Annotated in this window: 104 protein-coding genes, 1 tRNA gene and 3 pseudogenes (2 of these 108 running past the window's edge); 48 read left to right on the forward strand and 60 right to left on the reverse strand. The window is 61.4% G+C overall.

The window, feature by feature from the left end:
* The 4 genes in view from betC to betB are tightly spaced (at most 59 nt apart) and all read left to right on the forward strand, a layout consistent with a single transcriptional unit that may run on beyond the window.
* Nucleotides 1-366 carry the 3' portion of a choline-sulfatase gene (betC, locus tag NKI16_RS14380; protein ID WP_352624575.1) on the forward strand. Its footprint begins 1,164 nt before the window's first position, so 366 of the gene's 1,530 nt are visible here — the last part of the coding sequence; the start codon falls outside the window, past its left edge; the stop codon is at nt 364-366.
* The gene (locus tag NKI16_RS14385) at nt 366-1,373 is read left to right on the forward strand and encodes a threonine/serine dehydratase family protein (RefSeq protein ID WP_502896654.1); all 1,008 of its coding nucleotides are present in this window, start codon (nt 366-368) and stop codon (nt 1,371-1,373) included. Before betC ends, NKI16_RS14385 begins: the two co-directional genes overlap by 1 nt.
* 3 nt (nt 1,374-1,376) lie before the next feature.
* Entirely contained in the window at nt 1,377-3,029 is a 1,653-nt protein-coding gene (gene betA, locus NKI16_RS14390) for a choline dehydrogenase (protein WP_023679320.1), read from the forward strand.
* A gap of 59 nt (nt 3,030-3,088) precedes the next feature.
* Complete coding sequence (gene betB, locus NKI16_RS14395) at nt 3,089-4,552, forward strand: betaine-aldehyde dehydrogenase (RefSeq protein ID WP_352624578.1); 1,464 nt, start codon at nt 3,089-3,091, stop codon at nt 4,550-4,552.
* Here betB and NKI16_RS14400 read toward each other — a convergent pair.
* The gene (locus tag NKI16_RS14400) at nt 4,516-6,786 is read right to left on the reverse strand and encodes an AGE family epimerase/isomerase (RefSeq protein ID WP_352618578.1); all 2,271 of its coding nucleotides are present in this window, start codon (nt 6,784-6,786) and stop codon (nt 4,516-4,518) included. The two genes, betB and NKI16_RS14400, sit on opposite strands and share 37 nt — an antisense overlap.
* A 17-nt stretch (nt 6,787-6,803) precedes the next feature.
* Nucleotides 6,804-8,318 carry a phosphomannomutase/phosphoglucomutase gene (locus NKI16_RS14405; protein ID WP_502897597.1) on the reverse strand — a complete coding sequence of 505 codons (1,515 nt, stop codon included), beginning with the start codon at nt 8,316-8,318 and terminating at the stop codon, nt 6,804-6,806.
* Nucleotides 8,319-8,523: 205 nt separating this feature from the next.
* Between NKI16_RS14405 and NKI16_RS14410 the strand changes: the two genes are divergently transcribed.
* Nucleotides 8,524-8,600, forward strand: a tRNA-Pro gene (locus NKI16_RS14410).
* A 70-nt stretch (nt 8,601-8,670) separates the two neighbouring features.
* Here NKI16_RS14410 and NKI16_RS14415 read toward each other — a convergent pair.
* From NKI16_RS14415 to NKI16_RS14430, 4 genes are all read right to left on the reverse strand, one after another.
* Nucleotides 8,671-10,290, reverse strand: a complete 1,620-nt coding sequence (locus tag NKI16_RS14415; RefSeq protein WP_352449088.1) for an ABC transporter ATP-binding protein — start codon at nt 10,288-10,290, stop codon at nt 8,671-8,673.
* A 1-nt stretch (nt 10,291) separates the two neighbouring features.
* Nucleotides 10,292-11,410 carry an ABC transporter permease gene (locus NKI16_RS14420; protein WP_352923031.1) on the reverse strand — a complete coding sequence of 373 codons (1,119 nt, stop codon included), beginning with the start codon at nt 11,408-11,410 and terminating at the stop codon, nt 10,292-10,294.
* Nucleotides 11,403-12,326, reverse strand: a complete 924-nt coding sequence (locus tag NKI16_RS14425; RefSeq protein WP_352923034.1) for an ABC transporter permease subunit — start codon at nt 12,324-12,326, stop codon at nt 11,403-11,405. Before NKI16_RS14425 ends, NKI16_RS14420 begins: the two co-directional genes overlap by 8 nt.
* Before the next feature lie 159 nt (nt 12,327-12,485).
* The gene (locus NKI16_RS14430; RefSeq protein ID WP_352569899.1) at nt 12,486-14,078 is read right to left on the reverse strand and encodes a peptide ABC transporter substrate-binding protein; all 1,593 of its coding nucleotides are present in this window, start codon (nt 14,076-14,078) and stop codon (nt 12,486-12,488) included.
* A 382-nt stretch (nt 14,079-14,460) separates the two neighbouring features.
* Between NKI16_RS14430 and NKI16_RS14435 the strand changes: the two genes are divergently transcribed.
* On the forward strand, nt 14,461-14,940 hold the full coding sequence (locus NKI16_RS14435; RefSeq protein WP_352618589.1) for a TadE family protein: 480 nt from the start codon (nt 14,461-14,463) through the stop codon (nt 14,938-14,940).
* Between the two features lies 1 nt (nt 14,941).
* Nucleotides 14,942-16,726 (forward strand): pilus assembly protein TadG-related protein, encoded by a 1,785-nt coding sequence (locus tag NKI16_RS14440; RefSeq protein ID WP_352756505.1) that lies wholly within the window; start codon nt 14,942-14,944, stop codon nt 16,724-16,726.
* A 16-nt stretch (nt 16,727-16,742) separates the two neighbouring features.
* Here the strand turns inward: NKI16_RS14440 and bglA are convergent, their stop codons facing one another.
* The 10 genes from bglA to NKI16_RS14490 form a co-directional block, all read right to left on the reverse strand.
* Nucleotides 16,743-18,371, reverse strand: a complete 1,629-nt coding sequence (gene bglA, locus NKI16_RS14445; protein WP_352923038.1) for a beta-galactosidase BglA — start codon at nt 18,369-18,371, stop codon at nt 16,743-16,745.
* On the reverse strand, nt 18,361-20,367 hold the full coding sequence (glgX, locus tag NKI16_RS14450) for a glycogen debranching protein GlgX (RefSeq protein WP_352923041.1): 2,007 nt from the start codon (nt 20,365-20,367) through the stop codon (nt 18,361-18,363). The genes bglA and glgX overlap by 11 nt, the downstream gene beginning before the upstream one ends.
* Nucleotides 20,368-20,611: 244 nt before the next feature.
* On the reverse strand, nt 20,612-22,240 hold the full coding sequence (locus NKI16_RS14455) for an alpha-D-glucose phosphate-specific phosphoglucomutase (RefSeq protein WP_352569904.1): 1,629 nt from the start codon (nt 22,238-22,240) through the stop codon (nt 20,612-20,614).
* A gap of 3 nt (nt 22,241-22,243) precedes the next feature.
* Nucleotides 22,244-23,689 carry a glycogen synthase GlgA gene (glgA, locus tag NKI16_RS14460; protein WP_352645774.1) on the reverse strand — a complete coding sequence of 482 codons (1,446 nt, stop codon included), beginning with the start codon at nt 23,687-23,689 and terminating at the stop codon, nt 22,244-22,246.
* A gap of 3 nt (nt 23,690-23,692) precedes the next feature.
* Complete coding sequence (glgC, locus tag NKI16_RS14465) at nt 23,693-24,958, reverse strand: glucose-1-phosphate adenylyltransferase (protein ID WP_254819896.1); 1,266 nt, start codon at nt 24,956-24,958, stop codon at nt 23,693-23,695.
* A 35-nt stretch (nt 24,959-24,993) separates the two neighbouring features.
* Entirely contained in the window at nt 24,994-27,207 is a 2,214-nt protein-coding gene (glgB, locus tag NKI16_RS14470) for a 1,4-alpha-glucan branching protein GlgB (RefSeq protein WP_352923046.1), read from the reverse strand.
* 146 nt (nt 27,208-27,353) lie between these two features.
* The gene (locus tag NKI16_RS14475) at nt 27,354-29,822 is read right to left on the reverse strand and encodes a glycogen/starch/alpha-glucan phosphorylase (protein WP_352569908.1); all 2,469 of its coding nucleotides are present in this window, start codon (nt 29,820-29,822) and stop codon (nt 27,354-27,356) included.
* 173 nt (nt 29,823-29,995) lie between these two features.
* Entirely contained in the window at nt 29,996-30,784 is a 789-nt protein-coding gene (locus tag NKI16_RS14480) for an ATP-binding cassette domain-containing protein (RefSeq protein WP_352618611.1), read from the reverse strand.
* Complete coding sequence (locus tag NKI16_RS14485; RefSeq protein ID WP_023679302.1) at nt 30,781-31,863, reverse strand: ABC transporter permease; 1,083 nt, start codon at nt 31,861-31,863, stop codon at nt 30,781-30,783. The genes NKI16_RS14480 and NKI16_RS14485 overlap by 4 nt, the downstream gene beginning before the upstream one ends.
* Before the next feature lie 88 nt (nt 31,864-31,951).
* Nucleotides 31,952-32,968, reverse strand: coding sequence for a sugar ABC transporter substrate-binding protein (locus NKI16_RS14490; protein WP_352449223.1), 1,017 nt, complete (start codon nt 32,966-32,968; stop codon nt 31,952-31,954).
* A gap of 229 nt (nt 32,969-33,197) precedes the next feature.
* Between NKI16_RS14490 and NKI16_RS14495 the strand changes: the two genes are divergently transcribed.
* The 5 genes from NKI16_RS14495 (at nt 33,198) to NKI16_RS14515 (ending at nt 37,417) form a co-directional block, all read left to right on the forward strand.
* A complete protein-coding gene (locus NKI16_RS14495) occupies nt 33,198-34,427 on the forward strand; it encodes an ROK family transcriptional regulator (RefSeq protein WP_352569909.1) in 1,230 nt (409 codons plus the stop codon).
* Between the two features lie 2 nt (nt 34,428-34,429).
* A complete protein-coding gene (locus NKI16_RS14500) occupies nt 34,430-34,876 on the forward strand; it encodes an RbsD/FucU family protein (RefSeq protein WP_352645766.1) in 447 nt (148 codons plus the stop codon).
* Nucleotides 34,873-35,796, forward strand: coding sequence for a carbohydrate kinase family protein (locus tag NKI16_RS14505; protein WP_352756497.1), 924 nt, complete (start codon nt 34,873-34,875; stop codon nt 35,794-35,796). Before NKI16_RS14500 ends, NKI16_RS14505 begins: the two co-directional genes overlap by 4 nt.
* Before the next feature lie 253 nt (nt 35,797-36,049).
* Entirely contained in the window at nt 36,050-37,192 is a 1,143-nt protein-coding gene (locus NKI16_RS14510; protein WP_352454268.1) for a DegT/DnrJ/EryC1/StrS family aminotransferase, read from the forward strand.
* An 18-nt stretch (nt 37,193-37,210) separates the two neighbouring features.
* Nucleotides 37,211-37,417 (forward strand): hypothetical protein, encoded by a 207-nt coding sequence (locus NKI16_RS14515; RefSeq protein WP_352679628.1) that lies wholly within the window; start codon nt 37,211-37,213, stop codon nt 37,415-37,417.
* A 22-nt stretch (nt 37,418-37,439) separates the two neighbouring features.
* On the opposite strand, the gene NKI16_RS14520 is transcribed toward NKI16_RS14515, so the two are convergent.
* Complete coding sequence (locus NKI16_RS14520; protein WP_352756494.1) at nt 37,440-37,844, reverse strand: type II toxin-antitoxin system VapC family toxin; 405 nt, start codon at nt 37,842-37,844, stop codon at nt 37,440-37,442.
* A complete protein-coding gene (locus tag NKI16_RS14525) occupies nt 37,841-38,074 on the reverse strand; it encodes an AbrB/MazE/SpoVT family DNA-binding domain-containing protein (protein WP_352756491.1) in 234 nt (77 codons plus the stop codon). Before NKI16_RS14525 ends, NKI16_RS14520 begins: the two co-directional genes overlap by 4 nt.
* Nucleotides 38,075-38,325: 251 nt before the next feature.
* On the opposite strand from NKI16_RS14525, the gene NKI16_RS14530 reads away from it, so the two are divergent.
* Entirely contained in the window at nt 38,326-39,345 is a 1,020-nt protein-coding gene (locus NKI16_RS14530) for an LLM class flavin-dependent oxidoreductase (protein WP_352756488.1), read from the forward strand.
* A gap of 55 nt (nt 39,346-39,400) precedes the next feature.
* Here the strand turns inward: NKI16_RS14530 and NKI16_RS14535 are convergent, their stop codons facing one another.
* Nucleotides 39,401-40,027 (reverse strand): CDP-alcohol phosphatidyltransferase family protein, encoded by a 627-nt coding sequence (locus tag NKI16_RS14535; protein WP_023679292.1) that lies wholly within the window; start codon nt 40,025-40,027, stop codon nt 39,401-39,403.
* Between the two features lie 349 nt (nt 40,028-40,376).
* On the opposite strand from NKI16_RS14535, the gene NKI16_RS14540 reads away from it, so the two are divergent.
* Together NKI16_RS14540 and NKI16_RS14545 are read left to right on the forward strand one after the other, a co-directional pair.
* On the forward strand, nt 40,377-40,850 hold the full coding sequence (locus tag NKI16_RS14540; protein ID WP_023679291.1) for a phosphatidylglycerophosphatase A family protein: 474 nt from the start codon (nt 40,377-40,379) through the stop codon (nt 40,848-40,850).
* A gap of 80 nt (nt 40,851-40,930) precedes the next feature.
* Nucleotides 40,931-42,007, forward strand: coding sequence for a tartrate dehydrogenase (locus NKI16_RS14545; protein ID WP_352756484.1), 1,077 nt, complete (start codon nt 40,931-40,933; stop codon nt 42,005-42,007).
* 98 nt (nt 42,008-42,105) lie between these two features.
* Here NKI16_RS14545 and NKI16_RS14550 read toward each other — a convergent pair whose 3' ends face one another.
* From NKI16_RS14550 to NKI16_RS14605, 12 genes are all read right to left on the reverse strand, one after another.
* The gene (locus NKI16_RS14550) at nt 42,106-42,462 is read right to left on the reverse strand and encodes an aromatic-ring hydroxylase C-terminal domain-containing protein (protein WP_352756481.1); all 357 of its coding nucleotides are present in this window, start codon (nt 42,460-42,462) and stop codon (nt 42,106-42,108) included.
* A 258-nt stretch (nt 42,463-42,720) separates the two neighbouring features.
* A complete protein-coding gene (locus tag NKI16_RS14555) occupies nt 42,721-44,010 on the reverse strand; it encodes an ABC transporter substrate-binding protein (RefSeq protein WP_352756478.1) in 1,290 nt (429 codons plus the stop codon).
* Between the two features lie 28 nt (nt 44,011-44,038).
* Nucleotides 44,039-44,875, reverse strand: coding sequence for a carbohydrate ABC transporter permease (locus tag NKI16_RS14560; RefSeq protein ID WP_023679287.1), 837 nt, complete (start codon nt 44,873-44,875; stop codon nt 44,039-44,041).
* Complete coding sequence (locus NKI16_RS14565; protein WP_084641568.1) at nt 44,865-45,812, reverse strand: carbohydrate ABC transporter permease; 948 nt, start codon at nt 45,810-45,812, stop codon at nt 44,865-44,867. The genes NKI16_RS14560 and NKI16_RS14565 overlap by 11 nt, the downstream gene beginning before the upstream one ends.
* Before the next feature lie 24 nt (nt 45,813-45,836).
* Nucleotides 45,837-46,700 (reverse strand): TauD/TfdA dioxygenase family protein, encoded by an 864-nt coding sequence (locus NKI16_RS14570; protein ID WP_023679285.1) that lies wholly within the window; start codon nt 46,698-46,700, stop codon nt 45,837-45,839.
* Nucleotides 46,701-46,816: 116 nt separating this feature from the next.
* On the reverse strand, nt 46,817-47,479 hold the full coding sequence (locus NKI16_RS14575) for a TetR/AcrR family transcriptional regulator (RefSeq protein WP_352566463.1): 663 nt from the start codon (nt 47,477-47,479) through the stop codon (nt 46,817-46,819).
* A 96-nt stretch (nt 47,480-47,575) separates the two neighbouring features.
* Nucleotides 47,576-47,911: a DUF982 domain-containing protein gene (locus NKI16_RS14580; protein WP_352923059.1), complete on the reverse strand. Its 336-nt coding sequence runs from the start codon at nt 47,909-47,911 to the stop codon at nt 47,576-47,578.
* 8 nt (nt 47,912-47,919) lie between these two features.
* Entirely contained in the window at nt 47,920-48,165 is a 246-nt protein-coding gene (locus tag NKI16_RS14585; RefSeq protein WP_023679282.1) for a DUF982 domain-containing protein, read from the reverse strand.
* A gap of 8 nt (nt 48,166-48,173) precedes the next feature.
* Entirely contained in the window at nt 48,174-48,419 is a 246-nt protein-coding gene (locus NKI16_RS14590) for a DUF982 domain-containing protein (RefSeq protein WP_352923063.1), read from the reverse strand.
* Between the two features lie 203 nt (nt 48,420-48,622).
* On the reverse strand, nt 48,623-48,874 hold the full coding sequence (locus NKI16_RS14595) for a DUF982 domain-containing protein (protein WP_352756471.1): 252 nt from the start codon (nt 48,872-48,874) through the stop codon (nt 48,623-48,625).
* Between the two features lie 877 nt (nt 48,875-49,751).
* Nucleotides 49,752-50,480 (reverse strand): hypothetical protein, encoded by a 729-nt coding sequence (locus NKI16_RS14600; protein ID WP_352756468.1) that lies wholly within the window; start codon nt 50,478-50,480, stop codon nt 49,752-49,754.
* A 39-nt stretch (nt 50,481-50,519) separates the two neighbouring features.
* Nucleotides 50,520-51,689, reverse strand: a complete 1,170-nt coding sequence (locus NKI16_RS14605; RefSeq protein ID WP_352756466.1) for a coiled-coil domain-containing protein — start codon at nt 51,687-51,689, stop codon at nt 50,520-50,522.
* A 257-nt stretch (nt 51,690-51,946) separates the two neighbouring features.
* Here NKI16_RS14605 and NKI16_RS14610 point away from each other — a divergent pair, with 257 nt between their 5' ends.
* Nucleotides 51,947-52,486, forward strand: a complete 540-nt coding sequence (locus tag NKI16_RS14610; protein ID WP_352905874.1) for a glutathione S-transferase family protein — start codon at nt 51,947-51,949, stop codon at nt 52,484-52,486.
* A gap of 9 nt (nt 52,487-52,495) precedes the next feature.
* Here NKI16_RS14610 and NKI16_RS14615 read toward each other — a convergent pair whose 3' ends face one another.
* From NKI16_RS14615 to NKI16_RS14635, 5 genes are all read right to left on the reverse strand, one after another.
* The gene (locus NKI16_RS14615) at nt 52,496-53,353 is read right to left on the reverse strand and encodes a protein-L-isoaspartate O-methyltransferase family protein (protein ID WP_352756463.1); all 858 of its coding nucleotides are present in this window, start codon (nt 53,351-53,353) and stop codon (nt 52,496-52,498) included.
* 317 nt (nt 53,354-53,670) lie between these two features.
* Nucleotides 53,671-54,792: a LacI family DNA-binding transcriptional regulator gene (locus NKI16_RS14620; protein WP_352905808.1), complete on the reverse strand. Its 1,122-nt coding sequence runs from the start codon at nt 54,790-54,792 to the stop codon at nt 53,671-53,673.
* A gap of 88 nt (nt 54,793-54,880) precedes the next feature.
* Nucleotides 54,881-56,410: an amino acid ABC transporter permease/ATP-binding protein gene (locus NKI16_RS14625; protein ID WP_352756458.1), complete on the reverse strand. Its 1,530-nt coding sequence runs from the start codon at nt 56,408-56,410 to the stop codon at nt 54,881-54,883.
* Nucleotides 56,411-56,486: 76 nt separating this feature from the next.
* A complete protein-coding gene (locus tag NKI16_RS14630) occupies nt 56,487-57,323 on the reverse strand; it encodes an ABC transporter substrate-binding protein (protein ID WP_352637498.1) in 837 nt (278 codons plus the stop codon).
* A gap of 163 nt (nt 57,324-57,486) precedes the next feature.
* Nucleotides 57,487-58,353, reverse strand: coding sequence for a PfkB family carbohydrate kinase (locus NKI16_RS14635; protein WP_352679454.1), 867 nt, complete (start codon nt 58,351-58,353; stop codon nt 57,487-57,489).
* A gap of 102 nt (nt 58,354-58,455) precedes the next feature.
* Here NKI16_RS14635 and NKI16_RS14640 point away from each other — a divergent pair, with 102 nt between their 5' ends.
* The gene (locus NKI16_RS14640) at nt 58,456-59,457 is read left to right on the forward strand and encodes an SIS domain-containing protein (protein ID WP_352905810.1); all 1,002 of its coding nucleotides are present in this window, start codon (nt 58,456-58,458) and stop codon (nt 59,455-59,457) included.
* Between the two features lie 64 nt (nt 59,458-59,521).
* Nucleotides 59,522-60,649, forward strand: a complete 1,128-nt coding sequence (locus tag NKI16_RS14645; protein WP_352905812.1) for an NAD(P)/FAD-dependent oxidoreductase — start codon at nt 59,522-59,524, stop codon at nt 60,647-60,649.
* A gap of 683 nt (nt 60,650-61,332) precedes the next feature.
* Here the strand turns inward: NKI16_RS14645 and NKI16_RS14650 are convergent.
* The 4 genes from NKI16_RS14650 to NKI16_RS14665 all read right to left on the reverse strand — a co-directional run bounded on the left by NKI16_RS14650 (nt 61,333) and on the right by NKI16_RS14665 (nt 63,784).
* Complete coding sequence (locus NKI16_RS14650) at nt 61,333-61,770, reverse strand: TA system VapC family ribonuclease toxin (RefSeq protein ID WP_352905814.1); 438 nt, start codon at nt 61,768-61,770, stop codon at nt 61,333-61,335.
* A complete protein-coding gene (locus NKI16_RS14655) occupies nt 61,767-61,994 on the reverse strand; it encodes a hypothetical protein (protein ID WP_023679266.1) in 228 nt (75 codons plus the stop codon). Before NKI16_RS14655 ends, NKI16_RS14650 begins: the two co-directional genes overlap by 4 nt.
* A gap of 343 nt (nt 61,995-62,337) precedes the next feature.
* Entirely contained in the window at nt 62,338-62,931 is a 594-nt protein-coding gene (locus tag NKI16_RS14660) for a DJ-1/PfpI family protein (RefSeq protein ID WP_352493019.1), read from the reverse strand.
* Between the two features lie 151 nt (nt 62,932-63,082).
* Nucleotides 63,083-63,784, reverse strand: coding sequence for a GntR family transcriptional regulator (locus NKI16_RS14665; RefSeq protein ID WP_023679264.1), 702 nt, complete (start codon nt 63,782-63,784; stop codon nt 63,083-63,085).
* A gap of 323 nt (nt 63,785-64,107) precedes the next feature.
* Here NKI16_RS14665 and NKI16_RS14670 point away from each other — a divergent pair, with 323 nt between their 5' ends.
* Genes NKI16_RS14670 through NKI16_RS14680 form a run of 3 tightly spaced genes read left to right on the forward strand, consistent with a single transcriptional unit; the run spans nt 64,108 to nt 67,670 of the window.
* Nucleotides 64,108-65,334, forward strand: coding sequence for an iron-containing alcohol dehydrogenase (locus tag NKI16_RS14670; protein WP_023679262.1), 1,227 nt, complete (start codon nt 64,108-64,110; stop codon nt 65,332-65,334).
* An 18-nt stretch (nt 65,335-65,352) separates the two neighbouring features.
* Entirely contained in the window at nt 65,353-66,840 is a 1,488-nt protein-coding gene (locus tag NKI16_RS14675; protein ID WP_352923070.1) for an NAD-dependent succinate-semialdehyde dehydrogenase, read from the forward strand.
* A gap of 8 nt (nt 66,841-66,848) precedes the next feature.
* Nucleotides 66,849-67,670, forward strand: a complete 822-nt coding sequence (locus tag NKI16_RS14680) for an alpha/beta hydrolase (RefSeq protein ID WP_352645715.1) — start codon at nt 66,849-66,851, stop codon at nt 67,668-67,670.
* Here NKI16_RS14680 and NKI16_RS14685 read toward each other — a convergent pair whose 3' ends face one another.
* The 6 genes from NKI16_RS14685 to NKI16_RS14710 form a co-directional block, all read right to left on the reverse strand.
* Nucleotides 67,671-68,420, reverse strand: a complete 750-nt coding sequence (locus NKI16_RS14685; RefSeq protein ID WP_352449167.1) for a ribonuclease activity regulator RraA — start codon at nt 68,418-68,420, stop codon at nt 67,671-67,673.
* A gap of 22 nt (nt 68,421-68,442) precedes the next feature.
* Nucleotides 68,443-69,606: a mandelate racemase/muconate lactonizing enzyme family protein gene (locus tag NKI16_RS14690; protein WP_352756449.1), complete on the reverse strand. Its 1,164-nt coding sequence runs from the start codon at nt 69,604-69,606 to the stop codon at nt 68,443-68,445.
* Nucleotides 69,607-69,639: 33 nt separating this feature from the next.
* Nucleotides 69,640-70,737: an ABC transporter ATP-binding protein gene (locus tag NKI16_RS14695; RefSeq protein ID WP_352569977.1), complete on the reverse strand. Its 1,098-nt coding sequence runs from the start codon at nt 70,735-70,737 to the stop codon at nt 69,640-69,642.
* Nucleotides 70,738-70,747: 10 nt separating this feature from the next.
* Nucleotides 70,748-71,638 (reverse strand): carbohydrate ABC transporter permease, encoded by an 891-nt coding sequence (locus NKI16_RS14700; RefSeq protein ID WP_352756446.1) that lies wholly within the window; start codon nt 71,636-71,638, stop codon nt 70,748-70,750.
* On the reverse strand, nt 71,635-72,594 hold the full coding sequence (locus tag NKI16_RS14705) for a carbohydrate ABC transporter permease (RefSeq protein WP_352637511.1): 960 nt from the start codon (nt 72,592-72,594) through the stop codon (nt 71,635-71,637). Before NKI16_RS14705 ends, NKI16_RS14700 begins: the two co-directional genes overlap by 4 nt.
* Before the next feature lie 78 nt (nt 72,595-72,672).
* Nucleotides 72,673-74,151, reverse strand: a complete 1,479-nt coding sequence (locus NKI16_RS14710; protein ID WP_352718868.1) for an ABC transporter substrate-binding protein — start codon at nt 74,149-74,151, stop codon at nt 72,673-72,675.
* A 208-nt stretch (nt 74,152-74,359) separates the two neighbouring features.
* On the opposite strand from NKI16_RS14710, the gene NKI16_RS14715 reads away from it, so the two are divergent.
* Genes NKI16_RS14715 through NKI16_RS14730 form a run of 4 tightly spaced genes read left to right on the forward strand, consistent with a single transcriptional unit; the run spans nt 74,360 to nt 78,926 of the window.
* Nucleotides 74,360-75,070, forward strand: coding sequence for a GntR family transcriptional regulator (locus tag NKI16_RS14715; RefSeq protein ID WP_023679253.1), 711 nt, complete (start codon nt 74,360-74,362; stop codon nt 75,068-75,070).
* A gap of 54 nt (nt 75,071-75,124) precedes the next feature.
* Complete coding sequence (locus NKI16_RS14720; RefSeq protein WP_352698781.1) at nt 75,125-76,291, forward strand: mandelate racemase/muconate lactonizing enzyme family protein; 1,167 nt, start codon at nt 75,125-75,127, stop codon at nt 76,289-76,291.
* Nucleotides 76,292-76,347: 56 nt separating this feature from the next.
* A complete protein-coding gene (locus tag NKI16_RS14725) occupies nt 76,348-77,709 on the forward strand; it encodes a mandelate racemase/muconate lactonizing enzyme family protein (protein WP_352756443.1) in 1,362 nt (453 codons plus the stop codon).
* A 17-nt stretch (nt 77,710-77,726) separates the two neighbouring features.
* A complete protein-coding gene (locus NKI16_RS14730) occupies nt 77,727-78,926 on the forward strand; it encodes a mandelate racemase/muconate lactonizing enzyme family protein (protein ID WP_352756440.1) in 1,200 nt (399 codons plus the stop codon).
* Nucleotides 78,927-79,204: 278 nt separating this feature from the next.
* On the opposite strand, the gene NKI16_RS14735 is transcribed toward NKI16_RS14730, so the two are convergent.
* The 3 genes and pseudogenes from NKI16_RS14735 to NKI16_RS14740 form a co-directional block, all read right to left on the reverse strand.
* Complete coding sequence (locus NKI16_RS14735; protein WP_352756437.1) at nt 79,205-80,791, reverse strand: serine hydrolase; 1,587 nt, start codon at nt 80,789-80,791, stop codon at nt 79,205-79,207.
* A gap of 747 nt (nt 80,792-81,538) precedes the next feature.
* Nucleotides 81,539-81,699, reverse strand: a pseudogene (locus tag NKI16_RS34055) (IS91 family transposase); the annotation flags it as partial.
* Between the two features lie 21 nt (nt 81,700-81,720).
* Nucleotides 81,721-82,014, reverse strand: coding sequence for a hypothetical protein (locus NKI16_RS14740; RefSeq protein ID WP_352756434.1), 294 nt, complete (start codon nt 82,012-82,014; stop codon nt 81,721-81,723).
* Nucleotides 82,015-82,102: 88 nt separating this feature from the next.
* Here NKI16_RS14740 and NKI16_RS14745 point away from each other — a divergent pair, with 88 nt between their 5' ends.
* Nucleotides 82,103-83,779 (forward strand): winged helix-turn-helix domain-containing tetratricopeptide repeat protein, encoded by a 1,677-nt coding sequence (locus NKI16_RS14745; protein WP_352756431.1) that lies wholly within the window; start codon nt 82,103-82,105, stop codon nt 83,777-83,779.
* Nucleotides 83,780-84,284: 505 nt separating this feature from the next.
* Here NKI16_RS14745 and NKI16_RS14750 read toward each other — a convergent pair.
* Nucleotides 84,285-84,797, reverse strand: a complete 513-nt coding sequence (locus NKI16_RS14750; protein WP_023679243.1) for an OmpA family protein — start codon at nt 84,795-84,797, stop codon at nt 84,285-84,287.
* 10 nt (nt 84,798-84,807) lie between these two features.
* Nucleotides 84,808-85,467 carry a L,D-transpeptidase gene (locus NKI16_RS14755; RefSeq protein ID WP_352595026.1) on the reverse strand — a complete coding sequence of 220 codons (660 nt, stop codon included), beginning with the start codon at nt 85,465-85,467 and terminating at the stop codon, nt 84,808-84,810.
* A gap of 194 nt (nt 85,468-85,661) precedes the next feature.
* Here NKI16_RS14755 and NKI16_RS14760 point away from each other — a divergent pair, with 194 nt between their 5' ends.
* On the forward strand, nt 85,662-86,795 hold the full coding sequence (locus tag NKI16_RS14760) for an aminopeptidase (protein WP_352756429.1): 1,134 nt from the start codon (nt 85,662-85,664) through the stop codon (nt 86,793-86,795).
* A gap of 231 nt (nt 86,796-87,026) precedes the next feature.
* Here the strand turns inward: NKI16_RS14760 and NKI16_RS14765 are convergent, their stop codons facing one another.
* Nucleotides 87,027-87,260 carry a hypothetical protein gene (locus tag NKI16_RS14765; protein ID WP_352756427.1) on the reverse strand — a complete coding sequence of 78 codons (234 nt, stop codon included), beginning with the start codon at nt 87,258-87,260 and terminating at the stop codon, nt 87,027-87,029.
* Nucleotides 87,261-87,411: 151 nt separating this feature from the next.
* Here NKI16_RS14765 and NKI16_RS14770 point away from each other — a divergent pair.
* Nucleotides 87,412-87,603 (forward strand): annotated as a pseudogene (locus NKI16_RS14770) (glutathione S-transferase family protein); the annotation flags it as partial.
* A 55-nt stretch (nt 87,604-87,658) separates the two neighbouring features.
* On the opposite strand, the gene NKI16_RS14775 reads toward NKI16_RS14770, so the two are convergent.
* Complete coding sequence (locus tag NKI16_RS14775; protein ID WP_352756426.1) at nt 87,659-89,329, reverse strand: FAD-dependent oxidoreductase; 1,671 nt, start codon at nt 89,327-89,329, stop codon at nt 87,659-87,661.
* A 161-nt stretch (nt 89,330-89,490) separates the two neighbouring features.
* On the opposite strand from NKI16_RS14775, the pseudogene NKI16_RS14780 reads away from it, so the two are divergent.
* The 5 genes and pseudogenes from NKI16_RS14780 to NKI16_RS14800 all read left to right on the forward strand — a co-directional run.
* Nucleotides 89,491-89,748: pseudogene (locus tag NKI16_RS14780) on the forward strand (SAM-dependent methyltransferase); the annotation flags it as partial.
* Nucleotides 89,749-89,786: 38 nt separating this feature from the next.
* A complete protein-coding gene (locus NKI16_RS14785) occupies nt 89,787-90,110 on the forward strand; it encodes a DUF718 domain-containing protein (protein ID WP_352756425.1) in 324 nt (107 codons plus the stop codon).
* A gap of 815 nt (nt 90,111-90,925) precedes the next feature.
* Nucleotides 90,926-91,711: a selenium-binding protein SBP56-related protein gene (locus tag NKI16_RS14790; RefSeq protein WP_352923085.1), complete on the forward strand. Its 786-nt coding sequence runs from the start codon at nt 90,926-90,928 to the stop codon at nt 91,709-91,711.
* Nucleotides 91,708-92,079 (forward strand): 2Fe-2S iron-sulfur cluster-binding protein, encoded by a 372-nt coding sequence (locus NKI16_RS14795; RefSeq protein WP_352923088.1) that lies wholly within the window; start codon nt 91,708-91,710, stop codon nt 92,077-92,079. The genes NKI16_RS14790 and NKI16_RS14795 overlap by 4 nt, the downstream gene beginning before the upstream one ends.
* A gap of 5 nt (nt 92,080-92,084) precedes the next feature.
* Nucleotides 92,085-92,534, forward strand: coding sequence for a CoA-binding protein (locus tag NKI16_RS14800; protein WP_352645845.1), 450 nt, complete (start codon nt 92,085-92,087; stop codon nt 92,532-92,534).
* A 73-nt stretch (nt 92,535-92,607) separates the two neighbouring features.
* On the opposite strand, the gene NKI16_RS14805 is transcribed toward NKI16_RS14800, so the two are convergent.
* The gene (locus NKI16_RS14805; RefSeq protein WP_352679395.1) at nt 92,608-93,837 is read right to left on the reverse strand and encodes an NAD(P)-binding domain-containing protein; all 1,230 of its coding nucleotides are present in this window, start codon (nt 93,835-93,837) and stop codon (nt 92,608-92,610) included.
* Between the two features lie 59 nt (nt 93,838-93,896).
* Complete coding sequence (locus NKI16_RS14810; RefSeq protein WP_023679231.1) at nt 93,897-94,454, reverse strand: OsmC family protein; 558 nt, start codon at nt 94,452-94,454, stop codon at nt 93,897-93,899.
* Between the two features lie 1,337 nt (nt 94,455-95,791).
* Between NKI16_RS14810 and NKI16_RS14815 the strand changes: the two genes are divergently transcribed.
* The 8 genes from NKI16_RS14815 to NKI16_RS14850 all read left to right on the forward strand — a co-directional run bounded on the left by NKI16_RS14815 (nt 95,792) and on the right by NKI16_RS14850 (nt 102,961).
* Complete coding sequence (locus NKI16_RS14815) at nt 95,792-96,403, forward strand: cupin domain-containing protein (RefSeq protein ID WP_023679230.1); 612 nt, start codon at nt 95,792-95,794, stop codon at nt 96,401-96,403.
* 116 nt (nt 96,404-96,519) lie between these two features.
* On the forward strand, nt 96,520-97,458 hold the full coding sequence (locus NKI16_RS14820; protein ID WP_352756420.1) for an ABC transporter substrate-binding protein: 939 nt from the start codon (nt 96,520-96,522) through the stop codon (nt 97,456-97,458).
* Between the two features lie 74 nt (nt 97,459-97,532).
* Nucleotides 97,533-98,330, forward strand: coding sequence for an ATP-binding cassette domain-containing protein (locus NKI16_RS14825; RefSeq protein ID WP_352458694.1), 798 nt, complete (start codon nt 97,533-97,535; stop codon nt 98,328-98,330).
* On the forward strand, nt 98,327-99,331 hold the full coding sequence (locus tag NKI16_RS14830) for an ABC transporter permease (RefSeq protein ID WP_352474303.1): 1,005 nt from the start codon (nt 98,327-98,329) through the stop codon (nt 99,329-99,331). The genes NKI16_RS14825 and NKI16_RS14830 overlap by 4 nt, the downstream gene beginning before the upstream one ends.
* A gap of 4 nt (nt 99,332-99,335) precedes the next feature.
* Nucleotides 99,336-100,424: a phosphotriesterase family protein gene (locus tag NKI16_RS14835; protein ID WP_352756418.1), complete on the forward strand. Its 1,089-nt coding sequence runs from the start codon at nt 99,336-99,338 to the stop codon at nt 100,422-100,424.
* A 27-nt stretch (nt 100,425-100,451) separates the two neighbouring features.
* A complete protein-coding gene (locus tag NKI16_RS14840) occupies nt 100,452-101,222 on the forward strand; it encodes a glutamine amidotransferase (RefSeq protein WP_023679225.1) in 771 nt (256 codons plus the stop codon).
* Between the two features lie 3 nt (nt 101,223-101,225).
* Complete coding sequence (locus tag NKI16_RS14845; RefSeq protein ID WP_023679224.1) at nt 101,226-102,134, forward strand: ribokinase; 909 nt, start codon at nt 101,226-101,228, stop codon at nt 102,132-102,134.
* A complete protein-coding gene (locus NKI16_RS14850) occupies nt 102,131-102,961 on the forward strand; it encodes a BtpA/SgcQ family protein (protein ID WP_023679223.1) in 831 nt (276 codons plus the stop codon). Before NKI16_RS14845 ends, NKI16_RS14850 begins: the two co-directional genes overlap by 4 nt.
* 406 nt (nt 102,962-103,367) lie before the next feature.
* On the opposite strand, the gene NKI16_RS14860 is transcribed toward NKI16_RS14850, so the two are convergent.
* The 3 genes from NKI16_RS14860 to NKI16_RS14870 all read right to left on the reverse strand — a co-directional run bounded on the left by NKI16_RS14860 (nt 103,368) and on the right by NKI16_RS14870 (nt 105,114).
* Entirely contained in the window at nt 103,368-103,613 is a 246-nt protein-coding gene (locus NKI16_RS14860; protein ID WP_023679222.1) for a type II toxin-antitoxin system Phd/YefM family antitoxin, read from the reverse strand.
* A gap of 382 nt (nt 103,614-103,995) precedes the next feature.
* Entirely contained in the window at nt 103,996-104,283 is a 288-nt protein-coding gene (locus NKI16_RS14865) for a hypothetical protein (RefSeq protein ID WP_023679221.1), read from the reverse strand.
* A gap of 366 nt (nt 104,284-104,649) precedes the next feature.
* Entirely contained in the window at nt 104,650-105,114 is a 465-nt protein-coding gene (locus NKI16_RS14870; protein ID WP_245274788.1) for a hypothetical protein, read from the reverse strand.
* Nucleotides 105,115-105,350: 236 nt separating this feature from the next.
* On the opposite strand from NKI16_RS14870, the gene NKI16_RS14875 reads away from it, so the two are divergent.
* Entirely contained in the window at nt 105,351-105,743 is a 393-nt protein-coding gene (locus NKI16_RS14875; protein ID WP_031212493.1) for a hypothetical protein, read from the forward strand.
* 57 nt (nt 105,744-105,800) lie between these two features.
* Here the strand turns inward: NKI16_RS14875 and NKI16_RS14880 are convergent, their stop codons facing one another.
* Nucleotides 105,801-107,342 carry a caspase family protein gene (locus tag NKI16_RS14880; protein ID WP_051406215.1) on the reverse strand — a complete coding sequence of 514 codons (1,542 nt, stop codon included), beginning with the start codon at nt 107,340-107,342 and terminating at the stop codon, nt 105,801-105,803.
* Nucleotides 107,343-107,551: 209 nt separating this feature from the next.
* On the opposite strand from NKI16_RS14880, the gene NKI16_RS14885 reads away from it, so the two are divergent.
* From NKI16_RS14885 to NKI16_RS14895, 3 genes are all read left to right on the forward strand, one after another.
* Nucleotides 107,552-109,501 carry an adenylate/guanylate cyclase domain-containing protein gene (locus tag NKI16_RS14885; protein WP_156937424.1) on the forward strand — a complete coding sequence of 650 codons (1,950 nt, stop codon included), beginning with the start codon at nt 107,552-107,554 and terminating at the stop codon, nt 109,499-109,501.
* 26 nt (nt 109,502-109,527) lie between these two features.
* Nucleotides 109,528-110,286, forward strand: coding sequence for a hypothetical protein (locus tag NKI16_RS14890; protein ID WP_352646158.1), 759 nt, complete (start codon nt 109,528-109,530; stop codon nt 110,284-110,286).
* A 457-nt stretch (nt 110,287-110,743) separates the two neighbouring features.
* On the forward strand, nt 110,744-111,205 hold the full coding sequence (locus NKI16_RS14895) for a phasin (RefSeq protein WP_352616184.1): 462 nt from the start codon (nt 110,744-110,746) through the stop codon (nt 111,203-111,205).
* Here NKI16_RS14895 and NKI16_RS14900 read toward each other — a convergent pair.
* Nucleotides 111,202-111,519, reverse strand: coding sequence for a hypothetical protein (locus tag NKI16_RS14900; RefSeq protein WP_023679214.1), 318 nt, complete (start codon nt 111,517-111,519; stop codon nt 111,202-111,204). The two genes, NKI16_RS14895 and NKI16_RS14900, sit on opposite strands and share 4 nt — an antisense overlap.
* Before the next feature lie 367 nt (nt 111,520-111,886).
* Here NKI16_RS14900 and NKI16_RS14905 point away from each other — a divergent pair, with 367 nt between their 5' ends.
* From NKI16_RS14905 to NKI16_RS14915, 3 genes are all read left to right on the forward strand, one after another.
* Complete coding sequence (locus tag NKI16_RS14905; protein ID WP_352646160.1) at nt 111,887-113,026, forward strand: FIST N-terminal domain-containing protein; 1,140 nt, start codon at nt 111,887-111,889, stop codon at nt 113,024-113,026.
* A 10-nt stretch (nt 113,027-113,036) separates the two neighbouring features.
* Entirely contained in the window at nt 113,037-114,377 is a 1,341-nt protein-coding gene (locus tag NKI16_RS14910) for an ATP-binding response regulator (protein ID WP_352646163.1), read from the forward strand.
* Between the two features lie 70 nt (nt 114,378-114,447).
* Nucleotides 114,448-114,927, forward strand: partial view of a hypothetical protein gene (locus NKI16_RS14915; RefSeq protein ID WP_352756414.1) — the 5' portion only. 66 nt of this gene lie beyond the right edge of the window; the window shows 480 of its 546 coding nt (coding positions 1-480); the start codon lies at nt 114,448-114,450; the stop codon falls past the right edge of the window.

Consider the following 114,927-nt stretch of genomic DNA (forward strand, 5'->3'; position numbering starts at 1 on the left):
AACGCGCCGATGGTGGCGATGCGCGAGGGCCGCTACAAATTCATCCATTGCGAGATCGATCCGCCGCAACTGTTTGATCTTGAATCGGATTCGCAGGAATTGACCAATCTCGCCGCCGATCCGGCCAATGCGGCATTGGTGGCCGCTTTCACCGACAAGGTGCGGGCGCGCTGGGACATGGCGGCCTTCGACGCGGCGGTGCGTGCCAGCCAGGCACGCCGCTGGGTGGTCTACCCGGCGCTGCGCAACGGCACCCATTATCCCTGGGAATTCCAGCCGCTGCAGAAGGCATCGGAGCGCTACATGCGCAACCACATGAACCTCGACCTGCTCGAAGAGCAAAAGCGCTTTCCGCGAGGCGAATGATGGCAGATAGTCTCGTCCCCTCGCTCGACCATCTCAGGCAGGCCCATGCCGTCACCTCCAAGGCGATGCAGGTCACGCCGCTGCTGGAATCGGCGGCACTCGCGCGCGAGACCGGCGCCGCCCGCGTCTTCGTCAAGGCCGAATCGCTGCAATGGGCAGGATCGTTCAAGGTGCGCGGCGCCTACTGGCGGCTGAAGAAGCTCTCGCCTGACGAAGCCAAAAAGGGCGTCGTCGCCTACTCCTCCGGCAATTTTGCGCAGGGGCTAGCGGCGGCTGGCCAAGCGCTTGGCATTCCCGTCACCATCGTCATGCCGATCGACGCGCCGGCCGCCAAGCGCGACGCCACATTGGGTTACGGCGCGCGCGTGGTGCTGACTGACCATGGCGAGCGCGCGCGTGAGGAAGTCGCCGCCGCCAAGGCGCGCGAGATCGCTGCGAGCGAAGGCCTGGCGCTGCTGCACCCGTTCGACGATCCGGAGATCGTTGCCGGCCAGGCCGGTGCCGGGCTGGAGGTATTCGACCAGATCGCCGCCAGGCAAGCGGAGGCCGATCTCTTGTTCTGCTCGGTCGGCGGCGGCGGCCTGATCGGCGGTGTTTCACTGGCCTTTCACTATCTATCGCCAGCCACGAAGATCATCGGCGTCGAGCCGGAAGGTTTTGACGGCATGGGCTCGTCGCTGGCGCATGGCGCCATCGAAACCATGCCGATCGGGCCGAAATCGATCTGCGACGGGCTGATGTCGCGGCGGCCCGGCGACGCGCCGTTCGCAGCGGTGAAGGCCGCCGGCGTTCGCGGCGTCACCGTCGACGATGCTTCGGTGCGGCGCGCCATGCGCCTCGCCTTCGAGCGGCTGAAGCTGGTGCTCGAGCCATCCGGCGCTGCTTCGCTGGCGGCGTTGCTCGGCGGCAAGGTCGACGTCACCGGCAAGACCGTTCTCGTAATGGCAACCGGCGGCAACGTCTCGCTGGCCGATTTCATTGCGCATATGAACCACGGGCGCGCATGAACCATGCTTGAAGCGGATTTCGTCATCATCGGCTCCGGCTCGGCCGGTTCGGCCATGGCCTACCGGCTGTCGGAGGACGGCAAGCATTCGGTGATCGTCATCGAATATGGCGGCAGCGATATCGGCCCGCTGATCCAGATGCCGTCGGCGCTGTCGATCCCGCTCAATATGAGCCTCTATGACTGGGGCTTTGCCAGCGAGCCGGAGCCGCATCTCGGCGGCCGCGTACTGGCGACGCCGCGCGGCAAAGTCATCGGCGGCTCGTCGTCGATCAACGGCATGGTCTATGTGCGCGGCCATGCCCGCGACTTCGACCATTGGGCCGAACAGGGCGCGACCGGCTGGGGCTTTGCCGATGTGCTCCCGTACTTCAAGCGCATGGAGGACAGCAATGGCGGCGAGAATGGCTGGCGCGGCCATGGCGGGCCGCTGACTGTGCAGCGCGGCTCGAGGACGAACCCACTCTACGGCGCCTTCGTCGAGGCAGGCCGTCAGGCCGGTTTCGAGCTGACCGACGACTATAATGGCGCGAAGCAGGAAGGCTTTGGGCCGATGGAGCAGACCATTCGCGGCGGCCGTCGCTGGTCCGCGGCGAGCGCCTATCTGAGGCCGGCGCTGAGGCGGAAAAATGTCAGCCTGGTCAAAGGTTTCGCCCGGCGGGTGATCATCGAGAATCAACGCGCCACCGGCGTCGAGATCGAAGCGCGCAAACGGATTCAGGTGATCAGAGCGCGGCGCGAGGTGATCGTTGCCGCGTCCTCGATCAACTCACCCAAGATCCTGATGCTGTCCGGCATCGGCCCCGGCCAGCACCTTAGCGAGAACGGCATTCCGGTGATTGTCGACCGGCCCGGCGTCGGTCGCAATCTGCAGGACCATATGGAACTCTACATCCAGCAGGAATCGACGAAGCCGATCACGCTGAACTCGGTGCTGAACCCGTTCTCGAAGGCGCTGATCGGGGCACAATGGCTGTTCTTCAAGTCCGGCCTCGGCGCCACCAATCATTTCGAGGCGGCCGCCTTCGTACGCTCGCGCGCCGGCGTCGACTATCCCGATATCCAGTATCACTTCATCCCGGCCGCGGTCCGCTATGACGGCAAGGCGGCGGCCAAGGCGCATGGTTTCCAGGCTCATGTCGGGCCGATGCGGTCGAAGTCGCGCGGTTCGGTCACGCTGCGCTCGCCCGATCCCAAATCGAAGCCGGTGATCCGCTTCAACTACATGTCGCATCCGGACGATTGGACGGAGTTCCGCCACTGCATCCGGCTGACCCGCGAGATCTTCGGGCAAGCGGCCTTCGATCCGTACCGAGGCAAGGAACTGTCGCCGGGCTCGCATGTACAATCGGATGAAGAGCTCGACGCCTTCATTCGCGACCACGCCGAAAGCGCCTACCACCCTTGCGGCACCTGCAAGTTGGGCCGTGCCGATGATGCGATGAGCGTCGTCGATCCGGAATGCCGCGTCATTGGCGTCGAAGGGCTTCGGGTCGCCGATTCCTCGATCTTTCCACGCGTCACCAACGGCAATCTCAACGCGCCGTCGATCATGACCGGCGAGAAGGCCGCCGACCACATTCTCGGGCGTACGCCGCTGCCACCGTCCAACCAGGAACCATGGATCAATCCGCGCTGGCAGGTGTCGGACAGATAGGCCATGATCCGGCGGACGCATATTCCGCATGCCGCGACAAGACGATTTGGAGAACAGTCATGCGCGCCCAGCCAACGGCATCGCATTATGTCAACGGCCGCTATATCGACGACGAGCGCGGCGCAGCGCTGCCGGTTATCTATCCGGCAACCGGCGAGACCGTCGCCATGCTGCGCTCGGCGACGCCGAACGTGCTGGAACTCGCGATCGAGGCCGCGCGTGCGGCACAGCCGGCCTGGGCTCGGCTGAAGCCGGTCGAGCGCGGCCGCATCCTGCGCCGTGCCGCCGACATTTTGCGCGCGCGCAATGCCGATCTGGCGCGCATCGAGACGCTGGATACCGGTAAGCCGATCCAGGAGACGCTGGTTGCGGACGCCCCGTCGGCGGCCGACTGCCTCGAATATTTCGGCGGTGCCGTCACCGCCTTTAATGGCGAGGCCGTCGATCTCGGCGGACCCTTTGCCTATACCAGGCGCGAGGCGCTCGGCGTGTGCGTCGGCATCGGCGCCTGGAACTACCCGATCCAGATCGCCGGCTGGAAATCCGCTCCGGCGCTCGCCATGGGCAATGCGATGGTGTTCAAGCCGTCGGAGAACACGCCGCTTTCAGCGCTGGCGCTCGCCGAAATCTACACCGAGGCCGGGCTGCCCGACGGCCTGTTCAACGTCGTGCAGGGTTTTGGCGATGTCGGCGCCGGCCTTGTCGGCCACGATGTCGTCGCCAAGGTCTCGGTGACCGGCTCGGTGCCAACCGGCCGCAAAGTGCTGTCGCTCGCCGGCTCGAAGATGAAGCACGCGACGATGGAGCTCGGCGGCAAGTCGCCGCTGATCGTCTTCGAAGACGCCAACCTCGAAAACGCCATCGGCGGCGCGATGCTCGGCAATTTCTATTCGACCGGCCAGATCTGCTCCAACGGCACGCGGGTCTTCGTGCAGAGTAGCATCCATGACCGTTTTGTCGAGAGGCTGACCGAACGGACGAAGAAAATCCGCATCGGCGATCCGCTCGATCCGGACACGCAGATGGGGCCGCTGGTCTCGAAGGCGCAGCACGACAAGGTGGTCTCTTACATCGAGGCCGGCAAGCAGGATGGCGCGGTGCTCGCCTGCGGCGGCAACGTGCCTTCGCTGCAGGGTTTTCAGGGCGGCTTCTTCGTCGAGCCGACGGTGTTCACCGGTGTCGTCGACACGATGCGCATCGCCCGCGAGGAGATTTTCGGGCCGGTCATGAGCGTGCTGAAATTCGACAGCGAGGACGAGGTGATCGATCGCGCCAACGATACCGAATTCGGCCTCGCCGCTGGCGTGTTCACCCGCGACCTGGCGCGCGCCCATCGTGTCATCGCCGAACTGCAGGCCGGCATCTGCTGGATCAACGCCTACAATCTGACGCCGGTCGAAATCCCCTTCGGCGGCTTCAAGCAGTCCGGCATCGGCCGCGAGAATTCGCTCGCGGCACTGGCGCTTTATTCGCAGCTGAAGTCGGTCTACGTCGAGACGGGTGATGTCGCCAGCCCGTACTGATCCTTGGGCGCCGTGCCGTCCAGATACTGCGTCAGCGCGCATACGAGATGATAGAAGATGCTGGCCGGCACCTCGCTCGCCAAGGAGCGGCCACGCTCGTCGATGCGGTCGATCCACAGGCCGAGCGGTGCCGGATTGATGTGCCAGCGGAACAGCCGGCCGACACGCGCCTCGATTTCCGGCTTCAGGTCGGGACCGCCCGAACCGTCCAGCGCGATCGCCGCCTTGATCGCTTCGGCCTGCGGCCAGCTGCGCGAGACGCGGTCGAGCGGCAGTCCTTGCCGCGAGACGGCGCCGTAGGCGAGGCCCGTGGCGCGGTTCAGGCCATTGGCAATCGCCGACGCGTAAAGCTTCCGGGCAAGGCCGGTCAAGCCGCTCTGGCCGCTGCGGCCGGCGAAGTCGACCAGCAGCGAGGCCCATTCGAAATGATGGCCGGGTTCGGTCCACGTGCCCTTCCCGCCAGGGGCCGGCCGCCATTCATGGTCGAAATACTCACCCAGCGTCCAGCTTTCCGGGTCGAAGAAATGGCTGCGAAATAGATCGACGATGCGCGCGGCGCGACGAAGATAGGCGCGCTCGCCGGTCGCCTGATGCCAGGCCAGGAATGCCTCGAGCAGATGCATGTGCGGGTTGGAGCGGCGCTCGCCCTCGCCGCTCGAGGTCTCGCGGAAGCCGGTCAGGCGTTCGTCCTCGAGATGCGCGTCGATGAACGCAAAGGTCTCCTGGCCAAGCCGCAACGCATCGGGATTGCCGCACATATGGGCATGCGCCAGCGCCAGGAGCACGCAGGAATGGTCATAGGCATCCTCGGCGGCGTCGGCGACGGTGCCGTCGACGTTGAGCGTGCGTACCCAGCCGCCATTGTCGGTACGTCCGTGCCTGGCCATGAATTCGAGGCCGTGGCTGATCAGCCGATCGGCAGGGCCGTTCCAGCCGCGCGCCTTGGCAACGGCGAAGGCGTAGATCTGCCTGGCCTGCGTGCGCATGCGCTTGGGTTTCATCAGCGGGGCGGCATCGAAGCCGAGCGCCTCGTGGAACCCGCCGTGGCGCTCATCGACGCCGACCGTCGACCACAACGGCACCGTCTCCTCGAACAGCCAATGGTGCACGCGGCGCTGCCACGCGCCGCTTTCGATGACGCGGTCGTCGGCGGGCGTGAACCTGGTCTCAAGGCGGCCGCTTTTTTCGAGCTGCTCGACGATCTTCTTGACGTTCTGGCTGTGACTGACCGGAGCAACGAAAGTGGCGTCGGCGGTCGACACGATGGCGACGTCCTTCAGGCCTATGGCCGACAGCAGGCGGCCGTCGCTGCGGATATAGGAGTTCTCGCAATCGATGGCGACGACATCGCCGACGATGACATTGCCCTGCGTGTCGGAGGGGCCGACGTCGAGCAGCGATTGCCAGGAGCCGAGATCGTTCCAGCGAAAGCCGGCCGGCACCATGGCGATGCCGCTGGCGCGCTCCATGATCGCATAGTCGATCGATGTCGATGGGATGGCGGCATAGAGATCCAGAGGCATGTAGAGGCCGGAAAGATCCGATGTCGCAGCCTGGTAGGCAGCCTCTGTGGCACTCCAGATGTCGGGCTGGAAGGCCATGAACGCGTCGCGCATGGCACTGGCGCGAAACAGGAAGATGCCGGTGTTCCAGTAGAAATTGCCGGCCTCGAGATAGCTCTGCGCCGTGGCGAGATCGGGTTTTTCGACGAAACGCGAGACATCGCAGATGCCATCGCGCTCGCCGGCCACCTCGATGTAGCCGTAACCGGTCTCGGGTTGGGCGGGCTTGATGCCGAACACCACCAGCCTGCCTTGGCGCGCGGCCGCCGTGCCGGCCTCGATGCTCCGCCAGAATTGCTGTGGGGTCGCGATCTCATGATCGGACGGCACCACCAGCACCAGGCTGTCGCCGAATTCCGACAGCGTGCGCAGGCTTGCCAAGGCGACGGCCGCGGCGGTGTTGCGTCCGGTCGGCTCGAACAGCGGGCCGCCGCCGGAAAGCTCGTGACCGGCAATGTCGGCATGGACGCGGTCGGCATGCCTTTCCGAGGCAATCAGGAAAACCGGCGTTTCGCCTTCCGGCCGCGCGGTGAGCCGGCGCAGCGTCTTGGCCAGCATTGAGCCGTCGCCGGAGAAATCATGGAACTGCTTGGGATTGTCCTCGCGCGACAACGGCCACAGCCGCGAGCCGACGCCGCCGCTCATCACAAAACTGACGATCCGTTCGGTCATGAAAACAAGCCTCGTGCTCAAAAGGTCTGATTGTAGGCGCCGACTTCGGGGCTGCGGCGCAGCACCGCATCGACGGCTTCGAACATCTGCCGGCGCCGCTCGGACGATACCGGGCTCTCCACCACCACCACAAGCTCCGGCTTGTTCGATGATGCCCGCACCAACCCCCATGTACCATCCTCCGCCACGACCCTGACGCCGTTGACGGTGATCAGTTCGGCGATCTTCTGGCCGGCGAAGACCGTGCCCTCGTCCTTCATCTTGCGAAAATCGCCTACGACCCGCTCGACGACGCCGTATTTGAGCTCGTCGGCGCAGTGTGGCGACATGGTCGGCGTGCCGAAGGTCAGCGGCAGATCGCGATAGAGGTCGGCCATGCTGCTTTGCGGGCTGCGATCCAGCATCTGGCATATGGCGATGGCCGTGACCAGGCCATCGTCATAGCCGCGGCCGATCGGCGGATTGAAGAAGAAATGGCCCGATTTTTCGAAACCGGCGGCGGCGCCGAGTTCGGCGACGCGCCGCTTGATATAGGAGTGACCGGTTTTCCAATAGTCGGTGACCGTGCCATTTTCCCGCAGCACCTTGTCCGTCATGAACAATCCGGTCGACTTGACGTCGACGACGAAAGTCGAGCCGGGATAGAGGTGCGAAATGTCGCGCGCCAGCATGACGCCAACCTTGTCGGCGAAAATCTCGTTGCCTTCATTGTCGACCACGCCGCAGCGATCGCCGTCGCCGTCGAAGCCTAGCCCGACATCGGCGCCCGTTTCCAGCACCTTGTCGCGAATGGCGTGCAGCATCAGCATGTCTTCGGGGTTGGGATTGTAATTGGGGAACGTATGATCGAGCTCGACGTCGAGCGGGATCACCTCGCAGCCGATCCTTTCCAGTGCCTCGGGAGCGAAAGCCCCGGCGGTGCCGTTGCCGCAGGCGGCCACCACCTTGAGCTTCCTCGAGATACCCTTTCCCGCTGTCAGATCGTCAAGGTAGGTTTTGCGGAAGTCCGCAACGAAGTCATAGGAGCCGCCACCGACAAGATCGAAATCGCCTGAGAGCACGATCGCCTTCAACGCGCTCATCTCCTCCGGACCAAAAGTCAGCGGGCGCGCCGCGCCCATCTTGACGCCGGTCCAGCCATTCTCGTTGTGCGAGGCAGTGACCATGGCGACGGAGGGCGTGTCGAGCGCGAACTGGGCGAAATAAGCCATCGGCGACAGAGCAAGCCCGACATCCTTGACCCGTGCGCCGGCCGCCATCAGCCCGGAAACCAGGGCCAGCTTTATGGCAAGCGAATAGGAGCGGAAATCGTGACCGGTGACGATGTCGGGTCCGGCACCCAGGCGACGGATCAGCGTGCCGAGCCCCATGCCGAGCGCCTGGACGCCGATCAGATTGAGTTCCGGCGTTTCGTTCGAGCCGGGATGGCCGAACCACCAGCGCGCATCATATTCGCGAAACCCGGACGGCTTGATCAGCGCCGAGGTTTCAAACTCAAAAGTGTTTGGTCTGACATCGCTAACGATCTTCATCGACAAGGCTGCAAACTCCAGGCGGCTGAATCAGGTGCTTCGAGGCAAGTGGACGGTTACCCAGATGCCCTTTAAGCCGTGTTTGTGCGACAGGAAACTGAAACCTGTATGACGTGGCGGCGAAAGCGAAAGAAATGCGACAGAAGCGCTGCCATTGGCGCTTGCAGTAACCAAACGCGGCGGCTATAAGCCCGCGGTCTGGTCACGGAGTGTAGCGCAGCCTGGTAGCGCACATCGTTCGGGACGATGGGGTCGCAGGTTCAAATCCTGCCACTCCGACCAGAAAAAACAGCGGCTTAGCTGTTTTTGTTCCCGAAACAACCACCATCCGCCGCAGTTCTGACCGATCGCGCTATGCGCTCAGGCGAAATCGCGTCACGTCGATGGCCGCGGCCATCAGTGTCTGCGTATAGGTTGCCTGCGGATTGCTGAAGATCGCCTCGGCCGGTCCCTCCTCGACGATCTTGCCCTGCTTCATGACGATGATGTAGTCGGCCATGGCGCGCACGACGGCGAGATCGTGGCTGATGAACAGATAGGACAGTTCGTGATCGGCCTGCAGCTTGCGCAGCAATTCGACGATCTGCTTCTGCACGGAGCGGTCCAGCGCCGAGGTCGGCTCGTCCAGCACCACCACTTTAGGCTTGAGTATCATGGCGCGCGCAATGGCGATGCGCTGCCGCTGGCCGCCGGAGAATTCGTGCGGATAGCGGTTGCGCGTGTTGGGGTCGAGCCCGACTTCGAGCAAGGCATCGACCGCGCGGAGATCGCGCTGCCTGCCCGACAGATTGGGCTCGTGGACGAGGAGCCCCTCGGTGATGATCTGGCCGACGGTCATGCGTGGCGACAGCGAGCCGAATGGATCCTGGAAGACCAGCTGTAATTCGCGCCGCAGCGGCCGCATCGCCTGGCGGTCGGCGTGGGAAATGTCGCGGTCACCAAGCCGGATGATACCGTCGCTGGGCAGGAGCCGCAGCAAGGCGCGGCCGAGCGTCGATTTCCCCGAGCCGGATTCGCCGACGATGCCGATCGTCTGGTTGCGCTTCAGCCGTATCGAAATGCGATCGACGGCGCGCAGCAGCAGCGGCTCGCCGCCAAGAAATCCGCCGCCGATCTTGAAGGTCACCTCGACGTTCCTGCCTTCAAGCAGGACAGGGGCATTCGGAGGCGGCGGCGCCTTGGTGCCGGTCGGTTCGGCGGCAAGCAGCATCTTGGTGTAGCCGTGCTGCGGGTTGGCGAAGATCGCTTCCGCCTCGCCCTCCTCGACCACCTCGCCATAGCGCATCACATAGACCCGATCGGCAAAGCGCCGGACGATGCCGAGATCGTGGGTGATGAAGACGATCGCCATGCCGAGCTTGCGCTGCAATTCGGCGAGCAGCATGAGGATCTGCGCCTGGATGGTGACGTCGAGCGCGGTCGTCGGCTCGTCGGCGATCAGTATGTCGGGGTCGTTGGCCAGCGCCATGGCGATCATGACGCGCTGGCGCTGACCGCCCGACAACTCGTGCGGATAGGATTTCATCCGCCGCTCCGGATCGGGAATATGGACCAGCCGCAGCAGCTTGAGCGCCTCCTCGCGCGCCGCGGCGGCGCCAAGTCCGCGATGCTTGCGGATCGGCTCGATCAGCTGGTTGCCGATCGAATAGAGCGGGTCTAGCGACGTCATCGGCTCCTGGAAGATCATGCTGATCTTGCGGCCGCGGATCTTGTTGAGCTCGGGTTTGCTCAAGGTCAAAAGATTGCGGCCGCGATAATCGACTGTGCCGGTGGCTTCGCCGTTCGAGGCGAGCAGGCTCATCGCCGCCATCATCGTCTGGCTCTTGCCGGAACCGGATTCGCCGACGACGGCGACGGTCTCGCCTGATTTGACGTGGATATTGATGCCCTTCACCGCCTCCACCACACCGTCGAGGGTGCGGAAGCGGACCCGAAGGTCCTTGACGCTGAGGATGGTTTCGGAAGCGGCCATCTCAACGATCCTTCGGGTCGAGCGCATCGCGCAGCCCATCGCCGACGAAATTCAGCGCGAACAGCGTGGAGACGAGAAAGAAGGCCGGGAAAAGAAGCAGCCAGTTGGCCGAGCCGATGTTCTGGGCGCCAACCGAGATCAGCACGCCCCAGCTGGTCATCGGCTCCTGGACGCCAAGCCCGAGGAACGACAAAAAACTCTCCAGGATAATGACCTGCGGCACCAGCAGCGTCATGTAGATCACCACCGGCCCGAGCAAATTGGGGATCACATGGCGCAGCAGAATGCCGCGCTGGCCGACGCCCATCGCTTCCGCCGCCTGGACATATTCCTGCCGGCGGATCGACAGCGCTTGTCCGCGCACGATGCGCGCCATGTCGAGCCACAGCACCGCGCCGACCGCCAGGAACATCAGCACGAAGTTCCTGCCGAAGAACACCACCAGCATGATGACGAAGAAGATGAACGGCAAAGAATAAAGCACGTCGACGACACGCATCATCACCTCATCGACCCTGCCGCCGGCAAGGCCGGCGCTGGCGCCGTAGAGCACGCCGATGACCACGGCCACAATGCCGGCAAGCAGACCGATGGCCAGCGATATGCGCCCGGCCATCAGCGTTCGGGACAGGAGATCGCGGCCGGTATTGTCGGTGCCGAACAGGAAATATTGCTGCTTGATCGAGGCACTCATCACCATTTCGAGACCGTCCGGCGATTTGCTCTCGATCTTTGTGTCATCAAAGGTATCGGAACGATCAAGGTAGCGAATGTTGCGGTCATCGATCGGCTTGGACGATTTGACGGTAACGAACACACGGCTGTCCTCCTGCCGCCACTCCTTGATGTCGACGCGCATACGCCTGATCGCCTCATCGAGAGCGCCTTCGATCATGTCGGCCTTCGGATAGGCGGAGAAGCTCGGCGGCGTACGGACATAGTCGGCATAGATGGTGGTGTATTGGTGCGGCACGAGATAGGGCCCAAACACGCTGATGACGGCGATGAAGACAAGATAATAGAGGCTGAACATGGCCGCGCGATTGGCCTTGAGGCGCGCCCAGGCGTCACCCCACAGGGACCGGCCGACGACCGGTGCGGCAACTGCGATATCAGTCATAGCGCACCCTCGGATCGACGACCCCATAGAGGACGTCGACGATCAGGTTGAAGACAATGGTGAAGAGCGCGATGACCACCACCGTCCCCATCACCAGAGTGTAGTCGCGGTTGAGTGCAGCAACGACAAAATGGCGGCCGATGCCCGGGATAGAGAAGATGGTCTCGACGATGACCGAGCCGGTGAGAAGGGCTGCGGCTGCCGGACCGGTGAAGGAGACGATCGGCAGGATGGCGCCGCGCAGCGCATGCTTGACGACGACCGACCAGTCGGACAGGCCGAGAGCGCGCGCGGTGCGGATGTGATGCGAGTGCAGCGATTCGATCATCGAGCCGCGCATCAATCGGGCGACGATGGCGATCTGCGGAAGAGCGAGCGTCAGCACCGGGCCGACCTTATTGATGAGGGCTCCATCGCCCCAGCCGCCGATCGGCAGCAGCTTCCAGGTCAATCCGAATGCAAGCTGGATCACCGGCGCGATGACGAAGGTTGGAATGGTGCTGCCGGCGGTCGCCAGCGCGATCACCGAATAGTCGGCAAGCTTGTTCTGGTTGAGCGCGGCAACACTGCCGAGCACGCTGCCGAGGAGCAGCGCCAGAATGAGCGCCGAAGCGCCGAGCTGGATTGAGATCGGCAGGCCCTCCTTGAACAACTCGCCGACGGTGAAATCCGGCATGTTGTAGCTGGGGCCGAAATTGCCGCGCAGAAGATTGCCGAGATAGTGGACGTACTGCAACCAGAGCGGATCGTTGAGGCCGAACTGAGCTTCGAGATTGGCCCTGATCTCGGGGCTCAGGCCCCGCTCCTGGTTGAACGGGCCGCCCGGCGCGACGCGTATCAGGAAGAACGCCATGGTCACGATGACGAACAGCGTCGGAATGGCGGTCAGAAGCCGCCGGAATACGTAACGCAGCATCGGTGCCCCGCTTGATCCAGAACAACGCGCGTCCAGCTGGACGATTGCGCTCTAGCCTTCAAATCTTCGCATCGGCTTTCCGGAAATCGATCCGATTCACGGAGGTCCGATGCGACGGCAAGCCACCGCGCATTCGATGCGCGGTGGCCCGGCCAGGGATCAGTCCTTGCTGATGAAGCGGGACGGATGGATGTCCATCACATTGTCGTCGAAGCCATGCAACTTCGAGGAAACGATATCGTGGTAGCTGTAATAGAGAAGCGGGATCTCGCCGACGTCATCGATGAGGATGCGCTCGGCCTCGGCGAGTTCCTTCATGCGTTCTGCAGGGTTGCCGCCGGCGGCCGCCGCCTTGTCCATCGCCGCCTCGTATTTTGGGCTGTTGTAGACCGAATAGTTGTTGCCGCTGGCTTTGCGGGAGATGCCGAGGAAGGTTTCGGGATCCTTGTAGTCGGCAATCCAGGCGGCGCGCGCCACGTCATAGTCACCCTTCTGCTCGAGGAAGGAGTAGTGGGTCTTGGTGTCGGTATTGAGGAGTGTTATCTCGACGCCAAGCGGCTTCAGCTGTTCCTGAATGGCGACCGCTGTGTTCTTGTGGTTCTCCGAAGTGTTGTAGCGGATCTGCATTTTCAGCGGATGCTCGGGTGTATAGCCGAGTTTCTCGAGGATCTTCTTGGCAGCGTCCTCGCGGTCGATCTGCGGCATGTCGGCGTATTTGGCCATTGCCGGCGTATAGCCCTCGATGCCGGGAGGCACCATGGAATAGCCGGGCAGCATCGAATTCTGCCAGACTTTCTCCGCCAGGAAGTCGCGATCGATCGCCATCGAGATGGCGTTGCGCAGCTCGACATTATCCCACGGCGCCTTATCGGTCTTGATCGCATAATAGTAGATGCCGAGATATGGCCCGACACGGACCTGGTCGCCGAATTTGGTTTTGAGATCGGCGAGTTGTTCGGTCGGCAGGTCGCCGTAACTGTCGAGTTCGCCCGCCTCGAAACGCTTCATCGCCGACGAGCGATCCTCGGTCGGGATGTAGTTGACGACGTCGAACTTGACGCTCGCGGCGTCCCAGAATTTCGGATTCTTGACCAGCTTCAAATGGTCGTTGGGAATCCACTCCGCCGCTGTAAAGGCCCCGTTGGAGACCAGCTTGCCTGCCTTGATCCAGTCGGCGCCAAGCTTTTCGATAGACGCCTTGTTAACAGGATAGGTCGCCTGATGGGTCAGCATCTCCAGGAAGTACGGCGTTGGCGCCTTCAGCGTGACTTCGAGGGTATTTGCGTCAATCGCCTTGACGCCCATATCCTCCGGCTTGCCCTTCTTGGTATTGACCTCCTCCGCATTCTTGACGGGATAGAGCATGGAAGCGTATTCGGCAGCGGTGGCCGGATCTTCCAGCCGACGGAAGGAATAGACGAAGTCGTCCGCCGTCACCGGGCTGCCATCCGACCAGAGGCCGTCCTTGCGCAGCTTGAAGGTGTAGACCTTGCCGTCGTCGGACACCGTCCAGCTTTCGGCGGCGCCCGGAATGAGGTTCGTCTTCTGGTCATGCATGACCAGTCCCTGGAACAGGTCGCGTATGATATCGGCTTCGTAGACCGTCGAGGTCTTGTGCGGATCGAGCGTCTCCGCTTCGGCGGCGGCTCCGCGGTTGTAGACGGTCTCGGCGAAAGCCGGCGTGTAGAACGTACCGGCGGCCAAGACCATGGTCGTGGCGAGTACCGTCGCCTTCAGCACATGTTTCAGCATGGAGTTCTCCCTAATGACGTCGCCCTTCGGCCACGTCTCTAAGTGTTGACGCCCCGAAACCGATTGGTTGGTTCCTTTCGAGCGCGCAGCCGGTTCCCTTTTCCGGCAGCTGGTGGCCAAACAGTAACGTGGAGATTTTTTATTTCAACAGACTCTCGGGGTCACCCAAAGTAAGGGGGCCGGGGCAGTCGTTTTGCGGGCGGCCAATCAATGGTCGAAACCATGAGTTTGACTGGGTTTCCCGGCCAGAACGCCGATCTGGGAAATAATCTGGCCGATCATTTCAGTTTACCGGAATGTATTAATTGGTTCTTAGGCAACCAAGGGTTACAAACTTCGATGGGATCGGCACATCGACCTTGGGTTCCAACGGGCAAGGGCAATGAACAAGATAGACAGTAATACTGTCGCATTGAAGCGTAAAATATTGCGCCAAGTACGGACGAATCTACGCAAAATTGGAGAAGAGTCCGGAACTTCCGCGGTCGAGTTCGCCCTGCTTTCCCCAATCTTTATCCTTCTTTTGCTCGGAATGGTTGCATATGGTATCTATTTTGGTGCAAGCAACTCCTTGCAGCAAATCGCCGCCGATGCCGCCCGCACCGCAATTGCCGGATTGAATCAAACCGAGCGCCAGGCGCTGGTGGCGAGTTTCGTCAAAAACAATGCCAGTGGATACCCGTTCGTCGATTCCGGCAAGCTGACCTATCAGGCGACGGACAGCACGGCCGACGGAAATCAGTTCGTCGTGTCGATCCAGTACGATGCCAGCAACCTGCCGATCTGGAACCTGTTGCCCAGCCTTGCGATGCCGCAAACCACGATCTCACGCAGGTCGACCATCAGGATTGGAGGCATTTGAAATGTCGCAGTTCTTGCTGAGGGGCATCGGGCGGATCGCTCGCTCGATGGTTGGCGACGAGAAGGCGAACTTTGCCGTCATGACGGCGCTGATAGCACCGTTCGCGCTGGGGTTGGCGGCCTTCGCTGTCGACGAAGGTTCGATCTACACGGAGCGCAGGGAAGCCCAGGCGATGACCGATCTGGCGGCGATCACCGCGGCGTCGAACATCAACAATATGGAAGCCGCGGCGGTAACCACGCTCAGTGACAACCGAATGCCCGGCATCATTGTTCAAAAGGCAGGTCAGACAATCGTTCCCACGGTTGGCAAAACCGTCGTGTCGGTCACCGGCGGCCGATACTCAGCGGCGTCCTCCGTTGGTGTCGACAAGCGCTTCGAAGCCGGCAAAACGCCTTACAACGCCGTTCGCGTCACTCTGCGAAAAATCCCCGCCCGGTATTTCGCCAGTTCGCTCATCCCTACTCCGGTTGTCGGCACCGAAGCCATTGCCAGTGTGACCCCGCAAGCGATGTTCTCGGTCGGGTCCAGGCTCCTCAGCGTCAATGGCGGCATCCTCAACGCGCTTCTCAGCAAGTTGCTGGGCGCCAACATTTCGCTCAGCGTCATGGACTACAACGCGCTGATCTCGGCCGATGTAAACGTGCTTTCGTTCGTCGATGCCCTTGCCGTACAGTTGCAACTGACAGGTGTCAGCTATTCCGACGTGCTGGCGTCAAAAGCGACGGTAGGCCAGATCGCGACCGCCATGGCCAATGCGTCCGGGTCGGGCAGCGCCAGCAAACTTGTGCTGCAGACGATCGCGTCGAGGGCCACCAACACGGTCAAGATACCCCTCAGTCATCTTATCGATCTTGGCTCGATCGGTAAGCTCGGCCTCGGACAAAAGTCTCCCGACTTTTCCGTCGACGCAAGCGCGATGGGCATGCTGGGTGCCGCCGCCTCGCTGGCCAATGGCTCAAACCAGGTCCAGGTCGATCTCGGCGCCACTATTCCGGGACTTACCTCCACCACGCTCGCCATCGCCATCGGTGAACCGATGCAATACTCACCCTGGCTGGCCGTCGGGGAAAAAGGCACCGTGGTGCGCACCGCGCAGACGCGCATCAAGCTGGTCACCACAGTGGGCATCGGCAATTCCAATCTCGGCGGCGGCATCAGCCTGCTGTCCGTCAACCTGCCTCTGCATGTCGAAGTCGCCTATGCGGAAGCCAAGCTAACCGACATCAGCTGCCCGACGGGCCGGCCGGATAGCATCAAGGTTTCGATCGCCGCGCAGCCTGGCGTGGCCTCGCTGCACCTTGCCACCAGCGACGCCGACAACAACCCATCGGCCTTCGCCGATTTCAGCAATCCGCAATCGTTCTCCGATGCCACGATTGCCCAGGTAAGCGTGAAGCTTCTGCTGCTTACCCTCAATCTGCTCGATGTGAAGGGTTCTTCATCACTTGCCATCACCAACAACGATCCGACCACATTGACGTTCGACAGCACCGATATCGCCAACAAGACGATAAAAACTGTCGCCACAAAAAACCTGACGCAATCACTCACGACATCGCTGGTCAGCGGCCTCTCGCTCTCGGTCAATGCACTGGGCCTCGGGCTGGACGTGACGGCCCTGCTCGGAACGGTGAAGCCGGCGGTGGTAACGGTTCTGAACGGCGTGACGGCGCCGGTCGACGAACTGGTCTATAACGTGCTTGCAGCTGTCGGCGTGCATGTCGGCGAGGCCGATGTGCGGGTTGTCGGCGCGACTTGCGGGCGCTCCGTGCTCGTTCAATGAGATAATGAAATAGAGCTCAGCCGATCCGGCCGAGGAAGCAGCCCAGCGGCGGCAGCGACAGAGTTCTTTCCTGCAAGACGCCGGCAGCACCGCCAAGGTCTATCGGCCCTATCGCTTCCAGATCCGGTGGCAATTGCCAGCCGGCCGGCTCGTCGGCGAAATTGAAGACACAGAGCAGCTTTTCGTCACCGCCTTCGCGAATGAAAGCAAGGACGTCGCCTTCGGCATCGAGGAACCGGATCGAGCCTCGAACCAGCGCCGGATGCTGCTTGCGCAAGGCCAGCATCGCCCGGTAGCTCGCCAGGACGGAGGTTTGCTCGCCATCCTGGACGTCGACCGCCCGGGCGCGATGGCTTGCCGGGACCGGAAGCCACGGCTTGCCCGTCGAAAAGCCGGCATTGTCGGCGCCAGCCTCCCAGACCATCGGCGTTCGGCACCCATCCCGGCCCTTGATTGCCGGCCAGAAGCGGATGCCGAAAGGATCGCGCAAATCCTCGAACGGCAGTTCGGCCTCCTCCAGCCCGAGTTCTTCGCCCTGGTAGAGGCAGATCGATCCGCGCAGGCAAGAAAGCAGCACGATCGAGAATTTCGCCACCCTGTCCGGATCGCCGCCCGGCCTTGTCCATCGACTGACATGGCGCACGACATCGTGGTTGGAGAACGCCCAGCAAACCCAGCCGTCGAACACCGTACTCTCGAAGGCCTCGACACAGCCACGCACATGCGACGCCGAGAATTGCGGGCCGAGCAGGTCGAACGTGTAGGACATTTGGAGCTTGTCGCCACCGCCGGTATAGGCGGCGAGTGTCTGCAAGGAACGAGTTTCGTCGCCAATCTCGCCGACAGCGACGCGGCCTTCATATTCGTCAAGCAAGGCCCGGAAGCGCCTGAGGAAAGCAAGGTTTTCCGGCTGGCTCTTGTCGAACAGATGCTCCTGATAGAGATAGGGGCTGGTTGCCGTATTGGTGCCGGCGACGCTTTCCGCCAAAGGCGGGTTGCTGCGCAGCCAGCGGTCGTGGACGTAATAGTTGACCGTATCCAGCCGGAAACCGTCGACGCCGCGCTCGAGCCAGAACCGCACCGTTTCCAGCAAGGCGTCCTGCACCTGCGGGTTGTGGAAATTCAGGTCCGGCTGCGAGGCGAGGAAATTGTGCAGGTAATATTGCCTGCGCGTTGCGTCCCATTCCCAGGCCGGGCCGCCGAAAAGCGACAGCCAGTTGTTGGGGGCGGTGCCGTCGGGCTTCGCATCGGCCCAGACGTACCAGTCGGCCTTGGGGTTGTCGCGGCTCGTGCGGCTTTCGACGAACCATTCGTGCCGATCCGACGAGTGCGACAAGACCTGATCGATGATCACCTTCAGGCCGAGCCGGTGTGCCTCGGCAACCAGCGCGTCGAAATCCTCTGATGTGCCGAACATCGGATCGACGGCGCAGTAATCCGAAACGTCGTAGCCCATATCGGCCATTGGCGACTTGAAGAAAGGCGACAGCCAAACCGCGTCGACACCCAGCGATGCGACATGGGCCAGCCTCGAGGTGATGCCGCGGAGATCGCCGCTGCCGTCGCCTGTCGTATCCTGGAAGGAGCGCGGGTAGATCTGACAGATGACGCAGCCGCGCCACCATTCGGCATTGTCAGCCATCATGGCTCTCCCCTGCGCCCGCCCGCGCTGTCCTGCTTTCGATCATGAACAGGACCGTTCGCCCAGGCACCGGCCGCGAGATATCGCTACTATCCGGTTCGATAGCTGGGCGCCAAAGAAAACCCGCCCGTTCCGGCAGCGTGAACATGCAGGCCCGGCGGTCGCCGTTGATGATCACCGCAAGGCGACTGTTCTCACCGCTCCCGAGAACCAGGACCAGCCGGTGCCGCCTGGCATCGTGCCAGGCGGCCTCGTCGAGCGGCATGCCGGTTTCCGTCAGCCAGGCTACGTCTGGGATTTCCGAGCCCGCAGGCGGTTCTCCGGTCAGGAACGTTGTGTCCAAGAGCGCCGGCACGACACGACGCATCCTGGCGAGCAGAGCCGTATGGTGCTCGAGCGCCAGGTCGCGCCCGGCCCAGTCGAGCCAGGTGATGTCATTGTCCTGCGCGTAGGCGTTGTTGTTGCCGCGCTGCGTGCGGCCGAACTCGTCGCCGGCCGTCAGCATGATCGTGCCGCGCGAGGCAAAGAGCGTCGCCAGCAGCGCGCACTGGTCATCGAAACGGGCCGTAACGATTGACTGGTCGCCGGTCTCGCCCTCGAGGCCATTGTTCCAGGACAGGTTGTCGTCGTGACCATCGCGGTTCTGTTCGCCATTGGCCTCATTGTGCTTGTGCTCATAGGCAACGATATCAGCCAGCGTCATGCCGTCATGCGCGGCGATGAAGTTGATGCTGCGGCTCATTGTCTGGCCTGGTTTGGCAAAGACATCGGACGAACCAGCAAGCCGCGTCGCCAAGGCACCGACAATGCCGCCGTCGCCGCGCCAGAAACGGCGGATATCGTCACGGCATTTGTCGTTCCATTCGAGGAAGGGCGGCGGAAAATTGCCGAGCTGATAGCCATCCGGTCCGATATCCCAAGGCTCGGCGATCAGCACCCGGTCGCCAAGAACAGGATCTTTGCGAATGGCGTTCAGCAGCGGCGCATCGGCGTCGAAAACGCCGTCGACCCGACCCAGAACGGGCGCCAGATCGAAGCGGAAACCGTCGACGCCGGCATGGCGGACAAAGTGACGAAGCGTGTCGAGAACCATTTCCCGGACGACTTGATGATCGCACGCAACCGTATTGCCGGTTCCGGTGTCATTGACCAGAGCGCCGTCCGGCTCGTGCCGATAATAGGCGCGGCTGTCGAGGCCGCGCAGCGACAATGTCGGGCCGAGCCGGTCGCTTTCGCCGGTGTGGTTGAACACAAGGTCGAGAATGGTGCCGATGCCGGCCTCGCGCAGCGCGGCGACCGTTCCGCGCAACTCGGCCAGACCGCCGGGCGCCAGTCGCGGATCGAGCGCCATGAAGGTCACGGGATTATAACCCCAGGCGTTGCGCAGACCGAGCGGCGGTAAATGCCGTTCGTCGATCGATGCAGTCACCGGCATCAACTCAATGGCTGCCACGCCGAGTTTTTGCAGATGCTCGACAACGAGGGGGTGAGCGAGCGCTCCAATGGTGCCGCGTTGCTTCTCGGGAATGTCCGAATGCAGCTTTGTGAAGGCGCGTACCGGCACTTCGTAGATGAGGCCGCCGGACCGAAACAGAGGCGGCAAGGCAGGCAAGGGTTCCGGCAAGGCGCCAGCAATGGCCTTCGGCATCAGCGACGCCGTGTCGGCCCCCGCGCCACGGCGGGCGGCTAGCCGGCCGTCATAGGCATAGGGCCTGTCGATCTCGACGGCATAGGGATCGGCCAGCAGCTTGTCGGGATCGAACCAGAGACCGTGTTCCGGCGCGTAGTCGCCATCGGCGCGGAACCCGTATCGGGTGCCGGCGGCGAGACCGGCAACAAAAAGTGCGTGGACGCCCTCGCCTTCCGACTGGAGTTCCAGCCGGTCGATTTCGCGGTTGCCGTGTTCGTCGAAAATCGAGACCCAGATGCGCCGAGCCGACGAGGACCATGCGGCGAAGCGGATACCTTCCTTGGTGATAGTTGCGCCGAGTTGGCTCACGCGCGCTCACAGCAGCAGGTCGTAGACAGTTTGAGGCGTTGCCATAGCTCCCCCTTCTCCCCTTGTGGGGGAAGGTGTCGCCGACGGATGAGGGGTGCTCCAGCTTGGCACCCACGGCGATCCGTCCAACACCCCTCAACCGTCTCGGCGCTACGCGCCGATCCACCGCTCGGGGGCGAGCGACGGGTCTCGCCCCGTCCTTCGGACCCCACAAGGGGAGAAGGAAAGGCGCGCCGCTCTAGGCTCACGTAATCACGCTCGGCTTGGCGCGGCCGGTATGGCTGAGAATCCCGGCAATGTCGTCGGCCGCCACGATCAGATCGGCAAGTGCCTCCTGGGTGTCGAGATCGTGGCGGTTCTTGTCCGGCTCGTAGCGCTCGACATAAAGCCGCAGCGTCGCGCCCGAGGTGCCGGTGCCGGACAGGCGGAAGACGACGCGTGAGCCGCCTTCGAACAACACCCTGATGCCCTGGTTCTTGCTGACCGAGCCGTCGACCGGATCGTGATAGGCGAAATCATCGGCGCTGGCGATCGTCATGCCGCGCACGCTGGTGCCAGGCAGCGAGCCGAGCTTGGCGCGCAGCTCGTCGACAAGCGCGTTGGCACGATCGATCTCGACCTCCTCGTAGTCGTGGCGCGAATAATAGTTACGGCCATAGGCCGCCCAATGCTGGGTGACGATCTGCTTGGCGCTTTCGCCGCGCACGGCAAGGATGTTGAGCCATAAAAGCACAGCCCACAGGCCGTCCTTTTCGCGGACATGGTTGGAGCCGGTCCCCGCACTCTCCTCGCCGCAGATCGTTGCCATGCCGGCATCGAGCAGATTGCCGAAAAATTTCCAGCCGGTCGGCGTCTCGTAGATGCCGATGCCGAGCTTTTCGGCGACCCGGTCGGCAGCACCGCTGGTCGGCATCGAGCGGGCGATGCCTTTCAGCCCGGCCTTGTAGCCCGGCGCCAGATGGGCGTTGGCGGCGAGCATCGCCACCGAATCAGACGGGGTGATGAAAATTCCCTTGCCGATGATCAGGTTGCGGTCGCCGTCGCCATCTGAGGCGGCGCCAAAGTCTGGCGCATCCGGCCCCATCATCTCGTCGTAGAGGTGTTTTGCATGCACCAGATTGGGATCGGGATGATGGCCGCCGAAATCCGGCAGCGGAATGAAATTGCGGGCGGTGCCGTTGGGCGCGCCGAGCCGGTTTTCGAGGATCTCCTTGGCGTAGGGGCCGGTCACCGCATGCATGGCGTCGAAGCGCATGCGGAAGCCCGACTTGAACAGCGCCCGCAATGCGTCGAAATCGAACAGGCTTTCCATCAGTTCGGCATAGTCGGCGACAGGATCGATGATTTCGACGGTCATGTCCCCCGTCTTGACCGTGCCGATCGTGTCGATGTCGACCTGCCCGATATCGGCGATCTTGAAGCTTGAAATCGCCTTGGTTTTTTCGAAGATCGCGTCGGTCAGCTTTTCCGGCGCCGGGCCGCCATTGCCGGCATTGTACTTGATGCCGAAATCCTCATGCGGGCCACCCGGATTGTGGCTAGCCGACAGGATGATGCCGCCAAAGGTCTTGTATTTGCGGATGACATGCGAAGCGGCCGGCGTCGACAAGATGCCGCCCTGCCCGACCATCACCTTGCCGAAGCCGTTTGCCGCGGCCATGGCGATGGCCTTCTGGATGACCTCGCGGTTATAGAAGCGGCCGTCGCCGCCGATCACCAGGGTTTTGCCCTCGAACCCGTCCAGCGCATCGAAGATCGACTGGATGAAGTTCTCGGCATAGTGCTCCTGCTGGAACACCGGGACTTTCTTGCGCAGCCCGGAGGTGCCGGGCTTCTGGTCGGGATGGGGTTTGGTGGCGACGGTGCGGATCATCAGTCAGGCAGCCCTTTTCGAAAGCAGCAAGCGATAGTGTTGGACATATTTTTCGGCGCTTTTGTCCCACGAAACGTCGGCCTTCATGCCTTGCCGCTGCATCGACGTCCACACTGCGGGATTGGCATGCGCCTCGACAAGGCGGCGGACGGCGTGCAGCAAGGCGGCGGCATTGGCGGGCGCAAACTGGAAACCGGTCGCAACGCCGGCAGAGATGGCGGCTTCGTTGGCATCGATGATCGTGTCGGCAAGGCCCCCGGTACGGGCGACGACCGGCACGCAGCCATAGCGCAGGCCGTAAAGCTGTGTCAGCCCGCAAGGTTCGAAGCGCGATGGGATAATGATTGCGTCGCAGCCGCCCTGCATGGTGTGGGAGAGCCCCTCGTCATAGCCGACGACGACGCCGATGCGACCGCGATTGCGGGCTGCGGCGGCAAGCAATGCGCCTTCGAGCCCGGCATCGCCGGAGCCGAGGATCGCCAGCCGCGCACCTCTTGCAACGATGCCGTCGACGGCCGCCGCCAATATGTCCATGCCCTTTTGCCAGGTCAAACGGCTGATGACGCAGACGATCGGGCTGTCATCGCGATCGAGGCTGAAGCGGTCCTCGACCGCGGCCTTGTTGGGCATTCGCGCCTTAAGCGTCTTTGCCGTGTAGTTGGAGACCAGATGCTTGTCGGTTTCCGGGTTCCATATCTCGGTATCGATGCCGTTGACGATGCCATGGAGATCGACGGAGCGCATGTTGATCAGGCCGTCGAGGCCCATGCCGAATTCAGGCAAGCGGATTTCCTGCGCATAGGTCGGGCTGACCGTGGTGATCGCCCAGGCGGCCTGCAGGCCGGCCTTGAGGAAGCCGACGCCGCCGTAATATTCGACGCCGTCGAGCGCCATCGCCGCTGCCGGCAGGCCAAGCTCGCCAAAAATGCCGGCGCCGAACTGACCCTGGAAGGCGAGGTTGTGCACGGTGATCATCGACGGCGTGCCGACCGCCTTGCCGTAGCGCATGTAGGCGAGCGACATTGCCGACTGCCAGTCATGGGCATGGACGATATCGGGCAGGTAGCCCGAGATGGAGCCCCCGGCGATGTCACCGCCTACCTGGCTCAAGGCAGCGAACCGCCGCCAATTGTCCGGCCAGTCGGCGCCGGCCGCGTTGCCGTATGGACCGCCGGGGCGGTCGAAAAGATGCGGCGCGTCGAGCACGAACAGGTCGAGGCCGGCGATCTGGACGGCGTGCACCGACGCCTTGCCGCCCTGCAGCAGCGGATATTGCTGAACCGCCTTCTTTTTCTTGAAGGCGCCCATCACCTGCGGGTAGCCGGGGACGAGCGTGCGCATGGTGACGCCCTTGCCGGCCAATGCCATGGGCAAGGCGCCGGTCACGTCGGCGAGCCCGCCCGTCTTGACCAGCGGAAAGATCTCGGGCGCCACCGACAGAACCTGCATGCACTACGATCCCAGCCTGTTGATCATGTCCTGCGTGACGAGGCAGATGCCTTTTTCCGAAACGCGGAAACGCTTGGCGTCGAGGACAGGATCCTCGCCGACCACCAGCCCCTCCGGGATCCTGACGCCGTGATCGATGACCACGCGCTTCAGCCTGGCGTTGCGGCCGACATGGACGTCCGGCAGCATGACGACCTCCTCCAGCGTCGAATAGGAATTGATGCGCGCGCCGGTGAAGATCAGGCTTCGCTTCAGCGAAGCGCCCGAAACGATGCAATCGCCCGACACGAGAGACGACACGGCCGACCCGCGGCGGCCATCCTCGTCATGCACGAACTTTGCCGGCGGCTTCAACTCGGCATAAGTCCAGATCGGCCAGTCGCGGTCGTAAAGGTCGAGTTCCGGCGTGATGTCGGTCAGGTCGATATTGGCCTCCCAATAGGCGTCGACCGTTCCGACGTCGCGCCAATAGGCCTCGTTCTCGGCGGTCGAGCGCACGCAGGATTTGGCGAAGCGATGGGCGATCGCCTTTCCGTGCTCGACGATGTAGGGGATGATGTCCTTGCCGAAGTCGCGGCTCGAGCCGGGCTCCGCCGCATCGCGACGCAATTGCTCCATCAGGAACTTGGTCTTGAACACATAGATGCCCATCGAGGCCAGCGCAAAATCCGGCTTGTCGGGAATGCCTGGCGGATCGGCGGGCTTTTCGATGAAGGAGATAATGGTGTCCTTGGGATCGACATGCATGACGCCGAAGCCGGTGGCTTCCATGCGCGGCACTTCGAGGCAGCCGACGGTGACATCGGCGCCGGCCTCGACATGCTGGCGCAGCATCATTTCGTAGTCCATCTTGTAGACGTGGTCGCCGGCCAGGATGACCATGTATTCCGGCCCATAGGCCTCGATGATGTCGATGTTCTGGTAAACGGCGTCGGCGGTGCCCTCGTACCATTGCGTTTCCGACACACGCTGGCTGGCCGGCAGGATATCGAAACTCTCGTTGCGCTCGGGCCGCAGGAAGTTCCAACCGCGCTGCAGGTGGCGGATCAGCGAATGCGCCTTGTACTGGGTGGCGACGCCGAGGCGGCGGATACCGGAATTGAGCGCATTGGACAGCGCGAAATCGATGATGCGGGTCTTGCCGCCGAAATAGACCGCCGGCTTGGCCCGGCGGTCGGTCAGTTCCTTGAGCCGGCTGCCACGGCCGCCGGCCAGCACATAAGCCATGGCGTCGCGTGCCAGCGGCTGTGTTCGTTTTATTTCAGCCATTCCTATCCTCCCAGGTTAGATGCTCCAGACATAGCTCAGTCCGGGACGAATTCGAGCATGATCGTCGACAGCGGCGGCAAAAGCATCGTCGCCGAAATGCCTCCTCCTTCCGCCTGAGCCTCGACGCCGCCGCTATTGCCCTTGCCGGAACCGCCATAATCCGTGGCATCGGTGTTGATGATCTCGCGCCATTTTCCGGCGTGCGGCAACGGCACGCGGTAATTGTCGCGCGGCACCGGCGTGAAATTGGAAATGACCGCGACCGGGTTGCCGCCCCGCGCGCTGCGCAGCCAGGCAAATACTGAGTTCGCGCTGTCGTCGACGATCAGCCAGGAAAAGCCCTCCGGCTCGCAGTCGCGGGCATGCAGCGCGGGGCGCGAGCGGTAGAGATAGTTGAGATCGCGCACCGTCTGCCAGACGCCGCGGTGGAGCCGGAAATCGAGCAGGTTCCAGTCGAGCGCGCGCCCCTCGCTCCACTCGCGGCGCTGTGCGAACTCCTGGCCCATGAACAACAGCTTCTTGCCGGGATAACCCCACATGAACGCGTAATAGGCGCGCAGCGTCGCGAATTTCTGCCAGTCGTCGCCGGCCATCTTGTTGAGCAGCGTGCCCTTGCCGTGCACCACTTCGTCATGGGACAGCGGCAGCACGAAATTCTCGCTGAAGGCGTAGACCAGACCGAAGGTGATGTCGTTGTGGTGATGCTTGCGGAAGATCGGCTCCTTGGAGAAATACTCCAAAGTGTCATGCATGAAGCCCATGTTCCATTTAAAACCGAAGCCCAGTCCGCCTTCATGCACCGGCTGCGAGACTTTCGGCCACGAGGTCGATTCCTCGGCGATGGTCATCACACCTGGATGGTGGCCGTAGACCTCCTTGTTCATACGCTGCAGGAAGCTGACCGCTTCGAGGTTCTCCCGCCCGCCCTTCTCGTTGGGAATCCATTCACCGGCCTTGCGCGAATAATCGAGATAAAGCATCGAGGCGACCGCATCGACGCGCAGTCCGTCGACGTGATATTTCTCGGCCCAGAACAGCGCATTGTTGACCAGGAACGAAATCACTTCGCGGCGCCCAAAATTATAGATCGCGGTGTTCCAGTCGGGATGGAAGCCCTTGCGCGGATCGGCATGTTCGTAGAGCGCGGTACCGTCGAACTTTGCCAGACCGTGTTCGTCAACCGGGAAATGCGCCGGCACCCAGTCGAGGATGACGCCGATGCCTGCACGGTGGGCGCCGTCGACGAAGCGGGCAAAACCGTCCGGATCGCCAAAGCGGGCAGTCGGCGCATAAAGACCCGTCGTCTGGTAGCCCCAGGACGGGTCATAAGGGTGTTCGGAGATCGGCATGAATTCAATGTGGGTAAAACCGGTCTCGACCACGTAAGGGATCAGCCTGTCGGCGAGTTCATCCCACGACAGGAAGCTGCCGTCGTCGTGAAGCCGCCATGACCCGGCATGGACCTCGTAGATCGATACGGCTTCGCGCCTGTGGTCGGCATTGCGCCAGTAGTTCCGGTGCGCCTCGTCACCCCATTCATGCGCCGGCGGCAATGCCGTCACCGAGGCGGTGGCCGGGCGCAGTTCGGACTTGAAGGCGAACGGATCGGCTTTGAGCGGCAATCTCACGCCATCCGGCCCGATGATTTCATACTTATACGGGCGGCCAGCGCCGATGTCGGGAATGAACAGCTCCCAGATGCCGGTGTCGCGGCGGACGCGCATGGTATGCCTGCGGCCGTCCCACTCGTTGAAGTCGCCGACCACCGAGACGCGCCTTGCATTGGGCGCCCACACCGCAAAATGCACACCCGATGCACCTTCATGGTCGATGAGATGGGCGCCGAGCTTGTCGAACAGCCTGAGATGCGACCCTTCGGCGATGTAATAATCGTCCATCGGGCCGAGCACGGGACCGAAGGAATATGGATCGGTCAGCCACCAGTCACCGCCGGAATTCCTGGCGTGATAGCGCAGCGGCTGGCGTTTGCGCAGCGACAGTTTGCCTTCGAAGAAACCGCGGTCGTCGCGTCTCGACAGCTCGCCGGCCTTCTTGCCGGTCAGCGTATAGGCGGTGACGAACTCGGCATGAGGGACGAAGCAGCGGGCGACAAAGCCCTTTCCCGCCTCATGCACGCCAAGCACGGCAAACGGATCGCCGTGCGTGCCGGCGACAATCGCCGCGACATCGCCGGCTGGCGCCAGTCCGTCCGGCCCGCTTGTCGCAACGGTCGCGCGCGGCTTGCTCATCAGGCAGTGACCCTCCCCGGGCACCAAGTGTATGTTTCTAGTGGAGTTTTGAATTCGACATTCGCATGCCGCCTTACCCTCCAAGGGATGCGAGGGTCAAATCCACTCCACTAGGACCACATTGTTCGTGGCCTCATGCAATCATATCAGGCGGGCACGTGCCATATGTCTTTCGCATATTGGCGGATCGTTCGATCGGACGAGAACCAGCCGACGCGCGCGACATTGCGGATGGCTCTGGCGTACCAGTCCGGGCTGTTGCGCCAGATGGCATCGACGTCGCGCTGGGTGGCGGCGTAGGCATCGAAATCCGCGGCGACCATGAACCAGTCGCTCTGGTAAAGACCGTTGATCAGGTCGCGATAACGGTCCGGATCGTCAGGTGAAAAGACTCCGGATGAAACCGCGGCCAGCGCCTGCGCCAATTCAGGCGATCCCTCGATCACAGCGCGCGGATCGTAACCATTGTTGCGTCGCTCGGCGACCTCATCGGTGGTCAGGCCGAAGATGAAGATATTGTCGTCGCCCACGCATTCCTTGATCTCGACATTGGCGCCGTCGAGCGTGCCGATGGTCAGCGCGCCGTTCAGCGCGAACTTCATGTTGCCGGTGCCGGACGCTTCCATGCCGGCGGTCGATATCTGCTCCGAAAGATCGGCGGCCGGCATCATGATCTCGGCCAGGCTGACATTGTAGTTCGGCACGAATACCACTTTCAGCAAGCCGCGCACCGCCGGGTCGCGGTTGATGACCCGGGCGACGTCATTGGCAAGTTTGATGATCAGCTTGGCGTTGTGATAGCTGGGCGCCGCCTTGCCGCCGAAGAATTTGACGCGAGGCATCCAGTCGCGCTCCGGATGCGAGCGGATCTGGTCGTAAAGCGCGACCGCTTCGAGAATGTTCAAGAGCTGGCGCTTGTATTCGTGGATGCGCTTGACCTGGATGTCGAACAGCGCCGATGGGTCGACCTTGATGCCGAGCCGGTCGGCAACGAGCTTGGCAAGCCTCGCCTTGTTCGCCCGTTTGACGGCGGCGAACTTGTCGCGGAAGGCTGCGTCCTCAGCGAAAGGATCAAGCCGCTTTATCTCGTCGATGTCGTCGAGGAAGCCGTCGCCAATCGCCTCTCGGGTGAGTGCAGTGAGGCCGGGATTGCACTGTATCAGCCAGCGCCGCGGTGTGATCCCGTTGGTCTTGTTGTTGATGCGATCCGGGTAGAGCCTGTGGAGGTCGGCAAACACCGTCTCCTTCATCAATTCTGTATGCAGTGCCGACACGCCGTTGATCGAGTGCGAGCCGACAAAGGCCAGATTGCCCATACGCACGCGGCGATCGCCATTTTCCTGGATCAGCGAGATGCGGCTGATCTGCTCGTCCGAGAACTGGTCGGAGGCGCGCGCCTCGAGCAGCACCTCGGCGTTGATGGCGTAGACGATCTGCATGTGGCGCGGCAACAGCCGCTCGAACAGCGGCACGGGCCAGCTTTCCAGCGCTTCGGGAAGGAGCGTGTGGTTGGTGTAGCCGAAGGTGCGCTTGGTGATGCTCCAGGCCTGGTCGAAATCCATGCCGTGGACATCCATCAACAGGCGCATCAGCTCGGCTACGGCGATCGCCGGATGGGTGTCGTTGAGATGGATCGCCGCCTTGTCGGGCAGCGATTGCAGGTCGCCATACTGGCTGAGATGACGCTGGACGATGTCCTGCAGCGAGGCGGTGGAGAAGAAATACTCCTGCCTGAGCCGCAACTCCTGGCCCGCCTTGTGGGAATCGGCCGGGTAAAGGACGCGCGACAACGCATCGGCCTTGTTGCTTTCGGCGAGCGCGCCGATGTGATCGCCGGCGTTGAACTTGTCGAGCAGGATCGGGTCGACCGGCATGCCGGACCACAGACGCAGCGTGTTGACGCGGTTGGCCCGCCAGCCGACAACCGGCGTATCATAGGCGACTGCCAGAACATGTTCGGTCGGCTTCCAGACGTGGCGCTCGAGCCGGCCGTCCTTCGACGTGACCGATTCTACCGAGCCGCCGAAGCCGACCTCGAAGGAGCGTTCGCGGCGCTCGAACTCCCAGGGATTGCCGTGATCGAGCCATGTCTCGGGCAGCTCCACCTGCCAGCCGTCATGGATCTCCTGCCGAAACATGCCGTTGGCGTAGCGGATGCCGTAGCCATGCGCGGGGATATTGACGGTCGCCATGCTTTCCATGAAGCAGGCGGCGAGCCGGCCAAGACCGCCATTGCCAAGGGCAGCGTCCGGTTCGAGCGCAGCAATGATGTCGAGGTCGACGCCAAGCGACGACAGCGCCTCGCGCATATTGTCCATCAGGCCGAGATTGGAGAAGGCATCGCGCATCAGGCGGCCGATGAGGAATTCCAGTGACAGGTAGTAGACGCGCTTTTCCTGCTGGGCGTAGGCCTCTTGGGTCGCCTGCATCCAGTGATCGACTATGCGGTCGCGTACAACCTTGATCGAGGCGGTGAGCCAATCGTACTGGGTTGCAACGTTGGTGCCCTTGCCGACCCTGTATTTGAGGGCTTGCAAGACTTCCTCGGCGAGCGTCTTGGGATCCGGGTTTTTGAGCGTGGGCAGAGGAGCTTCGGTTGTCATCGCGCGCGTCATGCTGCCTCTCGTGACGTTGCCAGGATCATGCGGCTTTCACCATCTCTGCCAATGCTAGTGCATCCCACCGGATGTTCAATCGATTCGGGTGATCGCAAGCGGGGTTGCCCTGCGGCAATTTGGCCGTGAAACACCGCGTTGGGCGCCCTCCGCGACGGGCCTCAAGTTCTTGCTCAGGCCGCCAGCGCCGCTTCCGGCGGCACCTTGGCGCCGGTCATGAAGGCGACCGCGTCGGACATCGTATACTGCTTCGGATCGATGACGCAGAGGCGACGGCCGAGCCGGTGAATGTGGATGCGGTCCGCCACCTCGAAAACATGCGGCATGTTGTGTGAAATCAGCACGATCGGCAGGCCACGCCGTTTGACGTCGAGGATCAGTTCGAGCACGCGGCGGCTCTCCTTGACGCCGAGCGCGGCCGTCGGCTCATCCATGATGACCATCTTCGAGCCGAAGGCGGCGGCACGCGCCACCGCCACGCCTTGGCGCTGGCCGCCCGAAAGCGTTTCCACCGCCTGGCTGATGTTCTGGATCGTCATCAGGCCAAGCTCGGTGAGCTTGTCGCGGGCACGCTTTTCCATCGCCGGACGGTCGAGCATGCGCAGCCATTCACCGAGGAACCCCGGCTTGCGGATCTCCCGGCCGAGGAACATGTTGTCGGCGATCGACAGCGCCGGCGACAGCGCCAGGTTCTGGTAGACGGTCTCGATGCCGGCCTCGCGGGCCTCCATCGGCGATTTGAAGGCAATGGGCTTGCCTTCAAGCCGTATCTCACCTTCGTCCGGGGTGACCGCTCCGGAAATGGCTTTGATAAGCGATGACTTGCCGGCGCCGTTGTCGCCAATGACAGCAAGGATTTCCCCCGGATAGAGGTCGAAGTCTGCGCTGTCGAGAGCGGTGACGCGGCCGTAGCGCTTGACCAGGCTGCGCGCGGTAAGGATCGGTTCGTGAATCTGGTTCATGCCGAGATCTTCCTGATCCACTGGTCGATACCAACAGCGATGATGATAAGGGCTCCGACGGACAATTGCGTCCATTGCGGGTCTGTCCCCCAAAGCCTGAGGCCGAGCGCGAACACGCCGACGATCAGCGCACCGAAGATGGTCCCGAGGATGGAGCCGCGGCCGCCGAACAGCGAAGTGCCGCCGATCACCACGGCGGTAATCGAATTGATGTTCTCGAACTGCCCGGCCTGCGGCGAGACCGATCCGATGCGTCCGATCAGGGCCCAGCCGGCGATGGCGCAAATGATACCAGTCAGCGTGTAGACCGCGACCAGCATCCGGCTGACGCGCACACCCGACAGCTCCGCGGCCTCCGGGTCGTCTCCGACCGCATAGACATGCCGGCCCCACGCGGTGTGATTGAGCACGTACCAGGCAATTGCCGCCATGATCAGCACCAACAGCACGCCATAGGTGAAGACGGCGCCGCCGATCCTGAACGATCCGCCGAAAAACTGCAGCAGCGGCGCCGTCGTCTCGAGATCCTGGCTGCGGATGGTCTCGTTACCGGAATAGATGAAGTTGATGGCAGCGTAGATCGACCAGGTGCCGAGCGTCACGATGAAGGGCGGCAGTTTCACCCAGGCGATGAGAATGCCGTTGATCAAGCCGCAAATCGCGCCGACAAGCAGCCCGACGGCAACGGCCACCGGCGCTGGGACACCGTAGTGCATGGCAAACTGGCCCATGACGACCGAGCTCAGCACCATGATGGCGCCGACGGACAGGTCGATGCCGGCGGTGAGCACCACCAGTGTCTGCGCGATGCCGACCATGCCGGTTATCGCCACCTGCTGGAGGATCAGGGTGAGGGTGAAAGGAGAAAAGAAGCGTCCGCCGACGACGACTGCGAACAGAGCCACCGAGATGATCAGGATGATCAGCGGCACCATGGCAGGGCTTTTGTGCAAGCGGTGTTGGATGCTCTCCAGCGTCGAGCGGGAATGCGTCTCGAATGAAGCGACGCTGGTGTCGCTAGTGGCCAGGACCGTCTCGAATTCCTGCGGTCCCTTGCTCCTGGTTGTTTCGACGCTCAAGTCGACCTCCCGCCTGTGATGTGGAGCGGCCGAAACCGCTCCACATTCTCTATTGTTCTTTTGAAGTTGAGCCGATCAGGGGATCAAATCAACCCCAGCACTTGCTGAGGCCTTGCTTCGTGTCGATGGATTCGATGCCGGCGGCAGGCTTGTCGGTGATCAGCGTCACGCCGGTGTTGTAGAAGTTCAGACCGGGCGACGGCTCAGGCTTCTTGCCGCTGTCGGCAAAGGTCTTAATCGCCTCGATGCCGAGCGAGGCCATGAGCAGTGGATATTGCTGTGAAGTGGCGCCGATCACGCCCTCGGCAACGTTCTTGACACCCGGGCAGCCGCCATCGACCGAGACAATCAGGACGTCCTTCTCCTTGCCGACGGCCTTCAGCGCCTGGTAGGCGCCCGCGGCCGCAGGTTCGTTGATGGTGTAGACGACGTTGATATCCGGATCCTTCTGCAGGCAATTCTCCATGGCAGTGTGCCCGCCATCCTCATTGCCGCTCGACAGATCGTGACAGACATTGCGTGCGTCGGTTTCGTCGCCGATCTTGTTGGGGTCGCCGAGGTCGATGCCGAAGCCCTTCATGAAGCCTTGATCACGCTGCACGTCGACAGAGGGCTGGCTGGCGATAAGATCCATGTAGGCGATGTGCGCGTCCTTGGCCTTGTCGCCCAAGGTGGCCTTTGCCCAGGAGCCGATAAGCTCGCCGGCCTTGAAATTGTCGGTCGCAAACGTCGCATCCGCGGCGTCGGCAGGCTCGAGCTGGGTGTCCAGAGCGATCACCAGCACCCCTGCATCACGCGCCTTCTTCACCGCCGGCACGATGGCCGCAGTGTCGGTGGCGGTGATCAAAATGCCCTTGGCGCCGTCGGCGATGCAGGATTCGATCGCCGCAACCTGGCCCTCATTGTCACCTTCCGCCTTGCCGGCGTAGGCCTTCAGATCGACACCAATTTCCTTGGCTTTCGCGGCGGCACCTTCCTTCATCTTGACGAAGAAGGGATTGGTGTCGGTCTTGGTGATCAAGCAGGCGCCGACCCCGGCGGCCGATGCCGTTGACGCAAAGGCCATCAGGCTCAGTCCGGCCGCGGCAAACACGGTGGATTTCAACAGTTTTGACGTGGTCACGATTTTCCTCCCATGGAACCTTTTAGGATGCCGGCCAACCGGCACCTGCAGCGCGTCCGACGAAATCTCCCAGTGTCGACGCCGATCTCAAGAGACACCAGTCCGCCAGCACTGTCAATAATTAAATCACTCTTATTTATTATTGACATCGCAGGATTGTTCACCCACTCTAGACCAAAAGCATTGAGGGGAAACGACGGGAGGAACAGGGGTGGAGACCGGCGTTACGAGGCACGGTTCGCCCGATGCGGCCGAAAGCCGTCTGCACCGCGGCACCAATCAAAGCGGCATGCGGGACCACAATGAGCGGCTGGTGCTGTCGCTGGTGCGTCAGCACGGCAGCCTGGCCAAATCCGATATTGCGCGCATGACGGGCCTTTCGGCGCAGACAGTGTCCGTCATCATGCGCGAGCTGGAGGAGGACGACCTGCTCGTCCGCCAGGCGCCGTTGCGCGGCAAGATCGGCCAGCCCTCGATACCCATGGCGCTCAATCCCGACGGCGCCTATTTCATCGGCCTGAAGATCGGCCGCCGCAGCGCCGAGCTGGTGCTGATCGATTTCCTCGGCAATGTGCGCTCGATGCTGCAGCATTCGTACCGCTATCCGGCGCCGCGCGAGACGGTGGAATTCGTCACGAGCGGCATGAAGAAGATGCGCGGCGAACTCACCCCTGCGCAGGACAAACGCATCGCCGGGCTTGGCATCGCCATGCCGTTCGAATTGTGGAACTGGGCCGATACCGCCGGCGCGCCGCGTGAAATCATGGACGAATGGCGCCATCGCGACATCCGCGCCGACATCCAGGCGCAATGCGAATTTCCAGTCTATCTGCAGAACGATGCCACCTCGGCCTGCGGCGCCGAGCTCGTGTTCGGCCACGCGGCGGGCGCGGCGCGCGATTTCGTCTATTTCTACATCGGCGCCTTTGCCGGCGGCGGCATCGTGCTGAACGGCCGGCTGTTTGGCGGCCCAACCGGCAATGCCGGCGCGCTGGGCTCAATGCCGGTGCCCGGGCCTGACGGCAAGCCGACGCAGTTGATTGACGTGGCGTCGATCGCCATGCTGGAGAAGGCGCTCAACGCACGCGGCGTCGAGGCCTCGCATCTGTGGACATCACCGGGGGACTGGGGCGAGATCGGTGCCGAGCTCGACGACTGGATCGCCAGCGCTTCGCAGGCGCTCGCTTATGCCATTGTGGCGGCGTCCTCTGTCATCGATTTCGAAGCGGCGGTGATCGACGGATGGATGCCGCTCGGCGTGCGCCGGCGGCTTGTCGATGCTGTCATCGAAGCCATCGGCAGGATCGACGGCGAAGGCCTGAGGCTGCCGGCCGTTCGCGAGGGAACGGTCGGCATCCATGCGCGGGCGCTGGGTGGCGCCAGCCTGCCGCTGTCGGAGCGCTTCCTCATCGGCTCGACCACGATTTCCCGGAGCTTCTGAGCATGCTGATCGGTATCCCGGCGCTGCTCGGCCCGGAGCTTCTGGCGATGTTGCGCGCCATGGGACATGGCGACGAGATCGCGCTGGTCGACGGCAACTACCCGGCCGAACAGCAGGCACAGCGGCTGATCCGCGCCGACGGTCATCATCTCGCCCCGGTGCTCGATGCGGTATTGAGCGTATTGCCTGTCGACGACGCCGTGCCGCAGGCGCTGTTTCGCGCCTCGGCCAAAGGCGATCCCCTGCTCGCCGATCCGGTTCACCATGAGATGGAAGCGATCTGCGCCAGGCGTGCGCCGGGCCGCAAGGTGGTTGCGCTTGCCGGCGCTGACTTCTATGCACGGGTCAAGGCCGCGCACGCGATCGTCGCGACGAGCGAGCCGCGGCTTTATGCCAACATCATCATTCGCAAGGGCGTGATCTATCCGCCGGAAAGCAAGACTTCATGATCCTCTGCTGCGGCGAAGCCCTGATCGACATGCTGCCGCGCACCACGACCGAGGGCGAGCCGGCCTTTGCGCCTTATGTCGGCGGTGCCGTCTTCAACTCGGCCATTGCGCTCGGCCGGCTCGGCGCGCCGGCCGGCTTCTTCTCCGGCCTGTCGTCGGATCTGTTCGGCGGCCAGTTCAGGGAGGCACTGGGGGCCAGCAAGGTCAGCTCGACCTATGCGCACACTTCGCCGCGGCCGACCACGCTCGCCTTCGTGCGGCTCAGCAACGGCCAGGCGACCTACACCTTCTACGACGAGAACACCGCCGGGCGCATGCTGACCATCGAGGACTTGCCGGAAGTCGGCAGCGAGATCGAGGCCATGCTGTTCGGCGCCATCAGCCTGATCTCGGAGCCGGCCGGATCGGCCTATGAAGAGTTCATGCGACGCGAGCATGAGCGCCGCGTGATGATGCTCGACCCCAACATCCGGCCAAACTTCATTCCCGACAAAGCCAAGCACCTCAGGCGCATCCGCAACATGATGGCGATGGCCGACATCGTGAAACTGTCGGACGAGGATCTGAACTGGTTCGGCGAAGCCGGCTCGCATGAGGACGTCGTCCGCAACTGGCTGGATCGCGGCCCGAAGCTGATCGTCGTCACCCACGGCAGCGAGGGGGCGGTCGGTTACAGCAGCCAGCACCGCGTCACGGTCGTGCCGGACAAGGTCGAGGTGGTCGATACGGTCGGCGCCGGCGACACGTTCAATGCCGGCATCCTCGCCTCCTTACACGAGCAGGGCCTGCTGTCGAAGACGGCAATCGCCAGTTTGCCGGAAGACGCCATCCAAAAGGCGCTGACGCTCGGCGCCAAGGCCGCGGCGGTGACGGTATCGCGGGCCGGCGCCAACCCGCCATGGCGGCATGAAATCGCCTGACCGGCTGGTGCGCAGCCCATGGACTGCTCACCGGCGATCACTTTATGTTTCGTCCAGCCTGGCGGGCGGGATGCGAAGCCTGTATCAGGCCGGCCGAAGCCCGGATTTCCCCGCGTTTAAGAGGGCAGATCGGAAATCAGAGGTAACAGGCTGCGACACTTGAGCAATTCAGGGTTTTGCCCTGCGGCTTTCTCGGCCGTGCCAAGTCTGCTACCAGCGGCCGGTTATCTGGCTAAAACCGTTTGAGGCCGACATGCAGTTCATCGATCTTGGCGCGCAGCGCGAACGCATCCGCGACAGGCTGAAAGCGGCAATCGACCGCGTTGTCGACGAAGGCCGCTATATTCTCGGACCTCAGGTCACCGAATTCGAAAACAAGCTCGCCGCCTATATCGGCACCAAGCATGTGGTCGCTTGCGCCAACGGCACCGATGCGCTGCTGCTGCCGCTGTTTGCCGCCGGCATCGGCCCGGGCGACGCGGTGTTCGTGCCGAGCTTCACCTTCGCCGCCACGGCCGAAGTGGTGGCGCTGACCAAGGCCGAACCGGTGTTCGTCGATGTCGATGCCGACAGCTACAATATCGACATCGCCAGCCTCGAGGCGGCAATCGCCATGATCAAGGCGGAGGGCCGGCTGAGGCCGAAGGCAATCATTCCCGTCGACCTGTTCGGCCTCGCCGCCGATTACGAGGCGATCATGGCCATCGCCGATCGCGAAGGCCTGATGGTCATCGAGGATGCGGCGCAGGCGACCGGCGGCTCGGCTCACGGCAAGATGTGCGGCTCGTTCGGCACCGTCGGCTCGACCAGCTTCTATCCGGCAAAGCCGCTCGGCTGCTATGGCGACGGCGGTGCGATGTTCACCAATGACGATGCGCTGGCCGAACAGCTGCGCTCGTTCGCCTTTCACGGAAAGGGCGAAACGCAATACGACAATGTCCGCGTCGGCATCAATTCAAGGCTCGACACGCTGCAGGCGGCGATCCTGATCGAGAAGCTGGCCATCCTCGAGGACGAGATGGTGGCGCGGCAAGCGGTCGCCAATCGCTATGCCGAAGGTCTCGGCGATATCGTCAAGGCGGCGCGCAATCTGGGCGGCGGCCGCTCGGCCTGGGCGCAATACGCCATCGAAACGCCGAAACGCGACGGGCTCAAGGCACATCTCGGTGAAAAGGGCATTCCGTCGGTTATCTACTATGTGAAACCGCTGCACAGCCAGATTGCCTATCGCGATTATCCGCGCACGCCGACCGGCCTTGCCGTTTCGGAAGAGTTGCCGAAGCGCATCCTGTGCCTGCCGATGCATCCCTATCTGAGCGAGGCTGACCAGGACCGGATCATCGAAACGATCCGTAACTATATCGGCTCGAATTCGGCGCATGTAGCGGCGGCATAAATTCGAAAGTATCGAAGCGTGGTCGCGGAATACATCGACGAGTTCATCATGTTCTGCGCCGGGTTGTGGATGGCTGGCGTCGGCTTCGGATTTCTCTCGAATCCCTCTCAAGCTCGCCCGGGCCAACAGCAGGCATGGTGGACCAACTTTGGAACGCATTTTAAATGGATGGGGCCGCTGTTGATCATCATCGCGATAGTGCTCGCGTTCGCGGCACCTTCCTAGCGGACCCTGTTCGGCGGGCTATTCACGAGTTTGGTGTGATCAGCTTGAGCGACGGAAAGTAGGTACGGTAGCGGCCAACGTCGCGCGTGAGTAGCGGCAGCCCATTGACGGCGGCATGAGCACCGATGAAGAAATCAGGCAGCACGCCGGTGCGCAATCCCCCCGATCTCCGGTACTGCGTAAAAACCTTTCCCGCGAGGAACAGTGCTGCCCGTGGCATAGGAGCCACTTCGAGACCAGCTTCATCAACAAAGGCGTCGAGATCCTCGATGCGCTCGTATCGGACGGCAAGCTCTGCATAGACAGCATCGTTGATCAATAACGGGCCATTCAGGCTTTGCGCCTCAAGCTGGGCGATCGACCAATCCGCCCAGTTCGGATCGTCCGTAACAAGATCAAGCAGAACGTTGGTGTCGACTAGCGTCACACGTCGCCACGCGTCAGTGCCATGATCGCGGCGGTACCGAGGCCCTTGCCGGCATGGCCGCGCAATTTCGCGAAGCGGCTCGCGGGCTGCTTCTTGTCACTCCGCGTAATCACGACGCTGCCGTCATCGGCGCGGCGGAAATCGACTCCGCTGCCCGGAACAATCCCAAGCAGTTCGCGAACCGACTTTGGGATGGTCACCTGTCCCTTGGCTGTGACTTTGGTGGTCATGTTCACACCTCGGTAATACCAACAGCCAACAAGGTATTACCGGTCATGGTGGATTTCAACCGCTATATCCACATTCATCCCGCCATTCGCGATCACACGTTCGCCTTCAGAATTGCCAAAACTCCTCCCCTGCCCTTCTCCACAAATCTGCCGGAGCGGCTTTGAAGATTGCCGTCAGGGCGGATTTTTGGGATGCTTTGCTCCGCGCCGAAACATAATCTGCATCTGTTTCCCTCTAGGCCGGCTCTCTCATGAAGAAGATTGGTTTTCTCTCGTTTGGGCACTGGACGCCCTCGTCACAATCGCAGACGCGAACGGCATCCGACGCGCTTTTGCAGTCCATCGACCTGGCCGTCGCCGCCGAGGAACTGGGTGCGGACGGCGCGTATTTCCGCGTGCATCACTTCGCCCGCCAACTCGCCTCGCCCTTCCCGCTGCTGGCGGCGGTTGGGGCGAAGACCAGCCGAATCGAGATCGGCACGGCGGTCATCGACATGCGCTATGAGAACCCGCTCTACATGGCCGAGGACGCTGGCGCAGCCGATCTGATCGCCGGAGGGCGTCTGCAGCTGGGCATCAGCCGCGGCTCGCCGGAGCAGGTGATCGACGGATGGCGCTACTTCGGCTATGCCCCGCAAGAGGGCGAGAGCGATGCCGACATGGCCCGCAGACACACCGGAGTGCTGCTCGAAGTGTTGCTGGGCAAAGGCTTTGCGCAGCCCAATCCGCGGCCGATGTTTCCCAACCCGCCCGGCCTGCTTCGCGTTGAACCACACTCGGAGGGCCTGCGCGACCGCATCTGGTGGGGCGCCGCCACCAACGCCACGGCGGAATGGGCGGCGAAGCTGGGGATGAACCTGCAAAGCTCCACGCTCAAATTCGACGAAGGCGGAAAGCCGTTTCACATCCAGCAGGCCGAACAGATCCGGGCTTTTCGTGAGGCCTGGAAGACGGCCGGACACACGCGCGAGCCGCGGGTGTCGGTCAGCCGGAGCATTTTTGCCTTGGTCGACGATCGCGACCGCGCCTATTTCGGCGGCAATGAGAGCGGAGATCAGTTCGGTTACATCGAGGCAGACAGGCGCGCCGTCTTCGGCCGCTCCTACGCCGCCGAGCCGGACGTGCTCATCGAACAGCTAAAGGGCGACGAAGCCATTGTGGAGGCCGATACGCTGCTGCTTACCGTTCCTAACCAGCTCGGCGTCGACTACAACGCCCATGTCATCGAGGCGATCCTGACCCATGTCGCTCCGGGCTTGGGCTGGCGCTGACGCGACTTATTGGAAGCACCACGGCCATCGATACGATGCTTGCGTTCTTGCGGTCTCACGACTGCTCGCCGTCCGCCCGTTTGAGCATCGCACATGCGCGACTGATCCGTTGCAGCGCTGTGGCGTTGGCCAGCACCGCGTACAGCGCCAACCCTCCCACCAGAATCCACGGCGAAGCGACCCCCATGGCGGTTGCGACCCCGTCGGCGGCGAGCAGCACGCAAATGAATACCAGACGTTCCATCCGCTCGAAGAAATCCGGCCACCCGTAGTTTTCGACAGGGATTTCCAGCGCCGTCCGCGCCTTGGCATAGCTCGTGAGAATGCCGCCGGCGAACGCGAACATTGCGATCGCCCACAGATCGGCGACCCAGCCTATTGCCGCAAAGACCGCCAGTTCCTGGTACCGGTCGACCATTGCGTCGAAATAGCCACCGGCCTTGGTGATCATATCTCTCCGGCGGGCGACCGCGCCGTCCAGGGCGTCGAAGGTGAAGGCAAACGCCAGGCACAGGCCGAAGGCCAAGCTTGATTCGTGGTACAGGTAGGCACCCGAGGACAGCGCGACGAGCACGAGCCCGCCGGCCGTAACCTGGTTCGGTGTCATGCCGATCGCGATCAGCGGAGAGGCGGCCTGCTCCCACAGCGGGTCGATGCGACTTTTCATGAGACCGGCGATCATGGCGGCTCCTCTGATGATGTCGTTTCATGGAGCTTTACCAGCAATTTGCCGGTTTGTTCCACCGTCGCTACCGTTCGACTTGGTCAACGCGGGCGGAGAACCGGGCTCAGCAACGTTCTCAACGCGCCGCAACAGCGATTTCTTTTGGCGAATGCGGCCAACGGATTAAGGTGCTTGCCAAGCTGACGGCGAAACAGAACTTCCGGTCGCAGCGACAACTGCCCGATGGCATTTCACCGTTTGGGCAATGCCCTTGTGACGGTTGCGCAAATCGACCGGCGGTCTGGCGGCAGCACCCGAACGATGTGACTATGGTGCTTGCCATCCGTGGGACGCCGGCCGAAACTCGATGCACAAATTTCCACCCAAGCTCGCCTACCTGCTCGCAACCTCTGTCGGCGCGGGATTGTCTCCAATATGGCCGGGCACGGCCGGCGCAATGGTTGGAGTGGCTGTTGCCACGGCTCTGATACCTGCATCGCCTTGGCTGACCGTGCTTGCCTATGCGGCCCTATTCGCGGTCGGCGTATGGGCGTCGTCGCACGTTGTCTCCCGTACCGGGACGGAGGACCCGCAGATCGTCGTCATCGATGAAACCTTCGGCGCCGCCGTGACACTTTCCATGCTGCCGGTCGACCCGCTGTGGTGGGCAGCAGGCTTCCTTGCTTTCCGGTTTTTCGACGTCGTCAAGCCTTGGCCCATCCGTATCATGCATGAGAAGGTAAGGGGCGGGGCCGGCATCATGATGGACGATGCGGCTGCGGCTATGGCCGCCGGGGTGCTGCTGCTCCTGCTGAACGGTTTGATCAACCATTTGCCGTAACCGCGACATTCGGTCTCGACTGCCAACGGCCAGCACGATGGTCCATGGGAGTTTAGCACCACAAGGGGAGGACCGGACCAATGCGAAGCTATAGAATCGCGGCCATTCCAGGCGATGGGATCGGCAAGGAAGTCGTAGCAGCCGGCCTTCGTGCGCTGGCCGCCTGCGCCACGCGCGACGGTGGTTTCAATCTCGAAGTGCAGCACTTCGACTGGGGCTCGGACTACTACAAGGTCAACGGCGTGATGATGCCCAAGGACGGCACTGAGCGGCTGAAGGCCTTCGACGCCATCTATTTCGGCGCCGTCGGCGCACCTGACGTGCCTGACCATCTGACGTTGTGGGGGCTGCGGCTGGCGATCTGCCAGCCCTTCGACCAATATGCCAACGTCCGCCCGACCCGCATCCTGCCCGGTATCGAGAGCCCGCTTCGTGGTGTCGCGGCAGGCGATCTCGACTGGGTCATCGTCCGGGAGAATTCGGAAGGCGAATACGCCGGCCAGGGCGGGCGCTCGCATCTCGGCCTGCCCGAGGAAGTCGCCACCGAGGTCGCGATCTTCACCCGCGCCGGCGTAACGCGCATCATGCGCTTCGCCTTCGAGATGGCGCGGTCACGGCCGCGCAAGCTGTTGACCGTGGTCACCAAGTCGAATGCCCAGCGTCACGGCATGGTGCTGTGGGACGACATCGCCCGTGAGGTCGCGGCCGATTTCCCGGATATCGCATGGGACAAAATGCTGGTCGACGCAATGACGGTGCGCATGACACTCAATCCGCGCTCGCTCGACACGATCGTTGCCACCAATCTTCACGCCGATATCCTGTCGGATCTTGCGGCAGCGCTTGCCGGATCGATCGGCATCGCGCCGACTGCGAACCTCAACCCCGAGCGGCGGTTTCCGTCGATGTTCGAGCCGATCCACGGCTCGGCCTTCGACATCACCGGCAAGGGCATTGCCAATCCGATCGGCACATTCTGGTCGGCGGTGATGATGCTGGAGCATCTTGGCGAGCGGACTGCCGCGGCGCGCCTGATGCGCGCCATTGAGCGCGTGACCGCGGACGCCTCACTGCACACGCCCGACCTCGGCGGAATCACCACCACCGACAAGGTCACCGAAGCGGTTTGCGCGGCACTACTCGGCGACAACGAGTAGGAAAAGGAGCAAGCGCCTGGACATCGCTGTCATTCCCAGTGTTGGCATCGGCAAGGAAGTCATGCCCGAAGGCGGGAGGCATCTGCACTCGCCGCCGCTCACCGATGGTGTTCGTGTGCCTGTGTGTGGAAACCGAACCCATCAAGTGTTTCGATCAGCATCTCTACAGGATCAGGCACACCGTGCGTTGACCGCCACGCGACAAAGCCGTCCGGCCTGACCAAGGCGGCACCGCCCCTTTCAATCCCGAGCGCGGAAGGCCACCGATGGTCCAAGTCAATCAGATCGTCATTGGCACCCAAGGCGTGGCAGGTCAGCGGCATTCCGAGGCGTTGGCTTATGGCGTCAGCGGCCTGACACCATGCTTCGTCGGCGCAGAGGAGAAGAAGATCGCGATCGCACAAATGGAGACTCGAAATCCGCTGGCCGGCACGCCCGACCGCGAAATGCGGCAAACGCGTGCCAAGGCGACCTCGATCATGGGGAGTCGCCCACGGTCAGCGGCCATGCCTATGCCGCGTAGTGGGATATCGGCGGCGGTGCGATGAACCTGCTATCTGCGCCAGCGCACTGCCAGGCAGTCCTGAGCTCGCGCGATCGAATTCAGGTCCATGGAACATCGCCTCACCCGACGACCACTTTACGACCGTGCTGATCCTCGCCGGTTGGTCGCCTGGCAAGTACCAGGCGACTTGGCGACGTGGCCCGTACGATTACGCTGGCATCAGCGGCTTGACGCGATCGACAATGGCGGCGACCGCTTCCTTCGGGCTCTTGCGACCGAGGACAGCGAGCTGAACCTCCTCGAGAAACGTCGACTGAGCGCGAGCGGCTTCGGGAAAAGCCGGGAAGGCCGGTCGCGCTTTGGCGAGCGCGGCAGCCTCGACCTTCGCCTGCGGCAGCGACCCGGCGAACGACGGCTCGGCATAGGTCGAGGTGCGGACGGGGCCATTGCCGTTGCGCGCCATGTCGAGTGTGGCGGCCTTGCTCGCTACGAAGCGGATGTAGCTCCAGGAGAGCTTCTTGTCCGTCGAATTGGCGGGAATGGCCATCGCCCAGGATTCGACGACCGGATGCATTTCGTGACCGCTGCTGAGGGTTTTGGAGCCGGGGAACTCGATCGCCTTGATCTTTCCCGGTGCGGTCGACTGTTCCTTGTTGTTGAGCTGCGCGTAGCGGGCGAAAGGCAGCACCGCGAAGGCAGCGCGCCCCTGCTGCATCCACGTCACCATGTCGTCGTTGCGCGTTGTGGCATAGCTGCGGGGCAGCGCGCCGGCCTTGAAGAGGTCGGCAAGCACGGACAGGCCTTTTTCCATCGCCTCCGGATCGGGGACCACCTTGAACTGCTTGTCGATGAAATCGCCGCCGAAGGCGCGGGCGAACATGACCGGGAAGACGGCGAGGTCACTCGCAAGGATCATGCCGACGACGGGCGTGCCGGACCTGGAGGTGAAGGTCAGCTTCTTCGCCTGCTCGACCAACTCCTCCAGCGTGTTCGGTGGCGCCGAAATGCCGGCCTCCTGAAGCAGCTCCTCGTTGTAGAAAAGCCCCTGCGTGGCATGGCGCACCGGAACGCCGACGAGCTTGCCGCCGACGGTCATCGACTGGCGCAGGCCCTCGGCGATATCGTCGAAATCCTCGATCGGCTGGGCTTTCCGGAGATCGTCTAGCGGCTCGAACAGCGAGGCGATCTGCGACGTCATGCGGTTGTCGATGACATAGCCGACGTTGAAATCGGTCTCGCTCAGGCTCGCCTCCCGGAATAGCCGGTCCTGGAGCGGATTGCTGTCGAGCGTGGTCCAGGATATCTGGGCATTGTTCTTGTCCTCCCAGGGCTTGATGACATTGCCGGCGGCGCCGGTCGTCAGGTTGGCTTGGTGGACGCGATGGCAAAGCACGTTCAGCGTCTTTACCTGGGCATGGGCCAACCGACCCAAGGCACCCGTCGCGCCGGCGGCCATCGCCGTCGTCAGCAGGGCTCTGCGTGTCATGTGCAAAGGCATTGTCTTCCTCCCTTTCTCGGTGACGTCGTCACCCCTTGGTCGCGCCGGCGGTCAATCCGGCGACGAGAAACCGGTTCATCAGGACCACGAAGACGAGAACCGGCAGCAATTGGACGGTAGAGGCAGCAAAGAGGACGCCCCAGTCGACGCCATCGATCGAACTGATCATCTCCGAAAGGACCAGAGGCGCGGTCTTGGCGTGGTTGGCGGTGAAGATATAGGCGAACAGAAACTCGTTCCACGCGAAGACCACGACGAAGACGGCGACGGCGAGCATGCCGGGCGCTACGAGCGGCAAGATGATCTTCACAAGGATCGTCAACGGCCGCGCGCCGTCGAGGACGGCCGCCTCGTCGAGTTCGCGCGGCACCTGATCGATGAACGTCCGCATCAAAAGCGTGCCGAGCGAGACGAAGAAGGTCGCGTAAAGCAGGATCAGCACCAGATGGGTGTCGTTGAGCCCGAGCCGATTGACGACCGGGAACAGTGGCAGCGTCACGACGATCGGCGGGATCAGCCGCGATCCGATCAGAAACATCACCGATCCCTCCAGGAAACGGACGCCTCGATAGCGTGAGTAGGCAAAACCGGCGAGCAGACTTGCCATGACGGCAAGCGCCGTCGCCCCGGTGGTGATGACCAGGCTGTTGACGAGCCCGTCGAAAAAGGCCGGCCAGCGGTGCCACAGCGAGGCGTAGTGCTCGAAGGTCGGTTCGAAGAAGAGCTCCGGTGGAACCGCGAAAATCTCGCGACCGGGTTTGAACGACGAGAGCACGATGAAGCCGATCGGAAACAATGACCAGACGACGATTGCCGCAACAGCGAGCATCTTTCCGGCACCGATAGCGAGACGCCTAGAACGCATTGGCCATGGATTCCTTGCGCAGCCGCCACACATAGCCAGTCGCAAGAAGCAGCGAGATGACGACCATCATCCATGCCGTCGCGGCCGCCGTGCCGAACGAGTTGTAGCGGAAGCCTTCCTGATAAAGATAAACGGAAACGACCTCGGTCGTGCGTGCCGGGCCGCCCTGGGTCAGGAGCCAGACCTCGGAAAAGAGGCGGAAGGCGAAGATGTAGCGGAACAGCAGCGCGATCAGCATCGCTGGCGCCAGAAGCGGCAGCGTGATGTTGCGGAAGAGCTGGAACGCATTGGCTCCGTCGGTGCGCCCAGCCTCGTAGAGCTCCTTCGGAACCGCGAGCCGTGCCGCATAGAGGATGATGAATGTGAATGGCAGGTGCAACCAGATCGTGAGCAGGCCGACGAGGATGAGGCCGTGAGAAGGGATGAACGTCCAGTCGAGCGTCGGCAGACCGGTGTATCGCAGCATCAGCGTGATCGGGCCGACGTCTGGATCGAACAGGAAGCGCCACATTGCGACCGCCGTCACCTCGCTGATGGCGTAGGGAGCGAGCACCACGACGAGCATGACGCGCTGGAGGGGAAGCCCGGAGGCGAAAAGCAGGGCCAGGCCAAGGCCGAGCAGCAGTTCGATATGAACCGCCACGGCGACGACGAGGACCGTGTTCCAGACCGAACCCCAAAAATAGGGATCGGTGAGGACGCGGATATAGTTATCGAACCCAACGAAGGTTGCCGATTGGCCGAATGACGAGGCCTCGAAACTCAGCCACAGGACGAAGATGGCGGGGAGCACGATGATCCCAAGCACCAGGAGGTGCACGGGCGTCGCATAGAGGTAGGCAGGCGAAAACGCGAAGCGCCGCCTCTTGGTCTCGCCAGCCGCTTCCGCCGCCCCTTCCCCCCTATGGCCGACGGACGCCTCGGAACCAAATGCCATTGCTCCTCCCTGAGCGGTTGCGTGTCAGCCGTCCCCGGCGGCAAGTGGAACGGTGCCCTCCACCGTTGTTCTGTACATCACCCGGCGATATCCGGGATAATCGTTGATGGCGGTGTGCAGGACATGGGGATTGTTCCACATACCGAGCGTCTTCGGTTCCCAACGCAGCCTGCAGTTGAACTCGGGCCGGACAGCCCGCGCCATCAGGAAGTCGATCATCGGCTTGCTTTCTTCCTCCGTCATCCCCTTGAAATTGGTCATCACGCTGCTGACGAAGACATAGCGCCGGCCAGTCTCGGGGTGGCGACAGATCACAGGATGCTCGACGACGGCATTCTCGATCGCCTCGACATCGGCCTTGACGCCGAGCCGGCTGTGGGCCGCGTTGATGGCGAAGACCCCGCGGCCGCTATGAACGCCCGTCAGCCCTTGCAGGATCTCGACCAGCCGCGGCGAAAGCGAGTCATATGCCTTCTCGAGGCTGGAGAAGCAGGTGTCGCCGCCAACCGGCGGCACCTCTTCACCGTAGAGGATCGTAATGCCCGGTGGCTTCGGTAGCCAGGCGAGGTCCATGTGCCAGTCCTCGCCGATCACCTTGCCCGTGTCGTCCGGCTCGCGCACGAAGCGCACAATATCGTCGAAGCCGTCGATCGGCGTGTGCACCGGATTGCCGCTAAATGGTCCGAACCGGCGGCCGACCTTGTGGACGCCGGCGGCGTCAAGCTCCTGATCGCGCACGGCGAGCGCATGATATTTGTAGAGCGCGCGGCGAACGTCCTGGAAGGCATCCTCGCTCGCGCTCGCCAGATCGATCCCACGAATTTCTGCACCGAGCGCTCCAGTGAAGGGGCTGACCTCGAAACGGGTGAATGCATCATCGCGCAGCACGTGATCCTCCCTAATACGCGCCTCGTCGCCATCATGGGCTGGGCTGACTTACCTGTAAGTAAGTAACTTGAAAGCCAAAGGCTGTCAACTCACCCTCGCTTTGATCCACCGGATGTCTAGCCTCGACCCGAGCCCTTGCCCGCATCCTGCCAAGCGGCGCGGATGATCGCGGCGAGCGCTGCGAAAGTCCTGGCGACCTCGTCGAAGCTTCCGGTGTCCTGCGTCATCGGTGGACAGGACAGAAGGGTAATGCGCAGCATGTGCACGAGCTCGTCGCTGAGTGTGTCGGAGGAAAGCTCTCCGTCCTTCACCGCCTGGTCCACCGCATGACGCAGGCTCTGATCATAGACCCGGTTGACGCGCTCCAGGGCACGTTCCGCTGGTTCGCCGAGAACCGGGAGGTCGTGGCGAAGGCGCGAAAGCGGGCTCCACATATTGCGGGCTCCCTTCTCAGCGTTGAAACGTTCGTAGAAGCGGCGCAGATCCTCGAGCTGCATATCGAGACGGTCGAAGAACCGGATATCGGGGGTCGTCCAGAAGCGCTTGATGCGGGCCTCGGCGTTGGCGGCGAAGTCCGCGATCAATTCCTCCATCAGCTGACGCTTGTTGCCGAAGTGATGATGGATGTTGGCGCGCGTCGTGCCGATTGCCGTCGCTATATCGCCGAAGCTGAAACCATCGTGGCCGCGCAGGACATAGAACTCGGCCGCGACCTCTTTGATTCTGCTGCGGGTAGAGTGCGCCTCATCGCCGGGAGATCCTGAAGTGTTGGCTCTCATATCCCTTCCGAAATTCATGCCGCTCGCCATCGCGACAATCAGCATACGAAACGTGCTGCAACCGTCCGCCGGTCGGCACAGACGCGATCAGCGTTGCTACCATACAATGTCATGGGATGTACCCGTCGTACATGGATCTTCTTCTACGCTCAGGTGGGAACTAATTTGCGCCAGTTCGCGACATTCAACGTTTCGCACGAACATCCCCTCCTCCTCCTTAGCACCAGCCCCGAAGGCCTTACGAGCCTCCTCGGGGGTCGCCCGATCCTCGCCGGCTTCGATGCATAGTTGCACAGCCTTCCGCCACTTGGGCCCCATCTTGGTCCACTTCAGGAGTTCCTCGGCGGCACCCTCGACATTGTTACACCCGTAGGTGACCCCAGGTCGGTCGGTCTTGACGTACACCGGAGGGGAGAACCAATGGGTTGCCACAACACCTCCTACTCAGGGGAGAGATACATCTTGGCTTCCTTGGCGGCAGCCTCAAAGGCCTTTCGGACGACCTGAGGGTCAATCGGATCGCCCTCCAGATCTGACAGGCACAGCGTCACCGCCTTGTGCCAGCGAGGTCCTCTCCGGGTCCACGTCTTGAGCTGCTCAAGGGCTGCCCTCGCATTGTTGCACCCATGCCTGACGCCGGTTTCACTCTTCACGAACACCGGAGGGACGAACCAATGGGTTGCCATGATACCTCCTACTCAGGGGAGAGATACACGTTGGCCTCCTTGGCAGCCGCCTCGAAGGCTTCACGGACCTCTTGGGGGGAGGCTCTGCCCTCGAATGCATCGACGCAGGATTGGACCGCCTTGGTCCACCTCGGGCCCTTTGTGTCCCACGCCATGAGTTCCTCGGCGGCTCCCTCGACGTGGCTGACCCCATGGCGAATGCCGGGACGTTTCGTCTTCAAGTAGACCGGTGGAGAGAACCAGAAGGGACCCATGAGGATGAACTTAGAGCGGCAAGAGCCTGCTGACCAACCCAGTGTAGCGCCGGGCAGATAATCGCGGGAACGTTGCTGGCCCTCGCGGGTTTAGAGCTTGCAGCGGTCGATTCTTCGTGGATGTGCAGCCGCTGTCGGGTCCGTCGCTTTTCTCACGGGCAGCGGGCCCTCCTCGTTAGACTGACATTGCAGTCCGACTTTAGCTATTTGCCGTTGGGGGGAAGTAACGTCCCCTCCTCCTTAGCGGCAGCCAGGAATGCCTTACGGGCCTCCTCAGGTTCCATCTCGTCGAAAATGACGGCCATGCAAACGCGCACCGCGAGATCCCAGCAAGGGCCACGCTTGGTCCACTTCATCAGCTCCTCGCCGGCTGTCTCGGCGTTGTTGACGTTGCGAATGATCCCGGGACGCTCGGTCTTGACGGGGACCGGAGGGTTGAACCAGTGGAGAGCCATACGTCACTCTTTGTCGGCCCGATCAAGTTCCTCCAGCAAATACCTTTGCTCAGCCGGCAGCTCCCGTTCTACAGGCAGATTTAGCATGTTGCGAAGGTAATTGCGGATTACCTCAGGTGATCCACCGCCGCACAACTTCGGCAATAACCTTCTGTTTGGCTTTATCGATTTCAACCACATTCGGGCCTACATCTTAAAAGGACCGAACTGCACCTCGAGCGGATTTGTTCCTTAAGGGGCCAGAATGTTTGATACAAAAATCTGGGCGGGTGATCGGATAACTGGCTCGCGCGAGCCCCCCCGCGCCCTTCGTTTCCCACTGGCGAGGCCCTAACAATCCCCGTCAGAGAAGTTGGAACCCAACATCGTGAGCCTGAGCCAGAAGTTACGCAGCCAGCAGCCGTTCTGCATCTATTGTGCCGGATCGGCTCGTGGCGTCGACATCGACCACGTGCCGCCAAGGGTCTGTTCGATGGCAAGTGGCGACCGAAGGGCGGGGAAGTGACTACCTGCAAGGCATGCCATGAAGGGACGCGCGAGATGGACGATGTCGCGGCGTTCGCAAGCCGTTCCTGCCCAACCCGACGACTGGGGGACAGCATGGTTGTCATTGGTCATGACGATCACCTGGGCGGTGCGCCAAGAGGGCTTGGGCACGGCAGGAGCACCGTCTAGGGACAAAGGCTGCCGATGCTTCGTCAGGAGTGTTCCGATATCAGCGAGTCCGCGCTTCTTGATAGGTCTTGCGACCAGTACGCACGCGCGCGGGGCCACAGGTCGAGGCTAGGAAACTCACACTCGCGGGCACTGGTTGATCACCGAGCCAACACGAGCGACCTCGGCTAAGCGCCGTGTGTCCCTCTTACAGGCTTGGCTGCTATATTATTGCAGTGACCCTGCCCGACGCATCGAGGCGACAACTGACTTGCGCCTGACGGACTTCGATGCCACCTTGTCTAGCGTAGTCTATTCGCACCTCGATCGGTGCCGTGAGTGCGCCTCGACGTTGACGCAAGGCACCTGCGCTTACCGCGTGGACACGGACGGCGCCAAGCGGCGTCGCAGCGGACACGATCGCCGCGCGGCAGGCGCGCACCACTGCGGCTGGCGTACCGGTTTTCGCTTTCAGCGGTGCCAGAAACTCAGCGGGATAGCCCTTGGTGACCCGCTCGGACCCACCGTCACCAGGTTTAGAGGGCAGGAGGACGGGTGGCAGGACGATCGATTGCCTGGCGGTCTTGGCAGAGGCAGTGGCTGTGGTGGCTGCGGCCGGACTACCGGGAGCGGTAACCGATTCGTTTTCGGCGGCTGGATCGTCGCCCACACCGACATCCGTCGAAATCCCTCCGCCTGTGTCACCTACGGTGCCGCTGGCACTAACGCCTGCGTCGACCGATCCGTCATCTGAGCCGACCGAAGCTCCAACGTTGGCTCCGCCTACACCGTCGACGCTCGTGCCCACCCCCACAGATCCGCCTTGCGAACCGGCGCTCACTCCAGCACCGACCCCGACACCGCCAACATTGCCGCCTATACCTGCATCAAGAGCCGAGGCAGGCCCAACTGTGATCCCGATCGTCAAAGCGGCCGCGACATACTTCTTCATTCTCATCTCTCCTGCGGCATACATTTCGCTCACTAGTTTTCACTGGCGCGGCTCGAGCTTTTTCGGTGGTCGCGTTGGGAGCAATGCGGCGGGAAGAGCGATGGTTGACAGCAGAACAGGTTGCGGTGACTTTTGGACCTTCACTTTCTGTTTTTCCGGCAAGCCCGGTTTGCGGACTGGTTGGGCGCCCGAACGCGATAACCTACTTGCATGTGCACTCGCGGGGGTACGTGCTTTCGGCGCGCGCTCCACAGCCGCAGTGCGACGCTTACCCTTGACAATATCAATTGCCTCACGCGCGGCACTGAGGCTGCGGGCTAGACCGATAGCCCTTTCACGCTCTTGGTCCAGCGCCGCACTCAATTCTATCGAGTTCTGCTTTAAAGCATCGCGTTCCTTGCGAACGATGGCGAGGGCTCGTACAGCTGAATCTGCTCGTTCGCGTCCCAGTTCGAGTGCTTCTCGAGCTTGCTTTACAGCGGCCTCGGCCACCTGTCGGTCCCTTATGGCGTTGGCCTGCTCGACGGCTGCCAGATTTGCGCCTGCCTTAAGAGCATCGATCGTTTGGCGAGCCGTAGTAAGTTCTTGTTCCAAGAGCTCAACCTTGTGCCGCTCGTCATCAAGCGCTCGCTTGGCAGCAAGCTGAGAGACTTCCATAGAGGGGGGCGCTCCAAGCGTGGCAGCCTTCTCGCTGTTCCAGAGACTGGCTTCGGCCCTGTAGCTTTCGATAACGCGCTGCGCCGTCTCCAGATCGAGCGCGAGCGCTTCGTCTGTTCGCTGCTGCTCTTTTAGGGCTTGTGCTTGCTGAGCCACCGTGTCTGCCAGTACGTGTGCCTGGGCGCTTAGGTCACGTGCGCCGCGCTGCATAACGTCTAGCTCCGCTCGTGCTGCGGCCAATTCGCGGCGCAAACCCTCCTCATGCTCGCCGAGCGGCGTTTGCGCGCCCTCCTTGGGTGCCTGTGTTTCGCTGAGCACCAGCTCTCCAGATATATAGGATCCGAGCGCGCTCGGTTGCGGCTTGCCCGGTTGTTTGTCGACCTCGGTGTGTTCCGAAACCACGACCGACGAGCTGTCGTTAGCTGCGGCAACAGCTGACGCTTCGGGCGCCAACTGACTATTTGCCGGAGATGCCGACAGCAGAACAAGGCATAACGGAACGAGGGATAGCATGGCGCTACACCCCCTGCCGCGTATCTGCAGATGATTCATCACTGAACCTCACCGACCGCGGCCCTCACCGCTATTGTATTCTCCACTTACGCGCGCGGCGCTGGATCAATGCTAGTGAAGCACCCTCGGCAACGCCAAGGCACCGAATAAGGCGTAAAGCCTGCCTCCTATTTCCTTACTTGTCATCATTCGAACGAACGGAACTTTCGTTCATTTACTCTGGGGGTTGTCTGAAACCCCGAAAGGCTGCCCTGCTCAAAACGGCTCTGTCTGGTCACTCCAGAGCCTCCAAGATACTGGAGGTCACGCTCTGGAGGAGGACGAGCCCCATCAATCGCAACGAGGATGTGTTTGCGATCAATCCGCTTAGCAAAGTGCCCGTTCTCGTTCTCAATGACGGTTATACGATCTTCGATTCGAGCGTAATCTGCGGCTATCTCGACGATCTCGAAAGCAGTCGTCGGCTCATCCCCGAAAGAGGGCGAGCAAAATGGTCCGCCTTGCGCCTCCAGGCGCTCGCCGGCGGCATGTGCGACGCAGGCATTTCCATCCGCTGGGAAAACGAGCGCCGCCCTGAACATCTGCGTTACCCTGCCTTGGGCGCAGGCATGACGATGAAGCTCATCGAATCCTACAATTTCGTGGAACGCGCGGTCGAATTCGACGCGCCGCTCCATGTCGGCCACATCGCGCTCGCCACTTGTCTAAGCTGGCTGGAGTTCCGGGGACTGCCGGACTTCTTGCAGGGAAGGCCGCGACTGACACAATGGTATAGATCCTTCGTGGAACGCCCTTCAATGCGTGCCACACCCTACGGCGGCGACACGCGAGATTGACATCGACCGCTAGGCTTTCGAAATCCAGTATGTGTCGGTCACCAGCCAAGCGTTCTCGAGGCCATTTGCTGGTCGCCCTCGATGATATTGCGCGAGACCAGTGAGCTTGCCTCGGGCAGCCTTGAGGGCGGCCATCAAGGCCTTTTCTTCGTCACTGCGCCTAGCTCCGCTGCAGGGATAAAACCCGCATGGCATAAGTGATCTTACAGGAAACGTACAGCCAGCCCTTTCCAGAAGCATCATGACGCCTCGTTGGTCTTCACCTGTGAACGGCAGCGCCATCCGACCCGTGTCGGATAAATTTGAAAGCCACCGTTCCGGCACGTGCGTCACTCCGGCAAAGGCGGCCACGACATCGAGGTTTGGCAGATCAACTGCCCGCGTTGCATCACCGGGTATCACTTCTACATGGGCGTAATGAGCAAGATTGCTTTGCGCGCGCCGAGCGAGTTCTTCGTCGATCTCATATGCAATCACGCGCCCTTCAGAACCCGTCAGTTCCGCGAGGATGGCGGTGAAATAGCCGACACCAGCGCCCACCTGAAGAACAGTCTGGCCGGCGGCGAAGTTCAGATGGTCGAAAACCAATGCCCAAAGCGACGGCAAGCCGCTGTTTAATCCGCGCTTTTCGTCAAGCGAGACCAGAACGTCGTGGTAAATCTCGTGAAGTGCGGCTGAAGGGCTGGTATGGACCGCCCCGATTTGCAATCTCGAATGGATACGCCAAGGCCCGTTGCCAAGGTAGTGTTCGCGCGGAACCTTTGCGAAGGCCTCGATGACTGCAGGGTTGTGCAAGACAGGCGATGAGACACGCAGGTCCTCGGCAAACCACCGGCGCGCTTCACTAACATCGGTTCTTGTTGGCATGGAATATCGGCTCCCGGATTGTGCGCACTCTGTGATGCTCTCAGAAAACCGGCCGACGGCAAAGGATCGCTATCCCCGCACTGCGCGGCGATGCTCGTTGTTTGTTTGCCTTCGACCGCGCCCTGCCCTCTCCGCCCCTCGACCCGCCCGGCTGCTGGCGTTCGCCGTTTAACCGAAAATGGCGCGTCGGCTCCAGGTCAGCGATTTCAAACTAACTTGTCGATGTTTCCAGAATGAAGCACGACCGTTTTGGGTCAACGCAACCACAGCTTGAAATGTCAGGGACGCACCTGCTGCGGAACCTCGGATGATCCAACCTACGATTGGCCATGCACGGCAATGGAATTTCGTTCCACGATCTGGGCTGCCAGGACACGATGCTCGAAAGGTAACGTGGCCTGCGCTAGCCTCTTCAAGAGAAGCTCCGCCGCCGCCGCCCCGATCAAATGCGCCGGCTGGGCGATGGCTGTGATACCCTGGGCCACGAATTGCATCCAATCGAGATCGTCGAAGCAAAGCAGCGAAACGTCTCCTGGAATCGCAAGCTTTAGTGCGGAAGTCGCCTCCAGAACGCCTGTCGACATCACACCATCGGCGGTAAATAGAGCGGACGGCGTATTGCGCATTGTCAGCAGATCGAGCGCCTCCTTGCGAGCTGCCTCGCTAGAATAGACCGCTACGCGGCGGATCAACCGCAGATCCGGCTCGATACCTGCGGCACGATGGGCTTCGAGATAACCCAACAATCGTTGCCAGCTTGGATGATGGTGGCGAACGTCGAAGCTGGAGAGATCAGCGTTCGCCACAAAGGAGCCAACATCATCGCGGTGGCCCGGCCCGAGTTCCGCCAGTATTCCGATGCGGCTGTGTCCGGCGGCGATCATGGCCGCGATGCTGTTACGCGTTACAGAAACGTTGTCGACCACGACTGAATCGGTTTCCAGGCCCGCCACTATGCGGTCGAACTGCACGACGGGGCAGCGGGCCGCGACTGCTTCACGAAGATGATCCGGCTCGTCCACGAAGGTCGATGAGACGATCAACCCATCGACCTGCTTTTCCAGCAGCAACTGCACCGCCTCTCGCTCGAGTTCGGCATTTTCGTCACTATTCGTAACGATAACCCCGAAGCCGCCACCGCGCGCGACATCCCCTATTCCGCGCAGCACGCTGGCGTAGAATGGGCTTTCGATGTCGCCAACCACAACTCCGATAGTCTGCGTCTTACCGGTGATCAGGCCTTTGGCCAGGCGATTGGGCCGATAGCCCAGCGCAGCTGCCGCCGCGCGCACCTTCTCCCGAACCTCAGGACTGCTGTAGCCGTAGTCACCAAGTACACGCCCCGCGGTGGCGGAGCTCACCCCGGCCCGACGAGCGACCTCTATGATAGTTGCGTTTTTCGACGATTCTTGAGTCACTCGGCAAACCCCGCCGCCCATGCGCACGCGTGACGGCGACCTAGCGGCAGTTAATCCCGCCCCGCAAGGCCGAACACCGCAACAGCCGCCGTTGCGCACACCATTGCAATCACAGCACCTCTGACAGAAAGCGCCGAAGACGCGGGCTTTGCGGATTGTCGAATAGATCCTCTGGTCGGCCTGCCTCGACGATCCGCCCCTCGTCCATGAATACGACCTGGTTCGCGACCTTGCGAGCGAAGTTCATCTCGTGCGTAACGACCACCATCGTCATCCCGCCCCGTCCGAGGTCGGCCATCAAGTTCAAGACACCTTTGACCAATTCCGGATCGAGGGCACTGGTGACTTCGTCGAACAGCATGATTTCGGGTTCGAGGGCCAGGGCGCGCGCGATGGCTACCCGCTGCTGTTGCCCGCCCGAGAGATTGGCCGGCCGATGGTCTTTGCGCTCCAGCAGTCCGACTTCATGCAGCCTCGCTAAGGCCGCTCCCTCAGCCTCCTCGCGCGACATGCGTTTTACTTTGCGCAGCGCCAGGGTGATGTTGGCGAGGGCGCTGCGGTCGGGAAACAGATTGAACTGCTGGAAAACCATGCCGACGCGCCGGCGGAGTTGGTCAGAGGTCTGTTTGTAGATGCTTTCGCCATCGAGCAGAATGTCACCGGCTCGACACTCTACGAGGCGGTTGAGGCAACGCAGCAAGGTCGACTTGCCCGAGCCGGACGGACCGACGAGGCAGGTGACGGTCCCGGGCTCGACTTTCAGACTGACGTCATGGAGCACCTGGACGGCGCCGTAGGCCATGTCGATGTTCTTGACCTCGATGCCGCCGCCCTTGAAGCGGGTGGGCGCCACTGCGGGCAATTTCGCTGCGCCCGGCACGCCGGCTTCGGCAAGCTCGGCGACTTCCTTGAGGCCGCTCTGCACAGCGGTGATACGTTTGCCGACGCGCATGCGCGCGTCGATGTAATTGACGAGGTGGGTCAGCGGCACCGTGATCACGAGATAGAACACGCCGGCCAGCAACAGCGGCGACAGGTTGCCGGTCAGCACGGCCTGGTCCTGGCCAACGCGGAACAGTTCGCGTTCGGAGGCGAGCAGACCAAGGAAATAAACCAGGCTGGAGTCTTTGACGTTGCCAATGAACTGGTTGACCAGTGCAGGCAGGACGCGGCGGATGCCTTGCGGGATCACCACCAGGCGCATGCCTTGGCCATACGTCATACCGAGAGTGCGGGTGGCGTCGATCTGACCACGCTCGACGCTCTGGATGCCGGCGCGGAAAATCTCTCCGATATAGGCGCCGGCGATCAGGCTGAGCGCCAGAATGCCCAGCGGATAAGGCGATGGACCGAACAGATCTCGGCCCAACCGCGCGAAGCCTTGGCCAATGATCAGGATCGTGACAATAGCAGGAAGCCCGCGGAAGATATCGGTGTAGACTCGGGCAAGGAGTTTCAGCGGCCGGTTCTCTGAAATCCCCATGACTGCGAGGACGATACCGATCAGCGTCCCGAAAAACGTCGAGGCAAGGGCCAGGATCAAAGTGTTCTTGAGGCCGACCATCACCATGTTTGGCAGAACTTCTGCCATCGCCTGGAAATCAAGGAAGCTGCGGGCGAAGGTATCGAACCAGCTCATATCAAGTCCATCTATAACTCGGCCGGGCACCGTTGCTCACGGGCCCGGCCGGAAACGAAAATGAATACGCGCGAATTTACTTCTTGGGCAGATATTGATCCGGCATCGGAGTGCCCGGGAACCACTTCTCATGCAGCCGTTTCCAGGTGCCATCGTCCATGGCCTGGCGCAGCGCCTTATTGAGCGCCTCGCGGAAGGCATCGTTGCCTTTCTTGACCACGAACCCGGCCGGCGCATCGAAGGACGGCACATTCATTGTTATCTTCAGGTTCTTGTAGCGCTCCACATACTGCTTGGCCGACTCATAGTCAGTGAAATGGCCATCGATCGTCCCGTTATTCAGCGCCGCCACCGCAGTGTTGTTGTCGGGGAATTTGACGATGTCGCCCTTCAGATTCTTCTCGGCATAGATTTCCTGCAGCGTTCCCTGGATCACGCCGATGCGCTTTCCGGCGGTGCTCTCATTGCTCGTCAGTGCCGGATCAGCCGAAATGATCGACAGGTAGCCGGCGAGATAGCCGTCGCCAAAATCCACTGTCTTTTTGCGCTCCGCGGTCGTGCCGATGGCGGCGACAGCGACGTCGAACCGGCCGTTGGCAACCGACGGCAGCAGCGCCGAGAATTCCTGGCCGGTGAAAACGACCTGTTCCTCCTTGAACCCGAGCCGGCGCGCCACATCGCGGAAGAGTTCAGCGTCGAAGCCAGTGAAGTTACCGTTGGCGTCGGTGAAGACATAGGGTTTCGCATCGCCCATGGTTCCGACGCTGATCACCGTCGGGTCGATGAGGTTGTAGGGGTTGTCGGCCGCGTTTGCCTGCGTTGACGAGGCCAACGTGCCAAGTCCTGTCAACAGCGCGATCGTCAGCGCCAGACCGGATTTCACAAGTTGGCGCCTGCTCGAATTCGTGTGCATGTCTTCTCCTCTTACGATTGGCCGAACTCGGCCCTGCGATCCCACTCGACGTCTCATCCATCAAAACGCTCTTAGGTGGCGTTTTGGTCAGATAGGTGAGAACGTTATCATTTCCTCTAGCATTGTCCATTTCTCGCGTCAATTGTTTCGGAGAATTTCGCTGCTAGACGGTTTTCCAGTCTTGAGCGTGCCGAGCTCCGCGAAGGATCTCCGGCGTCATCTTTCCTAACTCGATTGCTGTCGCATGGCCGATCGCCCCGTAGTACCGGCAGGTAGCGGCCGCCGCCTCCGCGGCATGGCCGAGAATGTCTTGAGGCGCCTCTTCCTTAAGCAGGCCGAATAGCGTTCTGGCGATGAAGGTGTCGCCCGCGCCCAGGGTGTCGACCGGTTCGACCAGCCGCGCCTGGGTGCGGTAAGAGACCGTGTCGGCGTGAAGCACCGCGCCGGCTCGGCCACGAGTCACAAGGACCCACTTTGAACCATATCCAAGGAGTTCGGCTGCGATTGCGGCCAATTCGTTGTCGTCGAGACCGTCACCCGAGACGGAAGCCAGATAGCAATAGGGCCCAATCTCGCGTCGATGTCCCGGTTCCCGCCGCGTAGAAAAGTCGTAAGACAGCAGGGACTTACTCGATACAGCGGCAACCCACGGGTCTAACCCGCTGGACTGGCCGATGTGGACGGCCTGAAAGCTCGAGAGAAAATCCAGATCTTCTTGCGTCGGCGTAAACACCGAAACTCCGAGATCGAAGTCCAGGAAAATCCGATCGGCGTTGCGGTGACCTATGAGGCAGTAAGCGGTCGGCCCCTCGAGGCGCCGTAATCGGGTGATGTCCACGCGCTCCGACGCCAGTGCAGTGCAGATAAGGTCCCCCGCCCGGTCTTTGCCGATCGCTCCGACATAGGCCGATCGCCCGCCGAAGCGGCTGACATAGACCGAGACATTGAGGCAATTTCCACCAGGATACATCTCGCCGCGAGCAAGATAACAATCGACCACGTTATCGCCTATCGCGGCAATCTTGACCATTGCAGGACTTTCAGTTTAAAGGATGTGATAACGTTCGCACACTGGCTGCCATCTGTCAATTGTGCGCCGGCCCGCAGCTCTGCCAACGAGACGAGGAAGCTCATGATTTCCGCCCTGCCCGCCGACGTGGAACGCGCCCTGACCGCTACGGCGGGCAGGCGGTTTTCGCACCTATTCCTCGTGGCGTGCGGCGGCTCGCTCTCGATCATGATGGCAGGCAAATACTTCGTCGACCGTCACAGCGGCACATTCGCCTGCGACATCTACAACGCGGATGAGTTCGTCTGCCGAGACCCGCGACGGCTGGGACCCGACGCGCTCGTTGTCCTTTGCTCGCAGACCGGCACCACCCACGAAACTGTGCGAGCGGCCAATCATGCAAAGGATCGAGGCGCAACGACAATCGGCATGACGCTCGACCAGATATCGCCCCTCGCGCGGGCGGTCGACCACGCCGTCGCCTACCAGGCCTCCTACACGACGGGCAAAGCAATCGATTCAGCCTGCAGCAACTACGGCGTGCTCTATATGTTGCTCGCCGGCCTGATCGATGCTCGGGAGGATGCCGGGCTAACTGCCGATGTGCTGATGAGCCTGAGCCATCTTCAGCCGGCGATAGAGCGTGCGCACCGGACCTATGCCGACCGGTTTAAGGCCTTCGCCCCCCGTTTCGCGCCGCGCAATGCGATCTACACACTGGCCAGCGGTGCCAGCTATGGTGCGGCCTATTCGTACGCCATCTGCGTGTTGATGGAGATGCAGTGGTACGACTCGCAGGCCATACACGCCAACGAGTTCTTTCACGGCCCATTTGAGGTGGTGGACCGGGATGCTTGCTTCGTGGTCTTGCTGGGTTTGGACGAAACGCGGAGCCTATCCGAACGCGCCCGCGACTTCCTTTTCAAACATGGAAGCCGGGAAAACATCCTGGTGCTAGATGGAGCGGAACTCGACCTCAGCGGTATGTCCGATGACATCAAACCCTATCTCGTGCCCTTGGTCTTCTTCGACACTCTATGGCGTTTTGCCTATGAGCTGGCCGGCCTGCGTGGCCGGCCGATGCTCGATGGCCGGCGCTACATGAAGAAGCTAACGGACTACTAGTTCCGCCGCGCTCTGCAGCGATCCAACAACTCCCAGCCCGGCTTCTGCGTAAAAGGATTTCCCTATGACTGCATCTGCAAAACCGCGCCAAGTCGTCGTTGTCGGCGCAGGCATCTTCGGCACCTCTTCCGCGCTGCACCTCGCTCGTCTTGGCTTTGATGTAACCATTGTCAATGACGGCGCGCCGGCCAACGGTGCATCCGGCCGTTCACTTTCCTGGCTGAACTCAGCGCGACGTGCCGACACTGCCTATCACCGCTTGAGGCTTGCAGGCATCGACCGTTATCGGACCCTGGCGGCCACAAGGCCGGAAACCGCGTCGTGGCTTCGCTTTGACGGCGGCCTCACCTGGGATGCGGATGATGAGGCGAACCAGATCGCGTCCATCTGCCAGCTGGAGCAGGAAATTGGTTATGACGCGCTTCTGCTCGGCCCTGCCGAAGTTGGTGCAATGACGCCCGGCGTCAACGCCAGCGCCATCACCCCGCAGGGCGCCATCTTCAATCCTGGCGAAGGATGGGTTGACCTGCCCTGCCTGATCGATCTGCTGCTCAATGAGTTCCGCTCCCGCGGCGGCAAGCTCGTCCAGAACGCCGGACGCGTGCGGATGGATGCCACAGGTGGTCGCGCGCGTGGCGTCGTCACTGCCGATGGTGCGCCGATAAAGGCGGATGCAATGGTCCTTGCCGTTGGGCCAGCGACGCCTGTCATGCTTGCGGAGATCGGCGTCCATGTCCCCGACGCCACGCCGATTTCACTTCTTTTGAAGACCAAGCCGACCAAGACCGAGCTCCGTGCCGTGCTGAATACGCCGCGCGTGGCGGTGCGCCCGACGCCGGATGGCGCATTTGTTTTGGATTCGGCATGGTCGGAGGAAGAAGTCGTGGTCAACCCGGACGGCACCTACACCGTGCACGACAAGACCATCAAAGGACTGCTCGACGAGGCCAGTGCCGTGCTCGACGGCAATCCGCGGCTCCAACTCGCTACCTATGCTGTCGGCCCGAAGCCTATCCCCGGCGACGGCGAGCCGGTGCTTGGCTCAGTCGAGACCGTCGCCGGGCTTCACGTCGCCTTTAGCCACAGCGGCGCCACGCTTGGACTGATCGTCGGCGAATTGCTTGCCAAAGAAATCGCCTCCGGCAATCCGCACCCGATGCTTGCAACCTTCCGCGCCAACCGTTTCAGCTGACAGGGCATCGCGGCCGAGGTCGAACTGGCCAGATGGGCCGCGGGCCTGGGGAATCCTGGCAAGGTCGCTAAACAGCGAATTTCTGCCTCTTGCAGCTTCAACGTTGGACCGAGGGTGGTCAAGGCCAAGAAGCTGAGGTGCCCGGAGGAGCATCTCCAACCCGAATCCGAGCGTGAACTCGGCCGCGCCAGCCATCGAGATGAACACGTCCCGCGGCATGCCGAAGGTCAGAAACGGCTTATCTTCGACCAGCGGGTAGAACCACTCCGGATAGGCTCGATGTCGCGAGGTCCTAGAGGTTGTAAGGTGGGACACGAACGTGCGGCGCGTCTGTCTGGCGCCAGTCTCGAAAGTATTGGCGACTACACCGCCAGCGCCCCTGAGCACCGATGTCTTGCCATGGATCACCCAGCAAACATTCGTCGCCAAGAAACAACAGCTTCGCTTCGTAAGCCGACGCATTGTACCAGTCGCAGGCAGCCGCGCAACGGTTCAAGCCCGACCTTGACTGGAAGCTGGAGGACGAACCATCCAAGAGGGGCGGCATGTTGAGACACTCGTGGCCTTGGACGAACGGTAGCGCATTGCGCCTGAGCGCACCGGCCTGATGGTGCTGCGCGGCTACGCCTATCTCAACCTGCGCGGTTCGGCGATGCAGAACAGACAAAAAGAGCCCGGCCGGTCTACCTTGTGGGAATCAGGTGCAGTGCAGACTTCCCGCCCTTCACGGCCGCGACTGACAGCTTGCGGTCAAAGCTCGCAAGTTGGCCGCCACGCGCCTTGGCGAGCGCGAGAAGATACGTATCCGTGACCTGTGCCGAGGTCAGGATTTTCGCTGCATCGATGTCGCCTGAGCCAACCAGGCTCACATCGTCGGGCCAGAAGCTGTGCCCGTGCAGAGCCCGCAACTTGGTAACGATTTGCGCAACGACGGCGGGCGAGCCGGGAGAATTGGGATATCTTTGGTTGCCGACGATGCGCAGGACGCCGTTTTCGGTGATGGGACACGTAGCCCATGCGGCGTTGCCGGCCTGTTCGAACCAGTCATGCGCGTCGTCATGGGCGACGTGGCCAGGATCGATCAGTGCGATCAGCACATTGACATCGAGCAGGAACGTCAAGGCAGTTCGTCTCGCAGGGCATTGACCGTCTCAAGCGTGACAGGAGGTGCATCCGGCCGAGGCGACAGTAGAGGAATCCCGTTGCGCTCGCCGCCGGCTTGAGGCCGGCGCAGAGAGCGCCGGGCGAGATCGGTGATGACCTCGCCGAGGCTGCGATCCTGCTGCCGGGCGATGGCCTTGGCCGCGACCAGGACGTCGTCATCGATCGCCAGTGTGGTTCTCATATCGCCCTCCTGGTGCGCATCAATCATCACGCATCATATAGAGCAGCAACGTCGGGTACTCAAGCGGTGCGACTTCCGACAGCGGTGCGACTTCGTAGCGTCGTAAGCAGATGAGTTGTCCGGATTAGGTAGCACACGAGTTGTCCGATCACTCGTAAGCGAGTTTGGTTTCCCTCACCCTTTGACTACCGACAAAGTTGCGCAGGGCCGAGGGGACCGTTATGGCCGCGCTACCTAAGGGACGTGCCTTCCGGAAGCTTATCAGCTCGGGAGACTATCGGCAGAAGCTACGGAGGCTGCAGCAAGGACCGACGCACCCTTTTGGATGCGTCGGAGCAAAGGTCTACGCGTGGCGGATTTCCGTTCCCAGCACCTTCAGGCATTCGCGGATGAACGCAGCAAGCGCCGTCCAGCCTTTTGCCGAAACCATCGTCCCATCCACATATGCCTCCGTTGGAGACAGGTCGATATAGGTGCCGCCCGCAAGCGTCACTTCGGGCTCGCAAGCCGCCAGCGCGCCGACCTTCTTGCCACGCACGACGCCGTCTACCGCAATCAGGATCTGCACGCCGTGGCAGATCGTGAAAATCGGCTTCTTGGTTTCGTGGAAGTGGCGCACCATCGCCTGTACGCGCTTGTCGGTGCGGATGTATTCGGGGCCACGGCCGCCGGCGCAGTACACAGCGTGGTATTGCTCCAACTGCTTCTCAGCGTCGGAAAAGGTCTTGTTGATCAGCGCATAGTGGCCGAGCTTTTCGGTGTAGGTCTGATCGCCCTCGAAATCGTGCAGCGATGTTTTGATCAGGTCTCCGGCGCTTTTGTCTGGGCACACGACGTGAACGGTGTGGCCCACCGCTTCCATCGCCTGCTGGTAGACGAAGATTTCGTATTCCTCGGTGAATTCACCAGTCAGCATCAGGATCTTTTTGCCTGGCATGGTCGTTCCTTTCCTGTGACAACGGCCGGGCGAGACCTGTACTCGCCTGGTAGGTTTGAGTTTCTAGAAGGGTGAATCGGGGAAGTAGTCTTCGTTGGCACTGACCGGCGTGATGACCGTCAACGGCGGGTACGGGGACATCGGGACAGTCTCAGTCGAACGCCAGCAACAAACGGTCGCGGGAATGCTCGATATGGCGACGCATCGCCTGCTCGGCAGCGGCAGGATCGGCCGCAGCGAAAGCGGCCAGGATGGCCTCATGCTCGTCAAGCGCCTCTTCGGTGACGCGCGAGTGGAACATCAGGCGAAATATGTGGAAGTGGGTATGCTGGTGCGCCAGCGTCTCGCGCACGAGTTCGTTATTGGCGAATTCCATGACCTTGTCATGGAAAATGGCATCCTGGCGGGCAAAGTTGGAATACCGCAGCCGCTCGTCCTTGCCCTCACGGCGCGCCATGACGCCGGCCGATTTCTGAAGCTGTGCGAGCTTTGTCTCGTCCATGAGCACCGCTGCCTTGGCTGCACCATGAGGCTCGAGCAGCAGGCGAAGCTCGTAGAGTTCATCGAACCGTCGTTTCGTGATCTGCGGCGCAGCGCGGTAACCGATCAGATGCGTCTTCAGCACCAGGCCTTCGCCTTCGAGCCGGCCGAGCGCCTCGCGGATCGGCGTGTGGGATACGTTGAATTCCTTGACCAGGCTGTCGACGGTGATGCGCGAGCCCGGCGCAATCTTCAGGGACATGAGTTGCGCAAAGATCGCTTCGTAGACGTCCTCAACCAAGCTGCTGGAGCGCTGGATACGTCCGCCGGCGGGGTTCGCTTCGTCTACACTGGGTAAGTTCATGGGCTGCATTTTTTGCCTCTTGACACATCAAGTTGCTAACACGATGCTCCGGCCAATGCAATCCTATATCCTATACGATTTTATAGAGGATATTATTTGAGGCCATTTCAAGACAAAGCGATGGCGCTTGCGGTGGTCCTGCTGGAACAGCGTGCCGCCCTGGCAGCCCGTGCTTCCTCACCGGCTGAACGGACCGCCAGCGTTGCGGGCGATGGTTCGGCACGTCGATACGCAACCGCGCTGCGAGACGGGTTTTACATCGAACCCGGCCTTTGGGCCGAGTTGAACGCCATCTCGCATTCCAATCCAGTCATCATCACAGGATGCAGGTCATGAGCCTTTTCGCTGCCCTAAGGCTGCCGCGCGAAATCCTCTTCGGGAAGGGCCAACGCCACGTCATTCCGGTTGTCGCGGCGAGGCTCGGGCGTCGCGCACTCGTCTGCACCGATGAACGTTTTGCCGCAACGGGCCCGTTCGCAGAGATTGTCACGGGGCTGCGAGCCGCCTCGATAGACGTACTGGTGCATGATCGTGTGCTGCCCGACGTTCCTCGGGACACCGTTGCCGTCTGCGTCGAGGAAGCACGGAAGTTCGCGCCCAACGTGGTGATCGGCATTGGCGGCGGCAGTTGTCTCGACATGGCGAAATGCGCCGCGTTGCTCATCACTCACGGCGGTCAGCTCCAGGATTACTACGGCGAGTTCAAGGTGCCCGGCCCGACGCTGCCGCTGATCGCGGTGCCGACGACAGCCGGCACGGGCTCTGAAGTGACCCCGGTCGCCGTAATCTCCGATCCGGATCGCACGCTGAAGGTCGGCATCTCCAGCCCGTATCTGATCGCGGCCGCGGCCATCTGCGATCCTGAACTGACGATGACATGCCCGCCGGCATTAACCGCGATCGCAGGCGCCGATGCGCTGACGCATGCAATCGAGGCCTTCACCGCCGCCAGGCGCGGAACCGATCCCGGCCTTCCGCAGAACCATGTCTTTATCGGCAAAACCGCCTTGACCGATCACTTCGCCCTGCTGGCGATCAAGCTGCTTGGCCGAAGCCTTGAAACGGCATACCGCCGGCCCTCCGACGAGGACGCCCGGGCCGACGTCATGATGGGTGCACTTGCAGCCGGCTGCGCGTTCGGAACGGCCGGCACAGCGGCAGCGCACGCCGTGCAATATCCGGTTGGCGCGATAACCCACACCGCTCACGGATTGGGTGTCGCCACCATGCTGCCATTCGTCATGAAGTACAACAGAACAGCCGCAGTGACCGAGATGGCCGAGATCGCCAACGCGCTCTGCCTCGATGCAAAAGGCCGGACGCCCGAAGAGTTGGCCGACGCGACCATTGGCGAGGTCAGTCGGCTGTTTGGGGCAATCGGGATCACCCCCACGTTGGCCGAGCTGGGGCTGCCTGCCGACAAGCTCGATTGGACGGCGGAACAGGCGATCGGTATCGAGCGTCTCATCAAGAACAATCCGCGGCCATTCGATTTGAGGTCCATGCGACGTCTGGTCCAGGCCGCCTTTGATGGCGACCTCGCCAGCTGCGTCATGTAAACAATCGGGAATATCGAGATGAACACGTTTTCACAGGTTCTGTCGGATGATCAGGGCGTCAGCGACTTCCACACAATCTCGCACGGGCTGTATATTGGCGGCCAATGGCGGCAGTCCGCGGATGGCAGGGTAATTCCGGTCATTGATCCGTCGACGGAAGCCATCATCGCGGCCGTACCCGATGCGACCTTGGAGGACGCGGCCGCCGCCGTTGACGCCGCTGCCAAAGCAGCCCATGGCTGGCGGACAACGTCGCCGCGAAAGCGTTCCGAGATCCTCAGACGCTGCTTTGAGCTGATGACGGAACGATCGGAGGCACTGGCTACTCTCATCGCACTGGAAAACGGCAAGGCCCTGCGGGATGCCCGCGGCGAGATCGCTTATGCCGCGGAATTTTTCCGTTGGAATGCCGAGGAGGCCGTTCGCATTACCGGTGAATTCGGTACTGCGCCTTCCGGCACCAATCGCATTGTGGTCGACTACGAACCGATCGGCATATGCATCCTGATCACGCCCTGGAATTTTCCTGCCGCGATGGCGACGCGCAAGATCGCGCCGGCACTTGCCGCTGGATGCACGGTGATCCTGAAACCGGCCAGTGAGACCCCGCTTACCGCCTACGCGCTGGCCGCGCTCTACCAGGACGCAGGCGTTCCACCGGGGGTGGTTAACGTCCTGACAACCTCCAGTCCCGGCCCTTTGACAGCCGCCATGCTGGCCGATCCGCGGGTGCGCAAACTCTCCTTCACCGGTTCGACGAGTGTGGGCCGCGCTCTGCTGGCAGAGGCTGCCAGGCATGTGGTCTCGTGTTCCATGGAACTCGGCGGCAACGCACCGTTCATTGTGTTCGACGACGCCGATCTCGAAGCGGCGATCGATGGCGCAATGGTGGCCAAGATGCGCAACGCCGGCGAGGCCTGCACGGCCGCAAACCGCCTCTACGTCCAATCTGGCATCTACGAAGCCTTCTGCGAGGGCCTCGAGAAGCGGATGTCGTCGCTCAAGGTCGGCGCCGGCACCGACCCGGACACGGAATGCGGGCCTATGATCACGAAAAAGGCGATCGAGAAGATAGACCGCCTTGTCGTCGACGCGGTCACACGCGGCGCGCGGGTCTTGTGCGGCGGCTCAGTCCTGTCCGGACGTGGTTTCTTCTACCCTCCGACAGTGCTTCGCGACGTGCCGGGCGACGCAAAGATGGCGCATGAGGAGATATTCGGGCCGGTGGCGCCAATCTCCAGCTTCGAAACGGATGCCGAGGTCATCGCGCGCGCCAATGACACCGAATATGGGCTTGCTGCCTACATCTACACGCGCGATCTGGCGCGCGGCATGCGGGTGGCCTCCCGGATCGAGGCCGGGATGATTGCTCTCAACCGCGGGCTGATGTCCGATCCGGCAGCCCCCTTCGGCGGCGTCAAGCAGAGCGGGATCGGCCGCGAGGGAGGGCAGCATCACGGCATTGCGGAATTCATGGAGGCGAAATACCTCGCCATCAGCATGTGAGCAGAAGAATGCAAGGCGATCCCTTTCGCATCCGCGACCACGTCGCGGATTTTGACGAAATCGTGCAGGACTTCGTTGATCGCAGCGAGGTCGCCCGCGCCACCATTGCGATGACCGCTGACGTGGCCTACGGACCGGATCCGACCGAGACCATGGACCTGTTCTTTCCCGCGGGCAAAAGAACGGCGCTTCCGGTGCACATCTTTGTCCATGGCGGCTACTGGAGAATGTTCTCCAAGCGCGACTATTCATATATGGCGACGACGATTACCCAGGCCGGGGCCATTGCCGTCATCCTTGATTATGCTCTGATGCCCAAGGTCCGAATGGCGAGGATCGTCGACCAGGTGCGCCGGGCCAAGCAGTGGGTCCTGGCCAACATCGCCGATCATGGCGGAAGCCCGGCGGCCCTGACCGTCAGTGGTCATTCGGCTGGAGCCCATCTTGCAACGTTCCTGTTCGATGGGGCGCACACCCCCTCGAATGTAAGGGCAGCCCTTCTGTTGAGCGGGCTCTACGATTTGAAGCCGCTCCAGGATTCCTTTCTCGCCAACGAGATTGGAATAACCGACGAGGAAGTCGCCATGTTCACGCCGCTCGCCTGTCGGCATGATCCTCAAACCAAGGCGGCGGTTCTGGTCGGAGCCAATGAGACGCCACCTTTCCATCAGCAAGCCGATCGATTCAAAGCAAGCTTGCTGCGGCAGGGATCGTTGGTAACGTCGCATGTGCTCCCGAACCGCAACCACATGGACAGTGTCAGAGATCTCGGCGTGCCGGGGACCGGGGCTGCCGATTGCCTGGAAGAACTGATCGCCAAGGCCTACTGACTAACTCGGGTTCTCGGGGCGGTTTGTTTTGCGCCACTCCTCGTATTCCCCGCGGGCATCGTCATGCAGCGGATAGTAACGTTGCAACGGGCCGCCCTCCATGAGCTTCACTCGTGAGAATTCTTCCCAATCATGATGCTTTTGTGATTCTTCGATCACCTTCGGGGCCATCACGACGGGAAGCACCACCACCCCGTCGTCGTCGGCGACAATGATATCGCCGGGGATCACCGTGACACCGCCGCAGGCAATCGGAACGTTGACGGCATTGGGATAGATGCTGGTCTGCACATGATAGTTTGGCGTCCAGCCGCGCAGCCATAGGGGCAGGTCGAGCTTTTCGACATTGGGCCGGTCGCGCATGCACCCATCGATGACGATACCCGCCCCGCCCCTGCCCTTGAAATACGTCGACATCATATCGCCGAAGACGCCCGAGCTCATATCGCCGCGCGCGTCGACCACGACCACATCGCCCTCCTGCGCGTGATAGAGCACGTGCCGGTGCAGCTGCGTCTCCGGATCGGCATATTCTCCTTCGGTGAAGAGGTCAGGCCGCTGCGGCAGGAACTGCAGCGTCAACGCCGGCCCGACGATCGACTTCCCGTGGTTTTGCGCCACCGGACCAACCATGTGCGGATTGCGGAAGCCCATGTGGCCAAGCGTGCCGGCTACCGTCGCGGCGCCGATCTCCCTTAGCGCGTCGATCAGGTCTTTAGGCGGCCGCATGATGTCGGAAGTATGCGTCATTGTGGACTCCGATTGAATGGAACTACCAGTTCGTAACAGAACCATCGCGGCGCTTAAGGTGAGGCGCTTCCCAGAAACGCAAACTCTGCGCCTGGACCGCAACTTCGTTGACCTCGACGCCGAGTCCCGGCAGATCGCCGACCGGGTAATCGGTCCCGTCGAGCCGTGGTTGCACGGGGAAGAAGTCGGAATTGTCGAAGCCCAGCTTTGTTTCGGGTGCCCTGGTCTCGAGCCACGCGAAGTTGGGTACCGCGGCAGCGAGATGCACGGTCGCGGCCGTGCACACGGGACCAAGCGGATTGTGCGGCATCAGGTCCACATAATGCGCCTCGCTCCAGCCAGCGATTTTCATCGCCTCGGTGAGCCCGCCGACATTGCAAACATCGATCCGGTTGAACTGATGGATGCCGCGCTCGATGTAGGGCAGGAACTGCCACTTGCTGGCAAATTCCTCGCCTATGGCAAAGGGGATTTCGGTCATCGTGCGCAACGATTCATAGGCCTCCGGCGTTTCGGCCCGGATCGGCTCCTCGAGGAAATCAAGCACGCCGCGGCCGAGCTTGTTGCAGAAGCTCGCCGCCTCTGCCACCGACAGCCGATGATGATAGTCGAGGCCGAGGACCACGTCGTCGCCCAGCGCCTCGCGCGCCTTGTTCAGCATACTCGCAGTAGCGCCGATGGACTCGCGCGGCTCGAAGATGTCCTTGCTGTTTTGCCCGAACGGGAAGAAACGGATCGCCTGCCACCCCTGTGCGCGAAGTTCGCGGGCCCGTTCGACGGCAACGTCGCCCTCGGCCTCGTCGCCGGTCGAGGCAAAGGTGGGAATGCGGTCGCGCTGCTTGCCGCCCAGCAGCTCGTAGACCGGCACGCCCAGCGCCTTGCCCTTGATGTCGTGAAGGGCGATGTCGATGGCGGAAATCGCCGCCTGAAGGACTCGCCCGCCTTCGAAGTACTGGCTGCGGTAAATCTCCTGCCAGATCCGCCCGATCTGCATCGGGTCACGGCCGATGAGAAACTCGCGATAGTGCTCGACCGCGCCGGCCACGGCCCTCTCGCGACCGCTAAAGCCGCTCTCGCCCCAACCGAAGATGCCCTGGTCGGTCTCGACCTTGACGAGCATCTGGTTGCGCGTTCCTACCCACACCGGATAGGGCTTGATCGCGGTGATCTTAAGCTTCTCAGTCATCCACGCCCACGTTTCACGCGCATTCGCCCTATCTCAGTTGGCCTTGAGGGCCATTTCAGTTTCGCCATCGAACAGATGCATCCGCTCCTGGTCGAACTCGAGCCAGATCTGCTCGTCGGGCGCGACGGCAATGTTCGGCGGTACGCTGACGTTGACGATGGCGCCGGACAGGAACGCCTGAACGAAGGTGACGTCGCCGGTCGGCTCCACCGTATAGGCCTTGGCCGGGACGCTGCCTGGCACCGCACTCTTGTGGAGCTTGATCGTCGAGTGACGTGCGCCGAGCACGACTTTCCGGGTCGTCGCTTTCGCCACCTTCTGGGCATTGCGCGGTGAGAGCTCAAGGCGCCAGCCCTCGGCGCCGGTCAACACCGTGTTGCCGTTTGCCGTCGAGGCCTGCAGCGGAATAAGGCTCATCGCCGGGCTGCCGATGAAGCTGGCCACGAACATGTTCACCGGATGGGCAAAGACCTGCGCCGGTGAATCGTATTGCTGCAGGTAGCCGCCATTCATCACCGCCATCTTGTCAGCCATGGTCACGGCTTCGAGCTGGTCGTGCGTCACATAGATGATCGTCGCCTTGAGGTCCTGGTGGAAACGCTTGATCTCCGACCGCATTTGCACGCGCAGTTTGGCATCGAGGTTGGACAGTGGCTCGTCCATGAGGAACACTGCGGGGTCGCGAACGAGGGCACGGCCAAGAGCCACACGCTGCTGCTGCCCGCCCGAAAGTTCGCGCGGCTTGCGCTCGAGCAGGTGCGTCATGTCGAGCACTCGCGCCGCTTCCTTGACCTTCTTGTCGATCTCGTCCCTGGGGAGTTTGCGCATCTGAAGCGGGAACGCCAGGTTCTTGTAGACCGATTTCTGCGGGTAGAGCGCGTAGTTCTGGAACACCATTGCGATGTCCCGGTCCTTGGGGTCGAGGTCGTTGACCACGCGCTCGCCGATGATGATGTCGCCCGATGTGATCGGGGTCAGCCCAGCGACGAGATTGAGCGTGGTTGTCTTGCCGCAGCCTGAAGGGCCGACGAGCGCAACGAACTCGCCGTCATTGACCGTCAGCGAAACGTGGTTGACAGCTTTGAAGCTGCCATAGCTCTTGACGAGATCTTGGAGGACCACGTGGGCCATCGGCAACTCCCTAGTGCTTGACCGCGCCTTCTGTAAGGGCGCGTACGAAGTATCGTTGCAGGACCAGGAACAGCACCACGACGGGCACACTCATCATGAAGCTGGCCGCCATCAGGCCCGGAAAGTCCGTCGTATTTTCCGAGAAGAAGCGTTGGATGCCGACCGGCAGGGTCAACTGCTCGTTCTTGGAGAGGAAGGTGTAGGCGTAGATGTACTCGTTCCACGCGCCGATGAAGGAATAGATTGCGGTGGCGATGATCCCCGGCGTCGAGAGCGGCATCACGATCATGATGAAGGCCTGGAACCGTGTTGCGCCATCGATGCGCGCCGCCTGCTCAAGCTGCACCGGGATATTGTCGTAAAAGCCCTTGAGCAGCCAGATCGCCAGCGGCAGGCCAAAGGTGAGATAGGTGAGTATCAGTGAGCCATGCGTGTTTATCAGACCGATCGCGCGCATCAGGATGAAGAGTGGCACGAGAAAGATCACCGCCGGGAACATATTGCGCAGCAGCACGGCAAAGAACAGGAAGTTGCGACCGGGAAAACTGAAGCGCGAAAACGCGTAGGCCGCTGGGACAGCCACGATCACCGAAAGGATTGTCGTGATGGTCGACACGAAAAGGCTGTTCCAGAAGAAGCGGAGGAAGTCCTGGCCGACGCTGTTCTGCGGATCGAGCAGTTTCTGATAGCTGGCGAGGGTAGGTTCGTCCGGCCACCATTGCGGCGGGAATTGCGTCGCCGCGAATCCGGACTTGATCGAGGTGATCAGCATCCAGATCATCGGCAACGCGGTATAAAGCAGCATGAACACGAGGAATATGCGCCCGGCCCACCGCCATCCGTCGACGCGCATGCGGCGACGGGTCTGGGCTCGAGGGGCTGTCTCGGCAATCGTGCTCATGCGCTCCCCTCTTTCCGCTCGTTGCCGCTTAACGCACGGACGTAGAAGTAGCCCAGCGTCATCAGCGTGAGGAACAGGAGCACCGAATAAGCCGATGCCACGCCCCAGCGCTGCCGTCCGAAGGCGAGCTCATAAATGTGGGTTATCCAGATATGCGATGCGTTCGACGGCCCGCCGCCGGTCATGATCCAGGGGATGATGAAGGAATTGAAGTTGGCCACTGCGAGCAGCAGCATCGTCACCACCGAGACGTTGCGCAAGTGCGGGAAGGTGACGTGCCAAAAGCGCTGCCATGCATTGGCACCATCGACTTTTGCGGCGCGTAGCAATTGGTCGGGGACTGTCTGCAGGCCGGCCATCATCATGATCATGGCAAACGGAAACTCGCGCCAGATATTGACGACGATCAGGGAGGGCAGCACCGTGCTGACATTGTCGATGAAATTCGGCGGCTGGTCGGCCAATCCGAGGCCGACCAGCACCGCGCCGATGATCCCGAAGTCCGAATGGTAGATCCACTTCCAGATATAGGAGGCGGCCACTGCGCTGATGACCCAAGGGATGATCAGGATAGCGCGCAAGACACCACGGCCGATGAAGTCGCGGTGGAGCGCCAGCGCCGTTGCAAACCCCAGGACAAAGGAGATGAAAGTGGACCCCAGCGTCCAGATCAGTGTGTTCCAGGTGACCTTCCAGAACACCTGACTGGTGAGGATCGTCGTGTAGTTGTCGAAGCCGATGAAGGTCTTGTCGCGGAGCTGCAGACCAGGCGGTGTCTTAAAGAACGACAGCTCGACCGTGTAGTAGATCGGATAGGCGATGACGATGAGCATCACGGCGATCGCTGGGAGCACGTACGCGTAGTCCGCGCGATGCTCCCAGATCTTCCGCAGCGTGCCGGACCAACCGGGTTGCAATCTTCGGCGAGCCTCGGCCTTGCCGGTCACGATCGTCACTTGTGGCGTGCCCTTATTCTTCGGAACGAGGCGGCTGCGCCAGCGGCGCAGCCGGTCAGGTCGTAGGTCAGGCTTGGACTAGAGTCCGCCCATCACGTCTTTTACCTTCTTGGCCGCGTCGTCCGCTGCCTCGTCGACGGTCATCGCTCCGGTCAGGGCATTCTGCAGCATGTCCGGGATGATGATGTTCATGATCTCGGGGGCCTGCGGCAGCGCTGGGAACGGAATGCCGTATGGCAGCATCGAGGTCGTGACATCGAGGAACTTGATGTTGTCCAGACGTTCCTTCATCCACTTGGTTTTGAAGCCGTTAAGGTTGCCCGGGTTTGATCCGGCGTAGGCCATCTTCAGCGACCACTCAGGGCTCGTCCACATGCAGATGATAGCCTTTGCAGCAGGCTCGTCTACCTTGCCGCCTTCGACATATTCGGGCTTCAGGATGTGAATGTTCGAGCCGCCGAACACGACGGCGCGCTTGCCGTCGGGGCCAGTTGGAATCAGGCCGTAGCGCATGTTGTCGATGACCGTCTGCGCCTTGTCCTTGTCGGTGCCCGTCGCCTTTTTCTGCAGGTCGAGCATGACGTTGTAATCGGACGGGTGCGAGATCATCATGCCGAGCTGGCCGGCGACGAACAGGGGCTGGTTATCGGCCTGCTGGTTGGTGAGCGCCGAAACCGGAACCGACTTGTCGCGAACATACATGTCGTAGGAGGCTTGCAGCGCCGCCTTGCTCTGTGGACTATCGAGCTGGACCTGCTCATAGGTCGGATTCGCGGTGGCTTCGTCGAAGACGCCGCCGCCATAGGCCCACAGCTGTGGCATGAAACGGTACGGCGTATTGCCGGCATTCTTGCGCGCCACGAGGCCGTAGCCGGCAATGCCGAGCTTGTCGTGGATCTGCTTGGAATATTTGACGACATCTTCCCAGGTTGCCGGAGCCTTGTCCGGATCGAGGCCCGCACGCTTGAAGATGTCGGCGTTCCAGATGAACGCCATCGTCTCGTTGTTGGTCGGAATGCCGTAGGTCACGCCCTCCCAGGTCACGGCCTTCATGGCGCCGGGCCAGAAATCCTCGGTCGAATACCCCACATCCTCTGGCTTGAGCGGCTGCAGATAGCCCTTTGAGGCGAACTCGGTACCACCCAGGATTTGCAGGCGGACCGCCATCGGCGCGGCATTGCCCAGGAGCGCGGTGCGGAACTTGTCGAGAAGGTCGTTATAGGTGAGGGCTTGTTCCTCGAGCTGGATGTTCGGATATGTCTTGCGGAAGGTCTCGAAGAATTCCTTGTAGTACTGGCGCAGGAGGTCCGGGTCGCCCTCGAACACGCCCTGATACCAGAAAGTCAGTCGCCCCTTGTAGTCGAGCGGTGTGACCTTGGCGCAATCGGCCGCCGTGTCAAAATCCTGTGTGCCCGCAATCGAGCGCACATATTCCGGCGACCACTTGCTCAGGTCGACCGGCGGTGCACCCAGCGCCGATGTAGACGTCAGGGATGCCATCAAAGCAGTGGCGACAGTGCCGCGCAGGACGGCACTGCCGAGCGCAATTCTCGTCATAGGTATCCTCCCTGGTTCTCCCATGCCGCCCTAAAGCGGTCCTTGCTCGTTTCGATCGCGAGGATGCTTCTTTCAGCTCAGTGTATCCTCTCGATCACTTGGTACGTTTTCAGATCATGGATTGCCTGTCAACGCGCAGAATCGTACATTGTTTGCGAAAGCCGTGTGTGATATCGGGCAAGTTATGTATTAAATTGGGGAGCCGGCCTTGGCCGAAATAAGCGATTTCAAAGCGATGCCACCGGTGGGGACCGATCCCATCGGGGCCTCCAGCGAGGGCGCCTCGCTTTATGAATTGATCAGGGAAGATATCATCGAGGGACGGCTCGCCGCCAACGAACGGCTTGTCGTCACCGATCTCGCCCGGCGTCACGGCACTTCGACCAATCCTGTGCGCGAGGCCCTGCAGTTGTTGCGCGGCGAAGGGTTTGTCACCTTTGTCGCCAACCGCGGGGCGCGCGTGCGACCCATTGATCAGGATTTTGTCCGGGATATCTACGAGATCGGTGTTCTGATCGAGCCAGCCCTGACACGATGGTTTGTGAATATGGCTACCGGCGAGGACATCGCCGAACTCGAACGTCTCCAAGGCCTGATCGAAGAGAACAACTTCGCCGACACATTCAGGCACAGTGAGCTGGATACCGCTTTCCACACCGTGATGTACCAGCGGCACTACAACCGCCACGCAGCCGAGCTTTGGTGGAAGCATCGCGAAGTGCTGCGAGCCGTGAGCCGTCGTTTCAATTTCACGCTGGCGCGACGTGCCGCGATCATGCGCGAGCACCGCGAACTCATCGCGCTTGTGAAGGCGGGAGAGGCCGACAAGGCGGCCGAACTCGTTTCCCGCCATGTCGAGGGTTCGGGCCGGCATATTCTCGAACAGATGCGAGCGCGCAACGCCGCTCGGGCCGGATAGAATGTCCAGTCCAGAACATCGTTAGCTGACCATTTTCAGGCAAAGGTAGTTGAGATGAAAATCACGAGCATTCGGCCGTGGCTGATCAAGTCCGATGCTTCCTACTGGGGAGAGTTCCTGTTCGTCGAAGTGACGACCGACGAGGGAGTGAGTGGCTGGGGAGAGATCACCACCACGACAAGGCTCGCCAACCGCGCTCTCTGCACGATCCTGCGGCAGATCGGCGTCGCCGTGACAGGCGAGGATCCGGCGCGTATCGAGCATCTCTGGCACAAGATCTTCCGCAGCTTCACCTACATGGGAAGCCGCGGCGCCGCCGTCGAATGCGTGAGCGCCATCGATATTGCCCTCTGGGACATCCGGGGCAAAGTCCTCGGCAAGCCGATTTACGAGCTGCTTGGCGGGCCGGTACGCGATGAAATCGCGCTCTACACCCATCCCAACCAGGCCAAATTCACCAGCAAGGAGGCTGTGGTCCGCGAAATTCTAGACATTGTCGAGTCCGGACACACTGCGCTCAAGTTCGATCCCTACCCCCACCAGGGCCGCAGCGCCGATGGCCTGCCCCGCGAACAGCGAGACGGCTACCTCGATGGCAGCATGACCCGCAAGGACGAGCGCGAAGCCGCCGAACTCACGGCTCTGATCCGCGAAACGGCAGGACCCGATGTCGACATTCTCATCGATGCGCACGGCCGCTTCGACGTCCCCACCGCCATTCGCCTCTGTCGGAGCCTCGAGGAGGCCGGCCAGATCGACTGGTTTGAGGAGCCCTGCCCGCCCGAGAGCCTTAACGCCCTCAAGCAGGTGCGTGAGAAGGTCAATACCGCCATCTCGTGGGGCGAGCGCGGCCACACGAAGTGGGATTTCGTGCCGGTACTCGAGAACAGGCTCGCCGACTACATCATGCCCGACGTTACCTGGACCGGCGGCATTACCGAACTCAAGAAGATTTCTGCGCTGTGCGAAGCCTACTACGTCCCGGTCTCGCCACATGACGCCGCGGGACCAATCAACGTGGTTGCGGGAGCGCAGGTGATGATGACCGTTCCCAATTTCTACAAACTCGAAACATCGGAGTGGAACCTGGGCAAATACGATCACCTGATCGACAGACCACTCGACATTTCTAACGGCAGCCTCAAGCTGATGTCGAAACCTGGTCTCGGTATTGAGATGGACCGCGACTACCTGCAGGCCCACGAGATTGAGCTGGGCTAGCAACACTGTATGCCGGCCCAGGGTGCGGGACGACAAGCCGAAAACGAGGATAAGTCATGGCAAAGACAGGTGGCGCCGACGAAGCGCTCAATCGGGTGAACGCGAACTCCAAGCCATCCCAGCTTCGCATCACCGACATGCGGGTAGCCGAAATCGTCGGCGCGCCGTTCACCTCAACCCTGCTCAAGATTTACACCAACCAGGGCATCGTCGGGCTTGGCGAGGTGCGCGACGGCGCCAGTGCCACCTACGCGCTGATGCTGAAGAGCCGGCTGCTTGGCGAGAACCCTTGCGACATCGACCGCCTGTTTCGCCGGATCAAGCAGTTCGGTGGCCACGGCCGGCAAGGCGGCGGCGTCTCGGCGGTCGAGATCGCGTTGTGGGATCTCGCCGGCAAGGCCTATGGCGTTCCCATCTACCAGATGCTCGGCGGCCGGTTTCGGGAGAAGGTGCGCGTCTATTGCGACACCGACGCTACCGTGCCGAGCGGCACCGAGACCGGCAAGCGCCTCAAGCAGCGCATGGCGCTCGGCTTCACCTTCCTCAAGATGGATCTGGGGCTGATGCAGATCGCGGATGTACCCGGTGCGGTTGTCTCCCCTGCCGGTTCACTTGAAGGGTACCGCGTCCATGCCGGCCGCGGCCCGGTCAAGACCCTTGAAGAGCGACGCGCCCGCAACGCCGCGTACGATTTGCACAACATTGCCCACCCGTTTACCGGCCTTCACTTTTCCGACAAGGGCCTCGACCTGCTTGAGCAGTACATTGCCGAGGTTCGCGATGTTATCGGCATGGATATTCCGCTCGCCATTGACCATGTCGGCCACATCTCGCTGCAGAACGGCATTCGGCTCGCCAGGCGGATTGAAAAATACGTGCCGGCCTGGCTCGAGGATGTGATCCCATGGCAGTACACCGAGCAGTTCCGGCAACTGCAGGACGCCACTACGGTGCCGATCTGCACCGGCGAGGACATCTACCTTAGGGAAGGCTTCGAGCCCCTGCTCAAGAGCGGCGGCCTCTCCATTATCCACCCGGACCTGCTCACCAGCGGGGGCATCCTCGAGACCAAGAAGATCGGCGACATGGCCCAGGACCACGGCGTCGCAATGGCCATCCATATGGCCGAAAGTCCAATCGCCGCAATGGCCGCGGCACATGTCGCGACCGCGACCGAAAACTTCATGGCGCTCGAATACCACTCTGCCGATGTCGACTGGTGGGACGATATCGTCACCGGCGTTCCCAAGCCGCTCGTGAAGGACGGCTTTATCACTGTTCCGGACAAACCTGGCCTGGGGATTGACGACGTCGTCGACGAGGTGATCTCGCAGCATCTGCAGCCGGGTGTCACCGGCATCTGGCAGCCCACGGATCACTGGGACAACGAGTATTCCTGGGACCGTATCTGGAGCTGAGGCGAAAAGAACCGAAGATGAAGATCACCGATCTCCGCTGCGCCGTCATCGGCAAACATCCCATCGTCCGCATCGTTACCGACGAGGGCCTCTATGGCCTTGGCGAAGTCGAGTTCACCAAGACCTATCTCAAGCCTTGGGTGCTGCATTTCCGCGAGGCGCTGATCGGCGAGGACCCTACCGACATCGAGCGGGTGATGCTGAAGATCCGCCAACGCGGCTCTTTCAAGCCCTATGGCGCGGCGGTAAGCGCTATCGAGCATGCGCTGTGGGACATAGCCGGCAAGGCCGCAGGCGTGCCGGCCTACAAACTGCTCGGCGGCAAGGTGCGCGACAAGGTGCGCGTCTATAACGGCTCGATCCGCCAGAAGCGAACGGGGGACCGGCCGGAGGATTACGCCGCTGACGTGAAATGGATGATGGAGCAGCCGCAGAACTTCTTCATGATCAAGCAGGGGATCTCGTTCCACTCCAACATGAAGGACACCGTCGAGGGCTTCCATTACGGCGTGACGCAGAAGAAGGCTGGCTATCACGGTGCCATGGATCAGGGCGTCATCAGCGAGCGCGGTTTCAACCACATGCTCGACTGCGTGATCGCGATGAAGGAAGTGCTGGGCGACAAGGTCAGCCTGGCGCTCGACTGCGGCCCGGGCTGGATGCTGCCCGATGCGATCAAGTTCGCTCGCGCGGTCGAGAAGTACAATTTGATGTGGCTCGAGGACATGCTGACCGGCGACTATGTGCCGTGGGTCAATCCGCAGGCCTATCGGGAGCTGACCACCGCCACCTCGACGCCAATTCATACCGGCGAGCAGATATACCTGCGGCACAATTTCAAGGAGCTGATCGAAACGCAGGCGGTGCGCGTCATCGGCCCCGATCCGGCCGATATTGGCGGCATTGCCGAGCTCAAATGGGTCGCCGAGCACGCCTATATGCACTCGATCCTGATGGCACCGCACGGCACCGCGAACGGCCTTCTCGGCCTCGGCGCGCTGATCAATGTCTGCGCCACCCTGCCCGCCAACTTCATTGCCTTCGAATACCCGAGCGCCTCCGACCCCTGGTGGGAGGACCTCGTAATCGGCCTGCCGTCGCAGATCGTGAAGGACAGCATGGTGGACTTGCTGGAAGCGCCGGGGCTGGGCCTCGACATCGACGCCGAAGCAGCCAGGAAGTATCTCCGGGAAGAGGATGCAGGCTTCTTCGACTGAACCATCCTTCTTGCGCCACCCAGCACCACGCGGACCGCTTCACGCAACCTGTCATCCGGAATGACCGTTTCGGGGCCTGGAGCCGTAGGTCCGCTTCGGATCAGCGGCTGGCCAAAGCCGACGTAGCTTGTCGGAAGCTCCCGAGCAAATGCCGGCTTCCTGATTTCCACGCCCGGAAGCGAACCGTCACAAATCCGCCATCTCAGGCATCACCTTGCAGACGGCCGGTTCGCCTTTTCGACGGCATAGGGTGTATGGAGCACCCGACGCCCCCACCCCTACCTCTGAAAATGCCCCAACCCGTTCTCATTGAGATAGTCCACCGTCATCACCCGCGCGCGAATGCCGCCGGGGGAACCAACGAACTTCACCGATGACAGCGAGCCGGTCGGCGCGTTCTCTCCGCGGGGCGTGAGGGCGTAGGTGTCGCCGTCCCAGTGCTCGAGCGTGAACTGCATGGGCTTGGGGCCGAGTTCGAGCATCAGCTTGTCGCCATCGGCCCGCACGGTGGCGGTGTCGAAATAGTTGCTCGTATATTGGCCCTCGTAGAAGGATGGACTGCGCGCCTTGGCGGGGTTCGTCGGCTTGTCCTTGCCGGCGAGGTCGCCCACCGGCTTGTAGTAGGCCATGAACCGCGGCTTGATGTAGGGATACCAGTCGCGAGTGACCTGGCCATATTGCACGATGTCCATGAAGCTGGCGGCGACCGCCTCGGCGGCGCCGACGGGGGAGCCGTTGGTGAGCACGACGATGCCGACATCGGCCGAGGGCAAGATCTGGAAGGTGGTGCCGGCGCCGAGCAGGAAGGCGCCGGAATGGCCCATGGTGGTGCGCCCATTGGCGTTCACCCCCACATTGAAGCCATAGCCATAGGAGCTGGCCCGCGTATCGGGCGTCTCGCCGCGGTAGGTCACGCTCTGCGGTGTGATGGCGGGCTGCAGGATCTTCGGGTCGATCATGGGCTGGCCGTTATAGGTGCCGTCGCCAAGCAGCAGGATCATCCACTTGGCAAGATCCTGGGCGCTGGAGGAGACGCCGCCCGCGGGCGCCTGCTGGTCGGGGTCGCGGTCATAGAGCGGCTCGAACACATTCTCCGCCACGCGCGCATGCAGCAGGGCGCGGTTCTTGCCGGCGGCAATGAAGTCCTCGTGCCGATAGCTGCTCGAGCGCATGCCGAGCGGATCGAACAACAGGCTTTTGGCCAGCGGCTCCCAAGGCTGTTTCTCGGCGTGGGCCACTGCCTCGGCGCCGATCGTCGTGCCGAAATTGGCGTAGTGATAGGAGATGCGGAAGGGATCGAGCGGCACCATCCACAGGCTCCCGACGATCTGCTTGCGCCGGAAGCCGAGATCCTCGAGTTCGTCGCCCGCCGCCATCGGCAGGCCCGAGCGATGGGCGAAGAAATCGCCGATGGTGGCGTTGCCCGAGACATAGTCGAGATTGAGGCGAAAGCCGTCCCAGACCTTGCGGACCGGGGTATCCCAGTCGAAGCTGTGGTCCTTCGTCATGGCGATCGCGGCCACCGTGGCCGAGATCGACTTCGACACCGAGGCGACCTGGAAAATGGTGGTGCTGCTGACCTTAGAAGTGTCGTCCCGGTTGTCACGAAGGCCATAGCCCTCGTCAAAGATCATTTTGCCGCCATGCACCACCGCCACGGCGAAGCCGGGAACGTCGGATGCTTCCTCGACTTTCTTGACGATGTCCGGCAGCGCGGCCAGCGCCTTCTCGACACCGCCGGGATACAGCTGCATAGCATCCTGCGGCGGCGATGGCCCAAGCTCCGGCACGTAGGACTGCGCGGCTGCCATGGCGGGCAGCATGGTAACAAGGGAAAGTACCAGGAGAGCAGCGACCTTCTTCATTGCATGTCCTCAAACTTGCACCGGCAGATGATCGGACCATACGCGGCAAGATGAAAGATGGTTACAGCTATTTTCTACTGATATGTTTAAGTCCAAAGATCAGACAGAGACGGCGGCTGCGCGCATGTGATTTCGGGACCTGGTGAAGTATCCGCGTTACCCACGCGGGCGGCAATTGGATGGGACTGCGCGGGAGAACGTCAAGTTCCAAGGCCGGGCGGCAAATGGCGTCTAATCAGGAGTTGTTCGCCAACGGGCTGGCGGCCAACCAGAAAGTCATCGAAGCCAATTATATGGCCCATCGCGAGGCCCTATGGCCTGCTGCACGGGGTCCGATGGCCGAGAGGCCCGGACGCTTCGTCTTCACCGATCTTGCCTACGGCACGGGGCCCGTTTGCTGTCCGTCCGGTTATTGCCGCGGGACCAGTTAAAGCCGCCGTTCGGCTCACGTGAAGAGTTTCGGGCGCCGGCAGGCGTACGAAAGTCCCCGAGGAAGGAACCCGCGGGCCGCAGACGATGGCTATGGGGATTTCGGATTTCGGCAGACGTCGGCGATGGCGTGACCGCCGTCGGGAAGCGCTGGGGTGAATGCGGACAGACCGCTTCGTTGCGCCCCCGCGCGGTGTTGTCGGCTTGGTCGGCAGCTGGACGCGACCTCTTCAGCATCGAGGATCATCATCGACGTGCATCGATCCGTTGCCGGAGGCTGAGTGCCTGCAGCTGAAGGCTGAACCATTCCATGCCGGGTCATGGCGTGCTGCTCCCGGTCACCGGGAGCCGTGTGGTGGTCCGCGCGGTTGCCTCCACCGTTCAAACAGCTCGATGACGATCATGCGGCCGCCGCAGCACGGGCACGGCGGGCGGAAGTCGTCCGGTTCGTCGGGGTCGCCGTCGTCGGGCGGCGCGGCAGGGGCGGTCGAGGATCGCCCTCACTGACCCTCCTGGGTAAGTTGGAAGATACGACCAACGTTAGTTAGCTCACAGTACGTGAAAGAAGCAAAAGAACCCGGTTGCGGCGGAAGAAATTCCCCCTGATGCTTCCATGCGAGGCAGGTTTTGATCGTATCGAAAGATTTTTGTTCTCGGCGTTCATCGATGCGGCCATGGACAAATACGAGAGAAATTACATGCGCGGTTGCATTTAGAGATTGAGGATCTGCTTTCGCAGCCGTTGGCACTGCCAAGAGAAGAGCCAGAGCGATGATGAGCTTGGTGCGATTCATGTCGTCCTCCGTTTCATCCGGTGCTGCTGGGGTCGCTTGGAGGCGAAGGCCGAATGGGCTAAACTAGGAAGCGCGCCAGGAAGGTGAAATGTCCCGAACGGCCCCTGAAATTGACCTGAAATCTGCTGAAACGATCACGTTCCGCGGTTTCGTCTTCCTGACCAAAAGCAAAGAACTCCGAACCGTCGAAGGCAAAGCGGTCAATCTTCGCAGCCAGTCCGCCGAGGTGCTCTCGGTGCTCGCGGCGCGACCGGGCGAAATCGTGTCCAAGGATGCTCTGATGCAGGCGGTTTGGCCCGATACCTTCGTGACCGACGACAGCCTCACTCAATGCATTGCCGATATTCGCCGCGCGTTGGGGGACGACGCGCACGTGATGGTGGAAACCGTCCCAAAGAGAGGCTACCGACTGAACGCCGATCTATCGGACGCGGCGGACCCAAACGCCGCAGCCGGCACGGAACCTGCCAGGACCCGATTCTCGCAGCGCGGCTTCATTCTTGCTGCACTCGCTCTCCTTGCGGCAGCGATCGGCGCATACTACGGCGCGGAAGCCTGGCGAGCCGCTCCCGTTCGTTCGAGCGACATGCCCAGGATTGCGATCCTTCCCTTCGACGACATGAGTGCAGGTGCGGACAAGGGATATCTCAGCGATGCCGTTGCCGAGGGGATCATCACCGAGCTGGCGCGGAGCAAGACTTATGCCGTCATCGCCCGGAACTCGAGCTTCAGGTACCGCGGTAAGCCGATCGACGCCAGACAGATTGGAGATGAACTCGGCGTCGACTACCTGCTCGAAGGCAGCCAGCAGAAGATCGGAGACCGGCTGAAAGTGTCCGCCCAGTTGCTGAATGCGCATGACGGATCACATGTCTGGGCCAACTCCTACAACCGGGAGATTGGCGATCTTTTCGTCGTCCAGGAGGAAATCATCCGCACGCTTGCGGATCGGGTCGGAATAAGGATCGAGCGACCGTTGCCACAGAGCGATGCCGCGCAGGTCAGCGCGCTCCGCTATTACCTGATGGGGAGGGCCAAGATCGGAGAGGATATCTCAGCCGAGGGGAACGAGCTGTTAAGGCAGTTCAGCCTCAAGGCGATCGAAGAGGATCCGAACTCCCAGTTCGGCTATATCGGGCTGGCCTGGTACTATCGCAATGACGCGGTATTCGGGTGGCACGCGCAGGAACACAACCGGAACGAGGCGTTGAAACTCGCTGCCAAATACGCCGACAAGGCCATCCTGCTCGCTCCTGATGACGCAGAAGCGCATGAGGTCCGCGCCAGCATCCACACCGAAGCCGGAGAGGTCGAGCAGGCCCTTGCCCAGTACGATCAGGCGATCGCCTTGAACCCGAGCAACTCGCATATCCTCGTCATGAGTACGAACGTGCTGCTGTATGTTGGCCGCGCCGACGAAGCGATCGATCGGATCGAGCAGGCCAAAGGCATCGATCCCTTCCACCCTGACTGGTTTCACTGGCAGATGGGCTGGGCGCTCTGGGAAAAGAATGATTGTGAAGCGGCGCTGGCTGCGATGCGGAAAATGTCCAGAATCCCGAGCGGCGCACAGCGCATGCTTGCGGGGATCCACGCTTGTCTAGGAAACAAGCGAGAGGCAAAGGAAGCGCTTGCGGTTTTCCTCCAGAACACTCCCAGTGAATCCATCAGTAAAGAACGCAGGGAGTGGGACAAGATTTGGACCGCACCCGGAAGCCTCGACCGCTGGATCAAGCAGATGCGGTTCGCGGGGTTGCCGGAGTGACGGCCAACCGTATGCGGCCCAGCAGAAGTCATGGGCTGCAAACGACCCTTGAAGTGGGCCACGAGCGCTGGTGGCGCTCACGCTCAGGGCGACGATGCGTACCAAACACCTTCATTTCCTCAGTTTTATCTTGCGACTTGCCAGGCTGGCCGATGGCCAGCCTGATGGCCGCAGAGACGATCGCGGTAATGCCCCAGGCCCATCCGCGCTTCACACTCAAGGTCTTTCGTCGCTAGGAACCCTACAGGGAGGCGGAGGTGCTCGATAAGATTGTCACGCTCCTGCGCCGTGCCGGTATTCCGGACTGACCTTGGTCGTCTACTTGCCGCCTTTGTCTGAACCAATGACAGCTGCGTCCGCAATTACTATCCTGGCGACGCATGCCGCTGCGTCCGCTTTGGGGAATCAAAGAACGCGAGCCCGATGACCGACATTAGGCGCAAAGCAGCCATGCCGCCGTCGCGTGTGAGACTCTGCTTCGGGTCACAAGCAGAACAGCAGCCCCCTACGGTTCGTCCCTCTCATCGCGCAAATTAGACACAACGCGGCGGTTCTGCGACCTGCAGGCGGTGTCGGGGCACTCGCGGACGAGCCTGTCCTTGCCGTAGCCCTTGGCCCACATGCGGTTGCGGTCTATGCCGCCGGCGGCGAGGTAGTCCATCACCGCATCGGCGCGCTGCTGCGACAGCGCCATTTCACTTGCGCCGGGATCGTCGGCGAAACCCTGCAGCTTGAGCAGCCAGCGCGGATGCTTTGCTAGCCAGGCGATCTGGGTGTCGAGGGTGGCCTTGGCGACAGAATCGAGCGCGGCCGAACCTTGCGTGAAATAGGTGCGGCGGCCGACATTGAGGATAAAATCCTCCTCGCTGCCCGGCTGCACGTTCTGGAAGCCGGCAACCTCGGTGTTGGTGACGTCGGGCGTGGAAGGGGCCAGCGTGTTGCTGGTCGAGCAGGATGCGGCCAGCACCAGCAGGCCCGCGGCGAGCAGCCGGCGCGTGTTTTCAATCATGCGGTTCATGAGGCGCCAATCATTCGACAGTGGTGGAAGCGGGCGCCTGGTCGGCGATGTGCGGCAGGACCTGCACCGCGGTGCCGATCGGGCAGCGCTGGTAAAGGTCGATGATGTCTTCCGGGAACATGCGGATGCAGCCGCTGGAAGCGTCGGTGCCGATGCTCCATGGCTCCAGCGTGCCATGCAGGCGGTAGCCGGTGTCGGCGCCGTTGCGGTGCAGATAGAGCGCGCGCGGCCCGAGCGGATTGTTGGACGCGCCGCCTGCGACCATGGGCGGTAGGTCCGGCCTGCGCTTACGCATTTCGGGGGGCGGGACCCATTGCGGCCACAGCGCGCGGCGGTCGATCGTCGCGCGGCCGTACCATTTGAAGCCGTCCTTGCCGACGCCGACACCGTAGCGGATGGCGGTCTTGTTTTCCATGATGACGTAGAGGAAATGGTGGCGGGTATCGACCACGACGGTGCCGACCGGCTCGCTGCTGAAATACTTGACGATCTGGCGATGCCATCTCTTGTCGATCTTGGCGAAGTTGGTCTTGCGATAGACAAAATTGTTGTCGCTGGCGGTACCGGCGAAAAAGGATTTTGCCGCCGCTGCTTGAGCAATATTGCTGGTTGCACCCACCGCGACCAGCGCCAGGCCGCCGAGCACGACCCCCCTGCGTGATAAAACCATCGGCAATATTCCCCCTCATGCCAAAAGCCTGGCGGACCATAGTTGAGAATTACTTCGCCTCAAAGTGGAAAATGCTGCGTTGCTTCAGTCCGCCGTGTCCGGACATTCGGCAATTTGGCGGCGTGTGACCGAATTGTGACAATCTTGCCGAGGACGAACGTCTAGCCTAAACCCCATCCAGGATCTTAACCAAATTGGCGCACGGTTTCGGACCGGGCGTAGTTGCGACATTTGCCCTATCCGGACGTGTGAGCGATGCTGTGGGCATGATGCATGCTTTTTTTCGTTCGGTTGCTGCGATGATCGTGATGTCCGGCGTGGCAGGTTGCACCAGCATTTCCTACTACGCACAATCCCTGAAGGGTCACCTGGAGATCATGGCGGCGCGGCAGGATGTAGGAAAGCTGATCGACAATCCTTCGACCCCTGGGACATTGCGCGCTCGAATGGCATCGGCGAGCGCCATCCGACAGTTTGCGATAGATGAACTAGCGCTGCCGGACAACAATAGCTACCGCAGCTATGTTGACGTTGGTCGGGACGCGGTGACATGGGCCATCTTCGCAGCGCCGGAATTCTCGCTGACGCCACGAACATGGTGCTTTCCAGTGTTCGGATGCGTTCCGTACCGAGGATACTTCTCCAAAAGGTCTGCGATTGAAACCGCTGTCGAACTTCAGAGACAGGGCCTGGACGTCTATGTGACGGGCATCACTGCATATTCCACACTCGGCTGGTCAAGTGACCCGCTGCTAAGCACCATGCTCAGCCAAGATGAAGCGGGTCTTGCAGGGCTGGTGTTCCATGAGCTGGCCCACCAGCGCGTCTACGTACAGGACGATTCCGGGTTCAACGAGGCGTTCGCTACCGCTGTCGAAACAACCGGTGTAAGAAAATGGCTGCGCGCGAATGGGGATACTGCCGGTTTGCGCCGTTACGAAGCCGACCGGAGGCGCAGAGCTCAATTTCTTGCGCTGGTGTCGCAGACCCGAGACGAGCTAAGGCACGTCTATGACGACAGCGCTACCTCTGAGCAAAAGCGGGCCGCAAAGATAGCCGCGATCGAACGGCTGCGGATGCGCTACCGAGAGATGCGCGACAGTCGCTGGCATGGATACCGGAGGTACGATGTCTGGTTCGATTCTCCGATCAACAACGCGAAGCTCGCCGCGACTTCCGTCTACGGCGATCGGGTGGCGACGTTTCTCCGCTTGTTCGATTTGTGTTCGGGCGACTATCCACGATTCTTCGCGTCGGTTCGATGGATAGGAGCGTTAGACAAATCTGACCGCGCCGAAGCGCTCAAGGCGGCAGATTCATGCGATTGATCCGGTCAAATCCGCAAGCCAGAAGCGGCGAATCGGTCGCTGATGTACTCGGCAGCCGGAGCAGGTGATTGAATTGACCATTTGTCGGCCGATTTCCTAGGTACTTTGACGTCGGCGGGGCCGGAAGCCGCATGCCGGCCTACAGAAGCCAAAAGCGGACTTGCCTGAACTCCCTGCGGGATCTTGGACCACAATGATTGCCGGCGGGCCGTGGCGCCGCAGCGTGCGCCCCTACGAGGCCGAAAACCTCACGCTCACGCCGCGCTGCCGAAAATAAGCCTGCATTAGCTTGCGGCCCGAACGGTTGTTCTGCGCCAGCCTGGTCGAATCGAACACCGCTTGTTCTATCCCCTCTCGCGCCAGCGCTGCTTTGAGCGCCGCGATATGTGCGTCGATGTCGGCATTGTTCACCCGGAGCGATGCATAGATGCTGTCGGTCGCCTCGGCCACGGTCGGCTCGCTCACGGGTGTACTCCTTTGGCTATTCGGGCGGCGGCTTAGCACAGATCAGCGGCTTCGCCGATACCGATAATACGGCTAGATGGGCGGCAACAGTGTCCCTTGGGGTCGGTTGTGAATCATGGGTTCCGCCTGAGTCGGAGATCGCAAGCCATGTCTGGGCGAACTTTCCGATCGCCTGGGCAATGCCGACTGGCTCGATGGTGCGTTCAGCGCCGGTGACCTTCTGATGGTGGCGGTGCTGCGCAGGTTGAACGGATCGGGTATACTGGACGAATATCCGAACCTCTCCGCTTATGTAGCCCGCGGCGAAGTGCGGCCAGCCCTCAAGCGTGCTTTCGATGCTTAATTGGCGGTTTTCACGCCGCATCGACCGGCTGATGACATTCTGGTTACTTGACCCTCTAGCTTTGGTTGCGGTCTACTTTCTCTTCATTGGCCAGATACTGGTGGACGAAGGCGATGGCCATGCTGCCCTCGCCGACCGCCGAGGCAACGCGTTTGACCGGGCTCAGGCGTACGTCGCCGCAGGCGAAGATGCCGGGCGCGCTGGTCTCGAGCAGGTAGGGGTCGCGGCCATGCGACCAGAGCCCGGCCTTCTTCACGTCGTCGCCGGTCAGCACATAACCGCGTGCATCGCGCGCTACGTCGGCCGGCAGCCACTCGGTCTCGGCGTTGTCGCCGATGAACACGAACAGCCCGCCGCATTCGTGCCGGCTCACCTCGTTGCCGGTCTTGTCGAGAATGTCGATCGCCGTCAGGTGCGTCTCGCCGTGCACGGCCTGGACTTCGGAGCGAAGCTGGACCTTTACGTTGGATTTCGCCCTGAGCTGCTCGATCAGATAGTGGGACATGCTGTCGGCAAGCGAGGGGCCGCGCACCAGCAGCGTCACGCTGCGCGCATGGCCGGAAAAATGCATCGCCGCCTGGCCGGCCGAATTGCCGGCGCCGATCAGGTAGACATCCTGCCCATGCGTGCTGCTCGCCTCGCTGCGCGCGGCGCCAAAATAAACGCCTTTGCCGATCAACCGGTCGAACCCGTCGATGGCAAGACGGCGCCAGGCGACGCCGGTTGCCAGGATGAGGCTGCGGGCGCGCACGACATCGGTGCCGTCGAGCACCACCTCGTGCGTCGTCGGGTCAATGCCGGCGACCGAACGGGTGACCAGGATTTCGGCGCCGAGCCGCTTTGCCTGCTGCAGCGCGCGGCTGGCAAGCTCGTCGCCGGAAATGCCGCTTGGAAAGCCGAGATAGTTCTCGATGCGCGAGGATGTTCCCGCCTGCCCGCCGGGCGCCTCGCGTTCGACGACGATGGTGCGCAGCCCCTCGGAGGCGCCATAGACCGCAGCCGCAAGACCGGCCGGTCCGCCGCCGATGATCGCGACGTCGTACTCGGCGCCGCGCGGGCGCGTCTGCAGCCCGAGGCGAATGGCAAGATCGCGCACGGCGGGTGCTTCGATAATCTCCCCGTCCGCCAGCCGGGCAACGGGACCATCGAGAGCCGGCCTGCCGAGGGCAGACCAGAAAGCCTCGGCATCCGACGTGTCGGGCAACAGCCAGGTGAACGAAATCTGGTTGCGGGCCAGAAACCGGCGCAGTTCGCCGCACGCCGTGTCCCAGCGATGGCCGACCAATGTGACGCGCGGCCTCTGCGGCTCGGCAGTGACGCTTTGCAGCCCGCCCATCCGCTCGCGGGCAAGCGCGCTGACCTTTTGGGCCACGTCCTTTGAAACCGCGGCGATGGAATAATACTGCTGAACCTCGATGCGCATGACGCGGGAAGATTCGGCGGCGCGATAGCCACCGGGAAAACCCGAGCCAAGCGCAATCGGCACCTCGCCGAAGATCGTTCCCGGCAGACGCCAACCCAGCGTTCGCTCGATGCCGTCGAAGGTCTTTAGGACTTCGATCTTGCCGGCGAGAACCGCAAACAGCGCGGCCTCTCCACCCTCGTGAATCGCGAACTCTCCGGGGCTGAGGTGAAGATCGGCCGCTGTCCGCGCCAGCCGCTCCAGCTCTGCCGCCGGCAAACCCGAAAACAACGGGATCGCTCCCACTTCATCACTTGTCAGCATGGCCCCTCGCGGGAGCCAGTTAGCGTTGTTTTTTTGTCGTGATCAATAAAAAAGTGAGGCGGAGCCGTGTTTTGGCAGAGAGCGCAACCTCCCCGTTGTTGTACCGTTGTTGTGGGGGAGATCGGCAGCCTCGACGCCATGCCACGCATGCTCGTAGCTCGCTCAAGCCGGACGGCACGTGGATGATCGTCGAGCCGTTCGCGCACGATCATCTGGCTGTTAACCCCGTCGGGCGCGCCTATTATGACGCCTCCGCCTTTGTGTGCACGCCCGCGTCGCTGGCGCAGGATGTCGGGCTCCAGGGCTGGCGCCCAGGCCGGAGAGGCAAGGCTGAGGGAGGTCGTCACCAGCGGTGGCTTCACCGCTTCCGCCGCACCGCGGAGACGCCGTCCAACATGGTGCTGGAGGCCCGCCCGTAGTAGGATGGCTGCCGCAGGAAGATTGCTGCTCAAAAAGGTTGCTGCTCCAATCGATCGGAGGAAGCTATGACAGCCTACAATGTAGTCCGCTTTCGCACAAAGCCAAGCATAAAAAGGCCTTCGTCGAAGCGCACAAGACTATCGCGCTCAACGCGACAGGCTTTCGCAAGGGCGCCCTGATCAAGACTGGCGAGCCCACGTTCTGCTTTGTCGGCGAGTGGCAGGACATGGACAGCCTCGCCGCCGCGCGGCCGTCGATGATCGGCATTCTCGACACGTTCCGCGATATGCTCGAAGACCTCGGCGGCGACCTCGGCCTTACCGACCCGGTCTCGGGGACAGTCGTTGCTGAGGTAAGCTGAGGCAGGCTCGAGTTAGCGAAGGCCGGCCGAACTCCCAGGCGATCAACCAAAAAGGCAGAGCAGGTTTTGGCGGATGTAGCCAAGCGACAGAGGTTCGTGCCGGAATTGGTCGGGCGTCTGACGGGCTGTAGCGGCTGAGCCGGAGGCTTGGGTGGCCTCAGCCCGCTGCGTGAGGATTCACCGCGCGCTACGGTTTTTCTCTGCTTCGGATGATCCAAGCGGACAACGGTCCGACGAAGACACAGTCGGCGAGTGCTCGTTCCTCCGCACTCAAAGAACCAGGCATCGTGCACGCAGTGCTGGGTTCGCTCAGCAGCGTCGAGGTAGCGATTGCAAGGAGACTTGCTCTCATTTTGCACACCCGCTCAGACCCCACACGCATTGCGCCGATGTTAGCTCAACCTGATAGGATGACCATGCGCGATTGCGATTGAGGATCAGGTAATGGCCGGAAGCGGTCCGATCGATTGCGGTAAGAACGCGCGAGAATGCAGACATCCAATCCGGGGTTCGAAGTCTCGAACTGACCCAACCCAGACGTTCCCGACCGCTGGAATACTGTCTTGAAACCGTGGAAAGAAGCCGGGGGCTTTCACTTGGGCTTGGTCCAGGCACTGCTCTCCGATCACTCCGCCAACGTTCCCTCGGGATAAGAAGCTGGCGTTGGGTGGTCCCACGGGGGCTCTGTCGCCAAGTTGTACGTCACGTGCGCACTTCACAAGCCACCTCGGCCATAGCGCCAATGCCAAGCATGCACTAACATTCCAGCTTGCCCCTTTGGGGCTGGCCAGTGATCTGTTCAAAGAGAAGTACCCATGACCAATCATTGCTGTGGACCGGGCTATGCTTCTCCAGCCGAGGCGATGACGGCACCTCGCGAAAAGCTGCTCTATACGATTGCCATCTACACCGGCACGGGCATTCAGAAGCCGGACTATCTGTGCACCATTGATGTCGACCCGGAGAGTTCGACCTACAGCCAGGTGATTTCGCGTTTGCAAATGCCGGGTATTGGCGATGAGCTTCATCACTCGGGCTGGAATGCCTGTTCGTCGTGCCACGGCGATGCGAGCATGGAGCGGAAATATCTGATCGTGCCGGGTGTGCGCTCGTCAAATCTGCATATTGTCGATTGCGGTACCGATCCGCGCAGCCCGACACTGTTCAAGGTGATAGACGGCGCTGAAATCAAAGCCAGGACTAACTGCAACTGGTTGCATGGCGACATCCGTCAGTACGACATCTCGGACCCCCACAACGCCAAGCTTACCGGACAAGTGTGGATGGGCGGACTTCTCGGCCGTGCGCCTGAGGTCAATGGCGTGAAAGTGACTGGCGGGCCGCAGATGATACAGCTCAGCCTCGACGGCAAGCGCCTTTATGTGACGACCTCGCTCTTCTCGACCTGGGACAATCAGTTCTATCCGGAAATCCGCACCAATGGCGGATGCATGCTGATGGTCAATTGCGATACGGAAAACGGCGGCATGGAAATCGATCCGCGATTTGTCGTCGATTTTGGCGAGGAACCAAATGGACCAAGCCGCTGCCACGAAACCCGTTATCCCGGCGGTGATTGCACGAGTGACATCTGGGTATGACCAACTTCACCATCACTCTCGCCAATCAAGGCGGTGCGGCCTTTGACGTCGATCGCCGGAAGCCCCTCTTGCAAAGCTTGCGCGAGCAGGGCGTGGACCTGCCGTATGGGTGCAAGTATGGCGGCTGCATAACCTGTGCGGCCAAAATAATCAGCGGCAAAGTCGATCAAAAAGCGCAGCGGGCGCTGAACAACCGCCAGATCACCAATGGCTATATAATCCTCTGCGTCGCCCGCCCTATGAGCGACTGCACGCTGGAGGTCGGCGTTGAGAGCCACGACAAGCTCTATCGCAACCCCTTCCTTGACCCGCTGGCCGCTCATGAATTGAAAGCCGATATTGCGACCCCGTTGGAAGCAAAGAAATGACCCATATGAATCATGATGAGCCCTATTCGGAGGCTTATCTGCAAGACATTCTGAAATCGGTCAAAACCATCGCGATGGTTGGGGCCAGCCCCGATAAAACTAAATTTTCCTATGGGGTACTCAGGGTGCTGCACGAAATCGGCTACGACATGATCCCGGTCAACCCCAGTCCCGGTCTGGCTGAGATTCGAGGGCTTAAGGTGTACGCGTCACTAGCGGCCATCGACCGGCCTGTGGATATGGTTGAGGTTTTTCGCCGCTCCGAAGATCTGTTGGAAGTTGCACAGGAGGCCATCGCAATCAATGCCAAGGTTCTGTGGGGTCAGATTGGGGTGCGCGATGACGCTGCCGCCCAGTTGGCGGAGGAAGCGGGCTTGAAAGTTGTGATGAACCGCTGTCCCAAGATTGAGTTGTTCCGCCCCTTCTGGAAGCCAAAGCTGCACTTGGGAATATGACTGCAGGGGCGCAGAATTCGGGGTTGTCGCGGCAACCAACCTGTTCCCTCTGGAGTCTCAGACGTTGATTCTGCTAGCAGATTGAATTTTGCCCGAGGTACGATGCCAGATGATCGCTGAGATCACGCGCGTCGTCGCCAGCGCCGTCGATCAGAGCAGACTTGCGGCGGCGCAGAAACTGCGTCCCCATCAGGTACAGGCCCGGATGTTCCGCTACACCGCCGTCGTGACGGAGGTGGCCCTTGCGGTCGAGGACCGGCAGTTCCAGCCAGGAGTAGTCCGGCCGGTAGCCGGTGGCCCAGATGATCGTCCTGATAGCGCCTCCGGCAAGATCGAGGCCGAGCGGCGGGTTGTCCTCGACACGGGTCGGCGGCGGACGATCCGGCGGCCCGACCGTAGCGTCCAGGCCGTTGGCGCGCGCCCATTCGTCGATGAGGTCGAGCAGCCGTGCCATCTTGAGATCGGAAAGCGCGCACATGTTGCGCAACGACCCCGCAAACTGGGCCTTGCCGTCTTCGGTGATGCCGGCAAGACGACCGATGAGCCGGACGCCGAGGTCGTCGAGCGCATTGAGGTCGAGGGTGATGCGGTCGGGCGTGCCGGCAAGCTGTAGCGAAGGAACCCGTCGCGCCCGCCTGATGTCGTCCACCTCGTCGTAACGCTCGTCGAGCACGCCGGCGGCGTCCATCCACCATTCCAGGTCCTTGCCGCGATAGACGCGGGGCGCCCGGATGTGCTCGCCCACCGACAGGGTCACTTGACGCCCCGAACGCTGCAGCTCCTGTGCGATCTGGGTGCCGCTCGACGACGCGCCCACCACCATCACGCCACCGTCGGCGACCTGACCCGGATTGCGGTAGGACTGTGCCGTCAGCATGGCGACCGACGGCGGCACGCGGCTGGCGACGTCGGGCAGGCGCGCGATGTTGCACGCGCCCGACGCCAGCACGACGGTCCGACACCGCCACTCGCCGCGGTCCGTGCGCACAAGATATCCCGCCCCGTCGCTGCGAACCGAGGTAACGGTCGTGTGGGTTCGGACCGGAGCCGAGATCGCCTTGGCATAGTTCCCGAGGAAGTCGATCACCTCAGGCATCGTCCGGTAGCCGTCGGGATCGTCGCCGTCATAGCGGAAGCCCGGCAGCCGGCTCTGCCAGTTCGGGGTGAGCAGCCGCAGTGAATCCCATCGCTCGGTGCGCCAGGTATGGGCGATCTCGCCGCGCTCCAGCAGCACATGGTCGATAGAGCGCTCCGCGAGGCAGCGGCTCATCGCGAGCCCCGCGTGCCCCGCGCCGACGATCACTGTGGTGACGGAACTAATCGCACCCTCTCATCAGGAGAGTCTACGGTTCGAAGCGCCTTTCAATTCACCACGACCGTGACGTTCGTCGGATTGGTGACAATGTCATAGACCGCCGACCGCTTCTGCGACTGAGCGACGATAGCCTCGATGTCCTCGCGCTTGGCGTCGGCGTCGATGTTGTATTTCACCGTGATGCCGCTGAAGCCGTTGCGCACGTCGCTGTCGATGCCGAGTATTCCGGCGAGATCCATGTCGCCTTCGATGGTCGCCTTCACCGACTTCAACTGGATGTTCCGGTTCTGGGCAACCGCGGCGATGCCGGCGGTCAGGCAACTCGCCAGTCCGACCAGCACGTATTCGACGGGCGTGGCGCCCTTGTCCTGGGAAGCGAAGACCTCCGGATGGTCTGCGTCGAATGTGAAGGTGGTCTTGCGATGCTGATCCTCGCCGAGACCGTAGAAGCTCTCGACCGACGAGTGGCTGTGGGTGCCATCCTTCCATTCGCAGGCCGCGCGCCACTTGAACTGCGCTGCCTCCGGGGCGTTGGTAAGCGCTTCGCGTGCGCCGAGCAGCGCCTCTACGTTAACGCCGTTGTTTGCCTGTACTTCGGAAGCCATAATTATTATCCTCCCTACCTTGCACTGGCTCAAAAACCCGACCGATCTCACTGACCTCCCGATCAGATTTCACCATGGCGCGGCATGCTATGGGTCGCGAAGCGTTTCTTCAAGTTGTTTCCGCAGCGGAATGTTCGCCCTCGTGTGCCGAGTTGTGCCTTTGCAGGCTCTGGCGCGACCACGACCTTCAGCGTGGTCAATTGCAGTGTCTGCTTCCGGGCGGAGGCAAAGTTCGCCTCTATGGCCGACATCAGGCGCAGAGCAGACGGTCGGGTTTCCAACCCGGAGCAACAAGAGCTGACCTTTGGTCGGCGCAAGTGTCGTCCTGACGTGACCCAATGCGGTCTTCCGTTGCGAGCGTCGCTTGCTGGAGCTGCGTTAAGTCCGTCGGAGGCCAATGGTATTTTCAATGGAACGCTAATATACATGGAAACCCCAACGAGCAGCGCCTGCCAGATACTTGAGGAATGCCATGCGAAGGCTCATCTTCACGGCGATGTGTATCGCCGCCGCAACAGCCGCTAACGCCCATGATTGGTACGAAGATAAGATTGACCCACAGACCAAATTCAAGTGCTGCGGCGGTTCAGATTGCCGCGCCATACCTCGGTCTTCGGTGCGGTCCAGGGTAGACGGCGGGTACACTTATTTGCCGCATAATTTCACCATCCCACGGGACCGTGTACAGGAATCCCCGGACGGGCAATACCATATCTGCGAAAATAAATACGTTGTAACCAACCAGCTGTATTGGCGTTGCTTCTTCGCACCTCGTGTCGATGTGTCTATACTTCTAAAGCATTAACCGCGCGTCGCTTCCGCAACTTACATCAGCAAGGTGCTAGTCCATTAATTCTGTTGGACTTTCTCAAAATTGCCGAAGCTCAAGCGGTGCGCGACTGCCCCAGGGATTTCATTGGATACGTCGCGGTTATCGAGAGCCTGCGCGCCCTGGGCGTAACTCCATGGGGCGCTGCCGCGGGTGACTTCTGGGCGCGCTCCGCAATTCGGGGACAGTCCAGATTTATCGTGTCGGCGCGGCCGTGGTTGTGTAGATTGGCTGCGTGGCCCGCCTTGCCCGCATTGTCGTTCCAAGTCCACTCGCCACGTGACGCAAACGCGGTAACGGCTGGCGATTTCGACCACGATGGACAGCCAAGCGATAGGGAATAACTGGCGCGGGATCATTCAGCACGGTTCATGCGGGAGCGGCATTCGCCGGATGAGGTAGCTGCGGCTGCAGTCTCGAATTTGACGCATCAGCACTTGCAAATCGTCAGCCGAGGTCTTTTGCTCGCGCGATAGTTGCCCTTGACCGTTGAATGGTTGGCGAACAGATGAACAAAATCGATCGACGGCGGCCAGAGTCAGAAACGGACGCCACCGTAAATGCCGCAAGACTTGGAACTCGGCTGCGCCTCGCCCGCCAGACACGCGGCATGACGCTGAAGACGCTGGCCGCGGCTGCGAATTGCTCGGAAAGCCTGCTGTCCAAGATCGAGAACGGCAAGGCTTCGCCGTCCCTGCCCATGCTTCACCGTCTGGTCGAGGTTCTCGACACCAATATCGGCTGGATGTTCGAGCAAGTCGACGACGACGAGGCGATCGTATTCCGGGCGGGCGCAAGGCCTTTGATCGCGCTCGACGCGCTACGGCGTGGCGAAGGAATTTCGCTCGAACGCATCATCCCGTATTCGCCTGGCCACCTCTTACAATGCAACATCCATCACATCGAGGCAGAGGGCTCGAGCGAAGGTCCGATCCAGCATGCCGGCGAGGAAGTCGGCTACGTGCTCGCCGGGCGGATCGAACTGATCGTCGACGGCAAGAGCCATGCTCTCGCCACGGGTGATGCCTTCGTGTTCAGGTCGGAGCTGCCGCATCATTACCGCAACATCGGCGAGGAACGCGCTAGCATTTTCTGGGTCAACACGCCGGCGACTTTCTGAGCAACGCTCTGCGTTCATTTGGATTGACAAATATTCAAGTCTCTTGAATGCTTGCCTCGTGCCTGTAGCACCAACGGGACCAGCCGAGGTCTGGTCCGCAAGCAAGGGGAACCGAAATGCGTCTGTTCAAACTTCTCGCCGGCTGTGCCGCCGCCATTGCCATGGGCTCGGCAGCCATGGGATCGGCGCTTGCCGATACGTTCGCTCTCGTCAACATCAACCAGCAGGCCCTGTTCTTCAACCAGATCAACGAGGGCGCGCAAAAGGCAGCCGACGCCGCTGGGGCCAAGCTGGTCATTTTCAACGCCAACAATGTGCCGAGCGCGCAGAACGACGCGATCGAGAACTACATCACGCAGAAAGTCGACGGCATCATTCTGGTCGCCATCGACGTCAACGGCGTCAAGCCTGCGATCACTGCAGCCAAGGCGGCCGGCATTCCCGTCATAGCCATCGACGCGCAGATCCCCGACGGCGACAATATTTCGTTCATCGGCGTCGACAACTCCAAGGCCGGCGAGGACATCGGCAAATTCTACGCCGACTATGTGAAGACCGATATGGCCGGCAAGGCCAAGATCGGTATCGTCGGCGCACTCAATTCATTCATCCAGAACCAGCGCCTCGACGGCTTCAAGAAGGCGGTGACCGAAAGCGGCCAGGCCGTCACCTTCCTCGACACAGTCGACGGCCAGAACGTTCAGGAGACCGCCTTGAGCGCTTCGGAAAACCTGATGACCGCCAATCCGGACATGAACTCGCTCTATGCGACCGGCGAACCGGCCTTGCTCGGCGCCGTTTCGGCTGTGACCAGCCAGGGCCGCACCGGCGACGTCAAGGTGTTCGGCTGGGATCTGACCAAGCAGGCCGTTCAGGGCATCGACGACGGCTGGGTGGTGGCGGTCGTGCAGCAGGATCCGGCCGGCGAAGGCAAGGCCGCGGTCGAAGCGCTGGGCAAGATCAAGAAGGGCGAGAAAATCGACCCGATCATCAATATCCCGGTGACGATCGTGACCAAGAAGAATGTCGACCAATATCGCGCGATGTTCAAGTAAACTGCGTCGGCGACCGAGCCGCGGCGCCGCCCGAGGCTGCGCCGCGGATCCCTTGCAATCGCGTGGAATTCCAGATGAGCAGTGGCCAGACCTATCGGGTGCGGATGAGCGGCATCTCAAAGCGCTACAACGCCATCCAGACGCTCGATGACGTGTCGCTGACGCTGAAGCCGGGCGAGGTGCTGGGGCTGGTCGGCGACAATGGCGCCGGCAAGTCGACATTGAGCAAGGTGCTGTCGGGGGCAGTGGTTCCCGACGCCGGCACCATCGAGATCGACGGCAAGCCGGTGATCTTCAGCTCGCCGGCGGACGCACGTGCGGCGCGCGTCGAGATGGTCTACCAGGACCTGTCGCTGTGCGACACGGTCGATGTCGCCGGCAATCTGTTTCTTGGCCGCGAGCCGCGCCGCCGCATCGCAGGCATTTCCTTTCTCGACAAGAAGCGCATGCACGACGAGACGCGCCAGATGCTCGATCGGCTCGGTATCGTCATTGCAGACACGCGGCTCAAGGTTGAAAACCTCTCAGGCGGGCAGCGCCAGTCGATCGCGATCGGCCGCGCCGCCTCGTTCGAGCCGGCGGTGCTGATCATGGACGAGCCGACGGCAGCGCTTGCCGTGGCCGAAGTCGAGGCGGTGCTCGAACTGATCCGCGCGGTCAGTGCGCGCGGTGTCAGCGTCATTCTGATCACCCACCGGCTGCAGGATCTCTTCCTCGTCTGCGATCGCATTCAGGTCATGTATGAAGGGCGCAATGTCGCCGAGCGGCCGATCGGCGACACCAATATCGAAGACGTGGTCAATCTGATCGTCGGCCGCAAGTTCAGTGCGCGTTCCGCCACCAATGGCTATCGCGGTGGAGCGCCGGCATGAGCGACGCGATCCACACCGCCCAGCCCTCACGAGTACGCAGGGGCACCTGGCGCGATGCGCTGCTCGCCAATGGCAGCGTCGTCTCGATCGCGCTGTTCTTTCTGGTCGTCTGCATCATCTTCTCGGTTGCGACCGACGCGTTTCTGACATCGCCCAATCTGTTGAACATCCTGCGGCAGTCGGCGCCGCTGCTGATCGTCGCCGCGGCAATGACTTTCGTCATCACCACTGGCGGCATCGATCTTTCGGTCGGCTCCGTGCTGGCGCTGGTGGCGACGCTGTCGGCGACGCTTTTGCAGTTTGGCCTGCCGTGGCCAGTCGTTATCCTCGCCATGTTGGCGCTCGGTGCCCTGCTTGGGGCGGTACAGGGCTATTTCATTGCCTATGAGGGCATCCCGTCCTTCATCGTCACGCTTGCCGGGCTTTCGGTGATCCGTGGCGTGGCGCTGCTGATCACCGGCGGCTATTCCATCCCGATCGAGCCCGGAAGCGCTTTCACGGTGCTGGGCCGCGCCTGGTTTCTTGGCGTGCCGGTGCCGGCGCTGATCGCGCTGGCGATCCTGGCCATCGCGTATCTCGCCTTCAACGAGACGCCATTCGGCCGCTATGTCACCGGCATTGGCGCCAACGCTGAGGCGGTGCGGCGCGCCGGCGTCAACACGCGGCAGACGACGCTCTTCGTGTATGTGATTTCCGCCACCGCGGCAGCCCTTGCCGGGATCATCATTGCCGCCCGGCTTGGATCGGGATCTTCGAATGCCGGCCAGGGTTTCGAGCTGGAAGTCATTGCCGCCGTCGTGCTCGGCGGCACCAGCCTGTTCGGCGGCCGCGGAACGATCATCGGCACGGTGCTCGGCGCGCTGACCGTGGCCGTCATCGGCAACGGCCTGATCCTGGCGCATCTGTCGCCTTTCCTGACGCCGATTGTCACCGGAACGATCATTCTGATCGCCATCTGGCTGAACTTCCGCCTGTTTCGCGGCGCCGTGCGGAGCCGTTGAGCCGATGAGCGGTCTGTTCGATAACGCAGGGCCCGGCCAGCGGCTGGCGATCGGGGTCTATACTGGCCATGTGATGACCGTGCTCGGCCCGGTTCCGGTCGAGGAGATGGGCATTACGCTAATGCACGAGCACATCTTGCTCGATGGGGCGCGCAGCTGGAAATGCCCCTGCCATCCCGATGACTTGGCGATCGCCGAGCAGCCGGTGAACATCGAGATCATCGGCGAGTTGCGCATGAACCCATACGTCAACCGCGACAACGTCTCGCTCGACGACGCCGACCTGGCGTTGTCTGAGCTGCAGCGCTATCGCGCGCTGGGCGGCCACACCGTCGTCGATGCCACCAATATCGGCATCGGCCGCGCCCCCGAAAAGCTCGCTCGCATCAGCCGCATGTCCGGCCTGAAGATCGTCATGGGCACCGGCTTCTATCTCGAGCACACCCATCCCGAATGGCTGAAGGCGATGGATGTGGACGCCGTGACCGAGTTCATCGTCAACGATGTCGGCGGCGGCGAGACGCAGCCGCCGATCATGGCCGGGCTGATCGGCGAAGTCGGCGTCAGCAAGGATTTCACCGCCGAGGAACGCAAGTCGCTGCGAGCTTCGGCGCGCGCCTCGCGCATCACCGGCGTGCCGCTGTCGATCCATCTGCCTGGCTGGGAGCGGCTGGCGCACGAGGTGCTCGATATCGTCGAGGCCGAAGGCGCCGATCTTCGCCACACCGTGCTCTGCCACATGAACCCGAGCCACGACGATCCCGACTACCAGAAAAGCCTCGCCCGGCGCGGCGCGTTCCTCGAATACGACATGATCGGCATGGACTATTATTACGCCGACCAGGACGCGCAATCGCCCTCCGACGAGGAGAATGCACGCGCCATCGCCGCCCTTGTCGAGGCGGGCTTCGGCGACCGCCTGCTGTTGTCGCAGGATGTGTTCCTCAAGATCATGCTGACGCGCTTCGGCGGCTTCGGCTATGGCTATATCCTGAAGCATTTCATACCGCGCCTAAAACGCCACGGCGTCGAGCAGCCGGCCATCGACCGCATGTTGATCGCCAATCCGAAAAGCGTATTCGCGCGGCTCTAAGCGGCCTGGAATTACACTGGAGTTCAAATGTCCAAGAAGAAGATCCTGCTTGCCGGCGAATCCTGGGTGTCGACCGCGACCCATATCAAGGGTTTCGACCAGTTTCCGACCGTTACCTACCACACCGGCGCAGACGAGTTGCTGGACGCGCTGAAGGCGACCGACTTCGACGTGACGTTCATGCCGGCGCATGAGGCGCAGCGCGGCTTTCCACAGACCATGGAGGCGCTGTCGGCCTATGACGCGGTCGTGCTCTCCGACATCGGCGCCAACACGCTGCTGCTGCATCCCGACACCTGGGTCCACTCCAAGCCGACGCCGAACCGCCTGCGCCTGCTGCGCGATTACGTCAGCGGCGGCGGCGGTCTATTGATGTTCGGCGGTTACTACAGCTTCCAAGGCATCAATGGCGGCGCGCGCTACCGCAAGACGCCGGTCGAGGACGTGCTGCCGGTGAACTGCCTGGCCTACGACGACCGCGTCGAGGTTCCCGAAGGTTTTGCGCCGGTGCCGAAACCAGGGTCGAGCCATCCCATCCTCAGGGGCCTCGGCTCGGACTGGCCGATCCTGCTCGGTTTTAACGAGGTGACGCTGAAGGATGGGGCCGAGGTCCTGGCCAGCGTGTCGTCGGACTATGGTTCGCTGCCGCTGCTTGTCACCGGCCATTACGGCAAGGGCCGCACCGTGGCCTGGACATCCGATGTCGGGCCACATTGGCTGCCGCCGCAATTCATCGCCTGGCCAGGCTACAAGACCCTGTTCGAACAGATGCTGGGCTGGGCGACCGGTGAGAGCTGAGCCATGCATGTCCACGTCGTCGGCAATGCCTGCCTCGATACCGTGTTTCGCGTCGGCCGCTTCCCTGCCGCGGGCGAGACCTTGAATGCCGTGAGCTATGCCGACGGGCTCGGCGGCAAGGGCGCCAACCAGGCAGTCGCAGCAGCACGGACTGGTGCAGAGGTGACGTTCTGGACGGCGCTCGGCAAGGATCCCGCTGGCGCGTGGATGAGGAGCCGCCTCGACAGCGAGCTGTCAGGCCTTGAGGTGAGCGAATTCGAGCTGCCGAGCGACCGCTCGACCATCGTCGTCGATCGAGGCGGAGAGAATTTCATCGTCAGCGGCGTCGCCTGCAGCGAAGCCTTCGATCCGGTGGCGCAAACAGCACTTGTCCGCTGGATCGCTCCCGGCGACATCCTCGTCTGCCAGGGAAATTTACGGACTGCCGTGACCAATGCCTGCCTCAGAGCAGCAAAGGGAAACGGTGCGCGCACCGTTCTCAACGCCAGCCCGATCGACACGGCCTCGCTGCCCGATCTCGGCCTGGCGGAGGTTCTGGTGGTCAACCAATCCGAAGCGCAAATCTTGACCGGCCGGGATGACATGACAGCAGCCGCTCACGCGCTGGTGGCCAAAGGCGCAGGCGCCGTCGTCATCACCCTCGGTGCCGCAGGCTGTATCGTGCTTGGCACGGACCGGACGGAACCGCTTCGCTTGCCGGGGCAGCGAGTCGAAGCGCTCGACACCAGCGGCGCGGGCGATGTGCTCTGCGGCTGTCTGGCCGGTGGGCTTGCCCGGAGCATGCCGGTCATCTCGGCGCTGAAGCTGGCGCTCGCCGCTGCCGCAATCGCCGTGACACGGCCGGGCACTCTGGCATCCTGTCCTTCCGCCTCCGAGATGGCGGCGATCATCGATCAAATGGAGCTCTCATGACCCCGCTCGGCCAATCTGGCGGCAACGCGCTCGTGGACCTTTTCGGCCGCACAAAGGTGGTGATCGGCGTCGTTCATCTGGCGCCGCTGCCCGGCGCGCCGCGCTATGACGGCGAGGGTATCGAGGCGATCTACCAGCGCGGGCTCGATGACGCCAAAGCCTATCTCGACGGCGGCTGCGACGGCGTCATCATCGAGAACCATGGCGACATCCCCTTCGCCAAGCCTGATGATATCGGCCCGGAGACGGCGGCCTATATGGCGGTCGTTTCCGACCGCATCCGCCGCGAACTCGGCAGGCCGATCGGCATCAATGTGCTGGCCAATGCCGCGATCCCGGCCTTGGCGATCGCCAGCGCAGCCGGCGCCGGCTTCGTGCGAGTCAATCAATGGGCGAACGCCTACGTCGCCAATGAGGGGTTTGTCGAAGGCGAATCGGGCCGCGCGGCACGCTACCGCGCCAGGCTGCGCGCCAACGGCATCCGCATTTTTGCCGATGCCCATGTCAAGCACGGTGCACACGCCATCGTCGCCGACCGCCCGGTGGAGGAACTGGTCAAGGACCTGGTCTTCTTCGACGCCGACGCCATCATCGCCACTGGCCAGCGCACCGGTCACGCCGCGGATTTGGGCTACATAAGTATGATCAAGCAGGCCGCCGGCCTGCCGACGCTGGTCGGCAGCGGTGTCACCCCGGATAACGCCAATGATATCCTTGCCATTGTCGACGGGGTCATCATCGCCAGCGCGCTGAAGCACGACGGCGTCTGGTGGAACCAGGTCGACTCTGCTCGAGTAAAGGCGTTCATGGGTGGTCTGAAGCGATAGCTGGACTACCCTACTGAGGGGCTTGGGGTCCAGCTTGATCAGAGACGACGGACGGGCCTAGGATACTGCTCGACCAGATCGTCGACGGTCAGCAAAGTAATGCCTTCTACAATCGATTGAGCAATCAGGGTCCGATCGAATGGGTCCTTGTGGATGGGTGGAAGCCCCTCCACTGCAATGGCATGCTCGCCGGTGATGGCAGCTTATCATAGCCATTGTCGATCAGGCCCCGACGGAAAGACGCGCATCGACCTCCAAGTCAAGGCGGCCCAGACCGCGTTTAATGGCAATCTCCCAGGGAGTTGCAAGTGGTTATCGGCATTCTCGATCTCAGCGAGGGCTGCGGGCGGGAGCTTTTCGGGCTCGCCCGCCGCCCAGAGCAGAAGGTGGGTATCGAGAAGAAGTTTCATGCATCGCCGCCAAACAGCTTCTCGATTTCGTCATCGGCCATGCGATCAAAATCGTCCGGAACTGCAAACTGCCCGGCCATAAACCCCACCCGACGCATTTCGCCGGCCGCAGGTGCGTCTATGGCAACGACCTTGACCATCGGCTTGCCGGATTTGGCGATAATGAAGGATTCGCCTTTGGCCGCCCTGTCGACAAGACGAGACAGATGCGTCTTGGCCTCGTGGATATTGACGGTGCGCATTGCGGCCTCATGACTTAGTCCATGCAACTTAGTCTACACGGCCCGATTTTCGAGCGTGTTTCAGTCAGTGAAGGTGAAGGATGCCGGATGCGGCTGATCCTTTCGGATCGGCCGCATGGCACGACTTCAACAAAGACGCGTAATCGACTGTCTGAACTGCATGTTTGTTGGGACTGCGTCTCACCTGATGTTGGCCGAACCTGTTGGTCCGCCATGCGACGTCGGAGTTCACAGGAGCGATTTTTGCCCAGCAAATGCTCTACATTGCGCTAGGGGCCGAAAGCGAAACGTCCGCTTTTAGGGCGCTGCACCACGGCGGCGACGAGCCCGACACTGTACCGAAGGCGATCGACGCGACGGGCGCCAAGGGCCTTACCGGACTCTATGTTCCCTTCACGATTCTCGGCTTAGTCGGTCGGCGGGATTGAGCCGCGCTCTCGAGGGCCAGGGCCAACCGCTTCTCGTCTTCGATGGCGCGATCGACTGCCTCAATTTCCTCTTGGAGCACCTTCAGCTCAGCTCCGTAGCTGGAGCCGTCGCTGTCCCCGATCTGAAAGCCACTTGCCCGCATTGCGTCGCGAGTATGGTGCACGTTACGGACTCCTTCGCGCCGCGTCGCGACCAAGATTTCCCTAAACTCTCCAAGACGTTCAACGTGATTGCGAGCCATTGCGTTCTCCTATTTCGTCTTCATCGTCGCCGACGGCGATTCAGAACGGCTAAAACCTACGGAGATACTCTCGACAAAGCATGAGTGCGGAAGCTCAAATTTGAATGTCTTGCAATAGCGTGAAGCGCGGCAGGCAGAAATTGGCTTCGACCCGATCGATCTCAGACCAAATGCCAGACACTTTCGGCCAAGCGCGTCTGCGGCTCCCCCAACGGGGGGCCATCCGCTCATGTAATCAGTAAAAAGTCGAGTCCGAGAATGGCCCGGGCCATGGACGTCCCGCCATTCTGGAAAGCGCGTTGAGTAATGCTCCTCGACAAACAATCATGCTGGCACACTGGCGTCGAAGGTCCGAGGCGAGGCCGGCTAATTCGTGCCGTGTTCGCTGGAGGTATCACTCCTCTCTGAATCCTGCAGTGAGGCGTGGCGAAATCCGAACTCGCCCCGTAGATGCTTGACGTGGGCTTTCACCCCGGCCTGACCCATGGTCGCCGGCCGCTTTATGCCCTTCGGCGGTGGCCCGGCGTGCTCTTGGACACGCTTCCACAGCCGTTCGCGCATCTCCTGGTTCAAGGTGATGAAGGCCGAACCGGCATATTTTCCGGTACCGGGCTTCGCCAGCAAGGCGAATGCCGCCTTGCCCGGCTCGCGCTCGACGCCCAATAGTTCGTATTCCTGGACTGTGAAGCTCTTCGTCTTCAGCCAATTCGTCGTCGGGCCGCTTCGATACGGGCTGTCGGCGCGCTTCGAGACGATGCCCTCAAGGCCCGCTTGGTCGGCAAGATAGGCGGCGGTAAGTGCAATGAGGCTCGCAATCCAAACACCGCGCATCACACGCTCGGGCGGCCTGCGCATTGTAAACACTGAGAACGCGTTGGCTTAAGCGCAAATCCTAGGGAACATGCTAGAATGTGCGGCTTCGCTCAACTTGAGCAAATGTCCCCAACGACATCTAGGACGCGCTGATTTCCGCTTCTTGAAAGCTTGTTATCATGATAATTTTCAGTCTCCTCGCTTAAGAATATATAGACATGTCAGTCAAACCGGCGGGGGATGGGGAGGATAGGATGAAACTGTTATCGCTTGTTGTCGCAGCTACGTTTTCACTTGCTATGTCCGCTTGGGCCGAGGATCTACCAAGTAGCGCGAAGAAAGCATCGATGGAAGAATTTAAGACTTTTGCTAATGGGAAAAAGGTAAATGTAATTATATACGACGCTGGAGCTGCCATAACTGCCACTCTTGTCTGGAACTGGAAGAAAAAACAGATCATTGGCGAAGCTTTGGTGAACAACAAAACTAAGATAAAGGTCAAAGTTCCCTTGACTTTCGACGGTGACAAGGCCTGTTCACAAGACCAAGGTAAACCAGTTTGTCATCTTATCTACATTGACAACGACAAATTTTACGAGGTGCGCGACGACGGCAAAGTCCACGCGACTTCGACGTTGGTTCAATGAGACGGACCACGTCCGAATGGTTTGGTCGGCGTTTGCACGGACCCGCAAATGCCGGCCCTATTCAGTACGCTTGTCAAGTCTTACGACACCTGCACACTCGCCTCCGACTCGAGAAAACTCACCGCTGCCTTTCGCACCTTGAAGCCTGCCGATGATATGGTTTTGCCTTGGCGCACCATCGTCATCGACGAAACTTAAATAGATGTCGAATGCCCCGTCGGCGGTGATTGTTCCGGCCAAAGGCACCATCGCGGAAATTTCCGTTCCATCGATAAAGATTGTCGTTGACTGTTCAGTGTAATCGCAGGCGGAATTACCTGCGCGCCGCGTCAGTGCCCACGCGCCATCAAAAGCCTTTACCTTGACCGGAGCGCAGACACGTTCTGGGATATTCTTGATTGCGCGCAACACCTCTTTCGTCGGCTCCAGGCTGGCAAGCTTCAATCCCCGCTGCTCGGCAAAGGCTTGAAGAGCTTTCCGACTTCCCGGTCCCCATTTGCCGTCTGCCTGTCCGACAAGGCAGCCGACTCGCGTTAGCTCTGTTTGCGTTGCCTTTGTCAACGCGCGCGGATCAGCCAAAGCTTGCGTCACATCTAAATCAGGATGAGCTTCTGCAACCTCCACGCCCTCGATGGAAATCGAGGGGGCTTTGCCACGATCTGTTGCTGCCTGTTCGATCTCGTCGATCTTCAAGCTGGCTAACGCCGCAAAGGCGCCGCTTGGATACTGTCTGAGATAGGCCTCAAAGAAGCGCTTGTCCGTTTTTTCCTTGATGGTCTCCCAATAGGCGACTTCTACGTCCCCTCCTTTCGCACCCGCCGTGACAGCGGTGTTTCCGGACAACGGTTGCAAAATGACGTCGCCCGTCAGCGAGGAGTTGTCCCATGGCACTTGCTTGCCGTCGGTTGCTTCAAGCACATCCCTACGGACGTTGATGAGGTCGCGGGAGATGTCCTGGCCAGGCGTACCAAGATTCTTCAGCAGCGCAGATGTGAACGGCGAGTTCCTTCCCTCGCCGTCCAGCGCAACGTTCCCGGGCTGCGTTGCAAAGGCTATGAGCGATCCAACGCCCGTGCCTAGCTTTGCCAAGCCCCGACCGACCGACCCTGATCGCGTACCCATCGAGCGCCCAAGGTTCTGTGAGAAAGGACTGTCCCGGCAAGCATCCAAAAATACCAGGTTGACCTTCGTGGTTCGCTCCATGGCCGACAAGACGAGGTCCATGGGCACGGCTTCGAAGTCGAGGTCGTTATATGTGGATAGCCGCGCATCAACGGGAGCCATGTAGTTGGTGCCGTTCACCTGGACGCCATGGCCGGCATAGAAGAGAAGCGCCATGTCGGCACCATCCAGCTTGCCGATGAAATCTCGAACCGTGCCGCGCATCCCGCTCAGATCGAGGTCCTCGCCTGCAACCACCTCAAAGCCCAACGCCTGCAGTTTTGCGGTCATATCCACCGCATCATTTTTTGGATTGGAAAGTGGAACCGCGTATCTATAGGCAGAATTACCGATGACCAGCGCGACGCGCCGTTCTGCCCACGCTTGGGCGCTCAGCGAAACTAGAAGAAGCGCAATGGCGAAGCGAAGCGCCATCATGGCTGTATATCCTTAGTCTCAGCTCATGCAGCGGATTCACCAGTCGATGGACAGGATAAAACCGGAGCAGTCTTGCGAGACTGAGCCCGGTGCTTCGCAGTGTCAAGTCCAGCGGATCTAGCGAAGGGCCCACCGCTAGCCCACAGTTCGTCAGCGGTCTATGCTGTGTAGATTCACGCCGATAGACACCGAAACGAATTGCACGCAGCTTGGCCGTCTTCACGCCGATCGGAATGGTTCAAAAAGGGCGCCTTCTCGCGTCGCTCGGATTCTTTTTCATTCTGGGCGCCTGCATTGCCACATTCTCTCCCTCAGGCGAGAAACTGCTGCGCGACGTCTTGATGACGACCATCTCGCCCTTCGTCGCGCCCCCGACAGACATCGTGATCGTAACGATCACAGAGCAGACATTGGAAAGGTTTCCCTATAGATCGCCGCTGGATAGGGGTGCCTTGGCCGACCTTGTGCAGAGAATCGATAAGGCTCATCCGAGAACAATAGGCATTGACTTGCTTTTCGATCAGCCAACCGAGGCAGAAAAGGATCGGCGCCTAGCTGAGGTTATCGAGGCGGCCGAAAGTCCGGTAATTGTCGCATCTGCATCACACGACGACGACCTTACCGACAAGCAACTGTCGTATCTTAGTCGCTTCGCGCCAAGCGCCATCCGCGGACTGGCCGCCCTGTCTCATGATAGGGTCGACGCGGTTGTGCGGGAAGAATTTCCAGGGCGCGTGGTGAATGGCAACTGGCAACCTAGCTTTGCATCAGCGCTCGCGCAGACCGCCGGCATATCGGCATCGCAAGCTGCGGAGAAGATGGTCTACTATCGGGCTACAGGCATTCATCCGGCACGATGGACAATATATCCGGCACACGCCGCCGCTTTCGCGCCCCCGGCCTGGTTCGCCGGGAAGTTCGTTTTGATCGGCGTCGACCTCCCGCTGCAGGATCGTCATGCAACCCCCTTTGCCGTGCTGAACGGCTCTGTTGCCGGAGCGCTGCCGGGTGTCGTTATTCATGCCAATGCGCTGGCGAGATTGATCAAGGGCGACAAAATCATTACGCCAGGGGCGGTGGCGGCGTTTGGGCCCTTCGTTCTCGCGACGGCGCTCTGCATCTGGGTCGCTTGGCTCCGCATATCAGTGCTGGTGAAACCTATGGTCATCATCGGCGCAGTCGTTTCGGTTTTGATCTTAGAAGCAACCGCGTTTGCCAAGGCCGGGATTCTGTTACCAATGGTCGCGCCGTCGATGCTGCTGCTAGGGCTCTCCGGATTCGTCGCAATTCTGGCATGGCACCGGGACTCGAAAGAAAGGCGTTTCGTCCAGAACGCGTTCTCTCAGTATCTCAGCCCGGCAGTCGTGGCAGAGCTAGTCAGCAAGCCGGCGTCACTGCGCCTCGGCGGATCCGAACGCTTGATAACGTGCGTGTTCACCGACCTTGAGGGGTTCACCAGTTTGGGCGAACGGACGGAACCAGAGGTATTTGCTGCGGTTCTGAATGAATACCTCGATGCGGTTTGTGGTCTCTTCATTGAACATGGAGCCACGATAGACAAACTGATAGGCGATGCAGTCATTGGTTTTTTTGGTGCACCGGGTGTGCAGGAGGACCAAGCCGAAAGGGCCCTAAAACTAACGCTCGCTACCGTCGCGATGTCTCGAAGATTTCGGACAGATGTAAAGTCTAGAGGCCACGACGTTGGCGTCACTCGTATCGGCGTCCATCGAGGACCTGCAGTTGTCGGAAATTTTGGGGGCAATCGATTCTTCAACTACACGGCCATGGGCGATACGGTGAACACCGCTGCCAGGCTCGAAGGCGCGAACAAGTTTCTAGGTACCATGAACTGCATCAGCGAGGAGGTGGCGAACTCTTCCGATGACTACCTGCTTCGGCCATCCGGTGTGTTGTGTCTGAAAGGCAAGACTGAGTGGATCTCAGCCTTCGAGTTGCTGGAGGACGGGCGTATGAATCGCGAGATGGTGGAGGCTTACTCGCAAGCTTATTTGCTGATGTCCGCGCGTGACAAGACTGCCGCTGCTGCCTTTGCATCGCTGGCCATTCAATATCCCAACGATGGCCTCGTTGCTTATCACCTTGGAAGACTGAAGCAGGGTGAGGCTGGCGATAGGATCTATCTTGAAGGCAAGTAAAACAAGCGTATGGTTGAACGTGCGTCATGTATCGGCAACCCAAAATCATTTTCCTACTGGCTGCGGCCATCGCAGCAGTTGGTTCTTGCTCGAGCGCTCTTGCGGCCAGCGAGTATGTCGTTGTCGCTGTCGATCCTCCCGCGGATAGGCCTCAGCTCGGCAAACTGTTCAGACTGGGCGACCTCGTGCATATCGAGGGTGGATCGACTGTCACTTTGATGGGTGACGATGGCTCGGTCACTGCGTTGCCGGGGCCTGCGGATGTTGTGGTGACTGACGACGCATCGGGTTCTGGATCAACCTCTAACGGGGCGGCGGGCGCTTCTTCGAGTTTGACTGCGATTTCGGATCTATTGGGGAATGCCGCTGGTCAGCTCCAAACCATAGGTGGGTCTCGTGGCGTTTCCGACACGACGGCCGCCACCTTGGAACCTTGGATGGTGCCGGTCGAAAATCGTCTGACAGGCTGCGTTTATGACCTCAAACTGGAGCTTTGGCGCCCACCGGGGCACAGGGCGGATGTTTCGGTTGCCTATAATGAAGAGTCGCTGGCGACAAGCTTGGTCTGGGACAAGGACACCCCAATTTTGGCAATTCCCGGAAACGTGCCACCGGATCTTCGATCCGTTGAGTTGGTGATCGACGATGAGTCGGTTCGAATGCCTATCGTGCATTTGCCCACCGGCCTCAGCCCGTCGGATCATGTGGGACTGTATGCCTGGATGATAGAAAGCGGTTGTCTTCTTCAGGCATCCGCACTGATCCGGAACTTGGCTAACCGATAGACCACCAGGGGTGGTCACTTCACGGCGCACTGGAAGCGGTAGAGGCGCGCCTTCGCGTCAACCACCGCCATATCGAGGCAACTTCTCGATGGCGCGCTAAGGAAAGCGATCGCCTTGTGCCCAGCGGGTACGCCGACTGAAAGTTTGCGGCGCACGAATTTAACGCTTTCGTTGACGTAGACTTGGACGGTTGCCGAATAGCGGCTGAAGTAGATACCCAGGTGGCAAAACGTCGTGCTCTGTTGCGAGGCTATGCTGGATCAGGTGGTCCGTCCAGAAGAGTTCTTCCTGCAGAACCGGCGATCTCGAGATGCCACCGACCCTCCGCATGCCCCCTCGGAACGCTGGAAGAGGGATGGTGCGTCGCACAAAAATATTGCAATGCACTATAAATGCCGTAACGTCAGTTTCGTAAATGAACGAGACGGCTTTTGTGAAAGGCCGTCCACCGGAAAGGATGGAAACTATGGCCAAGACCGCTGACACCGTTGAAAATACCTCATTCCCCACCTTCGACGCGTCGAAGGCTGCCGACCAGGTCCGCGCTGTCGCCGAAAAGGGCGTCGAGCAGTCGAAAGAAGCCTATGCGAAATTTGCGTCAGGCACCGAGACGACCCAGAAGGCTCTGCAGTCGAGCTTCGAAACCGCCAAGACCGTCGGCAACGAGTTGTCGCTGAAGACAATTGCTGCTCTGCGCGCCAATGCCGAAGCCGGCTTCTCGCACCTCGAAGCCCTGGTTGCCGTGAAGTCGCCGTCCGAGTTCATCGAACTCCAGACTGCCTTCTTGCGCACGCAGCTCGAAAAGACCGTCGAGCAGGCCAAGGAATTTCAGGCCGTGACGACCAAGGCTGCCGAAGATGTATCGAGGCCGATCAAGGATGTCGTTGAAAAGGCGATGAAAGATCTCAAAGTCGCCTAATTGAGTCTAAGCGATCGGAAATAACCGCGAAACAACACCTTCTCCAGCCGGTCTTTTTCCTTTTGGCTGGATGCTCTTTGGTGCCTGCGTTGCCATGGCGGTGCGGGCATAGCTCTCTCGGCTGCGATCATCCGCACAATCTGACGGCGGCGAGCGACGAGCCCGGCCAGGGCCTCGGCTTCGGTGCCGCGCAACGGGCACTTGCCGCTTGCTCGACCCAACGAAGGCAGCGTTACAGCAGCATCGGTGGTGTCGGTCCTGGCCCGCTTGCCGAGCGCATTGGCGTAGGCTGTCACCTGCCCCGGATTGACCACGACAACCGCCAGGCTAGACTGGCACCCTGTCCAAAGCGGCAACCGCTAAGCGCGATATCCTGCCCCATTCTTGGCACGTCGAGCCTGCCAGCCGTGATCCGTGGACATTCGCCTGCGGCAAATTCAGCTGGGCCTTCGTTGCACGGATGGCGGTGCGATGCGGCCTTTCGTCTGTGAGTGGCTGCGCGGACGCCGTCAAACGGCAGAAACTTCAAATCCATCATGTTGGCTCATTGCCAAAGCACCGCTTCAAGACAACAATGACCTCGACGCCGGCGCGCCAGACGCGCACAAAAAAGAGCGTTGGAGGAAATGGAGGAGGAAGCCGCTGGCCAAGTCACGGGCGCGCTATGCATGCGGCCTTTCGGTGCTCACGACCGACGAATCTGACGCGGATGCGTTCGCCCGGGCGGTGGCAGCGGAAGCAGCGGCCATTGACGCCGGGTTTGCCCTCCTGTTTTTCTCGCAGAGCCTCATAGAGGCCGTCGCCCTGTCGGAAGCGCTGAAGACCCACGCGCCGGCGCTCCACTATGCCGGCTGCTCGACAGCCGGTGAGATAACGCCCAAGGGGCTGGAGGAAGGCCAGATCCTGGCTATGCTGCTTCCCTCCGTATCGTTTTCGGCAGCCAGCACCATGATCGAAAATCTGTCCTCATCAGGCATGGACGGGATTACCGGCGAAGTCGAGGCGCTGAGGCGTTCGTTACACGAGCGCCTCGGGCACGAGCGAGCCGACACCACTTTCGCGCTCTGCTTGATCGATGGCCTGTCTTATGCCGAAGAAGCGGTGACCTCCGCCATCCATTGGGGGCTCGACGACATCCCACTGATCGGCGGGTCGGCTGGCGATGATTTGAAATTCGAGACAACGCGGCTGATCTCGAACGGCAAAGTGACCTCCGACAGCGCCATCATCGTGCTGATCACCACGGAAATTCCTTTCCACGTGTTCAAAACCGACAATTTCGTTCCCACCGACGAGAAGCTGGTGGTGACGGCATCCGATCCCGACCACCGCATCGTGCGCGAATTCAACGCCACCATTGCCGCCGAGGAATATGCCGCCTCGGTCGGCGTCGTCGCGCAGATGCTGACGCCACTGAGTTTTGCCTCACACCCGGTGGTGGTGAAAGTCGGCGGCGAATTTTACTGCCGTTCAATCCAGAAGATGCACGCGGACGGCTCGCTGTCGTTCTTCTGCGCCATCGACGATGGTGTCGTGCTTGCCGTCGCCCAGCCTAAGGACATGGTCGAGGCGACCCGCGCCGCGCTCAGCGACGTCAGCGAAAGGCTTGGCGGCATTGACCTGATCCTCGGTTTCGACTGCGTGCTGCGCCGGCTCGACGCGCGCAATCGGCAGGTCTATCGCGAGATTTCGGAACTCTACAAGGTCAACAACGTCCTCGGCTTCGGCACCTATGGCGAACAGTACCGTTCGATGCATCTGAACCAGACCTTCACCGGCATCGCCTTCGGCGAACGCAAGGCGGCCGAAGCGGCGGAGTAGGAAATCCGGGATGCCGCTCAGGAACATCGACGACCTGGAAAGGCTGAAGAAGATCAACGCCGCGCTGATCAGCCGCGTCGAGCGTTCCATGGACCAGCAAGGCAATGCCTTTTCGCTGTTCCAGACCGCCATTTCGCTTGAAAGCCGGGTGCGCAGCCGCACCGAAGAGCTGCATTCGACCTTGCGCCGGCTGGAGCAGTCGAACATCGACTTGAACGCAGCCAAGGAAAACGCCGAGCTGGCGAACCTGTCCAAGACCAGGTTCCTGGCGGCCGCCAGCCATGACGTGCTGCAGCCGCTGAACGCCGCGCATCTGTCGGTCTCGGCGCTTGCCGAAGTACAGACCAGCGAGGAAGGCAGAAAGCTGGTCCGCCAGGTCGAGCGATCGCTGGAGACGATGGAGGACCTGCTCCGCACCTTGCTCGACATTTCCAAGCTCGATGCCGGCGTCGTGCAGCCCGACATCACCGATGTCAGCCTGGAGACGCTGTTTTCGTCTCTGCGCTCGGATTTTCAGCCGGTCGCGGAGATGAAGGGGCTGACGCTGAAGTTCCGGCCGGTCGATGCGCTCGTTCGTTCGGACCGAACCTTGCTGCGCCGCATCCTGCAGAACATCCTGTCCAATGCACTGCGCTATACCCGCTCGGGCGGCGTGTTGGTCGGCACCAGGCATCGCGGCGACACCATCCGCATCGACGTCGCCGATACCGGCTGCGGCATCCCCGACGACCAGCGCGAGGCGGTGTTCGAGGAATTCCATCGCGGCGTGATCCCGACCGATGCCGGGCTTGCCGCCGGCGGGCTGGGGTTGGGGCTGGCCATCGTGCGCCGCATCGCCGCGGCCCTCGGCCATCCCGTCACGTTTTCGTCGAAGGTCGGACATGGCACGATTTTCCATATCGACGTTCCGGTCGGGATCGGCGACACGGCCGATCCAATCGCCAGCACCGTCGACATGGAACGGCCGCGCGGCTACGGTCTGTTCGGCACAAGGGTGCTGCTGGTCGAGAACGACATCGACGTGCTGCAGGCGATGACCTCCCTGCTCGAGCGCTGGCAATGCCTGGTGCGCCCCGCCACCTCGACCGGTGACGCGCTCGACATGCTTGGCGATACCGACTGGTTGCCAGATATTGTCATAGCCGACCAGCATCTCGACGGCGGCGACCTCGGCACCACCACAATCGCCGAGGTCCGTGATTATCTCGGTCGCGCCGTGCCGGCGCTGATCGTCACCGCCGACGGTTCGGAGACAGTCGCCAACGCCGCCCGCGCCGCCGGCATCGAGCTGATGCGCAAGCCGCTGAAACCAGCGCAATTGAGGGCGTTGCTGGCACATCTGCTGGCTTGAACTGGTCGTATCTTCCCAGCATACGGGTCACCGTATTCCAGCCATTACTTGTGCCTAGGCGGTAATTCATATGAAGCAGATTCACTTCTTCGCGCTAAAGGACGATCTTCTTCCCGTATTGGAGGCAATAGAACGTGAAATTTCGATAAAATACATCCTCATGGGTCATTTTCCCAAGATGGAATTCGACTCTTTTAGCAATAGAATGCAAATTCCAACTCTTGGGCAATCAACCACTGAATCGGCTTCCAGCGGTCGATCATTTCTTGTCACTGGCCACGCTGTGCCCATTGAGGTGAGGCCGATAAAAACACCTTCCGGCATCCGGTATTCGTTAGATCAGCTTGGCAATCCGGACACAGTAACTTTTTCCCCTGGTGGGCGATGGGCTGAAGATGTTGTGATAAATGGCCGCGTGGCTACAGTCTCCGACACGCCGCTCGCTCAAGAGCTAATGAAGACTTTTAATAGAGCATTCAAAAAGCAATTTAGTAAAATTAAAGCATTCTACGTTGGACCCGGGGCCGCTATTTTACTAGACGCGGGAAAG

It is taken from the genome of Mesorhizobium sp. M0698, from assembly GCF_040320455.1.
Lineage (GTDB): Bacteria > Pseudomonadota > Alphaproteobacteria > Rhizobiales > Rhizobiaceae > Mesorhizobium.

Bases quoted from the DNA above. Each gene is read 5' to 3' on its own strand.
- NKI16_RS14385 (WP_502896654.1), top strand. From the start codon at position 366: ATGGCAGATAGTCTCGTCCCCTCGCTCGACCATCTCAGGCAGGCCCAT.
- betA (WP_023679320.1), top strand. From the start codon at position 1,377: ATGCTTGAAGCGGATTTCGTCATCATCGGCTCCGGCTCGGCCGGTTCG.
- betB (WP_352624578.1), top strand. From the start codon at position 3,089: ATGCGCGCCCAGCCAACGGCATCGCATTATGTCAACGGCCGCTATATC.
- NKI16_RS14400 (WP_352618578.1), bottom strand. From the start codon at position 6,786: ATGACCGAACGGATCGTCAGTTTTGTGATGAGCGGCGGCGTCGGCTCG.
- NKI16_RS14405 (WP_502897597.1), bottom strand. From the start codon at position 8,318: ATGAAGATCGTTAGCGATGTCAGACCAAACACTTTTGAGTTTGAAACC.
- NKI16_RS14415 (WP_352449088.1), bottom strand. From the start codon at position 10,290: ATGGCCGCTTCCGAAACCATCCTCAGCGTCAAGGACCTTCGGGTCCGC.
- NKI16_RS14420 (WP_352923031.1), bottom strand. From the start codon at position 11,410: ATGACTGATATCGCAGTTGCCGCACCGGTCGTCGGCCGGTCCCTGTGG.
- NKI16_RS14425 (WP_352923034.1), bottom strand. From the start codon at position 12,326: ATGCTGCGTTACGTATTCCGGCGGCTTCTGACCGCCATTCCGACGCTG.
- NKI16_RS14430 (WP_352569899.1), bottom strand. From the start codon at position 14,078: ATGCTGAAACATGTGCTGAAGGCGACGGTACTCGCCACGACCATGGTC.
- NKI16_RS14435 (WP_352618589.1), top strand. From the start codon at position 14,461: ATGAACAAGATAGACAGTAATACTGTCGCATTGAAGCGTAAAATATTG.
- NKI16_RS14440 (WP_352756505.1), top strand. From the start codon at position 14,942: ATGTCGCAGTTCTTGCTGAGGGGCATCGGGCGGATCGCTCGCTCGATG.
- bglA (WP_352923038.1), bottom strand. From the start codon at position 18,371: ATGATGGCTGACAATGCCGAATGGTGGCGCGGCTGCGTCATCTGTCAG.
- NKI16_RS14455 (WP_352569904.1), bottom strand. From the start codon at position 22,240: ATGATCCGCACCGTCGCCACCAAACCCCATCCCGACCAGAAGCCCGGC.
- glgA (WP_352645774.1), bottom strand. From the start codon at position 23,689: ATGCAGGTTCTGTCGGTGGCGCCCGAGATCTTTCCGCTGGTCAAGACG.
- glgC (WP_254819896.1), bottom strand. From the start codon at position 24,958: ATGGCTGAAATAAAACGAACACAGCCGCTGGCACGCGACGCCATGGCT.
- glgB (WP_352923046.1), bottom strand. From the start codon at position 27,207: ATGAGCAAGCCGCGCGCGACCGTTGCGACAAGCGGGCCGGACGGACTG.
- NKI16_RS14475 (WP_352569908.1), bottom strand. From the start codon at position 29,822: ATGACGCGCGCGATGACAACCGAAGCTCCTCTGCCCACGCTCAAAAAC.
- NKI16_RS14480 (WP_352618611.1), bottom strand. From the start codon at position 30,784: ATGAACCAGATTCACGAACCGATCCTTACCGCGCGCAGCCTGGTCAAG.
- NKI16_RS14500 (WP_352645766.1), top strand. From the start codon at position 34,430: ATGCTGATCGGTATCCCGGCGCTGCTCGGCCCGGAGCTTCTGGCGATG.
- NKI16_RS14505 (WP_352756497.1), top strand. From the start codon at position 34,873: ATGATCCTCTGCTGCGGCGAAGCCCTGATCGACATGCTGCCGCGCACC.
- NKI16_RS14510 (WP_352454268.1), top strand. From the start codon at position 36,050: ATGCAGTTCATCGATCTTGGCGCGCAGCGCGAACGCATCCGCGACAGG.
- NKI16_RS14525 (WP_352756491.1), bottom strand. From the start codon at position 38,074: ATGACCACCAAAGTCACAGCCAAGGGACAGGTGACCATCCCAAAGTCG.
- NKI16_RS14530 (WP_352756488.1), top strand. From the start codon at position 38,326: ATGAAGAAGATTGGTTTTCTCTCGTTTGGGCACTGGACGCCCTCGTCA.
- NKI16_RS14535 (WP_023679292.1), bottom strand. From the start codon at position 40,027: ATGATCGCCGGTCTCATGAAAAGTCGCATCGACCCGCTGTGGGAGCAG.
- NKI16_RS14540 (WP_023679291.1), top strand. From the start codon at position 40,377: ATGCACAAATTTCCACCCAAGCTCGCCTACCTGCTCGCAACCTCTGTC.
- NKI16_RS14545 (WP_352756484.1), top strand. From the start codon at position 40,931: ATGCGAAGCTATAGAATCGCGGCCATTCCAGGCGATGGGATCGGCAAG.
- NKI16_RS14555 (WP_352756478.1), bottom strand. From the start codon at position 44,010: ATGCCTTTGCACATGACACGCAGAGCCCTGCTGACGACGGCGATGGCC.
- NKI16_RS14560 (WP_023679287.1), bottom strand. From the start codon at position 44,875: ATGCGTTCTAGGCGTCTCGCTATCGGTGCCGGAAAGATGCTCGCTGTT.
- NKI16_RS14565 (WP_084641568.1), bottom strand. From the start codon at position 45,812: ATGGCATTTGGTTCCGAGGCGTCCGTCGGCCATAGGGGGGAAGGGGCG.
- NKI16_RS14575 (WP_352566463.1), bottom strand. From the start codon at position 47,479: ATGAGAGCCAACACTTCAGGATCTCCCGGCGATGAGGCGCACTCTACC.
- NKI16_RS14585 (WP_023679282.1), bottom strand. From the start codon at position 48,165: ATGGCAACCCATTGGTTCGTCCCTCCGGTGTTCGTGAAGAGTGAAACC.
- NKI16_RS14590 (WP_352923063.1), bottom strand. From the start codon at position 48,419: ATGGGTCCCTTCTGGTTCTCTCCACCGGTCTACTTGAAGACGAAACGT.
- NKI16_RS14595 (WP_352756471.1), bottom strand. From the start codon at position 48,874: ATGGCTCTCCACTGGTTCAACCCTCCGGTCCCCGTCAAGACCGAGCGT.
- NKI16_RS14600 (WP_352756468.1), bottom strand. From the start codon at position 50,480: ATGAAGAAGTATGTCGCGGCCGCTTTGACGATCGGGATCACAGTTGGG.
- NKI16_RS14605 (WP_352756466.1), bottom strand. From the start codon at position 51,689: ATGAATCATCTGCAGATACGCGGCAGGGGGTGTAGCGCCATGCTATCC.
- NKI16_RS14615 (WP_352756463.1), bottom strand. From the start codon at position 53,353: ATGCCAACAAGAACCGATGTTAGTGAAGCGCGCCGGTGGTTTGCCGAG.
- NKI16_RS14620 (WP_352905808.1), bottom strand. From the start codon at position 54,792: ATGGGCGGCGGGGTTTGCCGAGTGACTCAAGAATCGTCGAAAAACGCA.
- NKI16_RS14625 (WP_352756458.1), bottom strand. From the start codon at position 56,410: ATGAGCTGGTTCGATACCTTCGCCCGCAGCTTCCTTGATTTCCAGGCG.
- NKI16_RS14630 (WP_352637498.1), bottom strand. From the start codon at position 57,323: ATGCACACGAATTCGAGCAGGCGCCAACTTGTGAAATCCGGTCTGGCG.
- NKI16_RS14635 (WP_352679454.1), bottom strand. From the start codon at position 58,353: ATGGTCAAGATTGCCGCGATAGGCGATAACGTGGTCGATTGTTATCTT.
- NKI16_RS14640 (WP_352905810.1), top strand. From the start codon at position 58,456: ATGATTTCCGCCCTGCCCGCCGACGTGGAACGCGCCCTGACCGCTACG.
- NKI16_RS14645 (WP_352905812.1), top strand. From the start codon at position 59,522: ATGACTGCATCTGCAAAACCGCGCCAAGTCGTCGTTGTCGGCGCAGGC.
- NKI16_RS14655 (WP_023679266.1), bottom strand. From the start codon at position 61,994: ATGAGAACCACACTGGCGATCGATGACGACGTCCTGGTCGCGGCCAAG.
- NKI16_RS14660 (WP_352493019.1), bottom strand. From the start codon at position 62,931: ATGCCAGGCAAAAAGATCCTGATGCTGACTGGTGAATTCACCGAGGAA.
- NKI16_RS14665 (WP_023679264.1), bottom strand. From the start codon at position 63,784: ATGCAGCCCATGAACTTACCCAGTGTAGACGAAGCGAACCCCGCCGGC.
- NKI16_RS14670 (WP_023679262.1), top strand. From the start codon at position 64,108: ATGAGCCTTTTCGCTGCCCTAAGGCTGCCGCGCGAAATCCTCTTCGGG.
- NKI16_RS14675 (WP_352923070.1), top strand. From the start codon at position 65,353: ATGAACACGTTTTCACAGGTTCTGTCGGATGATCAGGGCGTCAGCGAC.
- NKI16_RS14680 (WP_352645715.1), top strand. From the start codon at position 66,849: ATGCAAGGCGATCCCTTTCGCATCCGCGACCACGTCGCGGATTTTGAC.
- NKI16_RS14685 (WP_352449167.1), bottom strand. From the start codon at position 68,420: ATGACGCATACTTCCGACATCATGCGGCCGCCTAAAGACCTGATCGAC.
- NKI16_RS14690 (WP_352756449.1), bottom strand. From the start codon at position 69,606: ATGACTGAGAAGCTTAAGATCACCGCGATCAAGCCCTATCCGGTGTGG.
- NKI16_RS14695 (WP_352569977.1), bottom strand. From the start codon at position 70,737: ATGGCCCACGTGGTCCTCCAAGATCTCGTCAAGAGCTATGGCAGCTTC.
- NKI16_RS14700 (WP_352756446.1), bottom strand. From the start codon at position 71,638: ATGAGCACGATTGCCGAGACAGCCCCTCGAGCCCAGACCCGTCGCCGC.
- NKI16_RS14710 (WP_352718868.1), bottom strand. From the start codon at position 74,151: ATGACGAGAATTGCGCTCGGCAGTGCCGTCCTGCGCGGCACTGTCGCC.
- NKI16_RS14720 (WP_352698781.1), top strand. From the start codon at position 75,125: ATGAAAATCACGAGCATTCGGCCGTGGCTGATCAAGTCCGATGCTTCC.
- NKI16_RS14725 (WP_352756443.1), top strand. From the start codon at position 76,348: ATGGCAAAGACAGGTGGCGCCGACGAAGCGCTCAATCGGGTGAACGCG.
- NKI16_RS14730 (WP_352756440.1), top strand. From the start codon at position 77,727: ATGAAGATCACCGATCTCCGCTGCGCCGTCATCGGCAAACATCCCATC.
- NKI16_RS14735 (WP_352756437.1), bottom strand. From the start codon at position 80,791: ATGAAGAAGGTCGCTGCTCTCCTGGTACTTTCCCTTGTTACCATGCTG.
- NKI16_RS14740 (WP_352756434.1), bottom strand. From the start codon at position 82,014: ATGAATCGCACCAAGCTCATCATCGCTCTGGCTCTTCTCTTGGCAGTG.
- NKI16_RS14745 (WP_352756431.1), top strand. From the start codon at position 82,103: ATGTCCCGAACGGCCCCTGAAATTGACCTGAAATCTGCTGAAACGATC.
- NKI16_RS14750 (WP_023679243.1), bottom strand. From the start codon at position 84,797: ATGAACCGCATGATTGAAAACACGCGCCGGCTGCTCGCCGCGGGCCTG.
- NKI16_RS14755 (WP_352595026.1), bottom strand. From the start codon at position 85,467: ATGGTTTTATCACGCAGGGGGGTCGTGCTCGGCGGCCTGGCGCTGGTC.
- NKI16_RS14775 (WP_352756426.1), bottom strand. From the start codon at position 89,329: ATGCTGACAAGTGATGAAGTGGGAGCGATCCCGTTGTTTTCGGGTTTG.
- NKI16_RS14790 (WP_352923085.1), top strand. From the start codon at position 90,926: ATGACCAATCATTGCTGTGGACCGGGCTATGCTTCTCCAGCCGAGGCG.
- NKI16_RS14795 (WP_352923088.1), top strand. From the start codon at position 91,708: ATGACCAACTTCACCATCACTCTCGCCAATCAAGGCGGTGCGGCCTTT.
- NKI16_RS14800 (WP_352645845.1), top strand. From the start codon at position 92,085: ATGAATCATGATGAGCCCTATTCGGAGGCTTATCTGCAAGACATTCTG.
- NKI16_RS14810 (WP_023679231.1), bottom strand. From the start codon at position 94,454: ATGGCTTCCGAAGTACAGGCAAACAACGGCGTTAACGTAGAGGCGCTG.
- NKI16_RS14815 (WP_023679230.1), top strand. From the start codon at position 95,792: ATGAACAAAATCGATCGACGGCGGCCAGAGTCAGAAACGGACGCCACC.
- NKI16_RS14820 (WP_352756420.1), top strand. From the start codon at position 96,520: ATGCGTCTGTTCAAACTTCTCGCCGGCTGTGCCGCCGCCATTGCCATG.
- NKI16_RS14825 (WP_352458694.1), top strand. From the start codon at position 97,533: ATGAGCAGTGGCCAGACCTATCGGGTGCGGATGAGCGGCATCTCAAAG.
- NKI16_RS14830 (WP_352474303.1), top strand. From the start codon at position 98,327: ATGAGCGACGCGATCCACACCGCCCAGCCCTCACGAGTACGCAGGGGC.
- NKI16_RS14835 (WP_352756418.1), top strand. From the start codon at position 99,336: ATGAGCGGTCTGTTCGATAACGCAGGGCCCGGCCAGCGGCTGGCGATC.
- NKI16_RS14840 (WP_023679225.1), top strand. From the start codon at position 100,452: ATGTCCAAGAAGAAGATCCTGCTTGCCGGCGAATCCTGGGTGTCGACC.
- NKI16_RS14845 (WP_023679224.1), top strand. From the start codon at position 101,226: ATGCATGTCCACGTCGTCGGCAATGCCTGCCTCGATACCGTGTTTCGC.
- NKI16_RS14850 (WP_023679223.1), top strand. From the start codon at position 102,131: ATGACCCCGCTCGGCCAATCTGGCGGCAACGCGCTCGTGGACCTTTTC.
- NKI16_RS14860 (WP_023679222.1), bottom strand. From the start codon at position 103,613: ATGCGCACCGTCAATATCCACGAGGCCAAGACGCATCTGTCTCGTCTT.
- NKI16_RS14865 (WP_023679221.1), bottom strand. From the start codon at position 104,283: ATGGCTCGCAATCACGTTGAACGTCTTGGAGAGTTTAGGGAAATCTTG.
- NKI16_RS14870 (WP_245274788.1), bottom strand. From the start codon at position 105,114: ATGCGCGGTGTTTGGATTGCGAGCCTCATTGCACTTACCGCCGCCTAT.
- NKI16_RS14875 (WP_031212493.1), top strand. From the start codon at position 105,351: ATGAAACTGTTATCGCTTGTTGTCGCAGCTACGTTTTCACTTGCTATG.
- NKI16_RS14880 (WP_051406215.1), bottom strand. From the start codon at position 107,342: ATGATGGCGCTTCGCTTCGCCATTGCGCTTCTTCTAGTTTCGCTGAGC.
- NKI16_RS14890 (WP_352646158.1), top strand. From the start codon at position 109,528: ATGTATCGGCAACCCAAAATCATTTTCCTACTGGCTGCGGCCATCGCA.
- NKI16_RS14895 (WP_352616184.1), top strand. From the start codon at position 110,744: ATGGAAACTATGGCCAAGACCGCTGACACCGTTGAAAATACCTCATTC.
- NKI16_RS14910 (WP_352646163.1), top strand. From the start codon at position 113,037: ATGCCGCTCAGGAACATCGACGACCTGGAAAGGCTGAAGAAGATCAAC.